We start from the raw sequence: 95,551 nt of genomic DNA on the forward strand, positions 1-95,551 counted from the left end.
GACACCCTTGCTGTTCAGCTAACGGTTCCCGCTATCAGGGTCCGTAGGGGACTTTCACCCCCAAGTCATCCTGTGAGGCACCACCCTCAGGAATAGCGCCAGTCAAGGCGCTGCGCGCCATGCCTGGCGCACAACAAAAAACGCCGCTGCATCAGCAGCGGCGCTTAAACGGCTAACGCAGGCGATTAAACGGTAAAAGCGGCTTCTTGCTGGCCCGTTTTCAGGTCGCCGGAGCGCACTAACTCATCGGTCACCCGGTCGATGGCACGTTTGGCACGGCCAATCATCTCGTCCACTTCACCACGATTGATGGTCAGCGGCGGCGCAAAACCTAGAATGTCACCTTGGGGCATGGCGCGGGCAATCAGGTTCTCTTCCATGGCCGCAGCCGCGACACGCGGGCCCACTTTCAACACGGGGTCGAAGTGCAGGCGCTGTTTGGCATCCGGAGAGAATTCCAGCGCAGCCATCAGGCCAACGCCGCGAACATCACCCAGCAGCGGGTGGCCTTCAAACGTCGCTTTCAGCTGCTGCTGGAAGTAACCGCCGGTTTCAGCCGCGTTACCCACCAGGTTTTCGCGCTCGATGATATCTAGGTTCGCAAGGCCTGCGGCACAACCCAGGGCGTGGCCTGAGTAGGTCCAGCCGTGGCCGATGGGGCCGAATTCACCGGTGCCCTGCTCAAGCACTTTCCACACTTTATCGCCGACAATCACGCCAGACAGCGGCTGGTAGGCGCTGGTCAGACCTTTGGCGATAGTGATCAGGTCAGGCTTCATATTGTAGTGGTGGCTACCGAAGTCGGAGCCGGTACGGCCAAAACCGCACACCACTTCGTCGGCAATCAGCAGCACGTCGTACTTGTCCAGTATCGGCTGAATCGCTTCCCAGTAGCCTTCCGGCGGCGGCACGATACCGCCAGTGCCAAGTACCGGCTCGCCGATAAAGGCGGCAACGGTGTCCGGGCCCTCTTCCAGAATCATCGCTTCGAGCTTATCCGCGCAATAGGCAGAGAACTCCCGCTCGGTCATGCCGTGCTGCTCGGCGGCGCGCAGGTAGTAGTGCGGCGCTTCGGTATGGCGGATGGTATCGATGGGCAGGTCGAAGTGGTCGTGGAACGCCTTCAGGCCGGTCAGCGAGCCAGACGCGATGCCAGAGCCGTGGTAACCGCGCATACGCGAGATGACCTTTTTCTTCTGCGGGCGACCCAGGACGTTGTTGTAGTAACGCACGATTTTGAGCTGGGTTTCGTTGGCGTCAGAGCCGGACATGCCGTAGTAGACTTTGGACATGTTGAGGCCTGCAATTTTCAGCACGCGCTCGGAAAGCTCGATTTGCGGCTCGTTGGAGTGGCCTACGTAGGTGTGGTAGTAGGAGAGCTCAAGCGCCTGCTTATAAATCGCTTCTGCTACTTCGGTGCGGCCATAGCCGATGTTCACACAGTAAAGACCCGCAAAACCGTCGATGAACTCACGACCATCTTTATCAACGATATTAATACCTTTACCACCGGTAATAACACGGCCCGGTGCGTCGCCGTGGGCGAAATCACGCAGGTGGGTGGAGGCGTGGAAGGTGACTTTGCGGTCGCGTTCGATCAGATCCTGGTGCAAGCTCATAACGTTCTCTCTGTACGATAAGCCTCCCCATACTTGGGGAGGGTGTTTTATCTTTGGTGACTGACTTAATGTTGGGCACCTAGCGGTGCCTTCGCCCGGCGGAGCCGGCCTCCCACAGGGCCTATTCAAGCACCTCAGCGGGTGTTGTGGGAGGGCGCTTCAGCGTGCGATGCTGTGGTTCCTAAACCTAGCTGCCCGACACCGAACCCAGTGCCCCCAGGCAGTAGTACTTCGTTTCCAGATACTCATCGATACCTGTAGCGCCACCTTCACGGCCAAGGCCGGACTGCTTAACGCCGCCGAAGGGCACGGGCGGGCCGGTCATCTTCACGGAGTTGACGCTCACCATGCCGTACTCCAGTGCGCGCATCAGCTTCCAAATACGACGAATATCATGGGTGTAGATGTACGCGGCCAGGCCGTATTCGGTGTCGTTGGCCATCTCGATCACTTCGTCGTCGCTACTATAAGCGGTAATGCCGGCCACCGGGGCAAAGTTCTCTTCCCGCCATACTTTCATTTGCGGTGTCACACCGGTCAGCAGCACGGGCATAAAGAAGTTGTCGCCCGGTGCTTGGCTTTGGTCGCCCGCGATCATGGTGGCGCCTTGGGAGATTGCGTCGTCCACAATCGCGGCTGCTTTTTCGACCGCTTGGCGGTGAATGAGCGGGCCAAGATCGACTTCGCCGTGCAGGCCATTGCCCACGGTGAGGGCCGCCATACGCTCGGTGAACTGGGCCACGAACTCATCGTGAATCGATTCGTGTACTAAAATCCGGTTAGCAGCTAGGCAGTCTTGCCCAGCGGTTTGGAACTTGGCCGCTACCGCAGCATAGGCGGCCTCTTTCGGGTCCATATCTGGCCCGACGATAAACGGCGCGTTGCCACCCAGCTCCAGTGAAAGACGCTTCACGGTGTTAGCGCTTTGCTCGATGAGCAGGCGGCCAACGCGGGTGGAGCCGGTGAACGAGAGCGCACGAATACGCGGTTCGCTGCACAAAATCTTGGAGACTTCCGCAGGCTCGCCCAATACCACGTTGAAGATGCCTTCTGGGATGCCCGCTCGCTCGGCAAGTTCTGCCAGCGCCAGCGCCGAGAACGGCGTTTCGTTGGCAGGCTTCACAATCACCGGGCAGCCTGCGGCCAGCGCGGCAGCGGCTTTGCGGGTGATCATCGCCAGCGGGAAGTTCCACGGCGTAATCATCGCGGCAATGCCCACCGGCTCTTTAATGGTGCCGAGCGATGCATTGGGAATGTGGCTCGGGATGGTCTCGCCGTAGGTGCGCTTGCCCTCTTCCGCGAACCAACGCACGAAGCTTGCGCCATACTCTACTTCACCACGGGCATCGGGCAGCGGTTTGCCCTGCTCCAGGGTCATGATGGTCGCTAGGTCTTCGCGGTTGGCTTGAATGAGGTCGTACCAGGCCAGCAGGCGTTCGCAACGCTCGTCGGCGCGCAGTGCCCGCCAGTGGACAAACGCCGCTTCGGCGGCATCCACAGCAGCGGTAATCTGCTCTGCTTCCAGCAGCGGAATATGGCCAATGGCTTCGTTGGTTGCCGGGTCGTACACGGCCTCTTCACGGCCACCTTCGCCATGGGTCCACTTGCCGTTCACGTAGGCGTACTGCCGGAACAGGCGCGGATCTTCCAGGCGTTTAGCAAGCGTGGTCGATAGTGTGGTCATGGGCACCTCCCCAGGTTGCAGCCAATACGATGAGGCCTGCTAGAGGCGACACACCGTGCACATCAAAAGGATCATCCATCGCGGCTCAAGGGTCGCGCTAAATCGATGTGTCTAGCGTAAGGGAGAATCGCCACGAAGTGTTTTTGAAAGCGCCGGTGTTTTCCGGCACTTTTTTTGTGGCAAGACGTTTTATGATGGTTTTTTTTTGGCCGCAAGGCAAAGCGGCTAAAGCGCAGCGCTGGGGTCGATGCCAATCGGCTGATGCTTGACAGTCTTCGTCACGATATACGTAAAGTAGCGCTCAATGCCCACCTCCGATACCAGCCATTTATCCATCAAGCGCTGGTAGCTATCGATGGTGCGGGCTTCGAACTTCACCAGATAATCGACGCCACCGCCGACGGCCACGCACTCGGTCACTTCGGGAGTTTGCATCACCAAGGCTTCAAAGCGGGCAAAGCTTTCGGCGTTGTGCTGCTTGAGCTCGATCTGCACCCATACGGGGTTGCGCGGCACCAGCACGTCAGCATTGATGCGCGCGGTATAGCCTTCGATCACACCGGCTGTTTCCAGCCGCTTTACCCGCTCCCAGCAGGGGCTGACCGAGAGGTTAATCGCCTCGGCCAGCTTAGACTTGGTGATTCGTCCATCCCGGGAGAGGATATCGAGAATTTTGAGATCAAAACGGTCCAGTTTCATCATACCGAGGGCTACGCCTCTAGCCGTTCAACAACATCGGCAATCACCGCTAGAGTGTCCCCCATATTGATCAGCGACGGCGCACGGCGGGCCATGAGAATACCATCGCGCTCGGCTTTGTACGCCACCGGGGCGGTGCCGCTGCGGGTCATATCGTAAACATAGGCGATGGTTTGGCCCTTCTTCACTTCGTCGCCCAGTGCCACCAGCAGCTCTAATACGCCCGAATGCTGGCTCTGCACGTAGCAGCTAGCATCCGGCATATCGAGGTACATTTGACCGCCTTCGGGCATCTCCACGTCACCGGCTACCAAACCGTAATGAATTAAGAAGTTTCGCACGCCACGCTCGGCAATCGCCATGCTTTGCGGCGTAGAGGTGCCGCCGCCGCCCAACTCCGTGGCCACAAACACTTTGCCCTGGCGCTCGCAAGCGGTGTCGAAAAGCTTTTCGGCATCTAGCTCAAACATCACCATGGCGTAAGGTGCACCAAACGCTTTTGCACCTTCCAGGGCGGCCTGCTGTTGGGCTTTGTCATCCAGCACGTGGGAAGCGCCAAACGGCAGAATATCCAGCGTGCGGCCGCCAGAGTGCAGGTCGAGCACCACATCGCTCATGGGCACCAGCACGCGGGTGAAGTAGTCGGCAATTTGCGAGGTCACCGTGCCGTTAGGGTCGCCAGGAAAGCTGCGGTTCAGGTTGCCTTTATCCATGGGTGAGGTGCGTTTGCCCGCCATCACCGCTGGGGTATTCATGCAGGGCACGATGATCACGCGTCCGGTCACGTCTTCCGCTTTCAGCGTCGAGGAGAGCTTCAACAGCGAAGTGATGCCCTCGTACTCATCGCCATGGTTGCCACCGGTGAGCAGTGCCGTGGGGCCTTCGCCATTTTTTACTACCGTGACGGGGATCATCACCGCGCCCCAAGCCGACTCATCGGTGGAAATCGGCAGTTTCAGGAAGCCGTGCTGCACGCCATCGGCGTCGAAGTCAACGGTGGCGGAAATGGGGCTTGGCCGCAGTTGGTTCGGTTGAAGCGTCATTGTGTTTCCCTTGTGTTATCACGCGGCTATTTGACGAACAGCTGGCGGGGGAAATTCGCCAGGGTTTCACAGCCATCTTCGGTTATTAGGATACTTTCGGTAATCTCCAGGCCCCAGTCATCAACCCATAGGCCGGGCATGAAGTGGAAGGTCATGCCGGGCTGCAGGATAGTTTCATCCGAGGGGCGCAAACTCATGGTGCGCTCGCCCCAGTCGGGTGGGTAAGAGATACCGATGGGATAACCACAGCGGGCACCACCGCGGTCAAAGCCATATTTATCCATCGCCGCACCCAGCGCCATGGCAATATCTGCCGTGCGGTTGCCGGGTTTGGCAACCGCTAGGCCATTCTCGATACCTTCCAGCAGCGCCGACTCCGCACGGATAAAATCAACCGGTGGCGTGCCGAGAAACACCGTGCGCGACATAGGCGCATGGTAACGCTTAAACACGCCCGCAATCTCGAAGAAGGTGCCTTCGCCGGTGCGAAATGGCGTATCGTCCCAGGTTAAGTGGGGTGCGGCTGCATCTTTACCGGTGGGCAACATGGGCACGATGGCGGGGTAATCACCGCCAAATACTTTGCCGTTTTCATCGACAAAGCCCTCAATACCCACGCGATAAATCTCCGATACTAGCTTGCTCTTGGGCAGACCAGGCTCAATCACCTCAAGAATGCGCGAGTGCATCCCCTCGACGATTCTGGCCGCTACCCGCATATAAGCAATTTCTTGAGGCGACTTGATCGCCCGGCACCAGTTCACCAGCGAGTTGGCATCCATAAAGCGCGCGTGGGGAAGCTCCTTGAGCAGGCTTTGGTAAGCCTTGGCGGAAAAGTAGTAGTTGTCCATTTCCATGCCCACCACGCCGGTGTGCCAGCCACGGTCGGGCATGATCGACTGCGCCAGATACTCCATCGGGTGCATGTCGGGGTTCTGGACGTAGTAATCCGGGTAATAGGTGATGTTATCGGGATGAATCCAGCAGGTGCGCAGTGCACCATTGGCATCCATCCGGCGGCCGAACCATACGGGTTCGCCTTCCAGCCCCACCAGCACGCACTGGTGGACATAAAATGACCAACCATCGTAGCCGGTTAGCCACGCCATGTTGGAGGGGTCGCTGACGATCAATACGTCAATACCACGACCGGCCATTTCAGCACGCACCTTCCACAGGCGGTTTGCATACTCTTCACGAGTGAAAGGCAGGGAAACCTCAGTCATCGGGCAACTCGCCATCAAAGATCACTAAGAACCAGCGCATGCCCTAAGGCTCACTGCGCTGGGCCACAGGATCGACCTGGCCACCGCCGCTGCTGGCCCGCCAATGTCGTCTTAAGGCGATACTAGCACCCCCCCTTGGCTGCCGGTCAAAGCCTTTATTACAAAAATTTCATATGCTGTTAACGTTAGCTTTATCTATACGTTGACAGCGTTCTCCATAATGCCCTCAGGTTGCGGTATTAAGCTCCTCTCGCCCATGATAGTCAGCATGCATTATTAACTGAGTACAAGGAGATAACATGAAAGTCGTGGTGCATATTGACGACGCGGCCCAGTGGCAGGCCGCTATTGCAGAGGCGCTTCCAGAGGCCACCGTGCTTACCAGTGACGCCCCCGCCAGCGAACGGGCCAACGCCGACTACCTAGCCGTGTGGAAAGCGCCCGCTCACCTCCTGCAAGAACAAACGCAGCTAAAAGGCATTATTAACCTAGGGGCTGGGGTCGATTATTTGCTGAAGACGCCTGGGCTCCCCAAGGATGTCCCTATTGTGAAGCTACGCGATGCAGGCATGAGCGAATTGATGGCCGACTATGTGCTTTACGGCGTGCTGCACTTCTACCGCAGCATGGACCGCTACGCCGCTCAGCAGCCAAATGCCCGCTGGCAGCCCCATGCGGTGCCGGATAAAGCGAACTGGCCGGTGGGTGTATTAGGGCTAGGCGCTATCGGCAGCTATGTGGCGAGCGCGCTTCAACAGGCTGGGTTCCCGGTGCTTGGCTGGAGCCGTACCCCCAAACAGATCAGCGGCGTGCGCTGCCTGCATGGCGAGGACGGTTTAAACGAGCTACTGAACCAAGCGCAAAGCGTAGTAACCATTCTCCCCGATACAGCGGCTACCCAGCACATTCTTAACGCCGAACGGCTGGCACAACTGCCGAAAGGTGCCAGCATCATTAACCCAGGCCGTGGTAGCTTGATTGATGAGCAAGCACTGCTGGACGCACTTGGCCATGACGGCCAGCCAGGGCACCTGCGCGGAGCACTGCTGGATGTTTTCCATGAAGAGCCGCTACCGGCAAACAACCCGCTCTGGCAGCACCCTAAGGTCATCGTCACTCCGCATATGGCGGCCCCCACACCGCTTAACGATGCCATTGATCAAGTGATTTCGTACCTGCACGCCTTTGAGGCGGGTGAACCCCTGGCTACTGTTAACCCCGACATGGGCTACTGACGTTTAACGCCACGCTCGTTATACTCGCACACGGAACCAAGCGCTCGCTAAAGGCTCTTAGGACGACACACTGTAGGGAGGAGGAGCCTTTGCAACACACATTCGCTCGTAACACACGGCACGGCCTATTGGGCGCTACATTGACTGCCGCGCTGATGACGAACAGCGCCGTCGCGCTTGCCGATGACAGCGCTTCCTTGGCCTCTCCTCAGCCATTCGAGGCGCAGTACCGGCTTGAAATTCGCGGCTGGCCGAGCGCCAACATTACCCATACGCTCACGCATGAAGGCTCGCATTGGCTGAGCGACATGAGTTTCTCCATTGCCGTCGCCCGAGGTAACGAGCGCAGTCGTTTCTACATCGATGATGGCGACACACACTCTTTGCTTTATAACAGCAGCTACTCTCTCTTCGGTGTCGGCGACAGCTATCAGCTCAACCAAGACGACATTCCCTCCATCGATCGTCAAGCCGCCCTGTTCGACCTCTCCCGCCGGGCTGGCACCGAAGGCTGCACCGAGAGCAACCCCTGCGATATCGACTTCGTGGATCACCGTGGGCGCGACGAACACTTCCAGTACTTCGTGAACGAGCCCACTACAGCCCGTGTGCCTGCCGGTGAGTTCGACGCTAAGCAGGTCACGCTGATTGATGCCGAAAAGCCTGACCGGCATTTGCTGATCAACTTCCATCCTGACTGGCCGGGGCTCATCCTCTCAGCCACCTATGAAAAAGAGGGGCGCCGACAAACGACACTCACCATGACCCACTTCAACCCCGCCGGGGGTAACGCGCCCTAAATGCTCTCTGGCCTATTGATCGTTTTACTGCCGCTGTTTTTGGGCTACTTGGTACGTGTCCGTTCGACCCGCTTGCTGAATCTGATTAACCGAGCCGTCAGCGGCTCGGTGTACCTGATTCTGCTGTTTATGGGTGTGAGCCTCGCCGGGCTTGAGAATTTAGGCAGCCAGCTCTCTCGTCTGGGTGGCAATGCCCTACTGCTGTTTACCATCACCACGCTGTTTAACTTAGCCGCACTGTGGTGGCTTTCTCGGCGAGTGCGGCTCAGCGCGGGCGGCTCTCCGGTAGTGAAAGATGCCCCCACCAGCAAACTCGCCGCCATGCAGGGCTCACTGCTGCTGGTGGGCGTGGTGGCGGCGGGCGTCACCATAGGGTTGCTGCTTGGGCCAATGGTTGGCGAGGCGCTGTTCACCACCGCCGACTGGCTAGCCGAGTGGGTGCTGTACCTGCTGCTGGTGTTGATTGGCTGCCAGTTACGCAACTCCGGTATGCCGCTGAAGCAAATTTTGCTCAACCGCTTGGGGCTCGCCATTGCGGTCACACTGGCCGTTAGCTCGCTGCTAGCGGGCTTGGTAGCCGCCCCGCTGCTTTCGCTGAGTTGGAACGAAGGCCTCGCGATGGCCTCAGGCTTCGGCTGGTACTCGCTGTCCGCCATCCTGATTGGCGACCAGCTTGGCCCGCTGATGGGTGGTGTGGCGTTCTTCAACGACCTCACCCGCGAGCTGCTGGCGTTCATCCTGATCCCGCTGGTCATTCACCGCCACACCGCGCTGGCGATTGGCTACGGCGGGGCGACCTCCATGGATTTCACTCTTCCTGTTATCCAGCAGCACGGCGGCGTGGCCTGTGTGCCCATTGCCGTGGTTAGCGGCTTTATCCTCTCGCTGCTGTCGCCTCCGCTGATTCTGTTCTTTCTTTCGCTTTCGGGTTAGCACGCACGGGCGCTCCTTGGTTAGGATACGCAGCAAACGCATACCCTCTTTTATGACCAAGGACGCCCACCCGCCATGCTCAACGGAATCTGGTTAAGCTTCTTTATTGCCGCCTTTGCGGCATCGCTCTGGCAGTGGCTGGTGGGTGGCGATAGCGAAGTGTTTGCCCGCTTGGTGCAGTCGCTGTTCGATATGGCGAAGGTGAGCGTCGATATTATCTTGGTGCTGCTGGGCACCATGACGCTGTGGCTGGGGTTTCTTTCCATTGCCGAAAAGGCAGGGTTGATACGACTACTGGGGCGGGTACTCGACCCGCTTTTTAGCCGCCTGATGCCCGAAGTGCCCCGTGGCCACCCGGCCATGGGGCTGATTAGCATGAACTTCGCGGCGAACATTCTCGGCCTGGATAACGCCGCCACGCCGATCGGTATCAAAGCGATGCATTCGCTGCAAAGCCTTAATCCCAGCAGTGAGACTGCCAGCAACGCTCAAATCCTGTTTTTAGTGCTTAATACCTCGTCGCTCACCCTGCTGCCCGTCACTATTTTTATGTACCGCGCCCAGCAGGGAGCCACCGACCCCACGCTGGTATTTTTACCTATCTTGCTCGCGACTAGCGCTTCTAGCCTGGCTGGGCTTTTGGCAGTAGCGGTGATGCAGCGTTTAAAGCTCTGGCACCCGGTCGTGTTGGCCTATTTAGTGGCAGCTGCGTTAGCGTTAGGGCTATTGATCACTACTTTAGCGGGGATGTCCGCTCAGGCGCTGGCGGCGGCCTCAACGCTGGTGGGCAATCTGACCCTGTTTAGCATTGTGATGATGTTTCTGGTGGTTGGCGCGCTTCGCGGAGTGAAGGTGTACGACGCCTTTATCGAAGGGGCTAAAGAGGGCCTGAGCTTTACCATCACCCTGCTGCCCTACCTAATTGCCATGCTGGTCGCGGTGGGTGTGCTGCGCGCCAGCGGCGTGCTGGATGCCGGGCTTGGCGGGATCCGCTGGCTGGTTGAGGGCATCGGCTGGGACACCCGCTTTGTGGATGCGCTACCCACCGCCTTTGTGAAACCGCTCTCCGGTAGCGGCTCCCGTGCCATGATGATCGAAACCATGAACACCTTTGGTGTCGATAGCTTCCCTGGGCTACTGGCAGCCACCTTCCAAGGCAGCACCGAAACCACGTTTTACGTGCTGGCGGTTTACTTCGGTGCCGTAGGCATCACCCGCATTCGCCATGGGTTGGGATGCGCCCTGGTCGCCGATATAGCAGGCATCACCACCGCCATTCTGGTGTGCTACTGGTTCTTTGGCTGAATTGCGCGAAGAGTGTTGTACCAAGCCAGGCCTGCCATGAAATTTGGCGCAGCGGTGCAGTTGGTTGCACTCACTGCGCCAATTGCTGCACCAAAGTGCATCACATAAAAACGGTGCGGGCCTTTTAAGGCAACGCACCGTTAGGGGACTTACAAAATTCACTAACTGTTCTTTTAAGACTAAACAAAACTCCTCATCAGTATTGGCGCCTAAGAGGAAGTTCTGGCTTCGGGCAAGTCGTTCTTAGCCCATCAATATGCTCGTGCAATCCTGCGGGAATCGTCTGCCACATTGGATCGAGGATGAAATCGATACCTTCGCGTCTCGCAATTTTTGCAGCAGGTACAAAATCAGCGTCACCAGCCATAAGCACAATTTGATCAACTTGCCCTTTTAACGTCAAAGAAGTGACATCAACTCCTATACGCATATCGACCCCCTTTTGCCGAACATCAACGCGCACATCATTCTCAGTCAAATCATCAAGCGATATTTTATGCTTTAGCAATGCTTTGATTTTTTCAGGTTTAAGTGTCCACTGAGCATCATCCGAAAGATGGCCCAGACGGACTGCTAATTTGCGTTTCCCCAACAAGGCTTGGTGCAGCTCTTTACGAAAAAGCGCCTCTGGCGTTTTGGAAAAGTCGATGGCTTTCCCTGAAATAGGGTTATGCATCTTTTTCGATAGGGGCGGGCAGTCGTAGAAAAAAATTCTGTACAAATCACGCCGTTGATTCGTTTGACTGTTTCCATGGCGGCTCTTCTCATGCAAGTGACTTACCGCCCACCGAAACAAACAATCAGCTGCTCTTTTTCCATCATACGCATTGGAGGGCTCTATGCGCCTGAAACGCTTAATAAAATAGCCACCATCAATCAATATTGCTGTAGGCATGGCTTTTTTCCTTCTTCAAACAAAAAACGCCCTAGGGGTCGGCTTATCCCGAGATATGTGGGAAAGCTTACTGCCTAAGGCGTGGATAATTTCTAGCTTACGGAGTACTTAATGCCTCGTCAACCCCAATCGCCTCTACAGGTTACATGCGCGCAATACCCGCTTTTGCCGCTCGCGCTGCGTGAAGCTTCTTGTAGCTTTCGATCAGGCGCTGGTGGCGATCCAAGCCCTCTAACTGCATATTGGTGGGCGTGAGGCCGTGGAAGCGCACGCTGCCGTCTACTGAACCCACGACCGCCTCCATAGTCGCTTCGCCGAACATGCGCTTGAAGTTGGGCAGGTAGTCGTCCAGCGCCAATTCGTCGTCCAGGGCAATTTCCAGCACCGCGTTCACCGCCTGGTAGAACAGGCCGCGCTCAACGGTGTTGTCGTTGTACTGGAGGAACATCTGCACGCAGTCCAGCGCCTCTTCATGGCGGCCCAGTGCCAGGTAAACCAGCAGTTTCAGCTCCAGAATGGTTAGCTGGCCCCACACGGTGTTCTCGTCGAACTCGATACCAATCAGCGTGATGATATCCGCGTGGTCGTCCATCTGGCTCTCTTCCAAGCGCTCGACGAGATCGGTGAGCTGCTCGTCATCCAGGCGATGCAGATTGAGAATATCTTCGCGGTAGTCCAGCGCCTTGTTGGTGTTGTCCCAAATCAGGTCTTCGATGGGGTACACCTCGGAGTAGCCAGGTACCAGAATGCGGCATACCGGCGCGCCCAGGTCTTCGTGCACTGCCATGTACACTTCCGCGCCCAGCTCTTCGAAAATACCGAACAAGGTCTCGGCTTCCTCTTCGTTGCTGCCGGAGAAGTCCCACTCGCTGAACTCGAAGTCGGGCTTGGCGCTGAAGAAGCGCCAGGAGACTACGCCTACCGAGTCGATGAAGTGCTCGACGAAGTTGTTCGGCTCAGAGACAGTCTGCGAGTTGAAAGTTGGCAGCGGCAGGTCGTTCAGGCCTTCGAAGCTGCGCCCTTGAAGCAGCTCGGTCAGGCTGCGCTCCAGCGCCACTTCAAAGCTTGGGTGGGCACCAAAGGAGGCAAACACGCCGCCGGTACGCGGGTTCATCAGCGTCACGCACATGACCGGGAACTGCCCGCCCATGGAGGCATCCTTCACCAGCACCGGGAAGCCTTGGGCTTCCAGGGCGTTAATGCCCTCTACAATGTTCGGGTACTTGGCCAACACTTCTTGGGGTACGTCGGGCAGGGTCAACTCCTGTTCGAGAATCTCCCGCTTCACCGCCCGCTCGAAAATTTCAGATAAACACTGCACCTGAGCTTCCACCAGGGTATTGCCCGCGCTCATACCATTACTGAGGAACAGGTTCTCGATCAGGTTGGAGGGAAAGTAGACCGTTTCTCCGTCGCTTTGGCGCACAAAGGGCAGCGAAACGATGCCCCGGTCTTCACGGCCCGAGTTGGTATCGATCAGGTTCGATCCACCCAGCTCGCCTTCTGGGTTGTAAATCGCCAGGCAGTGCTCGTCGAGAATGCCTTCCGGCAGCTCGTCATTCGGCCCCGGCTTGAACCACTTCTCATTGGGGTAGTGCACGAATTCGCTGTTCGCGATCTCTTCACCCAAGAATTGATCGTTGTAGAAGAAGTTGCAGCTCAAACGCTCGATGAACTCGCCCAGCGCCGAACACAGCGCGCTCTCTTTGGTCGCGCCTTTGCCGTTGGTAAAGCACATGGGCGAGGCCGCATCGCGGATATGCAGCGACCACACGTGGGGCACGATATTGCGCCAGGAGGCAATCTCAATCTTCATGCCGAGGTCGGCCAAAATACCGCTCATGTTGGCAATGGTCTGCTCCAGCGGCAGGTCTTTGCCTTCGATGTAGGTGCTGCTCCCCTCCGGCGCGCCCATCAGCAGCGCTTGGGCGTCCTCATCGATGTTCTCGACCACTTCGATCTGGAACTCGGGGCCGGTCTGAACGACCTTCTTCACTGTACAGCGGTCGATGGAGCGCAGGATGCCTTCGCGATCCTTTTCCGAGATATCTTCCGGCAGCTCGACCTGGATTTTGAAGATCTGCTTGTAGCGGTTTTCCGGGTCGACGATGTTGTTTTGCGACAGGCGAATGTTCTCGGTGGGAATATTGCGCGCGTTGCAGTACACCTTGACGAAGTAGGCGGCACACATAGCCGACGACGCCAGGAAGTAGTCAAACGGGCCAGGGGCCGAGCCGTCGCCCTTGTAGCGAATCGGCTGGTCGGAGATGACCGTAAAATCGTCGAACTTGGACTCCAGGCGGAGGTTGTCGAGATAGTTAACTTTGATTTCCATAAGCGGGCGTCCAGAGTAATGAGTGTGCCTGAGCGCCAACGCATCAGGCGAATGGCGGCCATTATCCAGTTTTTTGCCCGCTTCGTCTTGGGCAGTCACCCAAATCATCTACCACTCGTCATGCAGGCATGGTGTCGCTTGATATAGCGGCCGTATGGGGTTCTTTGGCGTAAATCACTGCACTATTGTGCCTGCATCATATGGTCTGCCTCAGCTTCACTGACACCGAGCATAAGTAAAATCTGGCGTTGTGTGGCTAACAGCACCTGCTTTCTTTCCACCTCTCCCGGCAGACTTTTAGCAATGGCGACAGCCCCTACCAATAAGGCCAAAATGACTCGAGATTTATCAGCAATCACTTTGCGGTCATTGGCAAAGGGCAGCTGTTTCAGCTTACTCAGCGCGATCAAACGGGTTTCAAGCATCTTTTTCATACTCATATAAGACGCTTCAAACAGGGTGCGGATTTCAGCTTTTTCACTACCAATTTCGTTGAACAGTACTGCTTCAGGCCCCGGCCTATGTTTTGCCTCCAGCTCTTGGAGATTGCAGTAGTTGGCGACTAGCTCGGTTAGATGCTGTAACGAAAGCGGGCCTTTTACCAGTCTAGCCGCCCGGCTGTTATCAATGGTCAGGCGAACAGACTCATGGTACAGAGCCTCTTTCGACGCAAAATGAGCATAAAAGGCGCCATGGGTCATCTTGGCTAGCTTCATGATCTGGCCAATCGATACCTTTTGAAACCCATTGCGGCTGAATAGCTCCGTCGCTGAAGCCAGAATACGCTCTTTGGTTTTCGATTTATGGCTCTTGGGATAAGGCATGCTCACCTCATCGTGCGTCAGCTAAATATTATCTTGATCATATACTGCCCATTGCTAGGGTGACCACACTACTGATTCAGGAGTCACTTATGCAGTCACCTATTGTGATTACCGGCATGGGCATGGTCAGCCCGTTAGGCAACAGCGTCAATAAAAGTTGGCAGCGCCTGGTTAACGCCCAGTCTGGCATCAGCACTATTGACCGCTTTGATACCAGCAATATCCCGATCAAAATTGCTGGGACGGTGCCGAGCATTAGCCAGGACCCCAGCGGCGGCGTTGACTTGAATGCCATCGCCGACCCCAAAGAGCAGCGCAAAATGGATCTATTCAGCCTGTACGCGTTAGCAGCCGCCCAAGAGGCACTGGCGCAGGCCGACTGGTTCCCCGTCGAGCAGGCGCAAAAACGCCGAACGGCCACCATCATTGGCTCTGGTATTGGCGGGTTTCCTACCATCACACAAGCTCAAAGGACGCTTGTCGAGCGAGGCTATCGCAAACTTACCCCTTTCACGGTGCCTGCCTTTCTAGCCAATCTGGCAGCGGGCAACCTTTCTATCCGTTATGGATTTCAAGGCCCCTTGGGGTGTCCGGTAACGGCTTGCGCCGCAGGACTACAGGCGATTGGCGACGGCATGCGCATCATCCGCAATGGCGAAGCCGATGTCGCCCTCGTCGGCGGGGCTGAAGCATGTATTGATCCGCTTTCGCTCGCCAGCTTTAACGCTTTAAAGGCCGTTTCCACAGAATCAGACGCCCCGGAGCGTGCTTCCAGGCCGTTTGATAACGCCCGTAATGGTTTCGTTATGGGAGAAGGCGCTGGCGTCATGGTGATCGAAACCCTTGACCATGCGATGGCACGGGGTGCCACGCCTTTAGCAGTGATTAGCGGTTACGGCACCAGCGCGGACGCCTACCACCTGACGGCAGGTCCCAAAGATGGGTCTGGCGCAGCCGCAGCGATCCAAGCGGCGCTAGGGATGGCCAAGCTTTCTCCTGATGCGATTGATCATATCAATGCCCACGCCACCTCGACACCCGTTGGCGACCGGGCTGAAATAGCGTCATTGCGCAACGTATTCGGTGAGCGCTTGCCCGCCATTCCCATATCGGCCACGAAAGCAGCCACAGGCCATTTGTTGGGCGCAGCCGGCGGCATAGAGAGTATTTTTTCCGTACTGGCACTCCGGCATCAGCAACTCCCGCCCACCATCAACCTGGAGGCGTGCGACGAAGATATGCAGGATTTGACCTTCGTCACGTCGGCTCATCAGCACGCCACTCAGCATGTATTGTGCAACGGGTTTGGTTTTGGTGGCGTCAATGCGGCACTGATCGTCAGCAGCATGGAACGTTAAGAGTAGCGCTAGCAGAACCGACGCGATGATCGGTGCTGCTAGCGTCTAATGTCATTCATCCCGGTGTAGAAACGGCAGCGCCTCTTCCAGCAGCAGGTCAGGAACCTCCTCGGCAATGTAGTGCCCGCAGGGCAACGCCTTGCCCTCTACCTGCGTCGCTACCTTGCGCCATTCAGCCAAGGCATCGAAGCAGGCTTCAATCGCACCTTGGGCACCCCACATCACGTTGATCGGACAGGTGAGTTTCACATCCGCGTCGATATCCGCCTGGTCGTGCTCCAGATCGATGGTGGCGCTGGCGCGGTAGTCGCCGCAGATGCCGGTGGCCGTGCCGGGAAGCGCCAGGCAGCGCTCGTACTCCGCCAGCGCTTCTGGGGCGAACGGTGCCATGCCCGCACTGCGGGCGCCCATCACGCTTTTTAAATACTGAGCGGGGTCGGCTTGAATCAGCATTTCTGGCAGCGGCTGGGGGCGAATCAGAAAGAACCAGTGCCAGTAGCTGCGGGCGAACGCCTCATTGGTGCCACGGTACATGGCCAGCGTGGGGGCGATATCTAAAAGCACCATGCGCTCGACGCGTGCTGCGTGGTCTACCCCTAAGCGGTGTGCCACCCGCGCGCCACGGTCGTGGGCCAGCACCTTGAAACGCTCGAACCCCAGCGCGCTCATTAGTTCGGCCATATCGGCGGCCATGGTGCGCTTGGCGTAATTGAAGTGCTCTGCGTCGTCATCCGGCTTACCGCTATCGCCGTAGCCGCGCAGGTCGGCGGCAATCACCGTAAAGTGCTGGGCAAGCATGCCCGCAACTTTGTGCCAAATCATATGGGTCTGCGGGTGGCCGTGAAGCAGCAGTAGTGCCGGGCCGTTGCCGCCCATCCGATAGGCAATATCGACGCCGTTAACGCGGCGTGTCTGTTTTTCAAACCCTGCAAACATGGCTAGCTCCTCGCGGATAGGTGATGCTCTTCACTTGGCGTTCTCTTGTAACCGTTCGATCAGAAAGTCTTTCAGCGCGACCACAGCGGGCGTGAGCGACAGCCGATGCGGGCAGACGAGATACAGCGGCGCGGGCTCGGTAGAAAACGAGGCCAACAGCGCCACCAAGCGGCCTGCATCGAGGTCTGCCTGAACATCGAGGCGAGATTTATAGGCAATGCCCTCTCCCGCCAGCGCCCAGCGGCGCACGCACTCGGCATCGTCGCTCACTCGATTGCCCTGCACGCTGATACGCTCACTGCCGAACTGCCACTGGTTGTGCACCCGCTCACCCAGGTTGAAGCAGAGGCAGTTGTGCTGGCGTAATTCATCTGGAGTGGCAGGCTCGCCGTGGCGCGCGATATAGCTTGGTGCTGCGCACACCGCCCGGTGGTTATCGCTTTTTAGCGGCAGGGCTACCAGGCTGGAATCCTCCGGCACGCCGTAGCGCAGGGCAATCTCCACCGGCTGGCGAAACAGGTCGCTCACCCGGTCACTCACCCGAAGCCGCAGGCGCAGCTGCGGATGCCGCGCCATAAAGCGATCCAGCCAGCCCAGCAGCACGTTGCGGCCCAGATCGGAAGGCATGGAGAGGCTGAGCTCTCCCGCGATCTCCTGGCGTTCGCGGTGCAGCTCTTTTTCCCCTTCGGCAAGGGCGCTCAATGCCGTTTTCGCATGCACTAAATAGTGCGCCCCGGCGGGCGTTAGCCGCAAGCTGCGGGTAGAGCGTACCAGTAGCCGCGTGCCCAACGCGTCTTCAAGCCGTTTGATTGCCGCGCTAGCCACTGCCGGGGTAATCGCCAGCTCCCGCGCGGCGGCGGAAAGGCTGCCGTGCTCGGCGGCGTAGACAAGCACGTTTAGGTCATCAGTACGCATGGGTCGATGGCGCCCTTATTTTCAAAAAAAAATGGAAACTGTTAGCTACATTAGCCCTCTTTTTCATAAAACGACACCCAGGCATGATGACGCCATTCATCATCCTTTAGAGAGCCACTATGAAAGCATTTGCGTTTACCAAAAGCCTGCCGATCGACCACCCAGACGCCCTGCACGCCGTCGAGCTACCGCTGCCCACACCCGAGCCCCACGATATTCGCGTCGCGGTGAGCGCGGTTTCCGTTAACCCGGTGGATGCCAAGGTGCGCAAAAGCGCGCTGCCTGAAGGCGGCGAGCCGCGGGTGCTGGGTTACGACGCGGTAGGCGTGGTCGATGCCGTGGGCAGTGCGGTCACTCGCTTTCAGCCAGGTGACCGGGTGTGGTACGCAGGCAGCATTGCGCGCCAAGGCTCCAATGCCGAGTACCAACTGGTCGATGAGCGTATCGTCAGCCTGGCGCCGAAAAGTCTGTCTGACGTCCAGGCAGCGGCTCTCCCTCTCACCGCCATTACCGCCTGGGAGCTACTGTTTGACCGCCTGGAACTGGGCCTGCGCGACACCAAAGGCAAAACCCTATTAGTGGTAGGCGCTGCGGGGGGTGTTGGCTCGATTCTGATTCAGCTCGCCAAGCAGCTCACCGATATCACCGTGATTGGGACAGCCTCTCGCCCGGAAAGCCAAGCCTGGATCACGTCGCTCGGCGCCGATGCGGTGATCGACCACCACCAACCGCTGGATGAAGCGCTCAACGCCGCAGGCTACGAGCAGGTGGATATGGTGATCAGCCTGAACCAAACCGACCACCACTTTGAGGCGATCATCAATGCTCTAAAACCCCAGGGCAAGCTGGCGCTGATCGATGACCCGGAGCTGATCGACGTGCGCAAACTCAAGCTCAAGAGCCTGTCACTGCACTGGGAGCTGATGTTCACGCGGCCGCTGTTTACCACCGAGGACATTGCCAAGCAGCACGACCTATTGAGCGAAGTCGCCGCCATGGTGGATAGCGGCCGTTTAACCACGACGCTGGGCGAAGTGCTCGGCCCTATCAATGCCGATAACCTAACGCGCGCTCACGCGCTGATCGAGAGCAATCGTACTGTGGGTAAGCTGGTATTAGAGGGCTTCTAACCACGTGCACCGCTTATTTTAAGCAGGTGTGAGGGGCGAGCCGTTGCACTCTTGGGCGCAAGGCGGCACATTAGCCGCCACCGCCCAAGAGTCACGCCTATGCACGATGAATTTGTGGCCAATTTGCGCCTGCTGTGCAGCTACTACCCCTCTATTGCCGACGTGTGCCTTCGCCTGCCCATCAACCGGGCGCAGTTCAACCGCCACCTCAGCGGACGCTACTACCCCAGCCATGCCGCGCTCCAGCGTATTTGCCACTTTTTTGGCGTCACGCCGGACGACATTGCCCTGCCCCACCACGATTTTCGGGCGCTGGTACAAACCGGCCAGCTCAATGCCGACACCGCGAGCACCTCTCTGCTCGCCGCCGTGAACAACGACGTGTCTAGCGGTGATTACCACTTCCGCGCTCGCCATTGATGTATCGCCTGCTAGCGTGGCACCAGCACTTGATCGAACAAAATGGCCTCGAAGTGTTCCATAGGGGCCAGAGATTTGAGTGTTTTAGCCCGCAGAATCGCCCCTTCCCATCCGGAGAGAATAAAGCTGGCCAGCGCCTCAGGCGGGATGGCGGCATTGATCGTGCCGTCGGCTTGGGCTTGGCTCAAGCAGGCCACAAAGCGTTTTTCCCAACGCTGAAACACCAAATTCAGGGCATCACGGAAGGTATCACTCTGGCCGGAAAGCTCCTGACCGAGATTACCGATCAAGCAGCCGGTGGTGTGATCGCAGTCGAGCATATGGGCGCGCCCGGTGGCAAAGTAGCGGCGCAAACGCTCCAGGGGCGGCAGGGCGGGGTCTTCCAGCAGCGCCGCTAACGACGCATCGTAATCGTCGGCGAAGCGCTCAATGACCGCCAAGCCGAAGTCTTCTTTGCTGGAAAAGTAGTGGTAGAACGAGCCTTTGGGGACACCGCAGGTTTTTAATACAGCATTGATACCCGTCGCATTATAGCCCTGCTGGGCAATCAGCTCGGCACCAGAATCAATGAGTTTGTCACGGGTGGCGGTGTTTTTCATAACGTCATACAGACCAGGGAGTCTATGGCTTTTCACATGGATGATGGCAGTTATTGCTTGCTGCGTCAGCGTTTGGTGCAAAAAAGCCCCATCACGTCGGGTTGCACACTTTTTGCACAAAGCTTACCTAATCGCTGCGTGGCAATCGGTGATGCTAGCATGATACGCGCTCTTTTCTGGAATTTTCGCTCTCAGCCAACGGATAACGCCCGTCCATGACCCCCTCTCACTCTTACGCTTTTTCTCAGCAAGGTCGCATCGGCTTCGGTGCGCTGGCAGCGCTATTGGTGTTTGTCGGTGGTTTAGCTCTCGCTTGGTGGATCGTTAGCCAGCCGCCACGGGTCGAGCGCCGCCCGCCGCCACTGCCAACGCCGCCTGTGGTCGATGTCATCACTACGGAACAGCAGGTGCAGTCACCCACGCTGAACGGCTTTGGCCGCGTTGAGGCAGAAAAATCCACCGAGCTTGCCAGCCGCGTAGCGGGCCAGCTAGAGCGCTTTGGCGATGGCGTGCTGCCTGGGCGAGTCGTGGAGCAGGGCGAGCCGGTGGCCCACATCGACCAAGCCGACCTGCGCTTAACGCTAGAAGACGCCGAAGCCCAGTTGGCGAATGCCCAGGCGCAGCTCGCCTTAGAGCAGGCCGAGCAGCAGCGTGCGCGCAGCGAGTACGAATCCTTTGGCCGCCAGCTCAGCGCCGAACGCCGCGCGCTAGTGCTGCGTGAACCACAGCTCCGTCAGGCCCAAGCTCAACTGACCCAAGCCCGCGTGGTGCGAGACCAAGCGGCGCTCAACCTGGAGCGTGCGACCTTGACCGCCCCGTGGCGCGCCATGGTGCAAGAGCGTTTGGTGGGCGCTGGCAGCCTGCTGAGCCAAGGCACCGCCGTGGCGAGTTTGGTCGGCGTCGAGCAGTTCTGGGTGCGCGCTTCCCTTCCTGGCGAAACGCTGGATTGGCTATCGCCGGGGGGGAGCGTCACGCTGACTAGCCAAGGCTGGCCAGAAGGGGCCTCTCGGGAAGGCACGTTGCTCTCTATTCTGCCCAACCTCGAAGAGAACGGCCTGCAGGCCCAGCTGTTGATCGCCGTGGATGATCCACTGGCGCTCAACCAGGACGGCCCCGCCCTGCGCTTGGGAGATGTGCTGCGCGTGGCGTTTCATACCACCGCCGAAGAGCCCTTGATTGCGCTGCCCTCAGCCGCACTTCGCCCCGGCGAGCAGGTGTGGTGGGTGGATGAGGATAATCGCCTGCAAAGCACCCAGGTCACGCTCGCCTATCGCGGCCAGGAAGAAGTGCTGATACGCAGCGGCCTGGAGCCCGGCCAGCGGGTAGTGACTGCCGGGCTAGCCCAACCCCGAGAGGGCCAGGAAGTGCGGATTCGCCAGCGTGGCGATACCCCCGCTCAGGATGAGGGAGCGGCTCAATGATGCGTAAAGGCCCGCTGGCGTGGATGGTCGATCACGGCGTCGCCCCCAACCTGATGATGGTACTGTTTATCGTCGGCGGGCTAATGGCCTCACTGGCGATCAAAAAAGAGGTGTTTCCCGAATTCGAGACGGAAATCGTTCAGGTCACCATCAGCTACCCGGGTGCCACGCCGGAGGATGTGGAGCAGAGCCTGCTGCTGCCGGTCGAGGCCGCGATTGCCGATGTGGAAGGCATCGATGAACTGACCGCCAGCGCCAGCGAAGGCAGCGGCGTGGTCAGCGCCACGCTAATTGATGGCGTAAACGTGATGCGGGCGTATCAGGATATTCAGCAATCCGTGAACGCCATCACCACCCTGCCCGCCGCCGCCGACCCGCCCCGCTTCACCCTGGCAGGCCGCTCGCGCAGCGTGGTCAGCCTTCAGGTGTATGGCAACGTGGGCTTGGCCGCGCTCCACGACGCCGCCGAAAACGTACGCGCCGAGCTGCAGGCCACCAGCGGTATTTCCCGCGCCGAGCTTTCCGGCAACCGCGAACGGGAAATCCAGGTTCATTTGGATGACGAGGCCATCGAGCGCTACGGGTTGGATCATCAACAGCTGGCGAGCCGCATCGCCGAGGAAGCGCTGGATCTTGCCAGCGGCCAGCTCACGACCGCTGAAGGCGAGTGGCTGATTCGCTACCAGGGGCGGCGCAACAGCGCCGAGGAGTTTGCCGAACTGCCCATCTTAACCACCGCCCAGGGTGCGCCCGTTATGCTCGGCGATATCGCCAGAGTGAGCGAAGGCTTTGCCGAAACCGACCGGGAGGAGTTTTACAACGGCCAGCCAGGGCTATCGGTAGATGTGTATCAAATCGGCGACCAAACGCCCACGAGTATTTCTAATGCGGTTTACGGTGAGTTAGAGCGGCTGCAAGCCAACCTGCCCGATGGCGTCAGCCTGGACGTTTCACGGGATAGCTCGGAAGTTTACGAAGACCGCCTCAGCCTGCTGCTGAAAAACGCCTGGATGGGGCTAGCGCTGGTACTGATTTTGATGGCGCTGTTTTTAGAGGCGCGGCTGGCCTTTTGGGTCACGCTAGGCATTCCCACGGCGTTTTTAGGGGCCATGCTGTTTCTACCCTGGGTCGGCGTGTCGCTCAATATGATGTCGATGTTCGCCTTTATCATCGCCCTCGGCATCGTGGTGGATGACGCCATCATGGTGGGCGAAAACATCTACAGTTACCGAGAGCAGGGCTACTCGCTGCGAGATGCGGCGGTTAAAGGCGCTCAAGAAATTGCCACTCCGCTGACCTTTGCCATCCTCTCCAATATCGTCGCGTTTCTACCGCTCTTGTTCCTGCCGGGATTTCTGGGGCTGATTTTTGCCACCGTGCCGGTGGTGGTGATTACCGTGTTTATTATCTCGCTAGTGGAAGCGCTGTTTATTCTGCCCGCCCACTTGGCCCACGCCAGCAAGCCCCGCCAAACGCCCGCGTGGCAGCGGCCCATCGAAGCGGTGCGACTCAGTATGCAGCGCGGTTTGCATCTCTTCACCTATCAACAGTTTGAGCCTCTGTTACAGCGCGCGCTCAATCAGCGCCTGCTCACCGTCGCTATGGGGGTCGCCATTCTCTGCGTGACCATGGCCTGGGCGATGAGCGGGCGGTTAGGTTTTTCGCTGATGCCTCGGGTCGAGTCTGATCAGGTGCAAGCCACCGTCACCCTGCCGATTGGCAGCCATATCAGCGTAAGCCGCGAGCTAAGCCAACAGCTCCTCGATGCCGCCGCACAGCTCAGCGAGCAGGAAGAGACCCTCACCTTCAGCAGCACCCGCAGTAGCCTAGATGGCGAAAGCCTGGAAGTGCGTTTGGATATCGCGCCGGAAAGCCTGGATGCCTGGCCTCCTTCTCGCATCGCTCGGGAGTGGCGGGACCTCACCGGGGATCTGTTAGGCGCGCAGTCGGTACGCTTCGAGTCTGACTTTGGCGGCCCCGGTAGCGGGGCGGCGTTGAGCCTGCGCCTCTCTCACCCCAATACCCAAGTGCTGGAGGCCGCCGCCGCAGATTTGGCCGAACGGCTAGCCGAATATGGCTTGACCGATATCGACAGCGGCCTGGGCGATGGCAAGCCACAGCTAGAGATGCGCCTCTCCGCCGAAGGTCGTTCACTCGGGCTGACCGGCAGCGACCTCGCCCAGGCGCTGCGCGGCCCGCTGCAAGGAGCCACGGCGGTGGAGCAGTTTATCGGCCGCCAGGAGGTGAGCGTGGAAGTGCGCCTGCCGGAGCAGTCGCGCAACAGCCTTAGCGAGCTATACCGCCTGCCGGTCAGAACCCCCGACGGGATGAGCGTGCCGCTCTCTAGAGTCGCGGATATCACTCTGAGCCAAGCCTCCAGCAGCCTGCAGCGTATTGATGGGCGGCGGATTATCACCGTCACCGCCGATTCAGAGGGCGACCAAGCGATTAACCAAGTGCTCGCCACCCTTCAAGAAGAGGTCTTCCCCACGCTCAGCAACACCTGGCCAGGGCTTGAAGTGAGCATGGGCGGCCGCCAACAGGATACCGCCGACAACCTCGCCACCCTGCGTAACGCCATGTGGCTGATGTTAGCCGCCCTCTATGCGCTGCTCGCTATTCCGTTCAAAAGCTACCTGCAGCCGCTGTTGGTGATGGCCGCAATTCCGTTTGGTATCGTCGGTGCCGTGGGCGGTCATATGCTGATGGGCTTTGGGCTGTCGATCATCAGCCTATTAGGTATGCTAGCGCTCTCCGGCGTGGTGATTAACGATGCGCTGGTGTTGATCGACTACGCTAACCGTAAGCGACGGGAAGGCATGGCGCCTCGCGAAGCGATTGTGGCCGCCGCCACCCGACGCTTGCGGCCGATTATGATGACCACGCTGACCACGTTCCTGGGGCTTGCGCCGATGATTCTGGAAACCTCACGCCAGGCACGCTTTATGATCCCCATGGCGATTTCGCTAGGCTTTGGCATGCTCTTCGCCACCCTGATTCTGCTGCTGGTAGTGCCCTGCCTCTATTTAGGGCTGGAAAACCTACGTGAACGGTTAAGCGCCCCGCGCCAGCCTAGCCAGCAGGGCATAAACTAATGAGTAGATGGACCCGACTGCGTCAGTGGCGGCCCTCACGGCTGGGGCTAAAGCTGTTTGTGGCAATTTTAAGCGTTAACGTGGCCATCGCGGCGAGCGTGTTTCTGGCGGTCTCGTACAGCATCGACCGGGGGTTTTTAGAGTATCTCAACCAATCCCAAGAGCGACGCGCCACCCTACTGGCCGATGGGCTCATTACCCGCTGGGAAACCCAGGGCGACTGGGCGTGGTTAGAGGCGTCGCCAGAGCGCTGGCCCTACATCGTCCGGTTCGAGTTGGGCCAAGAGCATCGTGATCGCCCTTCTCCCTTGGGCGAGGCACAAGACTTCGCACTGCGCGATAGCGACGGAGAGTATGTGATACCGCCGACGGATACCCCGCGCGGCTCAATGGGCTGGCGCTGGCTGACGCTGTATAGCGATACGACCCCAAGCGGCCAGCGAGAAGCGATTGGCGCGCTGGGTTTTCGCCCGCCACAGGAGATGATGGAGCGCATGGAGAGCCGCTTTCTGGAGCGCCAACAGCGTAACCTAGTGCTAATCGTGATCTCGCTAGGGCTGGCCTCGCTGCTGCTGGCAGGCGGGCTCTCATGGTGGCTGGGTCGGCGCACCCGCGCCCTGGCCGGGGCTACGCTGCGCTTAACCGAAGGCGACTACCACACCCGCCTGCCAGAGCGTGGTAAAGATGAGCTTTCCCGTCTTGCCCGAGATTTCAACGTGCTGGCCGCCACGCTTGAAGCCAGCCGTGAAGCCCGCGCCCGCTGGGTCTCGGACACCGCCCATGAGCTGCGCACCCCGCTGGCTGTGTTGCGGGGTGAAATTGAAGCCATGCAGGACGGCATCCGCCCGCTGAACCAGGAAAACTTAAGTTCGCTGGCTCAGGAAGTGGCTCAGCTAGAGCGCTTAGTAGCCGATTTACGCCTGCTCTCCCAAAGCGATGCGGGCGCGCTGGATATCCAGCTTGCCCCCATGAATCTCAGCGAAAGCCTGGAAAGCCGCCTGAACGACGCCGACCGCTGGCTGGAAGAGAGCGGCCTGACCCTCACCACGGCCCTGGCCGATGATGTGATGATTCGTGGCGATGCCCAACGACTACGCCAGCTGTGGAGCAACCTGCTGGATAATAGCTGTGCCTACACCCAGCCGCCTGGAAAGCTAAGTGTTTCCCTTATCTGCGAACGGGGCGACGCGGTGATTACCTGGCAAGATAGTGCCCCCGGAGTTCCTGAAGAGGAGCTGTCACGTTTAACCGAGCGGCTCTACCGGGTGGAGGGTTCGCGCAACCGCGCCAGCGGTGGCAGCGGCCTGGGGCTTTCTATTGCCAGCGCGCTGGTAACGGCTCATGGCGGCACGCTCACACCCAGCGCCTCGGCGCTGGGTGGCTTAACTTGGACCCTACGGTTGCCACTGTTAACCGCCTCTTAAACGACCATAAGCGAGCTGACTATGTCTCAGAGTGATTCACATCCCGACGCATTACCTCAAGATGGTTTACCCCAAGACGCTTCCCTGCTGATCGTTGAGGATGAGCCCAAAATCGCCCGCCTCATGGCCGATTACTTACAAAGCAATCATTTTGCGCCCAGCATTATCAGCCACGGCAATGAGGTGATCCCCTGGCTCACTCAGCATTCGCCTGAACTGGTGCTGCTGGATGTTATGCTACCGGGCAAAGATGGCCTGACGCTGTGCCGGGAAATCCGTGAACAGTGGCCCAAGCTCCCCATTATCATGGTCACCGCCAAGGTAGAAGAGGTAGACCGGCTGCTGGGGCTAGAGTTAGGCGCAGATGATTACATCTGCAAACCTTTCAGCCCTCGTGAAGTAGTGGCACGTGTTAAGGCCGTGCTACGCCGCAGTCATGCCGCTGCACAGGCAGCACCCACCACCACCGCCCCCAAAGCGCCCATCACGCTAGATGAAGAGGGCTGGCAGGCACTGGCCGACGGCCAAGATTTAGGCTTAACAGCGGTCGAGTTTCAGTTGCTGCGCGTGATGATGCAGTCTCCAGGACGCATTTTCAGCCGCGAGCAGTTGATGGATCATATGTACCGTGATAACCGTATCGTGTCTGAACGCACGGTCGACAGCCACATCAAAAAGCTGCGTAAAAAGATCACGGAAGCCCTCCCCGACCAAGAAATTATTCGCTCGGTTTACGGAGTGGGTTATAAGTATCAGCCGGAAGGGTAAGCCTCACAGGTCGAGAGGCTACCCAACAAGGCATCGCTACAGGTCACTGCATTATGAAAGCGCTCATCGTAGAAGATAACGACAATCTTGCGCGCTCGATTGCCTCGACGTTAGAGGAAGCCAGTTTCACCATCGACGTGGCCTGCGATGGTGAAAAAGCGCTGCTCATGCTGCAGCAAGGGAGGTATGACCTGCTGGTACTGGACCTGGGGCTGCCGCTGCTCGATGGCATGTCGTTGCTGCGCCTGTTGCGCCACCAGCAGAACACCATTCCCGTCTTGATCATCTCCGCCCGCGACACCCTGGACCAGCGCATTCTGGGGCTGGAAGTCGGTGCGGACGACTATCTGTGCAAGCCCTTCTCGCTGAACGAGGTAGCCGCCAGAGCCCGCGCGCTGGTCAGAAGAGCCAAGCATTTTGGCGGTGAGAGCCTGCGCTGCGGGCGCCTGGAGTTCTTTCCGGATGCCATGGAGCTGCGCGTGGACGGCCAGGCCCTCACGCTACACCGCCGCGAGCTGGAGGTCATCGAATACCTGCTGATCAATCAGAATCGGCTGGTCAGCAAGGACCAGATCATCGACCGGCTCTCCTCGACGGATGAAGCCATCAGCTACGCCGCCGTGGAAACCTACATTTCACGTATTCGCAAAAAGATCGGCCATGACTTCGGCCTGAAAACCGTGCGAGGGCTGGGCTATTACCTGGCCCCACCCGCCTCGGAGGAAGGCGCGTCTTGACCCCGACTCCCCGCTCCATCCGCAGTCGCCTGCTGCTGTGGATTGCCTTGCCGTTCACCGCCCTGGCCTTCCTGGCCCTGCTCTCCAGCTACCTGCTGCTGAGCAAGCAGATCAACGAAGCCTTCGACGCCATGCTGCTGAATGCCGCCCAGCGCCTGGAGCGTCGGGTATATACCGCCGATGGCCAGCTACGCATCAACATGCACTACTTCAGCATCAGCACGCTGGGCAGTCGTGGGGAGGGCAAGATTTTCTACCGTATCCGGGAAGCCCAGGGGGGCATGATTGCCGGTTTTCAAGGGCTGGGCGATCCGCCCGACTCCCTCGACGCGCCGCTGTTTTACGACGTGACTTACGCAGGCAACGAGCTGCGGGCCGTGGCCTTGACCTTCCCTTTTCGCCGCGGGCGTGATGTCGTGGACATCGAAGTCATCGTGGCGGAATCAAAAGAGACCCGGCACTCATTGACCCACGACTTCATGGTCACCCTGGCCGGGCTCACGGCGGTGACCGGGCTGCTGGCGATCACGCTGGCGCTCCTCGCCATCCACCGTGGCCTTGCCCCTTTGAACGCCATCAGCCGCGCACTGCGCCAGCGCTCGCCCCACGATCTGCAGCCCATTCGCGACAGCGTGCCCAGGGAAATACGTCCCCTGACGCAAAGCATCAATTACCTGATGCAACGCATGCAAAGCAGCATTACCAGCACCCAACAGCTCAACGCCGACGTTTCCCACCAGCTACGCACGCCCATTTCAGAGATTCGGGCACTCACGGAAATGACCCTGAAGAGCGAGCAATCACCCGCCAACAGGGCCAACCTGCTGGAGATTCAGCGCATTGCCGAGCATGCCGGGCACACCGTGCAACAGCTGCTGAAATACGCCAAGACCCGCAGTGAGCTGTTCGAACTCACCCAGCTGCAGGCCGTTGACCTGATCGCACTATGCCAGCAGGCTTGCCAGCAGGTCGCCACCGGCATTTACCAAAAGGGCCAGGAGCTGGCCTTCGAGCAGCCCGAGGCCCTGCCCTCCATTCATGGCGACCCCATTTTGCTGCAGTGGCTGGTGATCAACCTGATCGATAACGCCAGCCTCCACGCGGGCGGCGCGCTCCCTTACCAGGGCACCATTACCATTGGCCTCACCCATGACGCCGATACGGTACGACTCAGCGTGCACGATGAAGGCGTGGGGGTGGACCCCGCCCGGCTGCCGCAGCTCACCGAACGGTTTTTCCGCGATAACGCCCATGCACCGGGCAGCGGCCTTGGCCTGGCCATCGTCGAACAGGTGGCCACTACCCACGGCGCCCAGCTTGCCATGCGCAATCGCCCTCAGGGCGGGCTGGAAGTCACGGTGGCGTTTCCGGTGCTGCCAGCGTCGTCAGGCGGATCATCAGCGGCGTCATGAAGATCAGCAACAGCAGCCGCAGAATATGGTGAGAGACCACGTAAACCGGGTCGAACCCCATGACCATGGCGATGACCGCCATCTCCCCGACGCCGCCCGGTATCAGCGCCAGCATCACCGCCACGAACGGCAATGACGTGACGCTGGCCACCAGCCAGGCCATCAACGCGGCCACCACCAGCGCAAAGAGCGCATACAGCATGCCGAACCGCCCTACCCGCACCACCTGTTGCCAGTGGGTGCCTGAAAAACGCGAGCCCACCGAGGAGCCCAGCACCAGAAAGGTCACCAGCAGGATTTCATTGGGCAGCGTGTAGGCTACGCCCACATTGGCAATCAAGGCACCTGCCGCCATCGGCCCCAGAAACTCCGGTAGCGGCAAGCGGACCAGTCGACCCAGCCACCAGCAAGCAGGAGCCAGCAGCAGTGGCAGCACCCCCATGAGCGACAGCGGCTCGGCAGAGGGCGGCAAGGCCACGCTGTCGACGAACAGGCTGGCCAGCAGCGCCGCGCCCGATACCACGGTGACCAGCCTCAGCGAGTGAGAAATGGCAATCCAGCGCAGGTCACCATGGGCACGCTCGGCCAGCACCAAGGCCGAGTTCATGCTGCCTGGGTAGGCACAGAACATGGCGTTCAGGCTGCCGACGCGGGCACGAGCAAAGATCCAGTACCCTCCTGCCAGCATCAGCACCATGTAGGCCAGCATGGCCAGCACGCTGGGGTACCACTGCACCAGGCTCACCAGCTCGTCCGCGTGGATACGACTGCCGATGAACAGCCCCAGTAGGGCAATGGCCACGCGATGCAAGCGCTTGTCTACCCCGGTGCGAACGCCTGCCAGCGAAACGCCCATGACCATGAACAGCGCCCCTAGCATCCACGCCAGCGGCAGCGAAAAAAGGGTGGCCACCAGGCCACCCAAACATCCCAAACCAATGGTTTTCAGCGTTTTCTTCACCCGCGCCCCCGTTGCTGCGCTACGCTTTTGCCGCCACGCGGCGTGCCTGAAAGCGCTTGACCAGCGGCTGGCCAAACAGCGAAATCAACAGCAGCGCCAGGATGGCCAGGGTCGCAGGCCGCTCCAGCACGTACGTGATATCCCCGCCACTGATCTGGTAGGAATGCAGCAGCGACTTCTCCGCCAGAGCCCCCAGCAGCATGCCAATGACCGCCGCAGGCACCGAGTAACCGTAGTGGCGGAAGATCCAGCCGATCACGGCAAACACCAGCACCGTGGCAGGCCCGGTCATGTTGCCGGTGAGCCCGAACGACCCCATGACCGCCAATACCAGCACGGAAGGAATCAGATAGCGCATGGGCACCTTGACGATGTTGGCCAGCAGTGGAATGAACAAAATCCCCACGATGACCAGCAAGAATACCTGGGCGAAGTTGGCAAAGATGATCGCGTAGACCACGTCCGTTTGCTGGCGGATGAACTGCGGGCCACCGGTAATGTTGTGCATGGCAAACGCAGCCAGCATCACCGCCGTTGCCCCACCGCCAGGAATGCCCAGCGCCAGCAGGGTTGCCATGGAGCCCCCCTCCGAGCTGCTGTTGGCGGCCTCGGACGCGACGACCCCTTTGGGGTTGCCCTTGCCGTAGGAGTCCGGGTCTTTATCCCGCCGCTTGGTCTCGATGTAGGAGAGCAGATTGGAAACCGACGACCCGACACCGGGCACCGCGCCCACCAGCACACCGATCAAGCCACCGCGAATCATCACCACAGGATGACGCAGCGCCATCTTGCAGCCCTGAAAAATTTCGCTGGCACGTACCTTGCGCGCATCCGCCGACTCGACGATGAACCCCTTGTTGGCCAGCTTGAACAGCTCGGACGCCGCAAACATGCCCATCATGGCAGGAATCACCGGCACCCCGTCCAGCAGGTAGGTTTGCCCCATGGTGCCCCGGGCCAGGCCAATTTCGTTGAACCCGATGGTGCCCACCAGCAACCCCACGAAACCGGCCACCAGGCCTTTGAGCACCTGCTCACCCTTGAGGCTGGCGATCAGCGTCATGCCCCAGAGGATCACCACGAACATCTCGGCGGGCCCCAGGCGCAGAACCATGTAGGAGAGCGGCTGGATCATGAAGAACAGCACCACGTAGCCCATCAGCGAACCGACCACCGAGGCGGCCAACGCCACCCCCAGCGCCTGATTGTGCTGCCCGCGTCGCGCCATCGGGTAGCCATCGAAGGCCGTGGCAATGGCCGAGGAAGTGCCGGGAATGTTCATCAGGATGGCCGGGATCCCTGCGCCAAACGATCCGCCGGTAAAAATCGCCGTCAAGAACAGCATGGCCTGAATGAAGTCCATGTACATGGTCATGGGCAAGAAGATCGCCATGGCCATGGAGATCTGCAGGCCCGGCGTTGCCCCAAAAATCAGCCCCAGCACGATACCGGGAACCACTACCAACCAGGGCCCTGCGCTGGAAAAGAGCAGGTTCATACTCTGCTCGACGGCACCAAAATCAATCATGTTGCCTCCTTCGATGCGTTCAGTTGGGGATCAGCAGCAGCGTCATGGGATAAGGCAGCATGCGCGAAAAGAAGAACGCTGCACCAAGGCCAAACAACGCGCTGAAACTGAACAACGCCAGCCAGTTGCGCTCACCCTTGAGAATCAGAAAAGACGCGATGAACGCCACCGTCGCCAGGTCGAAACCCAGGGTTTCCAACGACATCACGTAGGCGGCAAACAGGCCCACCACCGGCAGCGTACGCAGCAGAGGTTCCTCTTGCTGGTTCTGGGTCAGCAGCGTGCCTTTCTTCAGGCGCAGCACCACCTCCAGGGTAATCAGCGCCAGTACCAGCAGCGCCATGGGGAGAATCAGCAATAAGTTCTGGGGGGTCGCGGAGACGCGAATGGCATCCATCAGATACCACAGCGTAAAGCTCGCCAGACCGATGAGGACGAGCGCGTCCCCATAGTCACGTTTTTGTGCCGTCATGGGTAAACTCCTGGCAGGCACCCCCTGAGGGTGCCTGCCACTACAGGATCGTCAGACGATGGGGTGATCAGTTGAGCAGGTGGGCATACTTCTCGAACACGTCGTAGTTTTCGCGCATCAGCTCATTGGAACGCTCGGGGCCTACCCATACGCCGCCCATTTCATTGCGCTCCAGGTGCTCTTGCACGTCCTTGCGCGCCAGTGCGTTCTGGATGGCATCCGCGAGGGCTTCGTAACGGCCCGGATGCTGGCGCTCGACTTCGCTGGTCACCGCAAAACCGCGCATGGAGCCTTGCAGCACCGGCACTTCCAGCTCCATGGGAGCAAGGGCCTCATTGATGGTCGGCGCATCCCACTGCTCGATACGCTCGTCGTTGACGATGGCCAGCGGCGTCAGGAACTCACGAATGCCTTCGCTGCCTTGAGCACTGATGGACACAAAATCTACCTGGCCCCCGGCCACTGCAGAACGCGCCTCACCACCGCTGTTGTAGGTCACTAAATTGAGATTCTCCTGAGGAATACCCGCTTCGTCCAAAAGCAGCCGCACCATCAGGTGGCCCGCTGAGCCTTGCACAACGGCACCGCGAACTTGGCCGCTCTGCTCACGAATAGCCTCCAGCAATGAAGGCAGGTCGTCGTAACCACTGTCCTTGTTGGCTGCGATCAGATCGAGATCGAACCACTGAAAATTGATGTAGGAGAAGTCATCCACGCTGAAATTGGCGCCACCCGTCAGAATCGAGTTGGTCAGGTAAGGGGCAAAGGTGGAGGCATAAACGGTATAAGCGTCGTCCGGTACGTTCAGCACGTAGTTAGAAGCGACCTGAGTTCCCGCCCCTGGGCGGTTGGTGACTTGAATAGGCACGCCGATCTCTTCGGAGATATACCCCGACATCAAGCGGGCCAGCCGGTCGGCGCTGCCGCCGGTACCAAACCCGACGACCATGTTGAGCGGGCGTTCCGGGTAGCTGTCTGCCGCAGCAGGCAGCACCATAGCCAGTGACGCTACCGTGACGGTGGCGCCCACCAGCAGGGATTTAAGCGCGCGAGGAAACGAGCTGACAGGTTGCTTGAGCATAGCGATGTCTCTTGTTGTGCATGTTATTAGAATCAGGCGGCTGCCTGTAGAGACAACGCTATCCCACAAAACTGTCACCAACCTTGCACGAAGAGCAAAACCAACTAAAGTCTAGTCCTCGCGCTAGAGCTCCGGCTGTACCTTCTGATTAAGAAACGCGATACCCGCTTCAATGGCGCTGCCTCTCAACAGGAAGCTGGCAAAATAGCCCCGGCCGCGCTGTAAATAAAGCTCGCTGGGGATGCCTTGGGCTTGCAGCACCGCGTAAAAGTCCGTGGCGTGGTGACCGGGACGAGCTGATCCCAACTGCCGTGAAACAGAAAAAACGGCGGCGCGTTCGCGGTGATTTGCCGTGCCGAGGATGTCAGTGCAAAGGCGCCAGGCTGCTCGGCGCGAGTGCCTCCAATAAAATCGATCACTAGGCGGCCATCGTTAAACTTGAGCAAGTCACTGGGCAGCCCACCAGCCAACACAGCCGCTCAGCAGCAATATCAGCGCGCTAAGGCTGACGAGTTGGCGTATCCCTCTGAGTTCTGGCATGTCTGACTCCTGTTGGCGGCACTATTGGCGATACTTTCGCGATAGGTAATGGCGCCCCCTCACCGATAACCTACGCCGCGCCTTACTGCTATTGAGAAGGTCACGGTTGTTGCACACTTTGTGCAAACGATTTACACCAAGCCCGTTAATACTGACATCGTCAAATTACCATGTATTCACTAAGAACGAGGTATGCCATGAAGATGTCACTACGTCAGCTATTTGCTCCTGCCCTGCTCGCCGTTGCCCTTACACCGCTGGCCTTTACCGCCCAGGCAGACAACCATGAAGGCCGTGGCATGGACCGGGAAGCGATGATGGAGCGCATGGAAGAGCGTCGCCAAGAAGTTTATCAACGCGCAGAACTGAGCGAAGAGCAGCAAACGGCGCTTAATGAAGCACACGCTGAGCACCGCGAAGCCGTGCTTGCCCTGCGTGAAGAGCATCAAGCCCGTGTCGCTGAGATTTTATCGGAAGAAGAGCAGCAGGCACTGCGTGACGCTATGCACGAGATGCATGCTGAGCACCGCCACGAACGTGGACACGGTAAGCGCGACCATCACGGTGACTCGGCCCAGGAAATGGATGCCGAGGAAACGGCTACCGAGTAAGCGTTTATTTAGCGTCAAACCCACCCTACACGCCCAGCCTAGCTGGGCGTGTTTGTTTCTATACGCCTGTTGGCGTCTTTTTTACCGCCCTGATGCGTTAGCCGTTGGCTTGAAGTGAATGCCTAAACCGCGTATTTTATTTGAACGTTCATTCAAAAATAACGTATCACTCATCTTTGTCTTAACAACAGGAGTCCGCCTCCATGGCGAAAGACAACCCCGTTCTCCCCTCACGAGACCGCCTAAACCCCGTGGTTTTCCACGGCAGCGTCGCGGGGATTCTCGTGTTTCTTATCGTGACGATGCTGTTCACCGAACAAGCAGGTGCCTTTTTTGATGCGGGCCTTGCCTGGGTAAGCAAAACGTTTGGCTGGTACTACATGCTAGCGATCGTGGCCTACCTCGTGTTTGTGGTGTTCATCGGTATGTCGCGCTTTGGCAGTATTCGGCTTGGGCCCGACCACTCCCGCCCTGAGTTTTCGTTGCTGTCGTGGTCAGCCATGCTGTTTGCTGCTGGCATTGGTATTGACCTGTTGTTTTTCAGCGTAGCCGAGCCGGTTGCCCACTACTTGGCACCGCCCGACTTAACTCCTGAAAGCCAAGAGGCCATGCGCAACGCCGTCGTGCAAACCTATCTGCACTGGGGCCTTTCCGGTTGGGGACTGTACGTGCTGACGGGCATGGCGCTGGCTTATTTCAGCTACCGCCATCGCTTGCCGCTGGCTATTCGTAGCGCGCTTTACCCACTGCTGGGCAAGCGCATTCACGGCCCGATTGGTAACGCGGTCGATATTACGGCGGTGATTTCTACCGTGTTCGGTATCGCCACCAGTCTCGGTATTGGGGTGATTCAGCTTAACTACGGCTTGAACTATATGTTCGACGTGCCGGAAACCCTGACGGTCCAGGTAGTTCTGATTGCGCTGGTAGTTGCTCTAGCAACCATTTCGGTGGTGACTGGCGTTGAGAAAGGTATCCGTCGCCTCTCCGAGTTCAACATGCTGCTGGCCCTGGCGCTGATGCTGTTTGTGCTGTTCTCTGGCGATACTCTTGTACTGCTGGATAAAGTGGTCAACAACGCAGGCGACTACCTCTCAGGCTTCGTTGCTGCCAGCTTCGATACTTACGCCTTTGCCGATGAAGGTGCCCAGGAGTGGAAGATGTGGTGGACCATCTTCTTCTGGGGCTGGTGGATCGCCTGGACGCCTTTCGTCGGGCTGTTTCTGGCGCGCATCTCGCGCGGCCGTACCATTCGCCAATTCGTGGCTGGCGCTCTGTTCATTCCGCTCTCGTTCATGATGGTATGGATGTCCATTTTCGGTAATAGCGGTATCGAGCTGGTGGCCAATCAGGGCGTTGTCGAACTGGGTGAGCAGGCGCTGAACTCGCCGCAAACCACGCTGTATACGCTGCTTGAGTACTACCCCTATGTGGGCATTACCGCCGCCGTCGTGACCGTTCTGGGTATCGTGTTCTTCATTACCTCAGCGGACTCTGGCGCGCTGGTACTGGCTAATTTCACCTCGATTTTAAGCGACGTGAACCACGATGCGCCGGTGAGGCTGCGTATTTTCTGGTCGGCCGTGATTGGCCTGATCACCGTGGCCTTGCTGATGGCGGGTGGCTTAAACGCGCTACAAAGCGCAGTCGTGATTACGGCGCTGCCCTTCTCGGTGGTGATCTTCGCCATTATGGTGGGCACCTATAAAGCGCTGAAGCTGGAAGGCAGCAAAGCCGACGCTCGCCGTATGATTGCAGGCGGTGCCCCCGGCGGCGACTGGCGTGAGCGTTTGGACCGCGCGCTGGATACCTCTAACCGCGCAGGTGCCGCCGCGACCATTGAGCACTCGATTCGCCCGGCGATGACCCAGTTTGCCCAAGAGCTTGAGAGCCGTGGCCAAACCGCTAACGTCACCGAAGAGCAGGTTGAGGGGGAATCCCTGCCCAACCTAATGCTGCAGGTCGACTTTGGCGACGCCACCAGCTTTGTCTATCAGGTATGCCCGCATCGTATGCGTACACCGAACTTCATTCCCGCGGACGATGATTTCTACGTGCGTTTAGATGTGTACCTTGCCGAAGGTGGCCAGGATAAAGACCTCAACGGCTACACCCGTGGTCAGGTGATCGGTGATCTCGTGGCAGAGTACGAGCGCCACCTACAATTCCTTGCTCTGGCGGGTGGCCATGCGCAGGCAATGCCTGGCACCATCGGCGAACCGCCTGAAGATGCGCAGATGTAAGTAGCGCTTTACGTACAACGCGTAAAACGAAGAATCCCGGCCACGCGGCCGGGATTTTTTATGCGCTCTGGGCGTTTAACCCGCCATGTCTAGCACAATACGCCCTTCGATTTTACCGTCTATCATGCGCTGAAAAACATCGTTGATATTGTCCAGTGTATCCGTTGCGACGGTGGCTTCCACTTTACCTTCCGCCGCAAAATCGAGCGCTTCCTGAAGGTCGCTACGCGTACCGACAATCGAGCCACGAATAGTGATCCCATTGAGCACGGTGCTAAAGATGGGCAGTGGAAAATCCCCTGGCGGTAAGCCATTAAGTACCAGCGTACCGCCACGGCGCAGCATATTTTGCGCCTGATCGAAGGCCTTCGGCGACACTGCGGTGACCAGCGCACCATGGGCACCGCCAATGGTCTTTTTAAGGTATGCCGCGGGGTCGGTTTTCATGGCGTTTACCGTAACCGTCGCGCCCAAGCGCTCAGCCAGCGCCAGCTTGCCGTCATCAATATCGACAGCCGCCACGTTAAGCCCCATGGCTTTGGCATACTGCACTGCCATGTGGCCAAGGCCACCAATGCCCGAAATCACCACCCATTGGCCGGGGCGGGTATCGGTCATTTTTAAACCTTTATAAACCGTTACGCCGGCACACAGCACCGGAGCCAGCTCGACAAAGCCAACGTTATCCGGCAGCCGCCCCACATACCCCGCATCGGCCAAGGTATAGTCGGCAAACCCACCATTAACGCTGTAACCGGTATTTTGCTGGGACTCACATAAGGTTTCCCAGCCGCCTAAGCAGTGTTCGCAAAAACCGCAGGCCGAGTAGAGCCAAGGAACACCAATACGGTCGCCCTCTTTGACATGGGAGACACCGGCCCCGACCGCCACAACATGCCCAACGCCTTCATGCCCTGGAATAAAGGGAGGTGAAGGTTTGACTGGCCAGTCGCCGTGCGCTGCGTGTAGATCCGTATGGCAGACCCCCGAGGCCGCCACCTTCATCAATACCTCCCCCTGCTTTGGGCGTGGAACATCGACTTCTTCTATGACTAACGGCTGTCCGAACTCGCGCACGACGGCCGCCCGCATTGTATTATCCATGATGCGACTCCTAATAATGGTTAACGGCAGTTCTAAGCTGCTCTTATCCGTAGAGTTAGCGCCAGAGGATGTGCAGCATCGCCCGGCCTAGGCCGGGCGATGGGACGACATAACAAACGTTTAGAAGAACCCAAGCGGATTGATATCGTAGCTGACCAGCAGGCTTTTGGTTTGCTGGTAATGCCCAAGCGCCATTTTATGGGTTTCACGACCAACGCCTGACTTCTTGTAGCCGCCGAAGGCTACGTGGGCGGGGTACTGGTGATAGCAGTTTGTCCAGACGCGACCCGCTTGAATGCCACGCCCCATGCGGAAGGCCACGTTAATATCGCGGCTCCAAACGCCCGCGCCCAAGCCAAACTCGGTGTCATTAGCAATCGCCAGCGCTTCTTCCTCATCTTTGAAGGTGGTCACCGCCACCACTGGGCCAAAGATCTCCTCCTGGAACACGCGCATCTGGTTATTACCTTTCAACAGCGTGGGCTGAATGTAGTAACCGCTGTTGATGCTGTCATCCAGCGTTTCTTTGTCACCACCGGTAAGGAATTCAGCGCCTTCATCCCGAGCGATATCCATGTACGACATGATCTTATCGAACTGCTCTTGGGATGCCTGAGCGCCCACCTGGACGTCGGTATCCAGCGGGTTACCCCGTTTGATGGTCTTGGTGCGCTCAATGACTTTCGCCATGAACTCGTCGTACATGCTCTCTTGAATCAGCGCCCGCGACGGGCAGGTGCACACTTCGCCCTGGTTAAAGAAGGCCAGCACCAGCCCCTCTACCGCTTTGTCGATGAACGTCGGCTCGGCGTTCATAATATCGGCAAAGTAGATATTCGGAGATTTGCCGCCTAGCTCCACCGTGGAAGGAATAATATTCTCTGCCGCGCACTTCAAAATATGTGAGCCCACCGGCGTCGAGCCGGTAAAGGCGATCTTAGCGATGCGTTTACTGGTAGCCAGCGCTTGGCCTGCCTCTGCGCCAAAGCCATTAACGATGTTCAGCACGCCTGGAGGCAACAGATCGCCGATCACTTCTACCACTTTCAAAATTGACGCTGGGGTTTGTTCGGCAGGCTTCAGCACCACGCAGTTACCCGCCGCTAGTGCTGGGCCTAGTTTCCAAGCCGCCATCAGAATCGGGAAGTTCCACGGAATAATTTGCCCTACCACGCCCAACGGCTCGTGGAAGTGGTACGCCACCGTGTTGGCATCAATATCAGCGGCGGTGCCCTCTTGGGAGCGCAGGCAGCCTGCAAAGTAGCGGAAGTGGTCAACAGCCAGCGGAATGTCCGCATTGAGGGTTTCACGCACCGCTTTGCCGTTGTCCCACGTTTCGGCCACGGCCAGCATTTCGAGGTTTTGCTCGAGACGGTCGGCGATTTTGAGCAGGATGTTACTGCGCTCTTGTACCGAGGTCTTGCCCCACGCCGGAGCGGCTTTATGGGCGGCATCCAGCGCTTTTTCGATATCTTCAGCGCTAGAGCGGGGAATTTCACAGAACACTTTGCCATTAACTGGGCTAATGTTGTCGAAGTATTGGCCCTTCACTGGGGGAACAAACTCACCGCCAATGTAGTTACCATAGCGTTTCTCAAACGAAACAACAGAGCCCGCTTCACCTGGGTTGGCGTAGATCATGGTACTGCTCCTGAGTATTATGATTATTAAAAGGTGCCTACCCAGTGTTGGTCATTCCCGCCATTCTCGATATAGCCCGATGGCAGGACGCACCCTCATCCCTTGGAAGGAGACGCCATGTACTCGCTGTTAGTCGCAGATGATCATCCGCTGTTCCGCGATGCGCTGCACGCGGTGATCAGCAGCGGATTCACCGATGCCCAACTGCTGGAAACCGACAGCCTAGCGGGGGCCATGGCACACATTGAAGCCTTGGAAGGGTTAGACCTGCTGCTCTTAGATTTAAGCCTGCCGGATGCCGATGGGTTAGAGGGGCTGAAAACCCTACGGGAGACCTTCCCCGGGCTGCCCGTTGCCATCGTGTCAGCCCATCAAGAGCGCCAGCTGGTGCTGGATGCGATTACTCTGGGGGCCGTGGGCTATATCCCGAAATCCACTCCTAGAGAGCAGCTTCTCGCCGCGCTACAGCAAATTCTCCAGGGCCAACTCTACCTGCCCGCCGATATCATGCGACGCCCGCCTCCCCGAGCAATACCTGCGGCAGCAGGCGAAGATTCGGAGGATAAACCGAGCCGCCTGCCCCGGCTCACCGACAAACAGCTAGACGTGTTGGGCTGTATGAGTCAGGGAATGTCCAACAAGCAGATTGCCCGAGAACTGGACATTGCTGAAACCACGGTAAAGACCCATGTATCGGCTATTTTGCGAAAACTGGGCGCCACCAGCCGGGTACACGCCATTGTGATGGCCGGAGAGGAGGATTTAAACGGCTACATCGCCAAGCGAATGGCGCGTTAACGGCCCTCTAACAGCGTACCTAACAGCATCTTCAAGCGCAGTGGTTTAAGCGGTTTTAACAAGCAGTGCATTCCCGCCTCTCGGGTGGCCCGCTTTAACGAAGCTTCATGGTTGGCGGTAATTACCACTGTGGCTAACCCAGGATAGCGGCGGCGCAGCCGAGTAGCTAAGTCGATGCCGTTCTCACGGTGCTCCCCTAAATGGTAATCCACCAGCAGCACCGCCGGGCGCTCGCCGTCGCTAGCCGCTTCCAGCGCGCTCACCGTCGCCGCTGCCCGTACCCGACACCCCCAACTGCCCAGCAGCGCCTGCATCCCTTCGGTAATGGCGGGGTCATCATCCACCACCCACACCACACAGCCCTGCAGCGGGTCATCGCCCCACTGCGCGGATGGCACCGGGCTGGATGCGCCTTCTAACGCGCCGCAAGAGGCTGCGTAGGGCACCAAAATAGAGAACAGCGAGCCATGACCTAGCCGTGATGCCAGTGTGACGGGGTGATCCAACATGGTACTAATACGATCGACAATGGCTAGACCCAGCCCCAGGCCGCGACTGTGGTTGGCCTGTGGCTGGCTGGCGCGACGAAACTCCAGAAAAATGGCTTTGCGCTGGGGCTCTGGAATACCGGGGCCAGTATCACCCACCATAATCTCCAGGCCATCGGCCCGGCGGCGGCAGCCTAACAGCAGGTGGCCGTGCTCGGTGTAGCGCACCGCATTGCTAAGGAAATTACGCACCACCCGCGCCAGCAGCGCTAAATCGGACTCCACCCACACCCGCGAAGGTACATAGTGAAGGGTGAGCCCGCGTACCCCCGCCACTTGGCGATACTCCTCCGCCAGCGCATCCAGCAGCGTACTTACGGCAAAGGGAGCTTTATCGGCATGAAGCACTCCGGCATCTAAGCGGGAGATATCCACCAGCGTCCCAAGCAAGCCCTCGACATCTTTCAGCGAGCGCCCGATATGGCCGACAAGCGCCTGGGAGGACTCAGGTAGCGCATGGGTTTCCAGGGCGCTGGCAAACAGCCGTGCCGCATTGAGCGGTTGTAGAAGGTCATGGCTAACGGCGGCCAAAAACTTGGTTTTAGAGACGTTAGCCGCGTGGGCTTCAGCGTTGGCTGCCAGCAAACGAGCGTTGACCTGGCTTAGCTCGTCCAACGTGCGGTGCAGCGCATCGGTGCGCTCACGCACCTGTTCGGCAAGCAGCACCGAGCGCTCAAAGGCTGCATAGGGCGCGCCATTAGGGCTACCGCCGGATTCCACTCGCTCCATTAACGCCGTACACACTTTGCGTAGCCGGTGGTTCTCTTCACGCAGGGCCGCAATATCGTCGCCTTGTTGCGAATCAGGGAGTTGGAAGAGCGCCAAAGGCCACCCCCGTAAACGTCTGGTTCACATGCATGCCGTGGTGCTGCTCGCCGTAGGTATTAAATCCCACGACACGGGCTTGGCGCAGCAGCGTCGATGCCTGGTCAAGTTGCCCCAACGACTCCAGCGCCATCCGTCGCAAAAAGCAGTCGCAGCCAATAATCGCAGCGGGCTCGCCTAAGCGGGCTTCCACTCGCTGCAGCATATGGGCTAAATCGGTGAGCAGCGGCGTGGGCTGCATGGCAGTCAGCACAATGCCGTTTTCCACCGCGCAGTAGAAGCTCAGGCTGCCGTCATCATTAACCCGTTGAATCGAGCGAATATAGTGCTGGCCGCCCAGGTGTACCGCCAGCGGGTGCTGGGCAAAAATGGGAGGCGCAAGCGCCTCAACCGAACAGCCCACCAGCGCGGCATACAGCTCGGCGGCAGGGACACCGTTAAGCTCCAGCACGCGGCGGCGCTCACGATCCGCAGCGGTGACCACTAGCTTGTGCTCGAGTGGCTCAAGGTGGTGGGTGGAGAATACTTCAAACGGTAGCCGAGTATTCATCATGACCACCACCGCCGCACGGGTATGAAAGCGCCCGTTGGCGTATACATGGGTATGGGTTAAGTGGTTATCGTCCCCTGCGGAACCACCAAAGCTCGGGATGCGCCCCAAGGCCGCATCCAGCGTTGCCAGCACTTGCTCTTCACGGCTGGATAGCCCATCCAGCAGCGTCAGGGCAAAGCTGTGCTCGTTGACCGGTGCGACAGCTTGGCGGCGGCAACGCTCTAACAGCTTATCCACCAAGGGCTGCGCGGTGGGGAGGTCAAAGTACTCCAAGTCATCAATCAATGCGGTTTCTATCGCAAAAAAGCGCTGGTCAAAGCAGATCGCCACCACCGAGCCGCGGTCATAGCCATCCGGCGTTAGCTCGCCTGCGGTGGTGCAACCACTAATAGGCAGTGCACCAAAGGCGCTGCTTAGCGCCTGGGCAAGCGCGGCCAGCGGATACTCTGCGCTACAGAAAAACAGCACAAAGCCTGCATGCTCATGGTAGAGCGACGCCGCCAACTCGTTGGCGGCTATATAGGGGTCAGAAGCCCGGCTTGCAGCAGTTATCAGGCCACTGTTAGTTAAGCTGATGCTCACGATGCCATTGCTCCAACGCAGCGTGGGTGCGTGCCGCACAGTGGTGCAGCGCGCTAAAAGCCTCTTCAATCTGAGCGCTTGAGGCCTCTGGCTGCCCTGCTAGTTGCTCTAAGTGCTTTGACTGAGCGGCCAACTGCTCGGCACCTATGCTTAAAGATTCGCCTCGCAACTGATGAGCAAGGCGCTCCATCTGAGGTAGCTGCTCACTCGCTATTTCTGTATTAGAAGCGAAGCAATCAACCAACTGGCCAATATAATCATGCACTTGCTGATGATAAAGCATTACCAGTTGTTTAACGCTGTCAGCCCCTATCGAGCTGGTTAACGTCGCAAGCGTCGCTTCATTGAGCAGCACATCGTTACCTGATTCGGCGGCGATAGGCGTTGACGGCGTCTGCGCAGGCGTCAGTTGAAGCGCCAGTACATTGCTTAGCGCCAACAGCGAGAGCGGCTTGGTAATATAGTCATTCATACCTGCCGCCAGACACCGCTTGCGGTCGTCTTCGGCGCCACCAGCCGTCATCGCCACAATCGGTACATCGCTGCACCAACCACCCTGGGCACGCAGTTGCTGGGTCACCGTTATTCCGTCACTATCGGGCAGTTGAATATCCATAAAAATCAGGTGTACTTGCTGGCGCTTAGCCATCGCGAGCGCATCGTAGCCATTTTCAGCGCACACTACGTCACACCCTAATCGTGAAAGCAGGCCTAGCGCCACTTTACGGTTTACCGCGTTATCCTCCACCAACAGCAGCGAAGTACCGTTAAAGTCTTGAGTAGGCTCTGCAGGTTGCGATGTACTAACGGGGCTAGCCTCCACTAGCGGCAGCTCGCACCAGAACGTGCTGCCCTCGCCGGGTGTGCTAATGACGCCTAATCTTCCCCGCATCGCGTCGCTCAGCCGCTTGCAGATAGCTAACCCTAGGCCGGTGCCGCCATAACGGCGGGCAACGCTCTCATCCGCCTGCTGAAAAGGCTCGAACAGCGTCTCTTGCTGCTCGCTATTCAGCCCGCAGCCAGTGTCGCTAATTTCAAACAGGAGGTGCTCTACCGTTGATGTAACGCGAATGGAGACGCTGCCGTGGTCAGTAAATTTGATGGCATTAGCGATAAGATTGAGCAGAATTTGGCGCAGTCGCCCCGCGTCGATCATGACCCACCCAGGTACTAGCGGGTCAACGTGTAATGAAAGCCGCAACCCTTTCTCCTGGGCCCGTGGCTCAAATAGTGCCATCACCCCCTCTGCCAGAGGGTTTATGGCCGTGGACGATGTTTCAAGGGTTAAGTGGCCTGCCTCAATTTTAGAAAAATCGAGAATTTCATTAATCATCGCCAGTAGTTGGTTGGCACTGTCGTGAATGGTGCGGGCGTAATCCTCTACTTGGGCGGGGCTTGCCGGTTCACGCAAGAGCTCGCTCATGCCGATCACACCGTTTAGCGGCGTGCGGATTTCATGGCTTACCATTGCTAGAAAATCAGATTTAGCATGGTTGGCGGCTTGGGCCTGCTTGGCCGTTACCTGAAGCTGCTTACTAAGCTGCTCTTGTTCCCGGCGTGCCGCAGCACTTTCACGCATTTCACGCACCAAAAAGATAATCACTAGCAGCACCGCTAGGCTCATACCTATCAGTAGTGACATTAAGAGTTTATAGAGCGTGCTGAGCAACGCTCGCTCTTCCGTGGCGGACTCAGCCAAGTAGCCATTGATGGCAATAACAAAGCGCTCAGTAAGCCGTGTAAGCACCTGCAGCTCGCTTTCCAAAGCGGTGACCGGCATTCGTGCCAATTCATCATGCGGCTCAAACATAGGGTCTAAGCTGTCGAGCTGCCGTTGGATTTGGTCAAGCAGCTCCCTTGCCGAACTGATACTCTGCAGCAGCGAGCTGACCTCCCCTTCTCTTAACAGGGTGATCCGGCTATAGAGGAGTTCAAACCGTAGGTTTAGCTCATCCTGGGCGGCGGGAGAGAGGGGACCCCGTGTTTCCGCCAGCAAGTGGTTCAGTAGTTGAACGGCGTCACGGTCGAGCTTATAGACCACCCAGGCCGTATCTTCTCGCAGACTTTGCGTCAGATTATCCTGTCGCCATGCGGATAAAGCGGCCACCACCAGCGCGGCCGCAAATAAAAGTACGGTAATAATCGCCACCAGCTTGAGGCGGCGCGGATAGCGAAGCAGTCGGGGCGCTCGTGTGACGGATTCACTGGCGGACATTAATATGCATTACCTGCCATACGGCTCTAAAGCGCACTCGTTCGCTTAGCAGCGCTTTATCCTGATCAAAGGGATAAAGCACCCATAAAGGCCCGTACTCACGGATAGGAATAGCTTTCTCGTCACGCTCTAAGGCCAAAATCACATCGTAGTCGTAGAAATCCGCGACCGGAATTTCAGCTTCATACCCGTTAAGCGCCACGACGTTAATGATCTTGCCTTCCGCGCCTACCTGCTCAAGCAGGGTACGCATAAGCGGCCCACGGTAGTGGCTGTTCCCTTCCGTCCACGGTGTTCCTGTCGTAAATTCATGCTGCGGAAGTGCGCTAAGCATCGCGCGATCAAAATGGGCTTCTTCGCCCACATTGGTCACCGCAATATCACCATCAAGTTTGAGTATCACTGGCCCACTCGGTGCCGCCAGCGAATCTGCTGTCTCAGCGAGCCCCGTATGGGGAATGCTGAACGCCAGCATAATCCACCCCAATAACAACGCTTTCACTACTGACTCCTCATATCGCAGTGCCCCAGGCGACGAAACCGTGACCGCCAACGCACGCTCAAAGCAATAAAAAAAGAGATGGCGTTTAGGGTACGCCATCTCAATTCATAGGTCAGGCTAATTACGATGTTTTTGGTAAGCAGTGAGTAACCCTGGCGTTTATTAGCCGCTAGGTTTTCAGCTGTTCGACCGGTTCAAACCGTACTAGATCTTCATAAGCGTGCCAGCTTGCATGGCCAAGCACGGGCAGAATCAGCGCCAAGCCAATATAGAACGTCATAACGCCCACTAACACACAGCCAGTAAGAATGGCCGCCCACAGCAGCATGGGCCGGAAATTGCGAGCTACACAGCGTACGCTGGCTTCAATGCCTTCCATAAACGTCAGGTCTTGGTCCATCAGTGTCGGGATGGCCACCACACTGATCGCGAAAGCACCAAAAGCCAGCACACCACCTGCTACCGTGCCAACGGCCAGCATACTCAGGCCTTCCTGCGTGGTTACCAGCGTAGTGTATAGCGTTGCCGGGCTGGGCACTTCAAATCCAAAGAACAGCGCAAACAGCAGCGTGGCTAGGCGTATCCAGGCGAGAAAGAAGATCATCATCATGACGCCCATCATGGCAAGTTGCCCAGCATGGGGCCGCCAGCTACCAAACGCATCGCCCAAGTTCGGGGTACGTCCGCGCTCAAGGGCAAGGCTAATGCCATAGGAACCAACGGCCACCAGTGGCCCGATAAACATGAAGCCAGCAATCATTGGCAATAGCCAATACCAGTAACCCAGCGTGTAAGCACCAAGGGTAATGGCAATACTCAACCCCACCCAAAACATGCCGTAAGCGAGGCTAATAGCAGACGCACGACGAAAATCTTCCATACCTGCGGCTAGCCAAGCACGTGGTCTTTCCATCCCTACCTTATTGATAATGATTTTGACGTTCGGCGCACCGGATGAGTGGTCGTGTGTTTTTGTTGTTACTGCATTCATGGCGTAACTCCTGTGATTTACCCCAGATGGCTGTCACTGACCCAAGCACCAAGGCAAATAGCTACCATGTGTATTGATGACCATTAATCCAACGTTAATGGCTTAATGTTCTATTAATGTAGCTGAGCCGCTGCTTCGCGAATGCTTTTGAAGGCACTCAGTACAAAAAATCCTTCATCGGCGCTTTTAACGACAATTAATTCGATGCGTTAGCGTTTCGTTATATTCGAGCCAAAAAAAAGCTCCAAGCCGGGGCTTGGAGCTTTATGACGCACGTTGCGCTTACCGCACGATCATCACCGACACTTTAGCGTGGTGAACGACATGCTCGGCGTTGGGGCCCAGTACGTAATCGACGAATTTACGCTTAGTATGGGATGCCATCACAATTAAATCGGCATCAATCTTCTTGCCGACCTTGATGATGGCCTCCCATGGTGAGCCATCAACAATCACACTTTGGGTTTTGATCCCTTCAGGCACATGTTCCTGAATGAATTTATGCTGCGCTTCTTTCACCGCCGCATGCGCTTTTTCAGAGAAGTTTTTCGGAAAGTAAGCGCCAACCATGGGCATTTTAAATTCCGGTAGTACCGTCACCACGTGCAGCGATGCGCCAAAGGTTTGGCACAGCGTTATCGCCGTGGGCAACGCTTTCTTCCATGAGGCCTCTTCGTTCAAGTCTACGGGGAGTAGCACTTTATGGTACATAGCAACCTCCTTAAACAGCGGCCACTTCGTTGGCTTCTTCACGACGCCGACGGCGACGCTGCATCACGACGACCAACCCAAAGATGCCGAGTGCGGGTAACCACATCCACTCTTTTGTCCAACGATCTACCGGGGCCAGCACTTCGAGGATCTCTTGATCGAAATCGAAGCCTAGCTCAGCCGCCTGACTGCCGAACTCGACAAAGTCGACCAGGGTTTGGTCGCCATCTTCGTAAAGCTCTATGCCCAGGTTGGCCATGCGCTCTTCGCCTGTTTCGCCACGGGGTACAGGCACCAGCACATAGGTGGTCATGGGCGCGCCGAAATCATCCTCACCGGCAATTTGCACGCGTAGGTTGCTACCATCATCAACTCGTCCTAACGCTTCAGCAAATTGGGCAGGTGGCACCGACTCGTAGGGGTCATGGATTTTATCCATCCAGAAGCCAGGGCGGAACAAGGTGAAGGCCACTAACAGTAGGAGCAGCGACTCATACCAGCGGTTCCGAGTCAGCATGTAGCCTTGTGTACCTGCCGCAAAGATCAGCATGGCGATGGTGGCGACAATAAACACCAAAATACCCTGCATCACCGTGACATCTATCAGCAGCAGGTCCGTATTGAAGATGAACAGGAATGGCAGCGCAGCGGTACGTAGGCTGTAGTAAAACGCCTGGAAGCCAGTGCGCAGCGGATCCCCACCCGACACGGCCGCCGCCGCAAAGGAGGCCAAACCTACTGGTGGCGTGACATCCGCCATGATGCCGAAGTAGAACACGAACAGGTGCACAGCAATTAGCGGTACGATCAGGCCATTTTGCTGGCCCAGCAGCACAATCACCGGAGCCATCAGCGCCGATACCACGATGTAGTTCGCCGTTGTTGGCAAGCCCATACCCAGAATCAAACTCAGCAGAGCCGTCAGCAGTAGAATCATCATCAGGTTACCGCCTGAGAGAATTTCCACTACGTCCGCGAGTACTAGACCTACCCCCGTTTGGGAGACCGCACCCACGACGATACCCGCCGTGGCAGTCGCAATACCGATACCAATCATGTTGCGGGCACCGGTCACCAGGCCATCCCACAGATCCTTAAAGCCTTCTTTGATATCGGCCGCCATTTGGCTGCGGCCACGGAAAATCGCGATGATCGGGCGCTGGGTAACCATGATGAAAATCATAAACATGGTGGCCCAGAACGCTGACAACCCAGGCGAAAGGCGCTCTACCATCAAGCACCACACCAACACGACAACCGGCAGAATATAGTGTAGGCCGACCATGACTGTCGGGCCAGTTTGCGGCAGCTTCACGACCTCTGAGTTGGGGTCGTCCATCTCCAGCTCAGGGTAGTTAGCGCCTACTTTCAACAAGCCGACATATACAATCGCCAGCCCTACAGAGACCACCCAGGGGGTCGCTTCACCCAGTACCGGCTTTAACCAGCCCAAGCCGTAGTAGACGGCGATGGAGAGGCCCATCAGCAGCAGCAAACCGGTCATAAAGCCGATCACTTTGTTCAGCAACGGGCGTGCCGGATTGCTGGACGGCAGGCCTTTCATATTGGCCTTGAGCGCTTCCAGGTGAACAATGTAGATCAGCGCGATATAGGAGATCAGCGCCGGTAAGAAAGCGTGCTTGATGACGTCGACATAGGGAATACCCACGTATTCCACCATCAAGAAAGCAGCAGCCCCCATGACGGGCGGCATGATCTGGCCATTCACCGAAGACGATACTTCCACCGCCCCCGCTTTTTCCGCGCTAAAGCCGACTCGCTTCATCATCGGAATCGTAAAGGTGCCAGTGGTAACGGTATTGGCAATCGACGACCCCGAGATCAAACCAGTCATACCAGAGGCTACCACTGCCGCTTTGGCTGGGCCGCCTTTGAAGTGGCCAAGCAGCGAGAACGCCACTTTGATGAAGTAGTTACCGGCGCCCGCTTTATCCAGCAACGCACCAAACAGTACAAACAGGAAAACAAAGCTGGTCGAGACCCCCAGCGCAATACCAAACACCCCTTGGGTACCTAGCCACTGGTGGTTAATCAAACCACCCAGACTAACGCCGCGGTGGGCCAAAATGCCCGGCATGTAAGGGCCAAACAACGAGTAAGCAATAAACACCGCCGCCACGATCATCAGGGGCGGCCCTAATGCGCGACGAGTCGCCTCTAACAGCATCAGAATGCCAACAACGCCCACGATAATATCCTGGGTAATCGGCAACCCAGGCCGCTGGGCCAAATCAGCATAGAAAATAAACAGATAGGCGCCGCAAAACGCCGCTACCGCTGCCAATGCCCAATCAGCTAAGGGCACACGATCACGAGGAGAGCGCTTAAAGGCGGGGTACGCCATAAAGGCTAAAAAGAGCGCAAACGCTAAATGAATCGAGCGCGCTTCCGTGGCGCTAAATACGCCGAAGCCAACAATATAGGGAAGTGGCGATGCAATCCATAGCTGAAACAGCGACCACACTGCTGCAATACTCACCAGCAGCTTACCGGGTACGCCTAAGGGTTTCCGTGCCCCTGTATCGCTGGAAGCGACCATATCCTCAAGGTCGTTCTCAGCGGCTGCCGAAGGTTGTTTGTCATCACGCATACGCTTGCCCTGCCTAATGGTCAGCGCTGACAATCAGCGCTCTCAACAAGAAGCGCGGACACCCAAGGTGCCCGCGCTTTGCAACTCAAAGCGACGCTACTCACCTTCCGTCAGTAGCATCACTCTTTTTACGACTTATTCGATCCAGCCACGCTCACGGTAGTAACGTGCCGCGCCATCGTGCAGCGGAGCCGTTAAGCCGTCAGAGATCATGTCTTCTTCGTTGAGGTTCTCAAACGCCGGGTGCAGGCGCTTGAAACGATCAAAGTTTTCGAATACTGCTTTCACCGTTTCATAAACGATATCTTCATCAACAGCGGTCGAAGAAACGAAGGTTGCCGCCACACCGAAAGTTTCGACGTCTTCGTCGTTACCACGGTAAAGGCCACCCGGAATCACAGAACGGGTGTAGTAGGGGTACTCTTCGATCAGACCATCGATCTCTTCGCCAGTCACAGAGACCAGACGCGCATCAATGGTGGTGGTCGCTTCTTGGATAGAGCCGTTCGGGTGGCCTACCACGTAAACCATTGCGTCGATGTTGTTGTCAGACAGGGCAGCCGCCTGCTCAGCCGCGTCGAGCTGAGACGCCAGTGCGAAGGTGTCTTCATCCCAACCGAACGCATCCATGACCACGTCCATGGTATTGCGCTGGCCAGAACCAGGGTTACCGATGTTGACGCGCTTGCCTGGGAAATCGCTGATGTCCTCGATACCGGAATCCGCGCGGGCCACCACGGTCAGCGGCTCACCGTGCATGGTGAAGACGGCACGCATATCTTCCCAAGCGCCTTCTTCTTCAAAGTTGGACTCACCGTGGTAAGCGCGGTACTGAACGTCAGACTGCACAACGCCCATATCCAGCTCACCGCTCTTCATGCCGTTGACGTTAGCAACGGAACCACCGGTAGACGGGGCGTTACAACGGATGTTGTGCTCATCGCTGCCACGGTTAACCATGCGGCACACCGACTGACCAACGACATAGTAAACACCGGTTTGGCCGCCGGTACCGATGGTGATGTAGCGCTCCTGGGCAACGGCCGGAGAGGCAAAGGTTGCCGCCGCAATGAACGCGCCTGAGAAAGCCGCGGTAGAAAATACATGGCGTTTCATGAACACACCTCTTTATCTTGATGTTGTGAGCGTTATGCGCTTTGAAGCCATCTGCAGAACGGTTCCCTTCAGGTGTTTCGGCTCCAAAACGTTGTCAAGACAGTCTGTTATCGATCTCGGCATTTAGTGCCGACTGTTCCTACTTTAGCGAAAAAACTGCTAATTGGCGAAGTACGAGACAATTTTATGCCTGCACCGCAGGCAGCGCATTGCCTAGCCAGCGTGATGACGCTAGCTACTCTCGCTCAGGAGTTTGTCCTAAGCGCTTTTCCTAAATGCTTTCACTTAGGCATTGCCATACTTTCTCGCTTGTTTGCACGTCTGTCGCCAGTCTAATAGCCGGTAACGTTTAGTAAACGTTAAACATCATGTCATATTGGCATAGGCCATCGCTTATTGGTTATCTCGATTGATCATTAGACGCTATAGCCCAACACCGTGGGCAGCCACAGAGCAATGCTGGGAAATATCGCCACCAGTGCCAAGGCGCACCCCATGGCAACCACAAACAGCAGCGCCCAGCCAATCGTATGCTCTAGGCGTATCTTGGCAACTTCCGTGGTCACCATCAGGTTCACCGCCACCGGAGGCGTAAATTGACCAATGGCAATATTCATCGCCAGCAAAATACCAAACCATACCGGATTCCACTCAAAATGCTGCATTACCGGAATCAGAATTGGCATCATGATCAGATAAATCGAAATCGCATCCAGCAGCATGCCCGCCACCAGTACCGCCAACATCACCAGTATCAACAGCAAGACGCCGTTATCGGTCAGGCTGATGATCCATTCTGCTAAATGGCGGAAGGTGCCGAGCATCGTGCCTGACCAGGCAAAAATGCCCGCCAGTGCGATAATCAGCATCACTACGCCAGAGATAATCGCCGCTTCCCCCAGTAGCTCCCACACATCCCGAAGTGTCAGCTCTCGGGTAAGAAACAGGCCTACCACCGCCCCATAGGCAACGGCCACCACGGCGGCTTCCGTGGGGGTAAACAGTCCTGAGCGCAGCCCACCTAAAATCAGCACTGGCGCAAACAAAGCAGGCAGCGCCTCGCGGAAGGTTCCGCGTACCGTCAGTTTTTCGGCTCCCTCTACCGGCGTGCCTTCCCAACCGTAACGCTTGGCGACCAGCATCGCCGGTACCAGCAGCGCCAAACCCGCTAGCACACCAGGGAAAAGCCCTGCGGCGAACAGCGCACGCAGATCAACGCCCGGCACCACAATCGAGTAGAGAATCAGCGCCACTGAAGGCGGAATTAAGATCGCCGTGGATGCCGAAGCCGCAATGAGCGTGGCCGAAAACGGCTTGGGGTAGCCTGCTTTCGTCATGCTAGGCAGCATCACCATGGCCACGGCAGCGGCGTCAGCGGGGCCAGAGCCGCTCATGCCGCCCATAATCATGCACACCAATACCGCAACCAGCGCCAGCCCACCGTGACGGGGCCCAATGAGCGCCTGGGCAAAACGCACCAAACGCAGCGCCACGCCTGCTCGCTCAAAAATCAGCCCAGTGAGAATAAACAGTGGAATCGCAATGAGAGGGTATTTAGCGATGCTGTTGTAGGTATTGGTGCCCAGGGTAGCCAGCATATCTGGCGAGAGCCCAAGCACGATGCCCACCGCCCCAGAAAGCGCCAAGGAAAACGCCACCGGCACGCCAGCAATTAACAGCCCGGCAAATGCCAAAATCATCCAAATATCAGGCGTCACTGGTTAGCTCCCCTTTCAAACGGTCACGGGTTTGCTGCACCAAGCGCCATAGCATGGCAGCAGACAAAATAGGCAGCCACACCAAGTACCACCACTGGGGCAGGCCTAACCCGGGCGACAGCGACTCCCACTGATACTCCTGCCACGCCAACTTGCCGCCATACCAGGTAATTAAACCCAATACGATCAGGCCACACAGGGCTTGAAAAAGAATCAGCGCGCCCCGCCACCGCTCAGGCAGGGCACGCTCTAAAAAGCCAATGCGGATATGCCGGTCGCGACGCAAGGCAACCGACGCACCGGCAAAGGTCAGCACGACCAATAGAAAGACGGAAAACTCTTCCGTGAACGAAAATGAGCCACCTGTAAGGTAACGAGTGATCACATTACCCAGGCTAATCAATGAAATCACAATCAGCGCCAGCGCACCTAGCCAGCGCTCTGGGCGTGCATCAGGAAAGCCTTTCATGGCAGCCTCACAGCAAAGAACCGCCGCCCTGGTTAGGCGGCAGTCAAAACCCTCGAAGAATTAACGTGCGTTGATAGCGGCTTGGGCGGCATTTACCACCTCTTCACCAATGCGCGGAGTCCATTTTTCGTACACCGACTGAGTGGCATCCACAAACGCCTGGTACTGCTCATCGGTCAGCTCGGTTACCGTGACACCACGCTCTTGAATCGCGGCTAAACGCTCGCTCTCCTGCTCACGGGTCATGGCAATTTCCCACGCGCCCGCTTCTTCGGCTGTCTCACGCAGCATGGCCTGCTGCTCTTCACTCAGCGACTGCCATACCTGCTGATTAACGGCAAAAATAAGTGGGTCGTTCATGTAGTTCCAGAGCGTTAGATGCTCTTGGCCCACCTGGTCAATACGCGCCACATCAAATACGGAAAGCGGGTTCTCCTGGCCATCGACCGCACCCGTGGTGAGGGCCGGTTGGGCGTCGGTCCAGCTCATCTGCGTAGGGTCGGCACCTAGCGCGGAGAACGTATCCTGGAACAGCGGCGAACCCACTACGCGGATTTTCAGGCCATCCAGATCCTCCGGCTGGCTGATAGGGCCGAGGGAATTGGATACCTGACGGAAGCCATTTTCCCCCCAGGCAAGCGGAATAACGCCACGGGACTCAATCGCCTCGAACACCATAGTGCCCGCATCCCCGCCGGTCACGGCATCGACAGCGGCTTCATCAGGAATAAAGAACGGCAAAGAGAACAGGTTCAATTCCGGCACTTGGGGCGACCAGTTGATGGTTGAACCCACGGCGGCATCAATCAGCCCAGAGCGCATGGCAGAAAATTCGCGGGTTTGGTCACCCGACACCAGCTGAGAGTTGGGGTAGACCCGCAGAGTGAGTTCACCACCGCTGCGCTCTTCTACCAATTCCGCCCACTTCTCGGCGGCTTGGCCCCAAGGAAAAGCATCCGATAGCACGGTAGAGACCGAGAGTTCGCGCGCTTGCGCGGAAAAAGCAGCCGAGAGCAGGGCAGCGCCAGCCAAGCCAGCGGTAAAACGAGCCATAGAGCGTGTCAGCGTCATTATTGTCGATCCTTTTTATCCGTTCTTTTTTTATCAATACTTTTTGCGGTTCTTATGAGATGCCCGGCCCAGTGAAAGGCAACAGGCACACGCCCATTGTAGGCATTTAGCAAGCGAAAGGAAGCCATCTAAGGTCGGTCTTGGCAACTCAGTGAGTTATCCTCAGGTGTCTACTTCGCAAAACGCCCCGCGCATCAGCGTCAGGGCGTTTCATAGGCTTGCGCTAAAAGGCTACTCGCCAGAGCATGAAATAGCGCATTACTCAGGGCGGCAAAAACCGGCCAGCGCAGGCACCGAGACACAGTCGCCTACCTGTATGCCACGTTCCGCAAAGTAACCCGCGTTAACTTCCAGCGCCGCATGGTAGGCCGTCCCGGCAGGATAAGAGGGGCACTCCTGGGGGGCATCGGATTCGCAGGGTGGCATCGTGTTTATAGCAACGATGCGCCCTTCGCCGTCGATATACGCGATATCCAGCGGAATCAGCGTGCGGTACATCCAAAAGGCGTTACCAGCGGGCTGCTCACGCTCGAAGCGAAACAGCATGCCTCGTGTTTCTGGCAGATGTTCACGTCCCATCAGGCCGCGCTGGCGCTGGGAAGCGGTTTCGGCGACTTCGACATCGAGACGGTGCGGGCCACCTTCGCTATGGATCGCCAGTTGCAGCGTGTTGGCTGGCGCGGGTTCAGCTGCCCAAGCCGCTAACAGCGACAGGGGTAAACAGGCGGCAAGCGAAACACCGGCAGCGGTTTTCAGCAGTTGGCGGCGTGTCAGGGTCATAACAGGTTCCTTTTGTTGTGTGATGCCGTGTGGGTACGCTGCGCGGGCATAAGATGAATCCCCTCAGCCAGCAGCGAGACGTGCACCCTTTCCCCCAAGCTAAGCTGGTTACGTTTGGCCGCGTGGGTGGCGATGTCGAAACGTAGCATATCTCCGTGGGAAACACGCAGCGAGATTGATGTCATGCCACCCAACACCACCATTTCACTGACCGTCGCCGCCACCGGGTTTTCGCGTTCGCCTTGGGAAGGCCGTCCCCGACGATGCAGTACAATATCCGACGGCGGCAGGTACCAGGCCAATGACTCTCCTACTTCACACTGGGCGATACCTTCGCTGACTTCTAGCAGCCATTCCCCCCACCGCAAGCGTCGCCCAGCGTCCGTCTCGACCACTTCCCCGCTAAAGACGTTGTGGCGATCCAGCAGCCTAGCGACAAGCGGCGAAGCGGGCTGTCGAAACAGCGCTTCAGGCGTGCCCTGCTGCAGGCTGACGCCGTTATGCAGCACGCAGATTTGATCGGCGAGCGCGGTGGCTTCTTCCAAGTCGTGGGTGACGAGAATAATGGGAATGGAGATCTGTTGGCGCAGTAGCGCCAGCTCACGCTGTAAGCGGCGTCGAGTCACTTGATCCACCGCAGAGAACGGCTCATCCAGCAGCAGCGCTTGGGGCTCTCTGGCCAAGGCGCGAGCCAAGGCCACTCGCTGGCGCTGGCCGCCGGAAAGCTCGCTAGGGTAGCGCGCCTCTAAGCCTTCCAAGCGCACTTTAGTGAGCCACTGAACAGCCTGTTCACGCCTTTGAGCGCGGGGCAGGTGTCCTATGGCTAGCTGAACGTTCTGCAGCGCCGTTAGATGAGGGAACAGCGCATAATCCTGAAACACCATACCAATCTGGCGCGCTTGCGGCGGCAGTGAGTGGCGCTGGCCGCTTTGGGCCAGAAACCACTCCCTGCCCGCGCAGCTCACTCTGCCCTGCTGAGGCTGGTAAAGCCCGGCAATGGTGCGCAGCAAGGTAGTTTTACCACTTCCCGATGGCCCGACCAGCGCCAGCAGCTCCCCAGGGGCGCAGCGAAACGATGCATTGAGTGGAATCGGGTCGGCCTGTTGGGCGGTCACTATCAGATCATCCACGTGACCACCTGCGCTTGCCAGCGAGCCCATAGACAAGGCCTAAGGTTGCCAGGGAAATGACCAGCAAGAGGGCAGACATGCTCGCCGCACCCTGCTCGTCAAAGGCCTGGACGCGATCATAAATGGCTATAGAGAGCGTGCGGGTCTCGCCATCAATCGCACCGCCAACCAATAAAATCACGCCAAACTCGCCCAGTGTGTGCGCAAAGGTTAGCGCTGCCGCCGATAGGATGCCCGGCCACACCAGCGGCAATTCAATACGCCACAGGGTTTGCCATGGGCTTAGCCCACTGCACCACGCAGCCTCACGCAGGTTCGCAGGCACATGCTCAAAGGCACGCTGAATCGGCTGAATAGCAAAGGAGAGATTGGCAATCAGAGAAGCCAACAAAATACCGCTAAAGGTAAAGTTGAGCCCGCCCCCTGTCAGCGCCGCCCAGGCACCGCCTAACGGTGCATCACGGCCAAACTGCTGGAGCAGATAAAACCCTAGCACCGTGGGCGGTAGCACCAGCGGCAGCGCAATCAGCGCCTCACACAGCCCCTTGCCACGGAACTGTGCCGTCGCCAGCACGCGCCCCCACCAAATGCCTAGAGGTAATAAGAAGAGACAGGTAAACGCCGCGAGCCGCAGCGAGACAGAGAACGCCGACCAGTCCATTAATCGGTACTAAATCCGTAGGTTTCAAAAATCGCTTTCGCATCCGCCTGTTGCAGCCACTCGTAAAACACGTGAGCCACTTCTCCAGCCTGCGGCGTTAACACCATGCGCTGGCGCAGCGGCGTATGCCACGTTTCAGGCATCAACACCGCCTCGCTGCGCTCAGCCAACGCAGGTGCCACCGCTAACGAATAAGCCACCAAACCACCTCGCGCCTCGTCGGAAAGGGCAAACTGCATCGCCTGGGAGACATTCTCCCCTTGCACCCGCAGCGGTTCGCTGGCTTCCCATAGGCCCGCCTTTTGCAACACGTCTCGGGCAGCCACGCCGTAAGGGGCGTGTTCTGGGCTGGCAATGGCGATACGCAGCCGCTGCCCCTCTTCCCAGGCGGTAATGGCCTCCTGCACGCCGGCAAGCGGCGCTTGCTCACTGGGTACGGAGTAACGGCCAGCCGGCTGTACCCAGGCTAGCCGTCCTCGGGCGTAAATCACGCCCGCGTTATCCACGTAGCCCTCGTCGTAAAGCGCCTGAACGAACCCTTCATCTGCTGACAAAAACAGCTCGAAGGGCGCGCCTTGGGCGATTTGGCGGCGAAAGTTGCCAGAAGAGCCAAAATTGAGACGCAGCGCCTGGCCGGTTTGCTGAGTGAACTGCTGGGCAGCCTCTTCCAAGGCGAACTGCAGGCTAGACGCCGCCGCCACAATGGGCGCGCCCGCCATCACAGGCGCGCTTAACAGCCAACCGCACAGGAGCAGCAGTGCACGCATACGTTTACGCCTTCGCGTTTTCGGCGTGCTGCTCGGTAATGGCCATCACTTTCATGGTGTTGGTACCGCCGTGGGCGTTCATGTGGTCGCCACGGGTCAGGATGACGTGATCACCCGGCTTGGCGACGCCCTGCTTCACCAACAGCGTAAGGGCTTGGTCGTTAAGCTCGGTGGCGGTCATTTTCGAGGTATCGAAGGGAAGTGAGACCACGCCCCGGTACAGGGCCATACGGCGCTGGGCAATCGGGTTGTGAGCCAACCCCACGATAGGCAGGCCCGAGCGGATGCGCGAGGCGATCAACGGCGTGTAGCCCGAGGCGGTCATGCAAGCAATCGCCACCACGCCGTTCATGTGGTTAGCGGCGTACATCGCCGAAAGGGCAATGGTTTCATCGGGGCGGGTAAAGCCTTCGTGGATACGATGGCCCGACTCTTGGGCGACCCGCTCACGCTCGGCACCCAGGCACACACGCGCCATCGCTTCTACGGTTTCCAGCGGGTAGTCGCCTGCGGCGGTTTCCGCAGAGAGCATGACCGCATCGCTGCCATCCAGCACCGCGTTCGCCACGTCGAAAACTTCAGCGCGGGTGGGTAGCGGCGCGGAGATCATACTCTCCATCATTTGGGTGGCGGTAATCACCGCGCGGTTAAGCGAACGGGCGCGTTTAATCATGCGCTTTTGCACGCCGACCAGTTTGGCATCGCCAATTTCCACGCCGAGGTCGCCACGAGCCACCATCACCGCTTCGGAGGCTTCGATAATGCCATCCAGCGTGGCGTCATCGGCCACGGCTTCGGCGCGCTCCACTTTGGCAACGAGGCCAATTTCCTTGCCCTCTTCGCCCAACAGGCGGCGGGCTTCCAGCATATCTTCCGCAGTACGAGGGAAGGAGATCGCCAAGTAATCGACACCAATCTCAACGGCGGTTTTCAGGTCGGTTTTATCTTTTTCCGTTAGCGCGGGAGCCGATAGCCCGCCGCCCTGCTTGTTAATGCCTTTATGATTAGAGAGCTTGCCACCCACCACCACCTCGGTGTGAACCTGCTTGCCCTCTACGCGGGTAACATCCAGCACCACGCGACCATCATCCAGCAGCAGGCGGTCTCCCGCGGTTACATCATCCGCCAGGGTTTTGTAATCGCAGCCGACGCCGTGGATATCACCAGCGTCGCTATCCATGGCCATATCCAGTACAAACGGCTGGCCCTCTTCTAAATAAACCGCCCCCTCTTTAAAGCGAGCAACGCGAATTTTGGGGCCTTGCAAATCGCCCAGCGCGGCCACACTGCGGCCTAGCTGAGCGGCGATTTCACGCACACGGGCAAGGCGGCGGCGATGGTCGTCCGCCGTGCCGTGGGAAAAGTTCAAGCGGACCACATCCACCCCCGCCTTCAACATGGCTTCCAGCACGCCTTCACGGTCACTGGCGGGGCCGAGGGTCGCGACAATTTTGGTACGACGAAGGGGGATATGGGTGTTTGCGCTCATAAATGTCCTAACCGTTCATATAGAGTGGAGTGTCAGCTTATCAGCATAACCCAACCAAGATGACACTCGCATGCACTTGCGGTGGGCTATTCCGCTAAAGTGACGGTAACATCCAGGGGATATTCGTCACAGTTATTGCCATCCCCACCGCGATCCACCACCAGGAATTCCCCTTCGCGCTCCAGCACCGACTGAATCGCGTGCCAAGTACCGGCGCGGTAGTTCACCCCTTGGCGGCCGTCGGTGACAAACGCCTGCACCTCGTTTGGCGCAATGGTGTCGCCAGGCGGTGCCACCACCACGATAAAGCGCTCCTGATGCAGCGGCATAAACGCCTGACTGCCCTGGGGGTGGCGCTCTAAAAACGTGAGATTGAGCGGCAGCGTCACTGGCTGGCTGACAAAAATATTGATCAGCGTTCGAGCGTTGTCGCCGAGGGTTTCCACCTTGGCGAGATCGTGATGGCGCTGGGTGCGCCCGGCGTTAATCGGGAACGATGCGGAGGTGCGGGCATCGATGACGTCTCCAAAGGGCGCAAACGCCTCCGCCGTCAGCGGTTTTGCCGTCAGATTTAACATAGCATCATCCTAACGAGTATTAGTTATGGTGGGCTTCCCAACTCAGATTTTGAGCGCCGCATGGCGGTTAACGTCTTTGTACAACAGGTAGCGGAACGGGCCAGGGCCACCGGCGTAGCACGCCTGAGGGCAGAAGGCGCGTAGCCACATAAAGTCGCCCGCTTCCACTTCGACCCATTGCTGGTTCAAGTGATACACCGCTTTGCCTTCAAGTACGTAGAGGCCATGCTCCATCACGTGGGTTTCATCAAACGGAATCACGCCGCCCGGCTGAAAGGTAACGATATTGACGTGCATATCGTGGCGCACGTCGTTGGGGTCGACAAAACGCGTCGTAGCCCAGCGGCCTTCGGTGCCCGGCATTTCGATCGGTGCGATCTCCTGCTCATTGGTCACGAAGGCTTTGGGCACTTCCAGACCTTCTACATACTCGTAGGCTTTGCGCACCCAGTGGAAACGCACCGGCTCGCGGGTTTCATTGCGCACCTGCCAGTGGCTGCCAGGTGGAATAAACGCGTAGCCACCTGTGCCCATCGTATGACGCTCGCCCGCTAAAGTGAGCGTTAACTCACCCTCCACAATAAACAACACGCCTTCCGCCTGGGGGTCTAGCTCAGGCTTATCGCTACCGCCCTCGGGCTGCACTTCCATGATGTACTGGGAGAAGGTTTCCGCAAATCCCGACAGCGGCCGCGCCAGCACCCACAACCGAGTGCCCTCCCAAAACGGCAGGTTGCTGGTCACGATATCGCGCATCACCCCTTTGGGAATCAGTGCGTAGGCTTCGGTAAAGACCGCACGGTCAGCGGTGAGCTGGGTTTGCGGCGGATGCCCGCCGGTGGGGGCGTAATAGTGAGCGGGTTGGCGTGTTGTTGGCATTGTCTCTCCCTGAGAGTGTAAGCGTACTCGACGACGATGCAGCACAAGCGTGCTGCATCGTCTTTTTTGTATACAATATTATGGAGTGCGGCTTCAAACAAACCTTAAAGGCCCGCTTCACTTAAAGTACCGCTGAGATAAACTGCCTGAGCTCTGGGGTTTTAGGATTGCCGAACAGCTCGGCAGGCTCGCCCTCTTCGTGAATGCGCCCTTGGTGCATGAACACCACGCGGTCGGCCACATCCCGAGCAAAGCCCATTTCGTGGGTGACTAGAATCAGCGTCATGCCTTCTGCTGCCAACGCTTCCAACACGCGCAGCACTTCGCCGACTAACTCAGGGTCGAGCGCCGAAGTGACTTCATCGCACAGCAGCACCTTCGGGCGCATGGCCAGCGCACGGGCGATGGCCACCCGCTGCTGCTGGCCGCCGGAAAGCTGGGCGGGGTAAGCATCGTACTTGTCTGCCAAACCCACTTTATCCAGCACTTCTCGGGCCACTTTCTCGACATCGGCGCGGGCCTCGCCACGCACCACCACGGGGGCGAGGCACACGTTGTCGCCCACAGATTTATGGGGAAACAGATTAAAGCTTTGAAACACCATGCCAACGTTTTCACTCAGCTCTTTGGGCGACATGGAGCCCGCATCGAGCTGCTGTTCGGCAATGGTGATCTCGCCGCTATCGTGCTGTTCGAGCTGGTTCAAGCAGCGCAGCAGCGTACTTTTACCCGAACCACTGCGGCCGATAATGGCGACCACTTCCCCCTGAGCAACGTTGAGGTCGATCCCTTTGAGCACTTCCAGGTCGCCAAAGGCTTTATGAACGTTATTAACGCAGACCAGCGTCATAGAGCTTTTTCTCCAAATGGCGCGCGTAGCAGGAGAGCGGGTAGCACAGCGCGAAGTAAAAAAGGGCCACGAGGGTGAAGATAGTGAACGGTTCAAACGTGGCGTTATTGAGCATCGTGCCCGCTTTAGTGAGCTCCACGAAGCCAATGATGGAAGCCAGCGCCGTACCTTTTATCACCTGTACTGAAAACCCCACCGTGGGTGGAATCGAGAGTCGCAGCGCCTGCGGCAGAATCACATGGCGCATGGTTTGGAAATAGTTCATGCCCAGCACGCGAGCGGCATGCCACTGCCCCTTCGCCACGGCTTCCAGGCAGCCTCGCCAGATATCGCAGAGAAACGCGCTGGTAAAGAGCGTGAGAGCAATCGAAGCGGCCCACCAGGCAGAAATGGGATGCCCCATCGCCGCCGCGCCAAAGAAGATCAAAAAGAGCTGCATCAATAGCGGCGTGCCTTGAAACAGGTCCACGTAAAGCGAGGTAAAATGCTGCAGCCAGCGGCGGCTGGAAAGACGCATAAAGGTGAGCACCAGCCCCACGGTAGCCCCGCCGATAAAGGCAATCAGTGACAGCACCACGGTCCAGCGGGCGGCGAGCAGCAGGTTGCGCACGATATCCCATAGGGTGAACTCGATCATCGTTGCTCTCCTTGCTGATACGCGAACACACGCTTACCCACCAGCATAAAGGCGCGGCGCATACCGAACGCCAGCAGCAGGTACACCAAGGTAATCAGCAGGTAGACTTCAAAGCTTCTAAAGTTGCGCGACTGAATGAAGTTGGCCGCGTAAGTGAGGTCGAAAACGGAAATCTGCGACACCACCGCCGAGCCCAGCATGACGATGATCGACTGGCTAATCAGTGAGGGGTATACCCTGGCAAAGGCGGGCACCAGCACCACATGGCGGTAACTTTGCAGGGTACTCATGCCCAGCGCTCTGGCGGCTTCTAGCTGCCCTTTCGCCGTGGCGCTAATGCCGGCGCGTAGAATTTCAGCGCTGTAAGCGGCGAGGTTTAGCGTCATGGCGATGAACGCGGCGGTAATGGCATCGATTTTGATACCCAGCCCCGGTAAACCAAAAAAGATAAAAAACAGTTGAACGATAAAAGGCGTGTTACGGGTGATTTCGACATAGCCCCCCAGCCCCCAGCGCATCCAGGGCTGCCCGTTCACACGCAAATACGCCACCGCTACGGCCAGCCCCAGCCCGGTCAAGGTGGTCACCACGGTCAGCACGACCGTGGTGGTCAAACCTTTGATCAGCTCGCTGGCGTAGGGCAACAGGGTGAGAAAATCGAGTGTTGGCCCCATACTGCCTCTCAGCTACCGAAGTTGTCAGGAAGGTCCGCGCTGAACCAGCGCTGGGAAAACTCGTTGAGCGTGCCGTCTTCCAGTGCCTGGGCAATCAAGCGATTCACTTCTGCTTGTAGCGCCGCTTCGTTTTTGTTCAGGCCAATGTAGCAAGGGGAATCTTTCAGCTGATACATCAGCGAAGGCGCACGATTGCTGTTGCGCTCGGCAATTTCGGCGGCCACTACGTTACCGGTGGCAATGTAATCTACTTGGCCAGAAAGAAACGCCGAGATGGTGGTGGCGTTATCTTCAAAGCGCTGAATGGTGGTGGAGTCGGGAGCGACGTTGGAAAGCTCCATATCCTCGACGGCACCGCGAGTCACGCCAATGGTTTTATCGGCGAAGCCTTCGGGTCCTTCTACGCTTTCGTCGGCATCCGCACTAAACACGCCCAGGAAGAACGGTGCGTAAGCATCGGAGAAATCGATCGCCGCTTCGCGCTCCGGATTTTTACCCAGACTCGAGATCACCAGATCCGCCTGACCTGTTTGCAGATAAGGAATGCGGTTGGCGCTGGTCACGGTAATCAGTTCCAGGGTGACGCCCATCTCGTCGGCAATGTAGTTGGCCATGTCGATATCGTAACCGCGCGGCTGTAGGTCGGTGCCTACCGAGCCAAAGGGCGGAAAATCCTGCGGAACCGCGATACGAATCGTGCCGCGAGATTCAATGTCTTCCAGAGCATCGGCGTGAACCGCGCTGCTGGCACCCAGCCCACCCATAGCCAGCGTGGCCGCCATGCCGGTGGCCACCACGCCGGTTTGAAGACGTTTCAAGTAGTGCTGAACCGAATCTTTAAAGCCCTGAAGGGTAGTTCCCATGACGCTCTCCTGAAAGTGTGTCGCAAGCCAATGCCGAGAGGAAGGTGTAACGCGTGTGATGTCGCCCTCTGAAAGGTTCGTTGCACAAATCTCATCAAAGAAACTTTTGTTTCACACGCCCACTAGCATTAGCAATAACGAGACCAGCCGCAGGGAAAGCAGCGCAACAACAGTGCGTTAGGTTACAATCAGGCAGGAGAGCACGCAGGGTAACCCAGCGTGCGTTCAGTAAAGCGATTACATTTGGTGCATCAGGCAGTCAAAGCGCACCATTATTGATGGGCGTCCCAATCGACGCTCATGATGGGCGATGCTAGCTCGTTCAACTCAGCATAGTGGTCGCTTATCGCGCTGATTCGCTCGCGGCCCTCCGCTAAGCGCTGGTGCAAAACGGCATTTGCCAACAGGCAAATCACGCTGTTGGCGGTGGCATAGCTATCGAACGCCGAGAGACTCTCTAACGGGACTTCCAACCACCACGTCACTTGCGAAGCAAACGGCGAGGCGGTGGGGTCAGCGATCAACAACACCTTGGCAGGCGAGCGTTCAAGGGCGCCCACTAACGCGGCAAATGCCGATGGACGGCGGCGAAAACCAAACAGCACCACGATGTCGTGTTCGGTTAAATCCACCAGCTCTTCGGCCAACGACTGGTTCGGCTGCGGCGCCAAGCGCACGTGGCGACGGGCTTGCACGAGCTGCTGACGTAAGTGCAGTGCCAGCGGATAGCTGTTACGGAAACCGACGATCACGACCTGCTGAGCCACCGCCAACGCCTCGACCATCGCAGCAAATTCCTGGGGGACAAGGCTCGCGAAACAGCGCTGCAGATTCTCCTGCTCCCGCTGCAGGTGGCGCTGGAACGAGGTGCCGCTCTCGCTCTCCTCCTCCATGGCATGGGCGTCGATCACCAACGGCACGCCCAAATTACGCAGCTGTCGAGCGTGATCCTTTACCGTGCGATAGCTTTCGAACCCTAGTCGCTTGAATAGGCGGCTGACGGTGGACTTTGACACCCCGGTCAAACGCGCCAAGTCGGCGGCGCTGTACACGGCCAAATCATCGAAGTGATCCAGAATGAAACTCGCCACGCGCTGCTCTTGGGCGCTGAGCGCATCAAACTGGGCGGCAATCCGTTGTCCGATATGGGGTGTCATGGTGTCCTATTTCGTCATTTGGGTGCTGGGTGATGCTCTGCCCAGTGACGGGCGATATCGACCCGTCGGGCTACCCACACACGGTCGTGGGCTTCAATATGGTCTAAGAAGCGCTGCAGTGCGCGGAAGCGCCCCGGGCGGCCCAACAAACGGCAGTGCATACCAATTGAGAGCATCTTCGGCGCTTCTTCCCCTTCGGCGTACAGTACATCAAAGGCGTCGCGCAGGTAGGTAAAGAAGTGGTCCGCCGTATTGAAACCTTGCGGAGCAGCAAAGCGCATGTCGTTGGTATCTAAGGTGTAAGGCACGATCAGGTGGTTATGCTCAGCCCCCTGGCTATCGCTCACCTTGGTCCAGAACGGTAGGTCGTCGCCGTAGTAATCGCTGTCGTAAAGGAAACCACCTTCGTCCAGAATTAAACGGCGCGTATTGGGGCTGTCGCGCCCTGTGTACCAACCTTCAGGCTTTTCACCATACAAACGCTGGAAGATCTCCATGGCCTTTTGCAGATGTTCGCGCTCGACATGCTCCGGGGTTTCTTGGTAGTGAATCCAACGGTAGCCGTGGCACGCCACTTCATGGCCAAGCTCTTTAAACGCCTGGGCCACATCCGGATGGCGCTCTAGCGCCATCGCCACCCCAAATACGGTCAGTGGCAACCCACGGCGCTCGAACTCGCGCAGAATACGCCACACGCCAGCGCGGGAGCCGTATTCGTAGATGGACTCCATGCTCAGGTGACGGTCAGGGTAGCTGGCCGCGCCAATAATCTCGGACAAAAACTGCTCCGAGCCTGAATCACCATGCAGCACACAGTTCTCGCCGCCCTCCTCATAATTAAGCACAAATTGAACGGCGATCTTGGCCTTGCCCGGCCAGTTAGCGTGGGGCGGCGTGCGGCCATAGCCGATTAAATCGCGGGGGTAATGAGAGGTCATGAACAGGCTCCTTAACAGAGGCAGAGCGTTTTAGTTTGTATACAAAATAGCCATTTTGAACGGCCATCGCAATTCAACTCAGGGCTAATTAATTGAGATGACGACGATTTTAGGCGTAATAGCGCGCTAACCCATTGAAACCTGAACACTTGGTCAACTCCACGAACGCCAACACGTGGCATGAAAGGGCTTGCGCATCGCAGAAAAGCGCCCTATTTTCGTATACAAGATAGAAAATATTGTTCACATGAGAGTATCGCCCCGTGCACATACGCTTGATTAACCCCAATACCACGGCTGCCATGACGGCAACGATTCGACAAGCAGCCGAACAGTTAGCGGCCCCATCAACCACGGTGAGTGCCACTCAACCCGATGCTGGCCCGGTCTCTATTGAGAGCCACTTTGATGAAGCAGTGAGCGCAGTGGGCGTGGCCGAAGAGGTGCTAAAAGGCGAGCGCGAGGGCAATATTGATGCCTACGTAGTGGCCTGCTTTGGTGACCCCGGCCTGCTGGCTGCCCGCGAGCTGACCCGCGCCCCAGTGATTGGCATTGCCGAAGCCGCCTTTCACATGGCTACCTTGATTAGCACGCGCTTCTCGATTGTGACCACGCTAGGCCGTACCGGCATTATTGCCGAGCACCTGTTAGAGCAGTACGGCTTTAGCCACCACTGCCGGCGCATTCGCGCCGCTGAAATTCCGGTGCTGGACTTAGAAGACCACCCTGATGCCGCCTTTAGCCGAATCGTGCAAGAGTGCTGCCGTGCCCGTGATGAGGATGGCATCGGCGCGATTGTGCTGGGCTGTGGCGGGATGGCGAACCTAACCCACGCCATTAGCCACGAAGTTGGCCTGCCTGTGGTGGAAGGGGTAAGTGCGGCGCTGAAGCTTGCCGAATCCCTTGTGGGCCTGGGCTTACATACCAGCAAATTCGGCGATTTAGACTACCCGCGCCCGAAACCCTATACCGGCAAGTTCGCGGATTTTTCCAATCTAACCCTGCCACCCACACGCTAAGAGATCACGCACCATAAAACTATAACAACCGTACGAATACCGCCATTAGCACGCCACGCCGCAAGCGTCTCCTGGGCCACAGTGCCCAGGTTACCAATAACATCGATAATCTTGCGAGGACGGTAACATGAGCACTTCAACCTCTGCTCTTACCTCAGATGCAGTACCGGGAACGGCTAGCCCCGCCACCGCCAAAGCCGTTGGGGCCGAAAGCTTAGCTCCACAAAGCACCCGCATTATGGGGCGCACCTCCTACTTTTTAGCCTGGTTCGGAGGGTGTGTCTCTATCGGCACCTTCGCCATGGGCTCAAGCGTGGTGGGCACGCTCAACCTGCTTCAAGCCACCCTGGCCATCGCCATTGGCTGCTTTGTGATTGGCGTGGCGCTCGCCATTAACGGCGCCGCCGGTTACAAATATGGCATTCCGTTTATGGTGCAAGCACGCAGCGCGTTTGGCTTTACCGGCACGCGTATTCCCGGTTTGGTGCGCGCCCTGCCTGCCATCGTCTGGTATGGTTTTCAAAGCTGGATTGGCGCAGGTGCTCTCAACATGGTGTCGGCGACGCTGTTTGGCTTCGACAACCTGATCTTCTACTTCATTGCTTTCCAGTGTTTGCAGATTGGCCTTTCGGTACTCGGCTTTCAGGGTATTAAGTGGCTGGAAAATATCGGCAGCGCCTTTATTCTCTGCTCGCTGATGTACATGTTCTACGCCACGGTGCAGCGCTACGGTGACGAGCTTTCCACCAGCCTGCTGACCATGGAAGGCTCTTGGGGGATGCCCTTCTGGAGCGCCACCATGCTGTTTTTGGGCATCTACAGCACCATGATGCTGAATGTGAGCGATTACTCCCGGGAGCATAAAAAAGGGACCGGCCAAGGGCTATTAACCACTATTTACGCCATGTCGATTCTGCCCTGCACGCTGTTTATGGGCCTGATTGGCTATATGGTATCGCAAGCCACCGGCACCGCCGACCCCATCCAGGTATTTGCCAACGCGGTGGATAACACGCCGCTACTGATGATCACACTGCTGTTTATCGCCTTCGCCCAAGTGACCACCAACGTACTCAATAACGTGGTGCCGCCAACCTTCGTGCTCATGGATGTGTTCAATCTGAAGTTTCCGGTGGCGACGGTGATCGTTGGTCTGCTGGCCTTCGCCACTTTCCCTTGGAAACTGGTGCAGCCGGAGTCCGCTGCGGGCCTGCAACTGTTCGTGCAAACCTACTCTGCCTTCCTTGGCCCCATCTTCGCCATTCTGGTGGTGGACTACTACGTGATTCGCCGTCGCACGCTGGATATCGGCAAGCTCTACGATGAAAACGGCCCCTATCAAGGCATTAACCAAGCGGCGCTGATAGCGACAGCGGTAGGTATTGTCGCAGCGCTCTCTTTCTCGGCGGTCTCTTGGTATGCCAGCCTCATTCCTGCCGGACTGACCTACTACCTGCTGATGAAACACTGGCCCGCCTGCCAGCGCTTCACTCAGTAACTCGCCTTGCCAACGCCTGCCACCCTCGCGTGGCAGGCGACCATTTCCGGATAAAGAGCCTTGCAATGAATGAACAACCCAGCCAAAGCGACCTAAACATCCAGCAGATTGATCCAACGCTCTATAACGAAGACCTCGCCCCGCTAAAGCCAGAGCACCGCACCTGGGGCGCCTTTGAGATTTTTAACGTCTGGTCCAACGATATTCAAAGCCTGTTTGGCTACACCCTGGCGGCGTCGCTGTTCCTCTCTTATGGCCTAAACGGCTGGGCCGTAATGGCAGCGATTATTCTGGCCGGGATTATCGTCATGTTTTTGGTCAACCTGACCGGCAAACCCAGCGTTAAATACGGCATTCCCTTCCCGGTCATGGTACGCGCCAGCATGGGCGTACGTGGAGCCAACCTGCCCGCCATGCTGCGCGCCATCGTGGGTATTTTCTGGTACGGCGTGCAGACCTACTTCGCCTCCACCGCCGTGGCCCTGCTGATCACCGCGCTGCTTGGCGTGGGCAACGGGGGTACGTTCCTCGGTCTTTCAGGGGTGGCGTGGCTCTCCTTCGTCATCGTGTGGCTGTTTCAGATCGCGATTTTTTGGCAGGGCATTGAGCGCATCAAACACTTCCTGAACTGGGCAGGCCCAGTGGTCTATGTGGTAATGGTGGTGTTGATGATCGTGGTATGGGTACAAGCCGGTAGCGAGCTGCTCCCCGCCATTGGCACCATCTTCAGCGGCAACGGTGAGCAGGGTGGCCTGGGTGCGTTTCTCGCCATTGTGGGTACGATGGTCGCCTACTTCGCCGCAGTGGTGATCAACTTCGGCGACTTTACCCGGTTTGTAAAAACCGAGCGCCAGATGAAGCTGGGCAACCTGCTGGGCCTGCCCTTGAACGTGGCGTTCTTCTCGTTTATTGCGTTGATTATTACCGCAGGCACGCTGGTACTGTTTGGCGAAGCGCTCACCAACCCAGCAGATATTGTGGAACGCGTCGATTCGCTGCCGCTGACCCTTGTGGCCGCCCTCACCTTCTTTGCCGCTACGGTGGGTATCAACCTCGTCGCTAACTTCATTCCCCCCGCCTACGACTTAGCTAACCTGTTCCCAAGCAAAATCAGCTTCAAGATGGGCGGCTTGATTACCGCCGTGATTGCCTTTTTCGTGGGTGCGCTATGGATCTCAGTGATCAGCCAAATTGGCGTGCCGGGCTTTGTAAATGCGCTGGGCGCTATCGTCGCGCCGTTCTACGGCATCATCGTGGTGGACTACTACCTGATCAAACGCCAGCACCTCAATATGCAGGAGCTATTCTCCTCAGCCCCCGGCAGCGCTTACTACTACGTCAACGGCTGGAACACCCGCGCTCTTATCGCCTTTGGCGTGGCGGCAATGTTCTCGCTCTCTACCATATTGGTACCGGCTTTAGCCAGCTTAGGCGGCTATGGCTGGCTGATCGGCGCTGGCTTGGGTGGGGTGTTCTATTACGGGCTGATGAAGCGGTTTAAGGCAGCGCCCGTGATGGCTGAGCAAAAAGCGCACTAAGCCATGAAGTGATGGCTCATAGCAAAACGTGGTAACCACTAAAAGCGCCACCGGATGAGCTCCGGTGGCGCTTTTACGTTAATCCAAAAAAACTGCCTAACCGCCATTACAGTTGAGCAGATGCGTCGTCGCTAAACACCAAAAATCTGCTGCAGATCCGGTACATTCTCTTCCTCTTCAACCATGGAGAGCGAGGCTTCGATGGCTTTGAGGTGGCGGCTCATAAAGGCTTTGGCGCGTTCGCCGTTGCCGGTTTCAAGATAGCCAATCAGGTCGTCGTGGTCGTGGGATTCGCAGCCTAGGTGGCCGCGATGGCCGTAAACGGCGAGGATCAGTGATGAGCGGGAGCAGAGGCGCTCGACGAATTCTGCCAGGGTGGCATTGCCGGAGAGTTGGGCTAAGCGCACGTGAAAATCCGCCGAAAGACGAATCGCCACGCTCTGCTGACCGCTGCGTAGGGCTTGACGTTCTTGGCGGGCCATCTCGCGAAGCTCCGCCGCCGCCGCGGCGTTCATTCGCCTGGCCACATCGGGCATGAGGCCACACTCGATCAACTGGCGGGCATCGAACACGTCTTTCGCTTCATCGGCGGTGGGGCGCGTCACGCTAGCCCCACGACGCGGGGTCAAGGTAACAAGCTGCTCCAGCGCCAGCCGCTGAAGGATCTTACGAATCCCCGTGCGGCTAATACCGAATACTTCCGCTAGCGCATCTTCACGCAGCCGAGCGCCGGGCTTAAGGCGCTGCTCCACAATGGCATCGCTCACCGCCCGGTAAATCGCTTCGTGGCGCTCATCGCCCTCTTTGTCAGAAGGCCTCCGCTTTAACGCCGCCTGCGCATCACTCATAGTGTCTCCTGTCTGCGACTCTGATTACTCCTCCCAGGCCGCAATGATATCGCGCTCTTCGTCACTCATGTTGGTGATATTACCAAGCGGCATGTAGCGACTGCCAACGACCTGTTGGATTTGCGCTTTGTGACCAAGAATATCGTCCCAGCTATCAAAGGCATAGCCTGCAGGCGGCGCGGAGAAACCGGCATGTTCAGGGTTGCGGGCATGGCACTGGGTACAGTGTTGCTCGATGAGTCCAGATATTTGCGCTTGCGTGGGCGCACCGCCAGCGCCTTCCACAGCGGCACGTGGGCTGGGCGCTGCCACCCAGAACGCGAGCAAAATCAGCCCAACGCCTACTGCAGGGTAGGCAGGCTGAATGTTACCGGCATGCATCAGTACAAAGAACTGACGAATCAGCGCTCCGGCAAAGATAAACAGCACCATTACCACCCAAGAGAGCTCGTGGGCGTAGATAAATGAGTAGTGATTACTCACCATCAGCAGCACCACGGGCAGCGTGAAGTAGGTGTTGTGCACCGAACGCTGCTTGCCGCGCTTGCCGTCTAGTGGGTTGGGAGCCTCGCCCGCCTTCATGGCTTTCACCATGCGGCGCTGGCCAGGAATAATCCAGAAGAAGACGTTGGCCGACATCGCCGTGGCCATTACCGCGCCGGTGAGCAGAAATGCCGCCCGCCCGGTAAACATCTGGGTGCTTAAGTAGGCCACCACCACCATCATCACCGCTACGGCAATACTCAGCAGTCCATCGCGCTCCATGTTGGGGCTGATGCGCTTACATAGCTCGTTATAAACCACCCAGCCGCCTAGCAGGAACCCAAGCGCCAGCAGGTTCGCCTGCCAACCGGTAAGGTTAGCCGCCCAGGCCCAGTTACTGTCCGGATTCACTAAGTAGAAACCGGGGTTCACCATGTAGAGAATGACGAACAGCGCAAAACCCGATAGCCACGTCGTATAGGCTTTCCAGAACGACCAGTGCAGGTCGTTGGGCAGCTTGGCCGGGGCCGTGGCATATTTCTGGTTATGATAGAAACCGCCACCATGCACAGCCCACATCTCGCCAAAAACACCCTTTTCACGATCTTCAGCGGCTTTGGGAGTGCGCAGGCCATTATCCAGCATTACGAAGTAGATCGACTCGCCGATCCATGCAATCGCTGCGATCACGTGTAACCAGCGCAGCAGTAGATTCACAAACTCGATGATATACGCTTGCATGCCTAGTCCTCTTAGCTACCACGGTAAGTGGAGTAGCCGTAGGGCGAAAGCAGCAACGGTACATGATAGTGCTGGCTTGCATCGGCCACGCCGAAGCGCAGCGGAATCACGTCTAAAAAGCGCGGTTCAGCGGCTTCTACCCCTTGAGCGCGCAGATAGTCTCCAGCGTGGAACACAAGCTCATACTCGCCTGGCATTAGCGCATCGCCTTTTAAAATGGGGGCATCGCAGCGGCCATCGCTATTAGTGACGGTGGTGCCTAAATGCTCGCGGCTGTCGCCCGTTAGCCGAAAGACCTCAATGGTAATGCCTTGGCCGGGCTGCCCTTTGGCGGTATCCAGCACGTGGGTAGTTAAGCGTCCCATCGTCACTCCTTACATTGGCGGGGTTATTGGTGTTATGGATAGATGTTATGTGTAGAGTTTGACCTATTGGTCAAAGAGTACCGTTGATGCTATTTATTGTATACAGCATTTCCCTTTTCGCACGCCTGGAGAGTTTTTGTGTCGACTGCTACCCCACTCACATTATCCCCTGCCCCCAGCCAATGCAGCCTGGAAGACTTCGTCGCCCACTATGGCGATGTGTATGAGCACTCGCCCTGGGTGGCAGAAGCCGCTTGGCACCAGGGCCTGCGTCCTAAACATGACAACCCTGACGCACTGGCCGAACTGATGGGTTTGATGCTGCGACAGGCAACGCCCGAGCAGCAGATTGCCGTTATTCAGGCCCACCCCGATCTAGCGGGTAAGTCCGCACTGGCGGGAGAATTGACGCACGACTCCACCAGCGAGCAGACAGGCGCAGGGCTCGACCAGTGCTCGCCCGAGGAATTTTCCCGCTTTGAGCAGCTCAACGCGGCCTATAAAGAGAAGTTTGGCTTTCCGTTCGTCATTGCGGTGAAAGGGCTGAACCGCTACGACATCCTCGCGGCATTCGAAGAGCGTTTGGAGAACGGCTTGGCCCAAGAGCGTGAAACCGCGATTCAACAAATTATTCGTATTGCACGCTTCCGGCTTCGGGCCCGTGCTGACGAAGCATCACGGTAATCTTTACGTCATCTCGACAAAAATGCCGCGCCCAGATTCGGTTCCAGGCGCGGCATCTTTTCACTCAAGCGGGATAATTACTGCTTGGCAGTCTCTACCGCTTTCTTGGTCGTTTCTTCGGCCATTTTCTGGCTGTCTTGCATGAAGCTCTGGCTGATAGAAGTGACTTTTTCAGAGTCGCCTTTCATGCGCTCCATCAGATCGGCAGCAGTTTTTTGCTGGCTCTCCATCGCTTTTTTGAAGCTGTCCGCGTCTTTTACGTCTAACCATGTGCGCGCTTGGGCAATGGTCATGTCGGAGTAGGCACGGGCTGCATCCATCTGCGCGCCGACCAGCTGCTCGTAGTAGTTCAGTGCCGCCAACGTGTAGGAACGCATGGGGGACACGAATACCGACTCGAACTGCTGACTGGTTTTCTCTGCGGCCTTGTTCATCACGCAATCTCCTTGAGTGAGCTAGCGATTCGACCCGCGCCGAGGCAGGCCGGTAGTGGGCGTTTGCCGTTGCTACCCACAAAGCTAGCAGCGCTTTTTGTGCAGCGCAACATGATTTTCAACATGCTGCGCTTGCCACACTTTCGCCCACTCAAAGACCAGAAAAAGCCGTTGGATTAACGGTTGCCAAACAGATGTTTACGAGCTTCATCATCCATCGTGATGCCCGCTTGGGGATTGATATCTTCCACTAACGCGTAGGCTTTACGCACCGCCGGGCGTTGCGATACCTCTTCGAACCAGCGTTCAAGATCGGGGAACTCTTCCAAGGTTTGACGCTGCTTCTCCCAGGGCACAATCCAGGGGTAGATCGCCATATCCGCAATGGAGTAGCGGTCGCCGCCAACATAATGCTGCTGAGAGAGTCGTTGATCCAGCACGCTGTAGAGCCGGTTGGTCTCGCGTACATAGCGCTCTATGGCGTACTCAATTTTCTGCGGTGCGTAGTGGCAAAAGTGATGGTTCTGGCCCGCCATAGGGCCAAGCCCACCCACCTGCCAGTGCAGCCACTGCAGTACTACATAGCGTTCTCGCCCTTCTGCTGGCAGAAATTGCCCTGTCTTATCGGCGAGATATTCAAGAATCGCACCTGATTCAAACAGCGCCATCGGCTGGCCGCCGTCTTGGGGGGAGTGGTCAACAATGGCGGGAATGCGGTTATTAGGAGCAATGGTTAGAAACTCAGGGTCAAACTGCTCGCCGCGGCCAATGTTAACGGGCTTAACACGGTAAGCCAGCTTTGCCTCTTCAAGCATGATGGAGATTTTATGGCCATTCGGGGTTGTCCAGTAATACAGGTCAATCATTGCCATCTCCTTTCACACTAACGGACTACGCCGTTAGTGTTGCCTGTGGGTGTTAGGCGGCCATGGCCGCCTTACCTGTTATAGATCACGAATCGTCATGGCTTGGCCAGCGGCTGCATCATGCACCTCTAGCATACGCGCAAACCACGCTGCTACAGGGTCACTTTCTTCCACGAGCGGCTCGGTAGAAACGGTATAGGCCCACATCATGCTGCCAAACAGCAAATAATCGGCACCGCTTGGGGTCTCGCCATCTAAAAACAGGCTCTCTTTCAACTGAGCATTCACCGGTACCAGCGCTTGCTTCAACAGGTGTCGCCCCTGCTCAGGATTGCTGACGGCTTCTAAGGTAGCGCCAAAACGCGCCTCCCGGGTTTTACGGAAGTAAGCGCAGTCATCAGGGTGAATCGCCTCTAGGAGATCTAACACCACAATCTTGAACAGCGCAGGCGTAATGCTTCGCTCTACCAGCTGTTTAAAAAACATCACGCGCTGAAGGCTTACACCCTCGCCCAGCACCAGGGCTTCGGGGTAGGCGCGGTCCAGATAGCGCATGATCTCGAAGCTATCGGTCACTACCGTGTCGCCATCGGTCAACACGGGTACTTTGTCGTAGTTGGCAAACGCCAGCGCCTCTTTTTCTTGGAAACGCCAGGCTACTGTTGTGTAGTCCAACCCTTTATGGGCAAGCGCCATACGTACCCGCCAGCAATAAGGCGAAAAGCGTAGGCGCTCATCACGGCCGCACAGGTCATAAAGTGTTATTGCCATATTGTTAGTTCTCCTTTTTACAGGGGTCAATCCGCCACCTACAGTGAGTCTAAGTGGTTAGCGACACAAGCGACGTTCGTAACCCACCGCGCGAAGGCCTGCTGCACTGTCTATTAGTCTAATGACTGTTGCTGTATTAACACTCTGATGTAATGTTTAAAACATCTTAAAAACAACATGTTAAATTAAAGCGACCGCTTAAATCATGCTCAAAACGGCCCACGCCAACTGGTAAGACCAATTTTCCAATGTAGTCATTCAGCCCGCCTAACCGTATCTTTCAAGCTGACCCAACTATCATTGAAATGACAAGTTGGCTACTGCGGAGCATACCAAATCAATAACAAGGGGCCGTTCCTCCCATGAATGAAACTATACTCGCTCTTCTGGCATTTCTGCCGCTATTGCTGGCTGGGATTTTGCTCATAGGCTTTAAAATTCCTGCCAAAATAGCGATGCCGATTGTCTTCCTTACGGCGGCCATTATTGGTCTGACCGCATGGGATATGTCGTTTAGCCGCGTAGCGGCATCCACTGTACAGGGCCTCATCCAAACTGCTGGCCTGCTGTGGATTATCTTCGGCGCTATCTTGCTGCTCAACACGCTAAAGCACTCGGGCGGTATTACTGCCATTCGTAACGGCTTTTCGGGCATTAGCCCAGACCGTCGCGTACAGGCGCTGATTGTTGCTTGGCTGTTTGGCTGCTTCATCGAAGGCGCGTCCGGTTTCGGTACGCCCGCTGCCGTGGCAGCGCCACTAATGGTAGCGCTGGGCTTCCCGGCTCTGGCGGCGGTAGTCGTGGGTATGATGATCCAATCCACGCCAGTGTCGTTTGGCGCCGTGGGTACGCCTGTTGTGGTGGGTGTGGGTAGCGGCTTAAACCGTGCCGACATTACCGCGCAGCTAGAAGCGAACGGCTCTACTTGGGACGTGTTTTTCCAGCAGGTGACCAGTTCGGTGGCGATCACCCACGGTATCGTGGGTATTTTGATGCCGCTAATCCTCGTACTGGTAATGGTGCGCTTCTTCGGTGCCAACCGCTCTTGGAAAGAGGGGCTCTCGATTGCACCATTCGCCATCTTCACGGGTGTCTCTTTCGTGGTGCCTTACATGCTGGTGGGCGTGCTGCTTGGGCCGGAATTCCCTTCCATGATTGGCGCGATGGTGGGCTTAGCGATTGTGGTGCCTGCTGCACGTAAAGGCTTCCTGCTGCCCAAAGATACCTGGGACTTCCCAGAATCGACCGCTTGGCCGGATGAGTGGATCGGCAACCTGCAAATCAAGCTTGACGATGTAGCCGGTAAAGCACCGATGTCGACCTTTAAAGGTTGGGTGCCTTACGTACTGCTCGCTCTGTTCCTGGTAGCCTCACGCACCATCGAGCCGCTCAAAGCTGCGTTAACCTCCATCAACCTGAACTGGGCCAATATCTTCGGCGAAGCAGGCGTGAGCGGTGGCATCCAGCCTCTCTACCTGCCCGGCGGTATCATCCTAGCGGTCGTGCTGGTGACCTACTTCCTGCACCGCATGAACCCGCGCCAGCTAAGCGCTGCAGTATCCGAGTCGACCAAAACCATTTTTGGTGCGGGCTTCGTCCTGATCTTCACTGTGCCGATGGTACGTATCCTGATCAACTCCGGCGTCAACGGCGCGGATCTGGTCTCGATGCCCGTCATGATGGCGCAAGCGGTGGCTAACGGTGTGGGCGGCATCTACCCGTTCTTTGCGCCTGCCGTTGGGGCGATGGGTGCCTTTATTGCAGGCTCCAACACGGTGTCCAACCTTATGTTGGCGGAGTTCCAGTTCAGCGTTGCCGAAACGCTGGGGCTGTCCACGGCCATGATGGTGGCACTGCAAGCCGTGGGTGCTGCCGCAGGTAACATGATCGCAATTCACAACGTCGTGGCGGCGTCGGCTACTGTTGGCCTACTCGGCCGCGAGGGCACCACCATTCGTAAAACGATCATCCCGACCATTTATTACCTAGTCTTTGCTGGCATTATCGCGCTGATCGCGTTTTATGTCCTTGGTGTTACTGACCCGTTGATGTAAAGGGCCTCTTTACCTCATTGGTCATCACCCGCTGGGTAGCCCTAGGGCTACCCAGCACTATATTAAAAAGATGTATTTTACCTGACCGACCACTCCTCAAGCACTTTATGAAAAACAATTCCAAAACTACTCATACGTTATGGAAGTATTTTCCATAAAGTGATTAGATAGCCATCTATCCTCCTCATCCATAGGAGTTAACATGAATATCCTTTTCGACGAGCGCCTCGATGGCGAGCTTGTCCACCGTGATAAAGCTGACGTACTCAGCGACCTGCAAGGCGCTGTCCCCTCTTTGACGCTATTGCATCGTGAGGAGGATTTACGTCCTTTCGAGTGCGATGGCCTCGCCGCCTATCGCGTGCTGCCCATGTTGGTGGCCCTGCCGGAAACGTTGGAACAGGTCGAAGGCCTGTTAAAGCGCTGCCATGCACTGGGCGTACCCGTGGTGACCCGGGGCGCAGGCACCGGCCTTTCCGGCGGCGCACTGCCGCTTGAGCAGGGCGTGCTGCTGGTTATGTCGCGGTTCAACCAGATCATCAGCGTTGACCCCGACGCGCGCATTGCCCGCGTTCAGCCTGGGGTGCGCAACCTTGCCATTTCCGAGGCGGCCGCCCCTTACGGGCTCTACTACGCCCCCGACCCCTCCTCACAAATTGCCTGCTCGATTGGCGGCAACGTGGCTGAAAATGCAGGTGGCGTGCACTGTCTGAAGTATGGTCTTACCGTGCATAACGTGATGCGGGTGGATGTCCTGACCATTGAAGGCGAGCACATGACGCTGGGCTCTGAAGCCCTGGATGCCCCCGGTTTCGACCTTCTGGCTTTGATGAACGGTTCAGAAGGCATGCTTGGGGTGGTCACGGAAATCACCGTAAAGCTGCTGCCCAAGCCACAAACCGCCAAGGTATTGATGGCCAGCTTCGATGATATCGAAAAAGCGGGCCGCGCGGTGGGCGACATCATTGCCGCAGGCATTATCCCCGGTGGCCTGGAAATGATGGATAAGCTCGCCATCAAAGCCGCCGAAGATTTCATCAAGGCAGGCTACCCCGTGGAAGCCGAAGCCATTCTGCTCTGTGAGCTGGATGGTGTGGAAGCCGACGTGGACGACGACTGCGAGACCGTGCGCCGCGTACTGGAAAAGGCCGGAGCCACTAACATTCAACAGGCGCGGGACGAAGCCGAGCGCGCCAAGTTCTGGGCCGGACGCAAGAATGCCTTCCCTGCCGTAGGCCGCATGTCGCCGGACTACTACTGCATGGATGGCACGATTCCCCGCCGCGAGCTGCCGCGCGTGTTGAAAGGCATTGCCGCACTTTCAGAAGAGAGCGGCCTGCCCGTGGCCAACGTCTTCCACGCGGGTGACGGCAATATGCACCCGCTGATCCTATTCGATGCCAACAAAGAGGGTCAGCTTGCCCTGGCGGAAGACGTAGGCGGCAAAATCCTGGAGCTGTGCGTGGCCGCCGGTGGCTCGATTACTGGCGAGCATGGCGTAGGTCGCGAAAAAATCAACCAGATGTGCAGCCAGTTCCAGCCCGATGAGCTGACGGTCTTCCACGCGCTAAAAGCGGCGTTCGACCCCAAACGGCTGCTCAACCCAGGGAAAAATATTCCCACCCTGGCGCGCTGTGCCGAATTTGGCGCGATGCATGTGCATAACAACGAGTTACCGCATCCAGAACTGCCACGCTTCTGATGCTATAAGGATCGACCATGACCGAACTAGCGATACACGCTGCCGACCGAGATATCGCCAATGAGCTGTGCGAACAGGTTCGTAGCGCCTACCACGACCGCACCCCGCTACGCATTGTAGCGGGCAACACCCGGGCCTTTTATGGCCGCCCGGTGGAAGGCACGGAACTCAATGTCGCAGCGCATAGCGGCATCGTCTCTTACGACCCTATCGAACTCGTCGTCACGGTACGGGCAGGCACCCGCCTGAGCGCGCTGAACGCGGCACTGGCAGAAAAACATCAAATGCTGCCTTTCGAGCCGCCCATTTTTGGCGACGCCAGCACCATTGGCGGCGCGGTGGCCACCGGCATGTCCGGCCCTCGCCGCCCTTGGGCAGGTGCCGCACGGGATTTCGTGCTGGGCACCCGGGTGATCACCCAGGAAGGCAAACTGCTGCGCTTTGGCGGCGAAGTCATGAAAAACGTGGCCGGCTATGACCTTTCCCGCATGATGGCAGGTGCCCAGGGCACGCTGGGCGTGCTGGCCGATATCTCGTTTAAGGTGCTGCCCATACCCACCGCCAGCCACAGCCTGCGCCTTGAAATGAGCTTGCAAGATGCCTTAGCGAAGCTCTCTGAGCTTGGCCGCCAGCCGCTGCCTATTACCGCTGCGGCATGGCACGCAGGTGAGCTGTTTATTCGGCTGGAAGGGGGTGAAAGCTCCGTCAAGGCCACGAAAGAGCGCCTAGGCGGTGAAGAACTGTCTGCGGATTTCTGGCAACAGCTGCGTGACCAGCAGCATGGCTTTTTCAGCCTCAATGAAGGGCAAGCACTGTGGCGCCTCTCGCTACCGCCCCATACCCCAGCGCTAGAGCTCGCCGTTGATGAAAGCGATATCTTCTATGATTGGGGCGGCAGCCAACGCTGGGTGAAAACCGCACTACCCGCAGACACGCTGCGCGATGCATGCCAGAAGGCCGGTGGCCACGCCACCTGCTACACCCCGCATGCCCAAGGGGGCGCGGAGTCACCGTTTACTCCGCTGAATGCTGTGGTCGAGAAGTACCACCGCAACCTGAAGGCCGAGCTGGATGCCCACGGCATTTTCAACCCTGGTCGTCTTTATGCGGCATTTTAATCAGGAGAGCTGACATGCAGACGCACTTTACCGATGCCGACCGCCAAAAACCGCATATTCAGGAAGCCGAGCGCATTCTACGTACCTGTGTGCACTGTGGCTTTTGTAACGCCACCTGCCCCACTTACCAGCTACTGGGCGATGAGCGAGACGGGCCTCGCGGGCGTATCTACTTGATGAAAGAGCTGCTGGAGAGCCGCGATGACGATGACCAAGTCACCGAAGAGACTCGCCTGCACCTAGACCGCTGCCTAACCTGCCGCAACTGCGAAACCACCTGCCCCTCCGGCGTGGAGTATCACAAGCTGCTGGATATTGGCCGTGCGGAAATCGACCGTCGTGTGCCGCGTTCAGCGGCAGAACGCGCTCAGCGCTATGCGCTGCGCAAAATGCTGGTCGACCCGAAACGCTTCAAAGCGCTGCTGGCCCTGGGGCAAACCTTCAAGCCTCTAGTGCCCGGCAAACTGCGTAGCAAAATGCCGCCCGCACCGGTCGATGCAGGCCAGCGACCCGACAGCCAGCGCCATGCCCGCAAGGTGCTGATCCTGGAAGGCTGCGTGCAGCCAGGCCTGTCGCCCAACACCAATGCAGCCACGGCGCGCCTGCTTGACCGTCTGGGCATTAGCGTCACACCGATTAGTGAAGCAGGCTGCTGTGGTGCTATCGACTTTCACCTCAATGCCCAAGAGGCGGGCCGCGAGCGGATGCGCGCCAATATTGATGCCTGGTGGCCGCAAATCGAGCAGGGCGCGGAAGCCATCGTGCAAACCGCCAGCGGCTGCGGCGCCTTCGTCAAAGAGTATGCCGACATGCTCAAGGACGACCCCGCCTACGCTGAAAAGGCCAAAAAAGTCAGCGCACTGGCAAAGGATATCGTCGAAATACTGCGCGACGAGCCGCTGGAAGCGCTGCAGCTTAAAGAGCACCAGCGTTTAGCGTTCCACTGCCCCTGCACGCTGCAGCACGCCCAGAAGCTCAACGGCGCAGTGGAAGGCGTGCTTAGCAAACTCGGCTTTGCACTCACGCCCGTGAAAGATGCCCACCTGTGCTGCGGCTCGGCGGGCACCTACTCGGTGACACAGCCAGAGCTCGCCACTCAGCTGCGCGATAACAAGCTGAATGCGCTAGAAGCAGGCAACCCTGAGGTGATTGTGACCGCCAACATCGGCTGTCAAACGCATCTGGCCAGTGCCAACCGCACGCCGGTACGCCACTGGGTAGAAGTCGTGGACGCTGCCCTGGTATAACCCTTTACACTCGCTGCGCTTTCACAACGTATTAACGGTTGGGCGCAGCGCTTTCATCCCTATGATAAGAAGGATCCTTTGATGCAAACCAAAGCTGTTTTAGGCCAAGCCGACGTTATCCAAGTCCTCGACGCCGCACAGAAAGAAGCTGACAACAACAGCTGGCCGGTCACCATCGCCGTCACCGACGATGGCGGCCACCTGCTGGCACTGCGCCGTTTAGACGGTGCTGCCCCGTTCAGCGCCGATGTCGCTACCCAAAAAGCGCGTAGCGCGGCCCTGGGTCGTAAAGAGACCCAAGTGTTTGAAGAGATGATTAACGGTGGCCGCACGGCGTTTGTCTCTGCGCCGCTACAGGGTCTGCTGTCTGGCGGCGTGCCGATTATCGTGGATGGCCAAGTCGTCGGCGCTGTTGGCATCTCTGGCGTTAAGCCAGATCAAGACGTGCAAATTGCCAAAGCAGGCGTCAGCGCGATCGCCTAACGCTTACCTAGTCAGTAACAAAAGCAAGTAACAGCAGCGTGCAGCGCATTGACTGCACGCTGCTTGTTAGCGTGTTATGTACGCGCAATAAAAAAGCCCGAATCATCGATTCGGGCTTTTTTGGAATGTGTTCGGCTTTATCAATATGACTGCCGATGGGTGCTTAATGGCGGACCGGACGAGACTCGAACTCGCGACCTCCGGCGTGACAGGCCGGCATTCTAACCGACTGAACTACCGGTCCACTGTAAGACACATAACCATTCAACAGACAATTTAAGCGGTTCAGAGGCGCATAAATGTGAAACTGAATGGTGGGTGGTACTGGGTTCGAACCAGTGACCCCCAGCTTGTAAGGCTGGTGCTCTCCCAACTGAGCTAACCACCCGGGGTATTGAAAGCTTATTGCTTATCAATATTGCTACTTCTCAAGTTATCGTGGCGGACCGGACGAGACTCGAACTCGCGACCTCCGGCGTGACAGGCCGGCATTCTAACCGACTGAACTACCGGTCCGAATAGCGATAACTAGTTGCAGACTAAGATGATGATGGCGGACCGGACGAGACTCGAACTCGCGACCTCCGGCGTGACAGGCCGGCATTCTAACCAACTGAACTACCGGTCCGCATATACATCAGTTACTGCATCACGTTTCCAGGGCACCAAATAAATGGTGGGTGGTACTGGGTTCGAACCAGTGACCCCCAGCTTGTAAGGCTGGTGCTCTCCCAACTGAGCTAACCACCCGCTGGTCACGTGGCGCTGCATTCTACAGAAGCCTGTTTGAATGTCAACACGTTGTGTTTAAATTTTTGATTTAAACCAGCGTACTGCACGTTCTCGCGGCAACCGCTTACTGAGCGCGGACGAAGGATGCCGCAACTATAGCTGCTTCGTCAATCAAAACCTGCTGATTTACTCCTGAACTTCGTCGCGGCTTAAAATCATGGTCGCCATCGGTTAGCCAATGAATGTGAAGAGAGTCAGGTAAAGCGTAGTCGGCTACCTCTTCACGAGAGCCAAACGGATCGCGCTCACCTTGCAAAATCAGCATAGGCGTAGCGATGTCAGGAAAATGATCGGTGCGAAGGGAGCCGGGCTTTTTGGGTGGGTGAAACGGATAGCCTGCCGCAATGACACCTGCACAGTGATGCTGGCTGGCAAAGAGCGATGCCACACGCCCGCCCATGGATTTACCCCCGACCCACAAAGGCGAACCACTGCATGACGCCAGCAGGTCATACCAAGCGGCAAAGTGTTCCAGCGTTTTCTTGACGGGAGGCGGAGGCCGGCGCTTTGCTTCCTCGCTCATCTGCTGCATATAGGGGAAATCGATCGCCCACACTTGTAGCCTCTCACTGGCCAGCACCGCGGCAAATTGCCGCATAAACTCGGATAGGTGGCCTGCCCCGGCGCCATGGGCTAGCAGAATTCGCCCCAGCTCGGGGATGCCCGAGACGCTCACCGGGCCAACCCCTTCCACGAGAAACCGCTGAACAGCGGGGCTGGCGGTGCGTTCACGCAACGTCTCTGGGGTGATGGCCTCAAACCCAAGATCAGCGTAATAGGACACTCAGCCCTCCTAATAATTCAACGTTACATCCATTGGCGTGTTCAGCTTAGGGCGCGGCTGCGATAGAATCTAGGCCGGATCTTGACCTGCATCATCAAGCGGGTGGCCGCATCCGTGCAAAATGCCACGGGTTACCCCCTAACCGCGTTCGATGGGAACATGAAATGAGCACAGCATTGGAACACCCGACCTACAATTACAAGGTGGTTCGGCAGTTCGCGATTATGACCGTTGTGTGGGGCATCGTAGGTATGGCGCTTGGCGTTATCCTTGCCTCCCAACTGGTCTGGCCGCAGCTGAACCTCGGCCTACCTTGGACTAGCTTCGGGCGCCTGCGTCCGTTACATACTAACGCCGTTATCTTCGCCTTTGGTGGCTCAGCGCTTTTTGCGACGTCCTACTACGTCGTACAGCGAACCTGTCAGACACGGCTGTTCTCTGACAAGCTCGCAGCGTTTACCTTTTGGGGGTGGCAAGCGGTCATCCTGTCTGCAGTAGTAACGTTGCCGCTGGGCTACACCACGACCAAAGAGTACGCAGAGCTCGAATGGCCGATCAATATACTGCTGGCGGTAGTATGGATCAGCTATGCGATCGTTTTCTTAATGACGATTAAGAAACGCACCACGTCGCACATTTATGTGGCGAACTGGTTCTTTGCTGCGTTTATTCTGACCGTTGCCGTTCTACACATTGTTAATAACGCCGCACTTCCCGTCACGCCTATGTACTCCACCTCGATTTACGCAGGTGCTGTCGACGCCATGGTGCAGTGGTGGTATGGCCATAATGCGGTCGGCTTCTTCTTGACCGCAGGTTTCTTGGGCATGATGTACTACTTCGTACCGAAGCAGGCAGAGCGTCCGATCTACTCCTACCGTCTGTCTATCGTCCACTTCTGGGCGTTGATCATGATCTACATGTGGGCAGGTCCTCACCACCTGCACTACACCGCGCTACCCAACTGGGCGCAGTCACTGGGTATGATTATGTCGATCATTCTGCTGGCACCTTCCTGGGGTGGCATGATCAACGGCATGATGACCCTGTCAGGCGCTTGGCATAAGCTGCGCACCGACCCAACGCTGCGCTTCCTGGTAGTAGCTCTGTCGTTCTACGGCATGTCGACCTTTGAAGGCCCGATGATGGCGATCAAGACCGTCAACGCGCTGTCGCACTACACCGACTGGACCATTGGGCACGTACACGCTGGCGCACTTGGCTGGGTAGCCATGATCACCATCGGCTCCATGTACCACCTGATCCCACGGGTCTTCGGTCGCACCGAAATGTACTCCGTCAGCCTGATCGCCGTGCACTTCTGGCTGGCCACCATCGGTACCGTACTGTACATCGCCGCCATGTGGGTCAACGGCATTATGCAGGGGCTGATGTGGCGCGCCATCAACGCCGACGGCACGCTGATGTACACCTTCGTTGAGTCTGTCGAGGCCAGCGGGCCAGGCTACTTCGTTCGCCTGATAGGCGGTCTGTTCTGGGTAGTCGGCATGCTGATCATGGCGTACAACGTGTACATGACCGTCAAGCGTCGTGAAGCCATCAGCTACTCGGCACCACAAGCCGCTTAAACCGGGGAAGTTCAGACCAATGAAACATGAGATTGTCGAAAAGAACGTTGGCCTACTCGCCGTGTTGATCCTGGTTGTGATCAGCTTCGGTGGTTTGGCCGAAGTGGTACCGCTGTTCTTTCAAAAGCAGACTACCGAGCCAGTTGAGGGGCTACGCCCCTTAACCGCCCTGGAGCTTGAAGGGCGTGATATTTACCGTCGTGAAGGCTGTGTAGGCTGCCACTCCCAGATGGTGCGCCCCTTCCGCGCAGAAACCGAGCGCTACGGCCACTACAACGTAGCGGGCGAGCAGGTGTATGAGTACAACTTCTTGTGGGGCTCCAAGCGTACCGGGCCAGACCTGGCACGCGTAGGCGGCCGCTACAGCGATGACTGGCACCGCGCCCACATGTACAACCCACGCGATGTCGTGCCCGAGTCCATCATGCCGGCTTACCCCTGGCTGTTCGAGCGCACCCTGGATGGCGAAGCAACACCGCGCAAGATGCGCGTGCTGCGTCAGCTGGGCGTTCCCTACACCGATGAAGATATCGCCAACGCCACCGCCGAAGTACGCGGCCAGCAGGAAATCACCGCGCTGGTGGCCTATCTACAACAGCTAGGAACCGTGCTCGAGGGCACTCGTTAAGTTATGGATACGGGAACTTTCCGCGGACTTATCACGTTCATTCTCATTGTCGCTTTCGTAGGCATCTTCTTCTGGGCCTACTCCAAGCGGCGCAAACCCGACTTCGATGAAGCGGCCAACCTGCCCTTTGCCGACGATGATGAGCAGCCGACCCGTGACAAGCATGCTTCGACAGAACACGAAGCGGATTCCCGCCACGACAGGGGAGATAAGAATAGATGAATAATTTATGGGGTGACTCCCTATCCAGCTTCTGGAGCGCCTGGATCATCGTCATCACTTTGGGCACGATCGCGCTAAGCGTTTGGATTTTGCTAGCCAACCGCCGCACCGATAAAACCCCAGATGCTGATGGCAATATCGAAACCACTGGCCACGCGGCTGACGGCATTGAAGAGTATGACAACCCGCTTCCGCAGTGGTGGTTTAAGCTCTTTATCCTGACCGTCGTATTTGCCCTTGGCTATCTGGTGCTCTACCCAGGCCTGGGCAACTACGCAGGCATACTGGGCTGGTCCCAGGAGAGCCAGTGGGAAGAGGAAGTGGCCGACGCGGAAGACCGCTTCACGCCGATCTTTGCCCAGTACCAGGAAGTGCCGATTCCAGACCTCGCGCAGGATGCCGAAGCCATGCAGGTGGCAGAGCGTATCTTCTTGAACAACTGCGCCGTATGTCATGGCTCGAATGCCCAGGGCGGCTACGGCTTCCCCAACCTGACCGACGACGACTGGCTCTACGGCGGTGAACCGGAAAACATTCTGACCACGCTGAACAATGGCCGTAACGGTCTGATGCCGTCCTGGCAGCAGCTCGGTGAGAACAATATCGAAAACCTGACTCAGTACGTACTGTCGCTCTCCGGTGAAGAGCATGATGCAGAGCGTGCCGCCAGCGGTGAAAGCACCTTCCTGGCAGCGTGTGCGGCGTGTCACACCCCCAGCGGAACAGGCAATATCGCACTTGGTGCGCCTAACCTGACCGACGACGTGTGGCTCTACCTAGCACCCGGCCAGGGCGTTGACGACTCCATTCGCCAAACGCTGCGTAACGGTCGTAATGGCCACATGCCTGCCCAGGCAGCCTACATTGGTGAAGAGCGTGTTCACCTCGTGGCCGCTTACGTGTACAGCCTACGTTTCAACGACTAACCCCGTTGATAGGCGTTTAACGCCAGCGTGTACGAAGGGGTGCGGTTACATACCGCACCCTTTCTACATCCAGCATCCGCTCAGCCACCCGGCTATCCGTTACACTATTGTTTAGCAATGTGTGTATAGCGATTCGACATACAGCGACGCGATCTCCTTCACCAATGAAGGTTGCGTGAGCCAGGCTATCGTCCACTCCTGCCTATTGAGCTGCGATCACCGCCATGGAAAAAATACCTAGCCACGATATTACGCCGCCAACCGTTGGGCACCACACGCCGGGAGACACCACCACGCAAGAGATGTACGCCAAGCGGCGGCATATCTACGTGCGGGAGATCAAAGGGCTGTTTCAAAAGGTACGACGCAGCGCGAACTGGGCGCTAATGATGGGCTTCTTTTTGCTCCCCTGGCTGAACTGGGGCGACCGCCCTGCCGTGTGGTTTGATCTACCGGGCCGTGAATTCCACATTTTTTCGGCCACGTTCTACCCGCAGGAGTTCATCCTTCTCTCGTGGCTGCTGATCATTTGCGCCTTTGGGCTGTTTTTCATCACCGTGTTTGCGGGGCGTGTCTGGTGTGGCTACACCTGCCCGCAGAGCGTTTGGACATTTTTATTCATTTGGCTTGAGCACCGCATCGAAGGCTCGCGCAATCAGCGCATAAAGCTGGATAATCAGCCGATGACTGCCAACAAAGCCTGGCGCAAGGGGGCAAAACACGCTGCTTGGCTGCTGATTGCCCTGGCCACCGGCGTGACGTTCGTCGGCTACTTTACGCCGATTCGTGACCTGGTCCAGGAGCTTCCCACGCTAGAAGCCCATGGCTGGTCCTATTTTTGGGTAGGTTTCTTTTTAGTTTTTACCTACCTCAACGCCGGCTGGCTGCGTGAGCAGGTGTGCATTTACATGTGCCCCTATGCTCGCTTCCAGTCGGTGATGTTCGATCGCGATACGCTGATCGTTTCTTACGACGACGCCCGCGGCGAACCCCGCGGCCACCGCAAGAAATCGCTCAGCCATGCCGAGGTCCGAGAAGCGGGCCTGGGTGACTGTATCGACTGCGAGCTGTGTGTCCAGGTCTGCCCGACCGGCATCGATATCCGCGACGGGCTGCAGTACGAATGCATTACCTGCGCCGCCTGTATCGATGCCTGCGATAGCGTAATGGATAAAATGGGCTACCCCAGAGGACTTATTCGCTACACCACCGAGAACGCGCTGGAAGGCAAGAAAAGTCATATTCTTCGCCCGCGCTTGATTGGCTATTTCGTTGCTTTGGTGGTGATGATAGCGACTTTTGCCTGGGCAGTTAATGACCGTACGCCGATGAGCTTTGACGCTGAGCGCGAGCGTACTCAGCTCTACCAAATGACCCGTGACGGGCAGATCAGCAACGTCTACAGCCTGACTGTGCGCAACCTGGACTCCCAAGATCACACCTATGATATTAGCGCGGCAGGCTTACCTAATTTGCAGTTGGATAACACCTCGCTGCGTGTACCTGCGGGTGAATCACGCACTCAGGTGATTACCGTACTGGCCGACCCAGCGTCGTTAAGCGAGCCCAGCCACGCGATTACGTTTACGCTGCAGGCGCAGCAAGATGAGCAAATTCGCCAGACCCGCGAAACGCGGTTCTTGAGCGACATTAGGAGATAAATGCGTCATGTCAGACACCTCGATTCCGCCCTGGTACAAACAGTTTTGGCCGTGGTTTTTACTAGGGCTGCTGTTTTCGTCCATCCTATTTAGTACTGGCTTCGCCATCATGTCGATCAAGAGCTACGACGGCATGGTGGTCCAGGAGGATTACTACGAGCACGGTAAAGCTATTAACATGGTGCTGGCGAAGCAGGAGCGCGCGCGCGAACTCAATTTGAGCGCCGACCTGCGCATCGACCCACTGACTAGCGATATTGTGATCGACCTTGCTGGCGATGCTCGTCCGGATAAACTCTATTTGGACCTCATCTTCCCCACCGAAGATGACCGTGATCAATCCTTCGTACTAGAACACGTGCGCGAAGGCCGCTATATCACTCAGGGGCCGGATAATTTGCGCTACCGCTGGTACCTACAGATTCAGCCCGTGCAAGGCGATGACGCCGAGTGGCGCCTGATCGGCGAAGCCCGCTTCCCCAATGAAACGAGCGTTGCCCTTCTGCCCGGAGGGCGGTCAGAGAGCGAATGAGCACTAAAGCGCTAAGCTGCTACCACTGCGGCAGCCCGGTGCCCGACGGCGCACCGTGGCAAATCGTGGTGGACGACACGCCCCAGTCATTGTGTTGCCCCGGCTGTGAAGCCGTAGCACACGCCATCGTCGACGGCGGCTTAGAGAGCTACTACCGCTACCGTACCGAACTGCCCGAGCGCCCCGATGAGCGTCAAGCTGCAAAAGCGGATACTTGGTCGGTGTTTGACGATCCAGGGCTGCAGGCGCAGTTCGTTCACCCAGACGGCGATGAGGGCCACGTCAGGGCAACGCTGGCTGTAGAAGGGATTACCTGTGCCGCCTGCGCGTGGCTCATCGAGCACCGCTTGAACGCGCTTGAAGGCGTTGTCTCTAGCGCAGTCAACCTGACCCATCACCGCCTGCGGGTTTCCTGGGCCCCAAACGTAGTAAAGCTATCGCAGCTATTCGCTGAACTTGCCGCGATTGGTTACGATGCTCAGCCCTATGAACCCGACCAAGCCCAGACGCGGCTGCAGCATGAAGAGCGCATGAATGTGCGCCGCTTAATAGTGGCGGCGGTCGGGATGATGCAGGTCATGATGTTCTCCATCCCCATTTATGTGTCGGGGCCTGGGGAACTCAGTGAAGACTTCTTTGCGCTGTTTCACTGGCTCTCGTTCGCTCTGGCAACGCCGGTGGTGTTCTTTTCAGCGCAGCCATTCTTCCGTAACGCCCTGCGCGACCTAAAAACGGGCGTGCTAGGCATGGATGTGCCTGTTTCACTCGCCATTGGTGGGGCTTATTTCGCCAGTAGCTACGCGGTGCTGTTTAACGTGGGAGAGGTCTATTTTGACTCGGTCGCCATGTTCACCTTCTTCCTACTGTTTGGCCGCTACGTGGAAGGGCGCGCTAGGCGACGCAGCGGCCATAGCGGCAATGCGCTTAGTGGCGTACTACCGGTCTCTGCTACACGGCTGGAAGCTGACGGCAGCGAACGCATTCTGCCCGCTAGCGAGCTTGCCCCCGGCGACCGCGTACTTATCAAGCCCGGCCACGGCGTCCCCGCCGACGGTATTATCGAAGATGGCGAGTCTAGCCTGGACGAGTCGATGCTGACCGGCGAGTACCTGCCCGTCACCCGCCGTGTGGGCGAACAGGTGGTAGGTGGCAGCCAAAACATGGAGAATCCGCTCACGGTGCGGGTGACTCATGCAGGCCACCATGCACGCGTGGCGGGCATCGTCGATTTGACCGACCGCGCCTTTGCCAGCCGCCCGCGCTTGGCGCAAATGGCGGCGCGCATGGCGCACCTGTTCGTACTGCGCCTGCTGGTGGTCACTGCTTGCGTGACCGTGGCGTGGTGGTTTATCGACCCTTCCCGCATGCTTTGGGTGCTGCTCTCCGTTCTAGTGGTGACCTGCCCCTGTGCGCTGGCACTCGCCACCCCAACGGCTCTCACGGCAGGGCATGGGCAACTGCGCCAGCGTGGCGTGCTGATCACCCGCGCCGATGCCATCGAATCACTTTCTAACGCCACGCGGGTGATTTTTGACAAAACCGGCACGCTCACCCGTGGCGAGATGCAGCTCACCCAAACCTGCCCGTTAAACGAGCAAAGTAGCGAACAGCTACGGGCCATTGCCGCCGCACTGGAAGCCCACTCCGAGCATCCCATTGCCCGCGCGTTTCGCCCGTTCCGCGATGCCACACTGCAGGCGCGTCAGGTGAAAAGCGTCACCGGCAGCGGGCTAGAAGGCGTGCTTAACGGCACAACGTGGCGCTTGGGCAAGCCCGATTTTGCAACGACCGAGCCACTCACGCCGCCCAGCGCCGGGCAGTGGCTGCTGCTGAGTGAAGATAGCGCCCCGCGGGCCTGGTTTAAGCTCCACGACGGTATCCGTGAAGATGCTGCGCAAACCGTAGCCGCCCTGCAGGCCAGAGGGCTTAACGTTGAGTTACTGTCAGGCGATACGCAGGAAGCCGTAGAGAGCTTAGCCGAGCAGCTCAACATCACCACCTGGCACGCGGGCAAATCACCAGAGGGCAAGCTGGAGCGGCTGCGTGAGCTGCAGGCGCAGGGCGAACGTGTGGTCATGATTGGCGACGGCATTAACGATGTACCGGTGCTCGCCGGTGCCGATGTGGCCATTGCCATGAATGGCGCCACCGACTTGGCACGCACTCGGGCCGATGCGGTCTTGCTCAGCCCACGCTTAATGCGTATTTTCGAGGCCATCGAGATTGCCAGCGCCACTCGGCGCATCATGCGCCAAAATATGATTTGGTCGGTTTGCTATAACTTCTCTGCGCTTCCCCTGGCCGCGATGGGGCTGGTACCGCCTTGGTTGGCGGCGATCGGTATGTCGCTAAGCTCTCTCTTCGTGGTAGGTAATGCGCTGCGCCTCACGCGCTGGCGTACCTCACCCGCTCCTCAGATAGCCCCAGCCACACCGGTGACCGTATGACCATTCTCTACCTACTGATTCCGCTGTCGCTGATTCTGTTGGGGCTGGCAGTGTGGGCGTTCTTCTGGGCCGTGAAGAATGACCAGTTCGACGACTTGGAAGGCCCTGCCCATCGCATTCTGTTCGACGACGATGAGAACGATCTCACCCCCGAACAGCGCGCCGAGCGCAAAAAAGGTACCAAGCCACCCCGTGACCGTGAGCCACCGCCGTGAACCCGACCGGACTTGACCTGCCGCCGTTGATGGCGGCGTTTGTGTTTGGCCTGATGGGGGGTGCTCACTGCATTGGCATGTGCGGCGGCATCATGAGTGCGCTCACCTTTGCCGTGCCGCCCAGCATGCGCCACCCAGCTCGCATGGGGGGATTGCTGCTCAGCTATAACACGGGCCGTATCCTGAGCTATATGACGGCAGGGGCCTTGGTGGCCGCGCTCGGCACCTTAGTCTCACTGTCACCTCAGGTGCGTATCGCGCTGCAGGTCGTCGCGGCGGTGATGCTGATCCTAATGGCGCTGTATATCGCCAACTGGTGGAAAGGGCTATTGAAAGTCGAAGCCGTGGGGCGCAGGCTATGGCGCTTCATCGAACCCGTCGGGCGGCGTTTGATGCCCGTGGTTCACCTGCCGCAAGCCTTTGCGCTCGGTGCCCTGTGGGGCTGGCTGCCTTGTGGGCTGGTGTACTCGATGCTCGCCTGGAGCTTGGCCATCGCCGACCCGCTACAAGGGGCGCTATTGATGGGGGCCTTCGGCCTGGGAACGCTGCCTGCCCTGTTAGCCACGGGTCTGGCCGCCCGCCAGCTCAGCCAGTTAATTCGTCACCCGGCGACTCGTAGCCTTGCGGCGCTGACGATTATCGGTTTTGCCCTGTGGCAGCTTTGGGCGCTGATGCCCCATGCCGGGCATTAAGAGCTTACCCATCAAACTCCTCTAGACAATACTCAATATAAACATCCTATCGCTTGATATAGCTCAACGCTTTCCCTTCTACGCTGACGTAGCATTCCAACACGCGTTCGAGCTGCGAAGCTCGTCGCTTATGTTGATCGGTTCTTGCTTTGCCCTGCTACTTAGGAGCGCTCCTTATGCCCGTTCATGCCACTGCTGCTCTCGCTCACCCTATTTCCGCAGCGGTTGAGGCCACCGCCTGGGATGACGCCCTGATACGCCGCTACGACACCAGCGGCCCTCGCTACACCTCATACCCTACAGCACTCTCATTTCACGACCAGTTCACCGCTGACGATATGACCCAGGCGCTTGAACGCAGCAATGCCAGCCAAAAGCCGCTCTCACTTTATGTTCATGTACCCTTTTGTCGCAAAATCTGTTTTTACTGCGCGTGCAATAAAATCGCCACGAAAAATACAGCCCTCGCAGAGCCCTACTTATCTCGGCTGGATCGAGAAATGGTGCTGACCTCCCGGCACCTTGATACAAAGCGGCCAGTGCAGCAGCTGCATTGGGGCGGCGGCACGCCGACGTTCTTAACCCTGGCGCAGATGAGCGATTTAATAGACCGCCTGGATGCACGGTTTGGCTTATCGAGCGCACCGGACCGCGACTACGCTATTGAAATTGACCCACGCGAAGCGGATGTCTTTACCCTGCGCCACCTGCAGTCGCTGGGCTTTAATCGCTTAAGCCTGGGCGTTCAGGATCTCAACCCACAGGTGCAGGCAGCGATTAATCGCGTGCAGCCACGGGTGCTCACTGAAACCTTGATGGATGAGGCGCACCGGCTTGGTTTTCGCTCGCTCAACCTCGATTTAATTTATGGCCTGCCTTTTCAAACCGAGCAAAGCTTCGCTGATACCCTAAGCCAAGTGATTGAACTGAGCCCGGCACGGCTGTCGGTCTTTAACTATGCCCATATGCCAACCCGCTTTGCGCCCCAACGGCGTATTAATGAAGCCGACCTGCCCAGCGCGGATGAAAAACTGGCTATTTTGCGTACCACTATTGAGATGCTGACCCAAGCGGGTTATGTACATATTGGTATGGATCACTTTGCTCGCCCAGAGGACAGCTTGGCTCAGGCACAGCGCTACGGTACGCTGCAGCGCAACTTCCAGGGCTACTCAAGCCATTCCCAGTGCGACTTGATTGGTTTGGGGGTGTCGGCTATTTCTCGGGTAGACGACGTTTACGCACAAAACCCCACTCAGCTGTCCCACTATGAAGCTGCCTTAGATGAAGGTAGGCTAGCGACTGTAAAAGGGTTACTCTTAAATAAGGATGACCTAATGCGCAGAGAGGTGATTGAGCGCTTAATGTGCGATATGGCCATTGACCTTGAAGCAATAGGCCAGCGTTGGCAGATAAATGCCACTGACTACTTTTCAACCGCTCTTGAACGGTTGAAAACCGCCGAGCAGGATGGCTTGTTAGTGCGCCAAGGCCTCTATTTACAAGCTACGCCCACCGGGCGGCTGTTGATTCGGCACTTAGCCATGGCCTTCGATAATCACCTGCAACATCAGGGCAACCAACGCTACTCGAAGATTTTATAAGCGTATCGAGACACCTACCCCCTGCGCCTATGATGGCTAATAAAAAGGGAGCACCACATGTCATATCCTGCCAGCCAACGACGTTCACTGCTGCAAGAGGCGCGCTGCCAAACCTGTAGCCTAAGCTCGCTGTGCCTACCGCTTGCCCTAGAGCTTGAGGATATGAGCCAGTTCGATGCGATTATCCGCCGCCGCTCGCCGTTGAAAAAAGGCGAGCGGCTGTTTCGCCAAGGAGATCCTTTCACCAGCGTTTACGCGGTGCGCTCTGGCAGCTTGAAGCAGGTGACTAGCGAAGGGAATGGCAACGACCAGCTCACCAATTTCTTTCTACCCAGCGAGCTGGTGGGTCTGGATGGGATTGACGAAGAACACTACCCCGGCACCGTGATTGCCCTGGAAACCACCACGGTATGCGAAATTCCGTTTGACCGTTTGGACTCGCTCTCCGAGGAGCTGCCCGAACTGCGCGGCCAGCTTTACCGCAGCATGAGCAAGGAACTACGAGACGACCGGCGGATGATGCGTTTACTGTCACGCAAAACTGCCGATCAGCGGCTGGCCAGCTTTTTGATTACACTTTCTGACCGTTTTCGGCGCCGGGGCTACTCCCCCTATAGCTTCCGGCTTTCCATGTCACGGGCAGATATGGGCAACTATCTAGGCCTCGCGGTGGAGACGGTTAGCCGTATTCTTAGCCGCTTTCAGCAGCAAAACGTGGTGGCCGTCTCCGGGCGCGAGGTCAATATTTTGGATATGCAGCGCCTCATCACCCTAGCTGAAGAGGAAGCCCAGGCGGTTAACTCACGTTAAACGCCTGAATGCGCCCTTCCATCAATGCGGCCTGCTTCGCTTCCAGACCGGCAAAATCAAACAGCTCACGGTCGGCAAGCTGCGAAGGGGCAACGTTGGTCACCGCTTTGAACATACTTTCCAACCGGCCGGGGTGTTTTTTATCCCACTCCGCCAGCATCTCTTTGACAACCTGGCGCTGCATATTGGGCTGAGAGCCGCACAGGTTGCAGGGAATGATCGGAAACTCCATCAGCCTCGAAAACTCCGCAATATCCGCCTCTTTGCAGTAGGCCAGCGGGCGAATCACGATGTTTTTACCATCATCCGAGAGCAGCTTCGGTGGCATGGCTTTTAAGGTGCCTTATATGCCAAATTTTTTAAAAGAGGAAGAGTGAGTGAGTAAAGCATTACAATACAGTCACTTAATTTTCTTTCTTCTAAAGAAAACAAACACAAGCCATACAAAAAATTCATTTTTTGTAAAAAAAAGCTTTAAGCAAATGCAGTTGATCAAAATATAACCAAAGACAGCCCAGATACACCAATGTATTCTTTACAAAATCATAGGTTGATTGCTTCTATAAAATTGGTCGAAGAAACATCTACACTGCCAGTATGGTTCGAGATGACTTTACTAGACCTGTCGATATCGAGATTGTGGAAATCGAAAAGATTTAAGTCAGCTAGTTGGCTTGGACTTACATTCTGGATACCGTTAAATATGTTTTCAATACAACCCGCTTTTTGTTTTTCCCAGCCTGCCAACATGTTTTTTATATTCTGTCTTTGTAAGTTCTCCTGAGAACCACAAAGATTACATGGAATAATTGGAAATTCTACAATTGATGCCAGCTTAGCAATATCTTTCTCACGACAATAAGAAAGCGGTCTTATTACAATATTTCTGCGATCATCACTTAGCAGCTTAGGAGGCATTGCCTTTAACTTACCGTTAAAAAACATATTCAAAAAAAGAGTTTCTACAATGTCATCCATGTGATGGCCAAGAGCTATTTTTGTAGCCCCAATCTCCTCAGCAAACCCATATAGAGAACCCCTTCTAAGTCTCGAACAAAGTGAACAAGTAGTTTTCCCTTCAGGAGTTTTCTCTTTAACAATTGAATATGTATCCTTATCCATAATATAATAATCAATATTATTCTTTTTGAAGAAGCCAGGAAGAACATGCTCCGGAAAACCGGGTTGTTTTTGGTCGAGATTCACAGCGACCACATCAAAATTAATCGGTGCTACTCTCTTCAAATACAACAGAGTATCAAGCATAACAAATGAATCTTTGCCACCACTTATGGCAGCCATTACTTTGTCACCATCTTCAATCATAGAATAATCACAAACAGCTCTCCCAGCGTTAGCCCTTATTTTTTTATAAAGCTTGTTCAAATCCATCTTTTCTTTAGGCTTCATAAACCACCATTAAAATAAAAGTTATAAATAAATAACAAATCAAAATCTTCATAACCAATATTCTAAATCAGATGGCATAAATTTTCGACAGATGAATTGAGATATTCGATGGGAGATAGAGTGTTTCAAATTCGTGACTACTCCCCGCCCTAAGCGCTGACGCGCCACGGGCGAGGCTTCCCACTTCTCAGGCAGCTGCCGACGATGTGCCGGACTTACGCAAGCCTCCATGGGCAGAGACGGACAGCCCTTCCGCCTTCAGCTCGATAATGCCTTGATGC

The 95,551-nt window shown here is 57.4% G+C and carries 85 protein-coding genes, 5 tRNA genes and 2 pseudogenes; 36 read left to right on the top strand and 56 right to left on the bottom strand.

Translation table 11 applies throughout. The annotated features are described in order from the left end of the window. Positions 1 to 185 precede the first annotated feature (185 nt). The 5 genes from AC13CY_RS04770 to doeA all read right to left on the bottom strand — a co-directional run bounded on the left by AC13CY_RS04770 (position 186) and on the right by doeA (position 6,271). The gene (locus AC13CY_RS04770; protein WP_483052348.1) at positions 186 to 1,619 is read right to left on the bottom strand and encodes an aminotransferase; all 1,434 of its coding nucleotides are present in this window, start codon (positions 1,617 to 1,619) and stop codon (positions 186 to 188) included. A gap of 187 nt (positions 1,620 to 1,806) precedes the next feature. Continuing rightward, entirely contained in the window at positions 1,807 to 3,303 is a 1,497-nt protein-coding gene (locus tag AC13CY_RS04775; protein WP_058577474.1) for an NAD-dependent succinate-semialdehyde dehydrogenase, read from the bottom strand. A gap of 225 nt (positions 3,304 to 3,528) precedes the next feature. Further along, a complete protein-coding gene (locus tag AC13CY_RS04780; protein WP_058577473.1) occupies positions 3,529 to 4,005 on the bottom strand; it encodes an Lrp/AsnC family transcriptional regulator in 477 nt (158 codons plus the stop codon). 8 nt (positions 4,006 to 4,013) lie between these two features. Beyond that, on the bottom strand, positions 4,014 to 5,045 hold the full coding sequence (doeB, locus tag AC13CY_RS04785; protein ID WP_062374042.1) for a N(2)-acetyl-L-2,4-diaminobutanoate deacetylase DoeB: 1,032 nt from the start codon (positions 5,043 to 5,045) through the stop codon (positions 4,014 to 4,016). A gap of 26 nt (positions 5,046 to 5,071) precedes the next feature. Next, positions 5,072 to 6,271 carry an ectoine hydrolase DoeA gene (gene doeA, locus AC13CY_RS04790; protein ID WP_083024227.1) on the bottom strand — a complete coding sequence of 400 codons (1,200 nt, stop codon included), beginning with the start codon at positions 6,269 to 6,271 and terminating at the stop codon, positions 5,072 to 5,074. Positions 6,272 to 6,570: 299 nt separating this feature from the next. Between doeA and AC13CY_RS04795 the strand changes: the two genes are divergently transcribed. The 4 genes from AC13CY_RS04795 (at position 6,571) to AC13CY_RS04810 (ending at position 10,544) form a co-directional block, all read left to right on the top strand. Then, positions 6,571 to 7,506: a 2-hydroxyacid dehydrogenase gene (locus AC13CY_RS04795; protein WP_483052349.1), complete on the top strand. Its 936-nt coding sequence runs from the start codon at positions 6,571 to 6,573 to the stop codon at positions 7,504 to 7,506. A 155-nt stretch (positions 7,507 to 7,661) separates the two neighbouring features. Continuing rightward, the gene (locus tag AC13CY_RS04800) at positions 7,662 to 8,306 is read left to right on the top strand and encodes a hypothetical protein (protein WP_089675805.1); all 645 of its coding nucleotides are present in this window, start codon (positions 7,662 to 7,664) and stop codon (positions 8,304 to 8,306) included. After that, positions 8,307 to 9,239, top strand: a complete 933-nt coding sequence (locus AC13CY_RS04805; protein ID WP_348665333.1) for a LysO family transporter — start codon at positions 8,307 to 8,309, stop codon at positions 9,237 to 9,239. 75 nt (positions 9,240 to 9,314) lie between these two features. Continuing rightward, complete coding sequence (locus AC13CY_RS04810) at positions 9,315 to 10,544, top strand: nucleoside recognition domain-containing protein (RefSeq protein ID WP_044628655.1); 1,230 nt, start codon at positions 9,315 to 9,317, stop codon at positions 10,542 to 10,544. Between the two features lie 196 nt (positions 10,545 to 10,740). Here the strand turns inward: AC13CY_RS04810 and AC13CY_RS04815 are convergent, their stop codons facing one another. The 3 genes from AC13CY_RS04815 to AC13CY_RS04825 all read right to left on the bottom strand — a co-directional run bounded on the left by AC13CY_RS04815 (position 10,741) and on the right by AC13CY_RS04825 (position 14,598). Continuing rightward, positions 10,741 to 11,439, bottom strand: coding sequence for an NYN domain-containing protein (locus AC13CY_RS04815; RefSeq protein ID WP_044628656.1), 699 nt, complete (start codon positions 11,437 to 11,439; stop codon positions 10,741 to 10,743). 142 nt (positions 11,440 to 11,581) lie between these two features. After that, positions 11,582 to 13,774: an OsmC domain/YcaO domain-containing protein gene (locus AC13CY_RS04820; protein ID WP_483052369.1), complete on the bottom strand. Its 2,193-nt coding sequence runs from the start codon at positions 13,772 to 13,774 to the stop codon at positions 11,582 to 11,584. A 182-nt stretch (positions 13,775 to 13,956) separates the two neighbouring features. After that, complete coding sequence (locus AC13CY_RS04825) at positions 13,957 to 14,598, bottom strand: TetR/AcrR family transcriptional regulator (RefSeq protein WP_172514814.1); 642 nt, start codon at positions 14,596 to 14,598, stop codon at positions 13,957 to 13,959. Between the two features lie 89 nt (positions 14,599 to 14,687). Between AC13CY_RS04825 and fabF the strand changes: the two genes are divergently transcribed. Then, positions 14,688 to 15,956 carry a beta-ketoacyl-ACP synthase II gene (gene fabF, locus AC13CY_RS04830; RefSeq protein ID WP_172514815.1) on the top strand — a complete coding sequence of 423 codons (1,269 nt, stop codon included), beginning with the start codon at positions 14,688 to 14,690 and terminating at the stop codon, positions 15,954 to 15,956. A gap of 51 nt (positions 15,957 to 16,007) precedes the next feature. Here the strand turns inward: fabF and AC13CY_RS04835 are convergent, their stop codons facing one another. Both AC13CY_RS04835 and AC13CY_RS04840 read right to left on the bottom strand, forming a co-directional pair. After that, positions 16,008 to 16,892 (bottom strand): alpha/beta fold hydrolase, encoded by an 885-nt coding sequence (locus tag AC13CY_RS04835; protein WP_483052350.1) that lies wholly within the window; start codon positions 16,890 to 16,892, stop codon positions 16,008 to 16,010. A gap of 30 nt (positions 16,893 to 16,922) precedes the next feature. Beyond that, complete coding sequence (locus tag AC13CY_RS04840; protein ID WP_483052351.1) at positions 16,923 to 17,807, bottom strand: LysR family transcriptional regulator; 885 nt, start codon at positions 17,805 to 17,807, stop codon at positions 16,923 to 16,925. A gap of 119 nt (positions 17,808 to 17,926) precedes the next feature. Between AC13CY_RS04840 and AC13CY_RS04845 the strand changes: the two genes are divergently transcribed. After that, positions 17,927 to 18,937: a zinc-binding alcohol dehydrogenase family protein gene (locus AC13CY_RS04845; RefSeq protein WP_483052352.1), complete on the top strand. Its 1,011-nt coding sequence runs from the start codon at positions 17,927 to 17,929 to the stop codon at positions 18,935 to 18,937. A 99-nt stretch (positions 18,938 to 19,036) separates the two neighbouring features. After that, entirely contained in the window at positions 19,037 to 19,357 is a 321-nt protein-coding gene (locus AC13CY_RS04850) for a helix-turn-helix domain-containing protein (RefSeq protein WP_044628661.1), read from the top strand. An 11-nt stretch (positions 19,358 to 19,368) separates the two neighbouring features. Here AC13CY_RS04850 and AC13CY_RS04855 read toward each other — a convergent pair whose 3' ends face one another. Continuing rightward, on the bottom strand, positions 19,369 to 19,956 hold the full coding sequence (locus tag AC13CY_RS04855; RefSeq protein WP_044628662.1) for a TetR/AcrR family transcriptional regulator: 588 nt from the start codon (positions 19,954 to 19,956) through the stop codon (positions 19,369 to 19,371). A 215-nt stretch (positions 19,957 to 20,171) separates the two neighbouring features. Here AC13CY_RS04855 and AC13CY_RS04860 point away from each other — a divergent pair, with 215 nt between their 5' ends. From AC13CY_RS04860 to AC13CY_RS04885, 6 genes are read left to right on the top strand one after another with little or no spacing between them, the layout of a single operon-like run. Continuing rightward, positions 20,172 to 21,377: an efflux RND transporter periplasmic adaptor subunit gene (locus AC13CY_RS04860; RefSeq protein ID WP_483052353.1), complete on the top strand. Its 1,206-nt coding sequence runs from the start codon at positions 20,172 to 20,174 to the stop codon at positions 21,375 to 21,377. Next, positions 21,374 to 24,472 carry an efflux RND transporter permease subunit gene (locus AC13CY_RS04865; protein WP_483052354.1) on the top strand — a complete coding sequence of 1,033 codons (3,099 nt, stop codon included), beginning with the start codon at positions 21,374 to 21,376 and terminating at the stop codon, positions 24,470 to 24,472. The genes AC13CY_RS04860 and AC13CY_RS04865 overlap by 4 nt, the downstream gene beginning before the upstream one ends. Beyond that, complete coding sequence (locus AC13CY_RS04870; RefSeq protein WP_483052355.1) at positions 24,472 to 25,896, top strand: ATP-binding protein; 1,425 nt, start codon at positions 24,472 to 24,474, stop codon at positions 25,894 to 25,896. The genes AC13CY_RS04865 and AC13CY_RS04870 overlap by 1 nt, the downstream gene beginning before the upstream one ends. A 21-nt stretch (positions 25,897 to 25,917) precedes the next feature. Then, entirely contained in the window at positions 25,918 to 26,664 is a 747-nt protein-coding gene (locus AC13CY_RS04875; RefSeq protein ID WP_058577198.1) for a response regulator, read from the top strand. 53 nt (positions 26,665 to 26,717) lie between these two features. Further along, positions 26,718 to 27,401: a response regulator transcription factor gene (locus AC13CY_RS04880; RefSeq protein WP_483052356.1), complete on the top strand. Its 684-nt coding sequence runs from the start codon at positions 26,718 to 26,720 to the stop codon at positions 27,399 to 27,401. Next, positions 27,398 to 28,813 (top strand): sensor histidine kinase, encoded by a 1,416-nt coding sequence (locus tag AC13CY_RS04885; RefSeq protein WP_483052357.1) that lies wholly within the window; start codon positions 27,398 to 27,400, stop codon positions 28,811 to 28,813. The genes AC13CY_RS04880 and AC13CY_RS04885 overlap by 4 nt, the downstream gene beginning before the upstream one ends. On the opposite strand, the gene AC13CY_RS04890 is transcribed toward AC13CY_RS04885, so the two are convergent. The 5 genes and pseudogenes from AC13CY_RS04890 to AC13CY_RS04910 all read right to left on the bottom strand — a co-directional run. Next, on the bottom strand, positions 28,755 to 29,774 hold the full coding sequence (locus AC13CY_RS04890) for an AbrB family transcriptional regulator (RefSeq protein WP_483052358.1): 1,020 nt from the start codon (positions 29,772 to 29,774) through the stop codon (positions 28,755 to 28,757). The genes AC13CY_RS04885 and AC13CY_RS04890 overlap by 59 nt on opposite strands. 19 nt (positions 29,775 to 29,793) lie before the next feature. Next, positions 29,794 to 31,302, bottom strand: coding sequence for a tripartite tricarboxylate transporter permease (locus AC13CY_RS04895; RefSeq protein WP_193461067.1), 1,509 nt, complete (start codon positions 31,300 to 31,302; stop codon positions 29,794 to 29,796). Between the two features lie 19 nt (positions 31,303 to 31,321). After that, on the bottom strand, positions 31,322 to 31,774 hold the full coding sequence (locus tag AC13CY_RS04900) for a tripartite tricarboxylate transporter TctB family protein (protein ID WP_483052359.1): 453 nt from the start codon (positions 31,772 to 31,774) through the stop codon (positions 31,322 to 31,324). Between the two features lie 67 nt (positions 31,775 to 31,841). Then, positions 31,842 to 32,855 carry a Bug family tripartite tricarboxylate transporter substrate binding protein gene (locus AC13CY_RS04905; protein ID WP_483052360.1) on the bottom strand — a complete coding sequence of 338 codons (1,014 nt, stop codon included), beginning with the start codon at positions 32,853 to 32,855 and terminating at the stop codon, positions 31,842 to 31,844. 123 nt (positions 32,856 to 32,978) lie between these two features. Then, positions 32,979 to 33,334 (bottom strand): annotated as a pseudogene (locus tag AC13CY_RS04910) (prolyl oligopeptidase family serine peptidase); the annotation flags it as partial. A gap of 258 nt (positions 33,335 to 33,592) precedes the next feature. Between AC13CY_RS04910 and AC13CY_RS04915 the strand changes: the two are divergent. Next, positions 33,593 to 34,006, top strand: a complete 414-nt coding sequence (locus AC13CY_RS04915; protein ID WP_044628668.1) for a hypothetical protein — start codon at positions 33,593 to 33,595, stop codon at positions 34,004 to 34,006. A gap of 203 nt (positions 34,007 to 34,209) precedes the next feature. Then, on the top strand, positions 34,210 to 36,249 hold the full coding sequence (betT, locus tag AC13CY_RS04920) for a choline BCCT transporter BetT (RefSeq protein ID WP_483052361.1): 2,040 nt from the start codon (positions 34,210 to 34,212) through the stop codon (positions 36,247 to 36,249). A 75-nt stretch (positions 36,250 to 36,324) separates the two neighbouring features. Here betT and adhP read toward each other — a convergent pair whose 3' ends face one another. Continuing rightward, positions 36,325 to 37,353, bottom strand: a complete 1,029-nt coding sequence (gene adhP, locus AC13CY_RS04925) for an alcohol dehydrogenase AdhP (RefSeq protein ID WP_170968122.1) — start codon at positions 37,351 to 37,353, stop codon at positions 36,325 to 36,327. 120 nt (positions 37,354 to 37,473) lie between these two features. Next, positions 37,474 to 38,994 (bottom strand): acetaldehyde dehydrogenase ExaC, encoded by a 1,521-nt coding sequence (gene exaC / locus AC13CY_RS04930; protein WP_058577196.1) that lies wholly within the window; start codon positions 38,992 to 38,994, stop codon positions 37,474 to 37,476. Between the two features lie 117 nt (positions 38,995 to 39,111). Between exaC and AC13CY_RS04935 the strand changes: the two genes are divergently transcribed. After that, the gene (locus AC13CY_RS04935; RefSeq protein WP_044628671.1) at positions 39,112 to 39,792 is read left to right on the top strand and encodes a response regulator; all 681 of its coding nucleotides are present in this window, start codon (positions 39,112 to 39,114) and stop codon (positions 39,790 to 39,792) included. Here AC13CY_RS04935 and AC13CY_RS04940 read toward each other — a convergent pair. The 24 genes from AC13CY_RS04940 to puuE all read right to left on the bottom strand — a co-directional run bounded on the left by AC13CY_RS04940 (position 39,789) and on the right by puuE (position 65,107). Beyond that, positions 39,789 to 41,165, bottom strand: coding sequence for an ATP-binding response regulator (locus tag AC13CY_RS04940; RefSeq protein ID WP_172514820.1), 1,377 nt, complete (start codon positions 41,163 to 41,165; stop codon positions 39,789 to 39,791). The genes AC13CY_RS04935 and AC13CY_RS04940 overlap by 4 nt on opposite strands. Further along, a complete protein-coding gene (gene nosP, locus AC13CY_RS04945; protein WP_082051410.1) occupies positions 41,143 to 42,300 on the bottom strand; it encodes a nitric oxide-sensing protein NosP in 1,158 nt (385 codons plus the stop codon). Before nosP ends, AC13CY_RS04940 begins: the two co-directional genes overlap by 23 nt. Beyond that, positions 42,281 to 44,515 carry an ATP-binding protein gene (locus AC13CY_RS04950; protein ID WP_044628673.1) on the bottom strand — a complete coding sequence of 745 codons (2,235 nt, stop codon included), beginning with the start codon at positions 44,513 to 44,515 and terminating at the stop codon, positions 42,281 to 42,283. Before AC13CY_RS04950 ends, nosP begins: the two co-directional genes overlap by 20 nt. Continuing rightward, positions 44,502 to 44,990 (bottom strand): putative pterin-binding protein, encoded by a 489-nt coding sequence (locus AC13CY_RS04955; RefSeq protein WP_044628752.1) that lies wholly within the window; start codon positions 44,988 to 44,990, stop codon positions 44,502 to 44,504. The genes AC13CY_RS04950 and AC13CY_RS04955 overlap by 14 nt, the downstream gene beginning before the upstream one ends. A 196-nt stretch (positions 44,991 to 45,186) precedes the next feature. Beyond that, complete coding sequence (locus tag AC13CY_RS04960) at positions 45,187 to 46,008, bottom strand: DUF2189 domain-containing protein (RefSeq protein WP_062374077.1); 822 nt, start codon at positions 46,006 to 46,008, stop codon at positions 45,187 to 45,189. A 282-nt stretch (positions 46,009 to 46,290) separates the two neighbouring features. Next, complete coding sequence (locus AC13CY_RS04965; RefSeq protein WP_044628675.1) at positions 46,291 to 46,719, bottom strand: universal stress protein; 429 nt, start codon at positions 46,717 to 46,719, stop codon at positions 46,291 to 46,293. Between the two features lie 10 nt (positions 46,720 to 46,729). Then, positions 46,730 to 49,330 (bottom strand): TRAP transporter permease, encoded by a 2,601-nt coding sequence (locus AC13CY_RS04970; protein WP_483052362.1) that lies wholly within the window; start codon positions 49,328 to 49,330, stop codon positions 46,730 to 46,732. Positions 49,331 to 49,465: 135 nt separating this feature from the next. Beyond that, entirely contained in the window at positions 49,466 to 50,446 is a 981-nt protein-coding gene (locus AC13CY_RS04975; RefSeq protein WP_172514825.1) for a TAXI family TRAP transporter solute-binding subunit, read from the bottom strand. A 416-nt stretch (positions 50,447 to 50,862) separates the two neighbouring features. Next, positions 50,863 to 52,164, bottom strand: a complete 1,302-nt coding sequence (locus tag AC13CY_RS04980; protein WP_289099876.1) for a TRAP transporter large permease — start codon at positions 52,162 to 52,164, stop codon at positions 50,863 to 50,865. Next, complete coding sequence (locus tag AC13CY_RS04985; protein WP_044628679.1) at positions 52,154 to 52,633, bottom strand: TRAP transporter small permease; 480 nt, start codon at positions 52,631 to 52,633, stop codon at positions 52,154 to 52,156. Before AC13CY_RS04985 ends, AC13CY_RS04980 begins: the two co-directional genes overlap by 11 nt. Positions 52,634 to 52,693: 60 nt before the next feature. Then, on the bottom strand, positions 52,694 to 53,704 hold the full coding sequence (locus tag AC13CY_RS04990; RefSeq protein WP_483052363.1) for a DctP family TRAP transporter solute-binding subunit: 1,011 nt from the start codon (positions 53,702 to 53,704) through the stop codon (positions 52,694 to 52,696). A 258-nt stretch (positions 53,705 to 53,962) separates the two neighbouring features. Beyond that, positions 53,963 to 54,484, bottom strand: coding sequence for a DUF192 domain-containing protein (locus AC13CY_RS04995; protein WP_062374088.1), 522 nt, complete (start codon positions 54,482 to 54,484; stop codon positions 53,963 to 53,965). Continuing rightward, positions 54,481 to 55,614, bottom strand: a complete 1,134-nt coding sequence (locus AC13CY_RS05000) for an ABC transporter ATP-binding protein (protein ID WP_228219506.1) — start codon at positions 55,612 to 55,614, stop codon at positions 54,481 to 54,483. The genes AC13CY_RS04995 and AC13CY_RS05000 overlap by 4 nt, the downstream gene beginning before the upstream one ends. Continuing rightward, on the bottom strand, positions 55,607 to 56,275 hold the full coding sequence (modB, locus tag AC13CY_RS05005; protein WP_483052364.1) for a molybdate ABC transporter permease subunit: 669 nt from the start codon (positions 56,273 to 56,275) through the stop codon (positions 55,607 to 55,609). Before modB ends, AC13CY_RS05000 begins: the two co-directional genes overlap by 8 nt. Further along, complete coding sequence (modA, locus tag AC13CY_RS05010; RefSeq protein ID WP_483052365.1) at positions 56,275 to 57,042, bottom strand: molybdate ABC transporter substrate-binding protein; 768 nt, start codon at positions 57,040 to 57,042, stop codon at positions 56,275 to 56,277. The genes modB and modA overlap by 1 nt, the downstream gene beginning before the upstream one ends. 4 nt (positions 57,043 to 57,046) lie before the next feature. Then, the gene (gene pyk / locus AC13CY_RS05015) at positions 57,047 to 58,531 is read right to left on the bottom strand and encodes a pyruvate kinase (RefSeq protein ID WP_483052366.1); all 1,485 of its coding nucleotides are present in this window, start codon (positions 58,529 to 58,531) and stop codon (positions 57,047 to 57,049) included. 86 nt (positions 58,532 to 58,617) lie between these two features. Continuing rightward, complete coding sequence (locus tag AC13CY_RS05020) at positions 58,618 to 59,109, bottom strand: ureidoglycolate lyase (protein WP_273682123.1); 492 nt, start codon at positions 59,107 to 59,109, stop codon at positions 58,618 to 58,620. Positions 59,110 to 59,151: 42 nt separating this feature from the next. Beyond that, positions 59,152 to 59,988 carry a bifunctional allantoicase/(S)-ureidoglycine aminohydrolase gene (locus tag AC13CY_RS05025; RefSeq protein WP_058577178.1) on the bottom strand — a complete coding sequence of 279 codons (837 nt, stop codon included), beginning with the start codon at positions 59,986 to 59,988 and terminating at the stop codon, positions 59,152 to 59,154. Positions 59,989 to 60,109: 121 nt separating this feature from the next. Next, entirely contained in the window at positions 60,110 to 60,838 is a 729-nt protein-coding gene (locus tag AC13CY_RS05030; protein ID WP_058577177.1) for an amino acid ABC transporter ATP-binding protein, read from the bottom strand. Next, positions 60,819 to 61,475, bottom strand: coding sequence for an amino acid ABC transporter permease (locus tag AC13CY_RS05035; RefSeq protein WP_058577176.1), 657 nt, complete (start codon positions 61,473 to 61,475; stop codon positions 60,819 to 60,821). The genes AC13CY_RS05030 and AC13CY_RS05035 overlap by 20 nt, the downstream gene beginning before the upstream one ends. Further along, positions 61,472 to 62,149 carry an amino acid ABC transporter permease gene (locus tag AC13CY_RS05040; protein ID WP_058577175.1) on the bottom strand — a complete coding sequence of 226 codons (678 nt, stop codon included), beginning with the start codon at positions 62,147 to 62,149 and terminating at the stop codon, positions 61,472 to 61,474. Before AC13CY_RS05040 ends, AC13CY_RS05035 begins: the two co-directional genes overlap by 4 nt. An 8-nt stretch (positions 62,150 to 62,157) precedes the next feature. Next, positions 62,158 to 63,012, bottom strand: a complete 855-nt coding sequence (locus AC13CY_RS05045; protein ID WP_058577174.1) for a transporter substrate-binding domain-containing protein — start codon at positions 63,010 to 63,012, stop codon at positions 62,158 to 62,160. Positions 63,013 to 63,284: 272 nt separating this feature from the next. Continuing rightward, on the bottom strand, positions 63,285 to 64,169 hold the full coding sequence (locus tag AC13CY_RS05050; RefSeq protein WP_058577173.1) for a MurR/RpiR family transcriptional regulator: 885 nt from the start codon (positions 64,167 to 64,169) through the stop codon (positions 63,285 to 63,287). A gap of 14 nt (positions 64,170 to 64,183) precedes the next feature. Further along, entirely contained in the window at positions 64,184 to 65,107 is a 924-nt protein-coding gene (puuE, locus tag AC13CY_RS05055; RefSeq protein WP_253017609.1) for an allantoinase PuuE, read from the bottom strand. 263 nt (positions 65,108 to 65,370) lie between these two features. Between puuE and AC13CY_RS05060 the strand changes: the two genes are divergently transcribed. From AC13CY_RS05060 to AC13CY_RS05070, 3 genes are all read left to right on the top strand, one after another. Next, the gene (locus tag AC13CY_RS05060; protein WP_172514831.1) at positions 65,371 to 66,126 is read left to right on the top strand and encodes an aspartate/glutamate racemase family protein; all 756 of its coding nucleotides are present in this window, start codon (positions 65,371 to 65,373) and stop codon (positions 66,124 to 66,126) included. 127 nt (positions 66,127 to 66,253) lie between these two features. Then, a complete protein-coding gene (locus AC13CY_RS05065) occupies positions 66,254 to 67,624 on the top strand; it encodes an NCS1 family transporter (protein WP_288101824.1) in 1,371 nt (456 codons plus the stop codon). 65 nt (positions 67,625 to 67,689) lie between these two features. Then, a complete protein-coding gene (locus AC13CY_RS05070; RefSeq protein ID WP_137093308.1) occupies positions 67,690 to 69,162 on the top strand; it encodes an NCS1 family nucleobase:cation symporter-1 in 1,473 nt (490 codons plus the stop codon). 131 nt (positions 69,163 to 69,293) lie between these two features. Here AC13CY_RS05070 and AC13CY_RS05075 read toward each other — a convergent pair whose 3' ends face one another. Genes AC13CY_RS05075 through uraH form a run of 3 tightly spaced genes read right to left on the bottom strand, consistent with a single transcriptional unit; the run spans position 69,294 to position 71,599 of the window. Continuing rightward, positions 69,294 to 70,010 carry a GntR family transcriptional regulator gene (locus tag AC13CY_RS05075; protein WP_062360622.1) on the bottom strand — a complete coding sequence of 239 codons (717 nt, stop codon included), beginning with the start codon at positions 70,008 to 70,010 and terminating at the stop codon, positions 69,294 to 69,296. A gap of 24 nt (positions 70,011 to 70,034) precedes the next feature. Continuing rightward, positions 70,035 to 71,234, bottom strand: a complete 1,200-nt coding sequence (locus AC13CY_RS05080; protein ID WP_058577167.1) for a urate hydroxylase PuuD — start codon at positions 71,232 to 71,234, stop codon at positions 70,035 to 70,037. A gap of 11 nt (positions 71,235 to 71,245) precedes the next feature. Beyond that, complete coding sequence (gene uraH / locus AC13CY_RS05085) at positions 71,246 to 71,599, bottom strand: hydroxyisourate hydrolase (protein WP_288101823.1); 354 nt, start codon at positions 71,597 to 71,599, stop codon at positions 71,246 to 71,248. Between the two features lie 138 nt (positions 71,600 to 71,737). Between uraH and uraD the strand changes: the two genes are divergently transcribed. After that, entirely contained in the window at positions 71,738 to 72,283 is a 546-nt protein-coding gene (gene uraD, locus AC13CY_RS05090) for a 2-oxo-4-hydroxy-4-carboxy-5-ureidoimidazoline decarboxylase (RefSeq protein ID WP_288101821.1), read from the top strand. 77 nt (positions 72,284 to 72,360) lie between these two features. Here uraD and AC13CY_RS05095 read toward each other — a convergent pair whose 3' ends face one another. The 3 genes from AC13CY_RS05095 to AC13CY_RS05105 all read right to left on the bottom strand — a co-directional run bounded on the left by AC13CY_RS05095 (position 72,361) and on the right by AC13CY_RS05105 (position 74,354). Beyond that, positions 72,361 to 72,717 carry a phasin family protein gene (locus AC13CY_RS05095; protein ID WP_054640956.1) on the bottom strand — a complete coding sequence of 119 codons (357 nt, stop codon included), beginning with the start codon at positions 72,715 to 72,717 and terminating at the stop codon, positions 72,361 to 72,363. 176 nt (positions 72,718 to 72,893) lie between these two features. Next, a complete protein-coding gene (locus AC13CY_RS05100) occupies positions 72,894 to 73,583 on the bottom strand; it encodes a glutathione binding-like protein (protein WP_235253434.1) in 690 nt (229 codons plus the stop codon). 78 nt (positions 73,584 to 73,661) lie between these two features. Beyond that, entirely contained in the window at positions 73,662 to 74,354 is a 693-nt protein-coding gene (locus tag AC13CY_RS05105) for a glutathione S-transferase family protein (protein WP_288101820.1), read from the bottom strand. Between the two features lie 362 nt (positions 74,355 to 74,716). On the opposite strand from AC13CY_RS05105, the gene AC13CY_RS05110 reads away from it, so the two are divergent. From AC13CY_RS05110 to AC13CY_RS05130, 5 genes are all read left to right on the top strand, one after another. Then, positions 74,717 to 76,408 carry an L-lactate permease gene (locus AC13CY_RS05110; protein ID WP_062374117.1) on the top strand — a complete coding sequence of 564 codons (1,692 nt, stop codon included), beginning with the start codon at positions 74,717 to 74,719 and terminating at the stop codon, positions 76,406 to 76,408. Positions 76,409 to 76,610: 202 nt separating this feature from the next. After that, the gene (gene glcD, locus AC13CY_RS05115) at positions 76,611 to 78,110 is read left to right on the top strand and encodes a glycolate oxidase subunit GlcD (RefSeq protein ID WP_483052367.1); all 1,500 of its coding nucleotides are present in this window, start codon (positions 76,611 to 76,613) and stop codon (positions 78,108 to 78,110) included. 17 nt (positions 78,111 to 78,127) lie between these two features. Further along, on the top strand, positions 78,128 to 79,228 hold the full coding sequence (gene glcE, locus AC13CY_RS05120) for a glycolate oxidase subunit GlcE (RefSeq protein ID WP_058577159.1): 1,101 nt from the start codon (positions 78,128 to 78,130) through the stop codon (positions 79,226 to 79,228). Between the two features lie 14 nt (positions 79,229 to 79,242). Continuing rightward, the gene (gene glcF, locus AC13CY_RS05125; protein ID WP_054640959.1) at positions 79,243 to 80,475 is read left to right on the top strand and encodes a glycolate oxidase subunit GlcF; all 1,233 of its coding nucleotides are present in this window, start codon (positions 79,243 to 79,245) and stop codon (positions 80,473 to 80,475) included. Between the two features lie 81 nt (positions 80,476 to 80,556). Next, positions 80,557 to 80,958: a GlcG/HbpS family heme-binding protein gene (locus AC13CY_RS05130; RefSeq protein WP_044628702.1), complete on the top strand. Its 402-nt coding sequence runs from the start codon at positions 80,557 to 80,559 to the stop codon at positions 80,956 to 80,958. Between the two features lie 167 nt (positions 80,959 to 81,125). On the opposite strand, the gene AC13CY_RS05135 is transcribed toward AC13CY_RS05130, so the two are convergent. The 6 genes from AC13CY_RS05135 to AC13CY_RS05160 all read right to left on the bottom strand — a co-directional run bounded on the left by AC13CY_RS05135 (position 81,126) and on the right by AC13CY_RS05160 (position 82,534). Next, positions 81,126 to 81,202 (bottom strand) — tRNA-Asp (locus AC13CY_RS05135). A 68-nt stretch (positions 81,203 to 81,270) separates the two neighbouring features. After that, positions 81,271 to 81,346, bottom strand: a tRNA-Val gene (locus AC13CY_RS05140). Positions 81,347 to 81,397: 51 nt separating this feature from the next. After that, positions 81,398 to 81,474, bottom strand: a tRNA-Asp gene (locus tag AC13CY_RS05145). Positions 81,475 to 81,509: 35 nt separating this feature from the next. Continuing rightward, positions 81,510 to 81,586 (bottom strand) — tRNA-Asp (locus tag AC13CY_RS05150). 46 nt (positions 81,587 to 81,632) lie between these two features. Next, positions 81,633 to 81,708 (bottom strand) — tRNA-Val (locus AC13CY_RS05155). Positions 81,709 to 81,814: 106 nt separating this feature from the next. Then, positions 81,815 to 82,534: an alpha/beta family hydrolase gene (locus tag AC13CY_RS05160; protein ID WP_483052368.1), complete on the bottom strand. Its 720-nt coding sequence runs from the start codon at positions 82,532 to 82,534 to the stop codon at positions 81,815 to 81,817. Positions 82,535 to 82,698: 164 nt separating this feature from the next. On the opposite strand from AC13CY_RS05160, the gene ccoN reads away from it, so the two are divergent. From ccoN to fnr, 11 genes are all read left to right on the top strand, one after another. Further along, positions 82,699 to 84,123 carry a cytochrome-c oxidase, cbb3-type subunit I gene (gene ccoN, locus AC13CY_RS05165; RefSeq protein ID WP_286701955.1) on the top strand — a complete coding sequence of 475 codons (1,425 nt, stop codon included), beginning with the start codon at positions 82,699 to 82,701 and terminating at the stop codon, positions 84,121 to 84,123. Positions 84,124 to 84,142: 19 nt separating this feature from the next. Continuing rightward, the gene (gene ccoO / locus AC13CY_RS05170; RefSeq protein WP_062360599.1) at positions 84,143 to 84,751 is read left to right on the top strand and encodes a cytochrome-c oxidase, cbb3-type subunit II; all 609 of its coding nucleotides are present in this window, start codon (positions 84,143 to 84,145) and stop codon (positions 84,749 to 84,751) included. A 3-nt stretch (positions 84,752 to 84,754) separates the two neighbouring features. Next, positions 84,755 to 84,973: a cbb3-type cytochrome oxidase subunit 3 gene (locus AC13CY_RS05175; protein WP_054644996.1), complete on the top strand. Its 219-nt coding sequence runs from the start codon at positions 84,755 to 84,757 to the stop codon at positions 84,971 to 84,973. Then, positions 84,970 to 85,899 (top strand): cytochrome-c oxidase, cbb3-type subunit III, encoded by a 930-nt coding sequence (gene ccoP / locus AC13CY_RS05180; RefSeq protein ID WP_289123369.1) that lies wholly within the window; start codon positions 84,970 to 84,972, stop codon positions 85,897 to 85,899. Before AC13CY_RS05175 ends, ccoP begins: the two co-directional genes overlap by 4 nt. A gap of 224 nt (positions 85,900 to 86,123) precedes the next feature. Then, complete coding sequence (gene ccoG, locus AC13CY_RS05185; RefSeq protein ID WP_062374138.1) at positions 86,124 to 87,560, top strand: cytochrome c oxidase accessory protein CcoG; 1,437 nt, start codon at positions 86,124 to 86,126, stop codon at positions 87,558 to 87,560. Positions 87,561 to 87,567: 7 nt separating this feature from the next. Further along, positions 87,568 to 88,092, top strand: a complete 525-nt coding sequence (locus AC13CY_RS05190; RefSeq protein WP_058577155.1) for a FixH family protein — start codon at positions 87,568 to 87,570, stop codon at positions 88,090 to 88,092. Beyond that, a complete protein-coding gene (locus tag AC13CY_RS05195) occupies positions 88,089 to 90,539 on the top strand; it encodes a heavy metal translocating P-type ATPase (RefSeq protein WP_089675926.1) in 2,451 nt (816 codons plus the stop codon). The genes AC13CY_RS05190 and AC13CY_RS05195 overlap by 4 nt, the downstream gene beginning before the upstream one ends. Then, a complete protein-coding gene (gene ccoS, locus AC13CY_RS05200) occupies positions 90,536 to 90,754 on the top strand; it encodes a cbb3-type cytochrome oxidase assembly protein CcoS (RefSeq protein ID WP_044628710.1) in 219 nt (72 codons plus the stop codon). The genes AC13CY_RS05195 and ccoS overlap by 4 nt, the downstream gene beginning before the upstream one ends. Further along, the gene (locus tag AC13CY_RS05205; RefSeq protein ID WP_253556914.1) at positions 90,751 to 91,446 is read left to right on the top strand and encodes a sulfite exporter TauE/SafE family protein; all 696 of its coding nucleotides are present in this window, start codon (positions 90,751 to 90,753) and stop codon (positions 91,444 to 91,446) included. Before ccoS ends, AC13CY_RS05205 begins: the two co-directional genes overlap by 4 nt. Positions 91,447 to 91,622: 176 nt before the next feature. Then, positions 91,623 to 93,050: an oxygen-independent coproporphyrinogen III oxidase gene (gene hemN / locus AC13CY_RS05210; protein WP_172514836.1), complete on the top strand. Its 1,428-nt coding sequence runs from the start codon at positions 91,623 to 91,625 to the stop codon at positions 93,048 to 93,050. 57 nt (positions 93,051 to 93,107) lie between these two features. Continuing rightward, positions 93,108 to 93,860 carry a fumarate/nitrate reduction transcriptional regulator Fnr gene (gene fnr / locus AC13CY_RS05215; protein WP_054640963.1) on the top strand — a complete coding sequence of 251 codons (753 nt, stop codon included), beginning with the start codon at positions 93,108 to 93,110 and terminating at the stop codon, positions 93,858 to 93,860. On the opposite strand, the pseudogene AC13CY_RS05220 reads toward fnr, so the two are convergent. Further along, positions 93,847 to 94,203: pseudogene (locus tag AC13CY_RS05220) on the bottom strand (tRNA 2-thiocytidine biosynthesis protein TtcA); the annotation flags it as partial. The gene fnr and the pseudogene AC13CY_RS05220 sit on opposite strands and share 14 nt — an antisense overlap. Positions 94,204 to 94,403: 200 nt before the next feature. Continuing rightward, positions 94,404 to 95,270, bottom strand: coding sequence for a tRNA 2-thiocytidine(32) synthetase TtcA (ttcA, locus tag AC13CY_RS05225; protein WP_054640964.1), 867 nt, complete (start codon positions 95,268 to 95,270; stop codon positions 94,404 to 94,406). Between the last annotated feature and the right edge of the window lie 281 nt (positions 95,271 to 95,551).

The organism is Vreelandella sp. L-15, assembly GCF_056857635.1.

Bases quoted from the DNA above. Each gene is read 5' to 3' on its own strand.
- puuE (WP_253017609.1), bottom strand. From the start codon at position 65,107: ATGACCTCTCATTACCCCCGCGATTTAATCGGCTATGGCCGCACGCCG.
- AC13CY_RS05030 (WP_058577177.1), bottom strand. From the start codon at position 60,838: ATGACGCTGGTCTGCGTTAATAACGTTCATAAAGCCTTTGGCGACCTG.
- AC13CY_RS04805 (WP_348665333.1), top strand. From the start codon at position 8,307: ATGCTCTCTGGCCTATTGATCGTTTTACTGCCGCTGTTTTTGGGCTAC.
- AC13CY_RS04960 (WP_062374077.1), bottom strand. From the start codon at position 46,008: ATGAATGCAGTAACAACAAAAACACACGACCACTCATCCGGTGCGCCG.
- AC13CY_RS04895 (WP_193461067.1), bottom strand. From the start codon at position 31,302: ATGATTGATTTTGGTGCCGTCGAGCAGAGTATGAACCTGCTCTTTTCC.
- AC13CY_RS05100 (WP_235253434.1), bottom strand. From the start codon at position 73,583: ATGATTGACCTGTATTACTGGACAACCCCGAATGGCCATAAAATCTCC.
- AC13CY_RS04915 (WP_044628668.1), top strand. From the start codon at position 33,593: ATGAAGATGTCACTACGTCAGCTATTTGCTCCTGCCCTGCTCGCCGTT.
- AC13CY_RS04775 (WP_058577474.1), bottom strand. From the start codon at position 3,303: ATGACCACACTATCGACCACGCTTGCTAAACGCCTGGAAGATCCGCGC.
- AC13CY_RS05190 (WP_058577155.1), top strand. From the start codon at position 87,568: ATGTCAGACACCTCGATTCCGCCCTGGTACAAACAGTTTTGGCCGTGG.
- glcD (WP_483052367.1), top strand. From the start codon at position 76,611: ATGAATATCCTTTTCGACGAGCGCCTCGATGGCGAGCTTGTCCACCGT.
- adhP (WP_170968122.1), bottom strand. From the start codon at position 37,353: ATGGATAATACAATGCGGGCGGCCGTCGTGCGCGAGTTCGGACAGCCG.
- glcE (WP_058577159.1), top strand. From the start codon at position 78,128: ATGACCGAACTAGCGATACACGCTGCCGACCGAGATATCGCCAATGAG.
- glcF (WP_054640959.1), top strand. From the start codon at position 79,243: ATGCAGACGCACTTTACCGATGCCGACCGCCAAAAACCGCATATTCAG.
- AC13CY_RS05035 (WP_058577176.1), bottom strand. From the start codon at position 61,475: ATGATCGAGTTCACCCTATGGGATATCGTGCGCAACCTGCTGCTCGCC.
- modB (WP_483052364.1), bottom strand. From the start codon at position 56,275: ATGGACTGGTCGGCGTTCTCTGTCTCGCTGCGGCTCGCGGCGTTTACC.
- AC13CY_RS04820 (WP_483052369.1), bottom strand. From the start codon at position 13,774: ATGGAAATCAAAGTTAACTATCTCGACAACCTCCGCCTGGAGTCCAAG.
- betT (WP_483052361.1), top strand. From the start codon at position 34,210: ATGGCGAAAGACAACCCCGTTCTCCCCTCACGAGACCGCCTAAACCCC.
- AC13CY_RS04995 (WP_062374088.1), bottom strand. From the start codon at position 54,484: ATGACCCTGACACGCCGCCAACTGCTGAAAACCGCTGCCGGTGTTTCG.
- AC13CY_RS04965 (WP_044628675.1), bottom strand. From the start codon at position 46,719: ATGTACCATAAAGTGCTACTCCCCGTAGACTTGAACGAAGAGGCCTCA.
- AC13CY_RS05040 (WP_058577175.1), bottom strand. From the start codon at position 62,149: ATGGGGCCAACACTCGATTTTCTCACCCTGTTGCCCTACGCCAGCGAG.
- AC13CY_RS04955 (WP_044628752.1), bottom strand. From the start codon at position 44,990: ATGCTGGCGTTCAGCATTCCCCATACGGGGCTCGCTGAGACAGCAGAT.
- AC13CY_RS04935 (WP_044628671.1), top strand. From the start codon at position 39,112: ATGTACTCGCTGTTAGTCGCAGATGATCATCCGCTGTTCCGCGATGCG.
- AC13CY_RS05075 (WP_062360622.1), bottom strand. From the start codon at position 70,010: ATGAGTGATGCGCAGGCGGCGTTAAAGCGGAGGCCTTCTGACAAAGAG.
- AC13CY_RS04810 (WP_044628655.1), top strand. From the start codon at position 9,315: ATGCTCAACGGAATCTGGTTAAGCTTCTTTATTGCCGCCTTTGCGGCA.
- AC13CY_RS05195 (WP_089675926.1), top strand. From the start codon at position 88,089: ATGAGCACTAAAGCGCTAAGCTGCTACCACTGCGGCAGCCCGGTGCCC.
- fnr (WP_054640963.1), top strand. From the start codon at position 93,108: ATGTCATATCCTGCCAGCCAACGACGTTCACTGCTGCAAGAGGCGCGC.
- AC13CY_RS04905 (WP_483052360.1), bottom strand. From the start codon at position 32,855: ATGCTCAAGCAACCTGTCAGCTCGTTTCCTCGCGCGCTTAAATCCCTG.
- AC13CY_RS04975 (WP_172514825.1), bottom strand. From the start codon at position 50,446: ATGAAACGCCATGTATTTTCTACCGCGGCTTTCTCAGGCGCGTTCATT.
- AC13CY_RS05175 (WP_054644996.1), top strand. From the start codon at position 84,755: ATGGATACGGGAACTTTCCGCGGACTTATCACGTTCATTCTCATTGTC.
- AC13CY_RS04970 (WP_483052362.1), bottom strand. From the start codon at position 49,330: ATGCGTGATGACAAACAACCTTCGGCAGCCGCTGAGAACGACCTTGAG.
- AC13CY_RS04990 (WP_483052363.1), bottom strand. From the start codon at position 53,704: ATGACGCTGACACGCTCTATGGCTCGTTTTACCGCTGGCTTGGCTGGC.
- AC13CY_RS05095 (WP_054640956.1), bottom strand. From the start codon at position 72,717: ATGAACAAGGCCGCAGAGAAAACCAGTCAGCAGTTCGAGTCGGTATTC.
- modA (WP_483052365.1), bottom strand. From the start codon at position 57,042: ATGCGTGCACTGCTGCTCCTGTGCGGTTGGCTGTTAAGCGCGCCTGTG.
- AC13CY_RS04985 (WP_044628679.1), bottom strand. From the start codon at position 52,633: ATGAAAGGCTTTCCTGATGCACGCCCAGAGCGCTGGCTAGGTGCGCTG.
- AC13CY_RS05045 (WP_058577174.1), bottom strand. From the start codon at position 63,012: ATGGGAACTACCCTTCAGGGCTTTAAAGATTCGGTTCAGCACTACTTG.
- ccoS (WP_044628710.1), top strand. From the start codon at position 90,536: ATGACCATTCTCTACCTACTGATTCCGCTGTCGCTGATTCTGTTGGGG.
- AC13CY_RS04900 (WP_483052359.1), bottom strand. From the start codon at position 31,774: ATGACGGCACAAAAACGTGACTATGGGGACGCGCTCGTCCTCATCGGT.
- doeB (WP_062374042.1), bottom strand. From the start codon at position 5,045: ATGACGCTTCAACCGAACCAACTGCGGCCAAGCCCCATTTCCGCCACC.
- uraH (WP_288101823.1), bottom strand. From the start codon at position 71,599: ATGGGACGCTTAACTACCCACGTGCTGGATACCGCCAAAGGGCAGCCC.
- doeA (WP_083024227.1), bottom strand. From the start codon at position 6,271: ATGACTGAGGTTTCCCTGCCTTTCACTCGTGAAGAGTATGCAAACCGC.
- AC13CY_RS04880 (WP_483052356.1), top strand. From the start codon at position 26,718: ATGAAAGCGCTCATCGTAGAAGATAACGACAATCTTGCGCGCTCGATT.
- AC13CY_RS04800 (WP_089675805.1), top strand. From the start codon at position 7,662: ATGACGAACAGCGCCGTCGCGCTTGCCGATGACAGCGCTTCCTTGGCC.
- AC13CY_RS04835 (WP_483052350.1), bottom strand. From the start codon at position 16,892: ATGTTTGCAGGGTTTGAAAAACAGACACGCCGCGTTAACGGCGTCGAT.
- AC13CY_RS04825 (WP_172514814.1), bottom strand. From the start codon at position 14,598: ATGCCTTATCCCAAGAGCCATAAATCGAAAACCAAAGAGCGTATTCTG.
- AC13CY_RS04860 (WP_483052353.1), top strand. From the start codon at position 20,172: ATGACCCCCTCTCACTCTTACGCTTTTTCTCAGCAAGGTCGCATCGGC.
- ccoG (WP_062374138.1), top strand. From the start codon at position 86,124: ATGGAAAAAATACCTAGCCACGATATTACGCCGCCAACCGTTGGGCAC.
- AC13CY_RS04845 (WP_483052352.1), top strand. From the start codon at position 17,927: ATGAAAGCATTTGCGTTTACCAAAAGCCTGCCGATCGACCACCCAGAC.
- fabF (WP_172514815.1), top strand. From the start codon at position 14,688: ATGCAGTCACCTATTGTGATTACCGGCATGGGCATGGTCAGCCCGTTA.
- AC13CY_RS04795 (WP_483052349.1), top strand. From the start codon at position 6,571: ATGAAAGTCGTGGTGCATATTGACGACGCGGCCCAGTGGCAGGCCGCT.
- AC13CY_RS05080 (WP_058577167.1), bottom strand. From the start codon at position 71,234: ATGCAAGCGTATATCATCGAGTTTGTGAATCTACTGCTGCGCTGGTTA.
- exaC (WP_058577196.1), bottom strand. From the start codon at position 38,994: ATGATCTACGCCAACCCAGGTGAAGCGGGCTCTGTTGTTTCGTTTGAG.
- ccoO (WP_062360599.1), top strand. From the start codon at position 84,143: ATGAAACATGAGATTGTCGAAAAGAACGTTGGCCTACTCGCCGTGTTG.
- ccoP (WP_289123369.1), top strand. From the start codon at position 84,970: ATGAATAATTTATGGGGTGACTCCCTATCCAGCTTCTGGAGCGCCTGG.
- AC13CY_RS05065 (WP_288101824.1), top strand. From the start codon at position 66,254: ATGAGCACTTCAACCTCTGCTCTTACCTCAGATGCAGTACCGGGAACG.
- AC13CY_RS04840 (WP_483052351.1), bottom strand. From the start codon at position 17,807: ATGCGTACTGATGACCTAAACGTGCTTGTCTACGCCGCCGAGCACGGC.
- AC13CY_RS04950 (WP_044628673.1), bottom strand. From the start codon at position 44,515: ATGTCCGCCAGTGAATCCGTCACACGAGCGCCCCGACTGCTTCGCTAT.
- AC13CY_RS05050 (WP_058577173.1), bottom strand. From the start codon at position 64,169: ATGACACCCCATATCGGACAACGGATTGCCGCCCAGTTTGATGCGCTC.
- AC13CY_RS04870 (WP_483052355.1), top strand. From the start codon at position 24,472: ATGAGTAGATGGACCCGACTGCGTCAGTGGCGGCCCTCACGGCTGGGG.
- pyk (WP_483052366.1), bottom strand. From the start codon at position 58,531: ATGAGCGCAAACACCCATATCCCCCTTCGTCGTACCAAAATTGTCGCG.
- AC13CY_RS04865 (WP_483052354.1), top strand. From the start codon at position 21,374: ATGATGCGTAAAGGCCCGCTGGCGTGGATGGTCGATCACGGCGTCGCC.
- AC13CY_RS04780 (WP_058577473.1), bottom strand. From the start codon at position 4,005: ATGATGAAACTGGACCGTTTTGATCTCAAAATTCTCGATATCCTCTCC.
- AC13CY_RS04770 (WP_483052348.1), bottom strand. From the start codon at position 1,619: ATGAGCTTGCACCAGGATCTGATCGAACGCGACCGCAAAGTCACCTTC.
- ccoN (WP_286701955.1), top strand. From the start codon at position 82,699: ATGAGCACAGCATTGGAACACCCGACCTACAATTACAAGGTGGTTCGG.
- AC13CY_RS05025 (WP_058577178.1), bottom strand. From the start codon at position 59,988: ATGCCAACAACACGCCAACCCGCTCACTATTACGCCCCCACCGGCGGG.
- AC13CY_RS05020 (WP_273682123.1), bottom strand. From the start codon at position 59,109: ATGTTAAATCTGACGGCAAAACCGCTGACGGCGGAGGCGTTTGCGCCC.
- AC13CY_RS05105 (WP_288101820.1), bottom strand. From the start codon at position 74,354: ATGGCAATAACACTTTATGACCTGTGCGGCCGTGATGAGCGCCTACGC.
- AC13CY_RS05130 (WP_044628702.1), top strand. From the start codon at position 80,557: ATGCAAACCAAAGCTGTTTTAGGCCAAGCCGACGTTATCCAAGTCCTC.
- AC13CY_RS04815 (WP_044628656.1), bottom strand. From the start codon at position 11,439: ATGCCTACAGCAATATTGATTGATGGTGGCTATTTTATTAAGCGTTTC.
- AC13CY_RS04875 (WP_058577198.1), top strand. From the start codon at position 25,918: ATGTCTCAGAGTGATTCACATCCCGACGCATTACCTCAAGATGGTTTA.
- AC13CY_RS04850 (WP_044628661.1), top strand. From the start codon at position 19,037: ATGCACGATGAATTTGTGGCCAATTTGCGCCTGCTGTGCAGCTACTAC.
- AC13CY_RS05110 (WP_062374117.1), top strand. From the start codon at position 74,717: ATGAATGAAACTATACTCGCTCTTCTGGCATTTCTGCCGCTATTGCTG.
- hemN (WP_172514836.1), top strand. From the start codon at position 91,623: ATGCCCGTTCATGCCACTGCTGCTCTCGCTCACCCTATTTCCGCAGCG.
- AC13CY_RS04855 (WP_044628662.1), bottom strand. From the start codon at position 19,956: ATGAAAAACACCGCCACCCGTGACAAACTCATTGATTCTGGTGCCGAG.
- ttcA (WP_054640964.1), bottom strand. From the start codon at position 95,270: ATGAAGCCTAAAGAAAAGATGGATTTGAACAAGCTTTATAAAAAAATA.
- AC13CY_RS05070 (WP_137093308.1), top strand. From the start codon at position 67,690: ATGAATGAACAACCCAGCCAAAGCGACCTAAACATCCAGCAGATTGAT.